The organism is Rhodococcus sp. KBS0724 (assembly GCF_005938745.2).
In the GTDB taxonomy this organism is placed as follows: Bacteria; Actinomycetota; Actinomycetes; order Mycobacteriales; family Mycobacteriaceae; genus Rhodococcus_F.
Window position 1 is genome coordinate 3,672,501 of the sequence record NZ_VCBX02000001.1, and the last position, 115,343, is coordinate 3,787,843.

The window sequence follows — 115,343 nt, forward strand, 5'->3', positions numbered from 1 at the left end:
GAGTAATTCCCGCCGCAGACCCGAGATTTCCCGGGCCACGAGCCCAGTTGTGGCGCGGACGATCCGGTGACCGGCGACCACCCACAACATCATGACCAGCTTCAACCTCTGCTGCCCGGAGCAGGACTCCACCGGCTACCCCGGTCGGCCCGTACGAGATATTCATGCAGAAATGCATCCCGTAACTGCGATACACGTACAGCAAACCTGCGCGCTCGAACATGACACGGTTACGGGGCGTGCGTCCCCGATAGGAATGCGCTGCCGGGTCCGGCCACGGTCCGTCCTTCTCCCCGCCGTATGCCTCCACTTCGACGATCCGAAGGCTCACGTCGTCTACTGACAGCGTCGAACCGAGAATGATCAGTCCCGCCTCCAGCGGGGACGTCACGCGCGCCAACTGCTTGATGCTCACAATTCGATTGTGCCTTTCCTCTTGACGCTGGGTCTTGCCCGGTTTCACAATTCAACATGTGATGAATTAATGGAATCGAGGTTCGCCGTGACCACACCACCTGCGATCGACATCCGAGGACTCACTGTCATCCGCGGAAAGCAAGAGGTACTCCACTCCATAAACCTGCAGGTAGCCGCCGGATCGGTCACGGGACTGCTCGGCCCGTCCGGGTGCGGCAAGACAACACTGATGCGTGCGATAGTCGGAACTCAGATCGTCAAGAGCGGTGACGTAGGCGTTCTCGGCGATCACGCCGGATCACCGGCACTACGTCGACGCGTCGGGTATGTCACCCAATCCCCCAGCGTCTACCGCGACCTGACCGTCACCCGCAACGTCCAGTATTTCGGATCTTTGTACGGCAAATCCGGAGCCGATGTTCGCGCCGCAATCGACGCAGTGGGGCTCACTCGCTATACCGACCAGCTCGGCGCAGACCTGTCCGGGGGTCAGATCGGGCGCGTGTCACTCGCGTGCGCTTTGGTTGCCGACCCCGACCTGCTGGTTCTCGACGAGCCGACCGTCGGGCTCGACCCCGTCCTTCGCGTTGAACTCTGGGAGAGATTTGCCGAACTCGCCAAGGGCGGAACCACCCTGTTGATCTCCAGTCACGTCATGGACGAAGCAGACCATTGCGCGGAGCTGATCCTGATGCGCGACGGATACCTACTTGCGCAACTGACGCCTGACGAACTACGCGTCAAAACCAGGTGCGAACGCCTCGAAGACGCATTCCTGGAGCTTATCCGGACCTCGCCGGTGGGAGGCGAAATATCATGAGTGTCACCATCTTCGGAGCAACTACGGTTCGAATACTCATGCAGCTGCGCCAGGACCGCCGCACAGTTGCCATGATCTTGCTGGTTCCGTCGCTGCTGATGATCCTGCTGTATTTCCTCTACGTCGACGTCCCGACTGCACCGGGCGCAGTACCGCTGTTCCAACGGGTCGCCATCACGATGCTCGGGATCCTGCCCTTTGTCGTGATGTTCCTGGTCACCTCCATCGCTATGCAACGTGAGCGCAGTTCCGGAACCCTCGAACGACTACTCACCACGCCGATGGGCAAACTTGACCTTCTCGCCGGATACGCGGCAGCGTTTTCTCTGTCGGCTGCGGCGCAAGCATCTCTCGCGTGCGCCGTTGCGTTCGGCTTTCTCGGTCTCACTATCGCCGGAAGCCTCGGCTGGGTGATTGTCATCGCTGTACTGGGCGCAATCCTCGGAGTAGCGCTCGGCCTGTTGGCCAGCGCTTTTGCAAAGACCGAGTTCCAAGCCGTTCAGTTCATGCCGGTGGTGGTAGTTCCACAATTGTTCCTCTGCGGACTCCTGGTTCCCCGCGACCAATTACCGACGTGGCTCGAATGGATCAGCAACGTCCTACCGCTGAGCTACGCCGTCGACGCACTTCAGCAAGTATCGATGAACGCTCATGCCACTGGTCAAATGTGGCGCGATCTCGCAGTGATGGCGCTCTTCGCCGCGGCCGCGCTCACCCTGGCCGCCGCAACACTCGACCGCCGAACCCCATGAGTAGCAACAAAATACCGTTGCGACCTGGCCGGCGCCCCGGCAAGTCCGAGACGCGCACGCAGATCCTCGACAGCGCCAGACGCGCATTCTCACAAAACGGTTTCGCGCGAACCACCGTCCGCGCCATCGCAAGTGACGCCGACGTCGATCCGGCTCTGATTCATCACTACTTCGGCAGTAAAGAGCAGTTGTTCACTGCTGCAATCGACCTACCGCTGGATCCGAAAAGTGTCCTCACACCGGTTCATTCGTCTACAGACGACCAACTGGGCATTAGCCTGCTGACCGCTGTCCTCGGCGTCTGGGAATCGGAGCATCAGGACGCGATTCTCGCCGCATTTCGTTCCGCAATTACCGGTGACGGAACACGACTGATTCAGAGTTTCCTTCTGAACATCGTCTTACGGGACATCATCCCGCGCGTGGACACACCTGCGGGCACCGGACTACTTCGCGCCGAGTTGGTGGCGTCGCAGATCGCTGGACTCCTGGTCACTCGCTACATTCTCGAGCTGGAACCGCTGAAATCGCTGAGCGTCGACGCCCTGGTACCGCTGGTGGCGCCGAACCTCCAGCGGTACCTCACCGGCAAATTGCCGATTCAGCCGGAACGGCCGACCTAGCCCTCTGCTTTGGCGAGCAACTGCTCGTGCTCGTCGTCGGCAACATCGCGCGCTTCATCGATCAGCAGCACCGGAATGCCGTTTTCAATCGGGTAAGCGCGTCGCAGGCGAGGGTTGTAGAGCAGCTCGTCCCCGACCAACAGCAGTGGACCCTTGTCTTGCGGGCAGGCCAAAATGCTGAGCAACGTCGAATCAATAGCCACGTTTATCCTCTCGAACCGAACACGAACCGATCAGGTTCAGGCTACCCGCTGAGCCGATACTCACCGCGAACCCGTACCCATCCTGGTCGGCATCAATTGTGCTGCAACCGCCTTGGTCAGCCGCTTGTACGACTGGGTTTCGGAGTCGAGATACCAGGTCCGCGGTCCCGGAGCCGGCAGTCCCGCCGCCGCGAGCGCGGCGGGATCGGGCCGGAACGACGAACCGACAGCGATCTCGTCGACCACATGCACGATGTCCGGACGAGCATCGAAATCGAGTTGATCCAACGTCTCGGCAAGTTCTGCCGCACGGAAATTGCGCCCCGGCAACCAGGTCACCGCAGCCACTGCCAACTGGAACGGCGCGTGACCTACCGCGTACGCCACCGCAAGATCCACCCGCGAGACGCTCGACAGCGCGTCGACGATCGGAGCGGTGAACACGGGTCCACGCACCGTCGAGATCACCGTGTTCTTGTGGTCGACCAGCCAGTAATCGCCGTCGGAATCGCGGCGGAACAGATTTTCAGTCGGAATCCAGGAATCACCGGCCTCGAACAGCCCGCGCATGGCGCCGCCGGACAGATCAGCATTGAACCCTGCACGACCCAGCAACAATCCGACCTCGTCGTCAGCGCACTCGCGGACAAACCCGTCCTCGTTCTCGAGGAGTCGGCCGCTGCGCGGATCGTAGGCCGCGAGTCGCACCCGAGCACTACCCGGCAACGGACGCCCCTTGCACCCGATCTTCGATCCGGCCACATTCGCGAGGATCACGTCACCTTCGGTGGAGGCGTAGAACTCGAGGATCTGAGCCGGATCGAACGCCTCGGTGGTGCGCTTCCACAGCCCGGGCGACATACCGGATCCGATGAAGAGCCGAACGGGATGAGTACCGTCGAGCAGGAGAAGATCCTCGTCGAGAATCTCGCGCATCATCGACCACGTGTAGCTCACGACGGTGACGCCGTAGCGATGGATCTCCTCGACAAATCGAGCCGGGTCCAGCCCTCTCGACAGCGCGATCCGACTGCCACCTGCCATTGCGCCGCCGATCGTCGCCAGCAAACTCGACGAATGATGGAGCGGCGCCAGGCAATACACGGTGTCGCCGCGATCGAGGTCGGCAGCGGAGGCCGTACCGAATGCCGACAACGCCCACCGGTAGTTGGTAATCTGCTTGGCTTCGAGTCGGCCACCCGATTCCGCGAAGATGATGAAGGCAAGTTCGCGCGCAATCCCCGGATCGGGCCTGTACCAACCCGGCAGACTTACCGTCTCCGGGTCGATCTGCTCGAGATCGATGACGTCGTGCGCAGGATCCACGCTCAATCCACGCGCGTCACCGCCGCCGAGTACCAGGACCGGACGCCCCGCTGACAGCACTTCCTGAACGTTCTCCGGATCGGTGATGATCCGGTCGACATTTCCGAGTTTCACTGCCGTCGCAAGGTCGCCGCCGGGTGGGAGCATGACTGCAACAGCTCCGAGTCGCGACAGCGCGGCGATGGCAGCGAGAGCACTTGGCCGCGTCTCCATGAGAATTCCGACGTGCGCAGCCGGTCGCACTCCGACAGATATCAAACCGCGAACAACGTTGTCGATCCGGATGTTGACGGCTTCGTAGGTATGGACGCGGTTGTCGAAGAGGAAGCACTCCCCCGCCGGAGCCTTACGTCGCTGCTCGGCCAACAGTGCACTGAGCGAAATCTTGGTGTGCGGCTGAATCTGATTGAGCCTGGCCAACCTGGGCAGAGCGCGAGCAGCCTCGCCGGACAATTCGAAAGTCCCGCGCAATGCACCGCTGGCCAGATCGCTGATTCCCTTGGTCACGCCGACGCCGACCTCGGCTACCGACGCGACGGTGTGAATGATCCGATTGCTCATCGACACCCCGGTCTCGTCCTCGGGGTACGGACCCTGCGGCATCCTGACGACACGCGCCGGCCGAGTCCCCCCCTGTTCGATCCACTGCACGAATTCGCCCGTTGTCGGCCACGTGTGATTTGCGGCGACGGAGCCCACCACCAGTCCGAAATGCCCAGCGCGCAAGGTTGATTCGTAGACGTCAGCTCGCGGCGCCGCCTGCGTGATCCCGCGGACCGCTTGGGGTTGCCCGATGTCATCCACCTCGCCGACAAAGGCCAGGACGGGACAGGTGATCGACGCAAGCGTCACGGCTTGGTCCTTGATGACAAACCCACCGGACATCATCCGGTTATGCACGACAAACTGCTTGAGCAGTTCGGCAACGGCGGGCCCGGACCAGCCGACCCATCCCTCCGTCGCCAGGAAGCGTCGTTGCTGTTCCCGCGGTAGAAGCGCCTCACGATCGTGAAGTTGAAGCAGAAAGTCGACGCGCGACTTGAGCGTCTTGACGGGATCGAGCAGCTGGAAGCCTGTCCGAGCCATCCATCCCGTAACCGCCAGCCTGTTGAAGACGTGGTCGGCGAGAAAATCTGCTCCCCACGTGGCTATCCCCGCCGGAATACCGAACGGGAGCGCCGCAAGCGTGTCGACCGGGCTTCCGAAAGTGATGAGACTGGCGATATTTCGGCTCTGACGGTATGCCGCAGCTTGGTAAGCGAACATTCCGCCCTGCGAATATCCCGACAGGTGAACGTCTTTGCCCGTGTGCCGATGGACGTGATCGACGACCTCACTGAGCGCGATGATGTGGTCGGCGAGATTGCGGCCCCAGCCACCGTCCTGCGCGTCAGGTTCACCGAAGTCGACTACCCACGGATCAAGCCCCATCTCGTGGAGGATGCCGACAGCCCCCTGATCGCGTGTCACGTCGTACACGCCGGCCGACATCATCATCGGCGGGATCAACACGATCGGCGGACCGACCTCCGCTGGATCTGTGTCCGGGAAATACCGCCGGAGACGATACATCGGCGCGCGTTCGACGATCTCGAACGGCGAGGTTGTCAGATCCGTCTCGAGTCCGCCTAGACGAACAACCTCCAGGCCGTTCTGCGCTGTCGCGACCACCCGCCGAAGCGGGCCCAGCACCGACTTGGAATTCAATCCCACCATTTCACTCCCAAGTAACTCGCGTCAAAACTTCTGTCGCATTCGTGTCGAGCTAAACAAGCCTACTGCCCCGGATAACACGTACGCGGCCAGAGAGAAAAAATCCTCTCTGACCGCGTACGACAACATCGACAACCAGTGACTGGCTTAGAGTGGCCACTCCCGCAGCGACTGAGCCAGCGTGCGTACGCCGTTCAGTTGCTCGGCCACCCGGACACCTGCGGTTCCGCCACGTGCGTTGCGCGAGGCGATGGAACCCTCGACCGTCAGAACTTCCCGAACAGCGGGTGTCAACGACGCGTCGACACCGGCCAGTTCCTCGTCGGTCAGATCCTCGAGTCCGACGCCACGAGCCTCGGCGACGCGCACACACGCACCCGCGGCCTCATGTGCGACGCGGAACGGAACGCCCTGACGGACCATCCATTCTGCGATGTCGGTGGCCAGCGTGAAGCCGGCCGGTGCCAACTCCGCCATGCGCTCGGTGTGGAACTCGAGTGTCTGCACCAGACCCGTGATGGCCGGGAGCAACATTTCGAGTTGCGCAACCGAATCGAAGACCGGTTCCTTGTCCTCCTGCAGATCGCGGTTGTACGCCAAGGGCTGAGCCTTGAGCGTCGCCAACAATCCCGTGAGGTTGCCGATCAGACGACCCGACTTACCGCGCGTGAGCTCGGAAACATCCGGATTCTTCTTCTGCGGCATGATCGACGATCCGGTAGACCACGCGTCGGCGAGCGTGATGTAGCCGAATTCCGGTGTGCTCCAGATGATGACCTCTTCGGCCATCCTCGACAGGTCGACCCCGATCATGGCCAGCACGAACGCGGCCTCGGCAGCGAAGTCACGCGACGCCGTGGCGTCGATCGAGTTCTCCGCCGAACTGTCGAATTTCAGTTCTGCCGCAATAGCTTCGGGGTCGAGTCCGAGCGAGGAACCGGCAAGCGCGCCGGAACCATACGGAGACACCGCAGCTCGCACGTCGAAGTCACGCAGACGCGCAACGTCACGCAACAACGGATGTGCATGCGCCAGAAGGTGATGCGCGAGCAACACCGGCTGAGCTGCCTGCAAGTGCGTCTTACCCGGCATGACCGCGTCGGGATGTGCAGCCGCCTGGGTGGCAAGAGCGTCGACGACGTCGAGCACTCCGTCCGCGACGCGGCGCACCGCATCACGCAGCCACATACGGAACAGTGTCGCCACCTGGTCGTTACGTGAACGACCGGCACGCAGACGCCCACCGACCTCGGGACCGACCCGCTCGATCAGACCACGCTCGAGTGCGCCGTGCACGTCTTCGTCCGACTCGCTCGGACCGAACGCACCACTGGCGACGTCAGCGGCGAGCCGCTCCAAACCGTCGAGCATGGTTGCGAGATCGGCCTCGCTGAGCAGACCGGCCTTGTTCAGCACGCGGGCATGAGCCTGCGACGCTCGCACGTCGTACGGAGCCAGAACCCAGTCGAAATGAGTCGACTTACTCAGCGCCGCCATGGCGGCAGCCGGTCCGGATTCGAACCGCCCGCCCCACAGTGCGCCTTCATTTGTTCCGTGGCTGGCAGTCACAGTCAGAGACCCAGATCGCGCTTTGCGGCGACCTTCGACGACAGACCGTGGATCTCGACGAAGCCCTTCGAAGCGGACTGGTCGAAGCTGTCGCCCTCGTCGTACGTAGCGAGGTTGAAGTCGTACAGCGACTCGGGGCTACGACGGCCGTTGACCGTGATGGCTCCACCGTGCAGGAAGAGACGGATGTCGCCGGTGACGCGTTCCTGCGTCTTCTCGACAAACGTGTCGAGAGCATCCTTGAGCGGGGAGAACCACAGGCCGTCGTAGACCAGCTCGGACCAACGCTGCTCCATCTGACGCTTGTAGCGACCGAGTTCGCGTTCGAGGGTGACATGCTCGAGTTCCTGGTGAGCGGTGATGAGGACCATCGCACCGGGAGCTTCGTAGATCTCGCGGCTCTTGATGCCCACGAGGCGGTCCTCGACGACGTCGAGACGGCCGACGCCCTGAGCACCAGCGCGGCGGTTCAGTTCCTGGATAGCTTCGAGAACGGAGACCGGACGGCCGTCGATGGCAACCGGGCGACCCTTGTCGAAGCTGATGATCAGCTCGTCAGGTGCGTTCCAGTTGGCCGTCGGATCCTCGGTGTAGTCGTAGACGTCCTTGGTGGGCGCGTTCCACAGATCCTCGAGGAATCCGGTTTCGACAGCGCGGCCCCAGACGTTCTGATCGATCGAGAACGGCGACTTCTTGGACACGTTGATCGGGATGTTGTTCTCTTCCGCGAAAGCGATTGCCTTCTCGCGGGTCCAGGCGTAGTCACGAACCGGTGCGATGACCGAGAGGTCGGGAGCGAGGGCGCCGAAGCCGACCTCGAAACGAACCTGGTCGTTGCCCTTACCGGTGCAACCGTGCGAAACGATGGTTCCGCCGTGCGAGCGTGCGGCCTCGACGATGTGCTTGACGATCAGCGGACGGCTGATCGCGGACACGAGCGGGTAGCGGTCCATGTACAGGGCGTTGGCCTGGATGGTCGGCAGGCAGTATTCGTCCGCGAACTCGTTGCGAGCGTCGACGACAACGGATTCGACTGCGCCGCAGTCGAGTGCGCGCTGACGCACGACCTCCATGTCCTCGCCGCCCTGTCCCAGATCGATGGCGACGGCGACAACTTCAGCGCCGGTCTCCTTACCGATCCAACTGATGGCAACAGAGGTGTCCAGCCCGCCCGAGTAGGCGAGTACGACGCGATCGGCCATGGTGTGTGTGCTCCTTCGGTTGAAAATCTTCTATCAAGAATAAGGGGTCAGGCGAGGGATTCGATCATGGCGCTGAGTTCCGCTCCGGAAAGCGGTTCTCGGGCCATGACGAAGATGGTGTCATCTCCCGCGATAGTCCCCACGATATCGGTCAGCGAGGCACGATCAAGTGCACTCGCCAGGTAGTGCGCAGCCCCCGGTGGGGTCCGGAGTACCGCCATGTTGCCGCTGGAATCCGTGGACACCAACAGCTCTCCGAGCAGCCGCGACAAGCGGTCAGTGCCGCCGGAGACACCGCGTACGGGGTTGCCGTCCTCGGGCACCACGTACACACCGGCGCCGCCATCTGCTGCCCGGAGTTTGACCGCTCCCAGCTCTTCGAGGTCACGCGAGAGCGTTGCCTGTGTCGCCTCGATGCCTTCTTCTCCCAGCAGCGACGCAAGTTCCGTCTGGCTGCGAACCGGGTGTGCCGCCAGCAACGCGATGATGCGCGACTGGCGACCGGCCCGAGTAGGAGCGATGCTCACGCTGCGCCTGCGGTTCTCTGCTCCAGCAGCCAGACCAACAGGGCCTTTTGCGCATGCAAGCGGTTCTCTGCCTCGTCCCACACGACACTCTGCGCGCCGTCGAGCACATCGTCGGTAACCTCTTCGCCGCGATGCGCGGGAAGACAGTGCAGGACAACAGCCTTGGGGTCGGCCAGCGCCAGTAGTTCGGCGTTGATCTGGTACGGGCGGAAGGGGCCGACCCGATCGAGTCCGTCGTTTTCCTGACCCATCGACGTCCACGCATCGGTCACGAGTGCATCTGCGCCTGCGGCAGCTTTCTGCGGATCCCGGGTCACCGTGATCGTCGCACCGGTCTCCTCGGCCCGCTTACGCGCTACGGCCAGAATCCACTCCGCCGGCTCGAATCCCTCCGGGCCACAAATCGTGACATTGATACCGGCCGTGACTCCGCCGAGCATCAGCGAGTGCGCCATGTTGTTTGCACCGTCACCCAGGTAGGTGAGGTTCAGACCCTTCAACTCACCCTTGTGCTCGGCCAGTGTCTGCAGATCCGCCAGGACCTGACACGGATGGAATTCGTCGGAGAGTGCGTTGACGATGGGAATTGTTGCGCCCGTTGCCATCTGCTCCAGGCGCTTCTGGCCGAACGTGCGCCACACGACGGCGTCGACGTAGCGGGAGAGGACGCGTCCGGTATCGGCCAAGGTCTCCTCGCGGCCGAGTTGCGTACTCCGGCCGTCGACGACAACGGCATGGCCGCCCATCTGGGCGATACCCATCTCGAACGAGAACCGCGTGCGGGTCGAGTTCTTCTCGAAGATCACCCCGACGCCGCGCGGCCCCTCGAGTGGGCGACGTGAGAACGGGTTTTTCTTGAGCTCGGCCGCCAGAGCCAGGACCTCGGCCTGCTGCGCAGGAGTCAGATCGTCGTCCCTGAGAAAGTGTTTCACCATGGTAGTCACTTCTCCCCCGGCTGATCAGCCGATAATGCGTGATCGAAAATGGCAGGTAATGCCGCCACAAACGCCTCGGCCTGCTCGTCGGTGAGGATCAGCGGCGGTGCCAACCGGATGACTCCGGAATTCGCTGCATTCACAAGATACCCGGCTTCGCGTGCTGCATTTTCCACAGCGGGCGCAACGTCCTGTGTCAACACAACACCCAGCAGGAGGCCGGAACCGCGGACGTAGTCGACCAACGGATGGCCCAACTCTTCGATGCCCGCGGTGATGGACTTGCCCAGGCTGTCGGCGCGTGAGATCAAGTCTTCGTCGGCGACGGTCTTCAGCACGGCAAGTGCTGCCGCAGCGCACACCGGGTTGCCACCGAACGTCGTCCCGTGTTTGCCGGGACCGAACAACTCCGCCGCCGCGCCCGTCGCAATGCAGGCGCCGATCGGCATACCGCCACCGAGACCCTTCGCGAGAGTGATGACGTCCGGAACGATGCCGACAGCCTGATGGGCGTAGAACCAGCCCGTCCGGCCGATTCCGGTCTGCACCTCGTCCAGTACCAGCAGAGCGCCCCGCTCTGCGGTGATCCGGCGAGCTTCGACCAGGTAGCCCTCTGGCGGCACGACAACGCCGCTCTCACCCATGATCGGTTCGAGGAACACTGCTGCGGTATCGGAATCGACGGCCCGGTCGAGAGCCTCGATATCTCCGTAGGGAACGTATTCGACGCCGGCAGGCATCGGTTCGAACGGCGCCCGCTTGGCCGGCTGACCGGTCAATGCCAACGCGCCCATCGTCCGGCCGTGGAAAGAGTTCTCCGCGGAGATGATCTTCTTGCGTCCCGTGGCGCGGGCAAGTTTGAAGGCTGCCTCGTTGGCCTCGGTACCCGAGTTGCAGAAGAACGCCCGACCGGACACATTGCCCAGATGTCCGAGCAACTGCTCTGCCAATTCGATGGCAGGCTCACTCGCATACAGGTTGGAGACATGCCCGAGGGTCGACAGCTGATTCGTCACAGCCTCGATGATCGCGGGATGCGCGTGACCGAGAATGTTGACGGCGATGCCGGCCAGGAAATCGACATACTGCTTACCGTCGGCATCGGTGAGGACTGCACCTTCACCGCGCACAAGAGCTACCCGCGGTACGCCGTAGTTGTTCATCAGCGACGCGGACCACCGCTGCTGCAATTCGATCGTGCTCATGAGTTGGCTCCCTGCTCGGTGATGTCGGCTCCGGGCACAACCATCGTGCCGATGCCCTCACCTGTGAAAAGTTCGAGTAGAACGGAATGCGCAAGGCGTCCGTCGATAACGTGCGCCGACGGAACTCCGCCTCGCACAGCGCGTAGGCAGGCCTCCATCTTCGGCACCATGCCCGCGTCGAGACTCGGCAGAAGCTCGGCCAGCGCGTCGGCGTCGATTTCGCTCGCGAGCGATGACCGGTCCGGCCAATCCGTGTACAGCCCTTCGACATCGGTGAGGACTACCAGCTTTTCCGCACCGATCGCCTCGGCCAACGCAGCTGCAGCCGTATCCGCATTGATGTTGTGAACAACACCGTCCGCGTCGGGAGCGATAGTCGATACCACCGGAATGCGTCCTGCTGCAATGAGATCCAGCACGGCGTCGGGGTTGACCGTGGTGACGTCGCCGACGAGGCCGATATCGGTCTGCTCGCCTTCCACCGCTACGGTACGACGCGTTGCGGTGAACAGATGTGCGTCTTCGCCGGAAATTCCGACCGCGTACGGTCCGTGCGCGTTGATCAGTCCGACGAGTTCGCGGCCTACCTGACCGAAGAGCACCATCCGGACGACGTCCATGACCTCTGGTGTCGTGACCCGGAATCCGCCGCGAAACTCGCCCTTCATACCCAGACGCGCCAGCATGGCGTTGATCTGCGGCCCACCACCGTGAACCACCACGGGATGGATGCCGACAGTACGCAGGAACGCCATGTCCGCCGCAAACGCGGTCTTGAGTTCGTCGTCGACCATCGCGTTGCCGCCGTACTTGACCACGACGATCTTGTCCCGGAAGCGCTGCAGCCACGGCAACGCTCCAGCCAGGACGTGCGCCTTCTGGTGCTCGCTGATCGCGCTCAACAGATCGGTCATGACGAGTACGCCGAGTTCTCTTCGACATACGCGTGCGACAGGTCCGTCGTGCGAATCGTCACGGACTGATCGCCGAGCCCGAGGTTGATATCGAGCTCGATGTCGATGCCACTGAGATCGACATCGCGCGCGCCCGGTGCACCGACGCCGTCGATGCAGACGGGACTTCCGTTGAAAGACACACTGATTCGATCAGGATCAAGTTCGATGGGCGCGATACCGACGGCCGCAAGCACGCGTCCCCAGTTGGGATCGGAGCCGAACAGCGCGGTCTTGACCAGGCTGTCACGCGCAATGGTCCTGGCACCGATCAGCGCGTCGGACTCGGAGACCGCACCGCGCACTGTCACCTTCACACGCTTGGTGACGCCCTCGGCGTCGGCCATCATCTGATCGGCGAGGTCGTCGCACACCGCCAATACGGCAGCGTTCAGTTCGTCCTGGCTGGGTGCAACGCCGCTGGCGCCGGAGGCCAGTAACAGCACGGTGTCGTTGGTCGAGGTGGCGCCGTCGACGTCGAGGCGATCGAAGCTCAGGTGCGTTGCCGCGCGGAGCGCAGTATCGAGCTGCTCGGCGGTGGCGACGGCATCGGTCGTGACCACACACAGCATCGTCGCCAATGCGGGTGCCAGCATGCCTGCGCCCTTGGCCATTCCGCCGACATTCCACTTGTTTGCGTGGTGCAGCGACGCCTGCTTCGGCACGGTGTCGGTGGTCATGATCGCGTATGCCGCGTCGGTACCACCGGAGATGCCGCCGGCAAGTTCGTGCACTATCTCGGTGACGCCGGGAAGAAGCTTGTCCATGGGCAACCGGTCGCCGATAAGTCCGGTGGAACAGACGGCAACTTCGATCGCGCCCGTCTCAGTTCCCCAATTGCTCAGCGCCGACGCCACTTCCTCGGCCGTCTTGTGCGCGTCCTGGAATCCGCCGGCACCCGTGCACGCGTTGGCGCCACCGGAGTTGAGGACGACCGCACGCAATTTGCCTGTCGTGAGTACCTGCTGCGACCACAGCACCGGCGCGGCCTTCACCTTGTTGAGGGTGAACACGCCGGCGGCCGCAAGATCAGGCCCTTCGTTCAGCACGAGCGCGAGATCCGACTTGCCGCTCTTCTTGATACCGGCGGCAATTCCGGCGCCGCGGAATCCGGCAGGTGCCGTCACACCCTGAGTGCGAAGCAGGCGGCCGCCGGCGACGTGCACCACATCAGTTTCGGTGGCGTCGTCGATCTGCTGCGGATTGTCGGTGCTCACGGAGCTACTCCCACGGTAGAGAGACCTGCGGTCTCGGGTAGACCAAGGGCAAGATTCATCGATTGCACTGCGCCACCGGCCGTGCCCTTGGTGAGATTGTCGATTGCTGAAATCACAACGAGTTGACCGGCGTCGCTGTCGACGGCGATACCGATCTGTACTGCGTTGGACCCGATCACTGCGCCGGTCTGCGGGAAGACTCCGGCAGGCAGCACATGGATGAACGGTTCGTCCTTGTAGGCGTTTTCGTATACTTCCCGCGCCTGCGCTTCGCTGGCCGTGGTGGCAGCAGTGCACGTTGCGAGGATGCCGCGAGGCATGGGAGCGAGAACAGGAGTGAACGACACACTGATGTCCGCTCCGCCTGCAGCTTTCAGATTCTGGATGATTTCGGGGGTGTGGCGATGCACTCCGCCGACGCCGTATGCGCGGGCCGAACCCATGACCTCGGAGCCGAGCAGATCAGCCTTGGGAGCCCGGCCGGCGCCCGAAGTGCCGCTCACGGCAACAACATTGACATGCGAGCCGACGATTCCGGCAGCAACGGCGGGCGCCAAGGCCAGGCTTGCAGCCGTCGGGTAGCAACCCGGTACCGCGATCCGCGTTGCGCCCATCAACTTCTCGCGGTTGCCGGGCAATTCGGGAAGACCGTACGGCCACGTTCCGGCGTGGGGGCTCTTGTAGAACTTCTCCCACAGCGCGCCGTCCTGCAACCGGAAGTCTGCACCGCAATCGATGATGACCGTCGATTCCGGCAGCGCCTTGGCGTACTGAGCAGAGTTTCCGTGCGGAAGACCCAGGAACACCACGTCATGGCCGGCGAGGATGTCAACGGTCGTCTCTTCGAGTACCCGAGCCGACAGCGGAAGAAGGTGCGGGTGATGCTCACCGAGCGTCGAACCGGCATTTCCACCGGCAGTCAGAGAGCCGATCACCAGGCTGCCGTCGGCGTACGAGGGGTGTCCGAGAAGCAGACGCAGAACCTCACCACCGGCATACCCACTGGCACCGGCAACGGCGACTCTGATCGGCTTACGTATCTCCTCAGTCATACACATCATTATGCATCATCGTGCAAGGGAATGCATAATTACTTACCGGGGTTGTTATTTACCCATCGAACGCCGTATTTCCTCCAGTTTGGCCTTCGCAGCCTTCTGACGCTCGTCCCACTGCTCGTCGACGGTCTTACCGGCCGGACTCTCGTGCGCCAACTCCGCCGAACCGATCGACGTACCGAGCCGTCCCTCGATCTTCTCCCGAACGCGATCGAAAGTGGGGACTCCCGCCTCGGTGTAGTCGGGCTGGGTGTAATCGGGCTGGGAAATTATCGTGCCACTGACCGACACCACCGGGACGTCGATGATCTCGTCAACTTCCACCACAGTGTCGGGAAGCTCGACCACCTCGGCGTCGGCGGCCGTCGAATCGGCTTCTAGCCGACTCTGATCGATGCTTGCAGCAGCCGCATCGACGACGGAGAGCAGAACCGACAAACTGGGGCGACGTTCCGCGACCGCACGAATGACGGCCAGAAAATCCTTGTCGTCGAGTGCGTGTGCAGCTTCGACCACATCGTGTACTGAACCATCGTGCTCTGTCATCGTCAGTCCCTTCTCGAAATCGCCGACGGACAACCTCGATCCTTCCACGGCGGCCGGCCGGAACGTCAGCGTGACGCGAGATACGCGGTGAACGCCTCCTGGCTCGAGTACGCGGGAACGTAACCGAACTGCTCCTTGAGCCGCCGATTGTCGAGAACCGGCCGGTACTGGAGAAAACCGACCCGTTCCGGTCCATGCTCCGTCACACCGAGACGCCTCCCGACGCGCAGGACACTACGCAACAGCCACGCCGGCAGTGTCAGCGTTGCCTTTCCCATCTGTGCTGCCAGATCATCGACCGTCAACGCTCCGTCACCGGCAACGTTGAAGATCCCGACCTGCTCGCCAGTGACCGCTTCGGCAAAAGCACCCGCCACATCGGTATGCCAGACAAATACGAACGGACTGTCACTGCCGGCGACCTTGAGAAGCCGGGGCCGGTCGAACAGTGCGGTGATCTGATTGCTCACCGTCTCGCCGAGGATCGTGCCGATGCGAAAGATCACCTGCTCGAGTTCGGGGTGCACAATTCGGTATTCGGCCAGCATTTCTTCGACGAGGCGCTTGTGGCGGCTGTAGGTGAATGCGTCGTTGCCTCTGACAGCGGCGTCCTCGGTGATCCACGGCGGATTGTCGGCGTGATAGCCGTACGCCGCGCCGGACGACGAGACAACCACTCGTCGCACGCCGAATTCGACGCAGGCAGCAAGCACATTCCGCGTGCCGTCTACATCGACGCGATACTCCTGTTCCGCGGTGGTGTGCTTGCCCGGATTGACGATGGACGCAAGGTGAACCACGACGTCCGGCCGGTATTCGGCAAACACCTCGGTCAACTCCGTAGCGCTACGGACGTCCGCCCGTACTCGACGAACCTGGTCTGCAGCCACCTCGGGAACAGAGAGATCCGCGCTGACGACTGTGACGCCTTGCGCCGTCAAGGCCTCGACGACAGCGGTGCCGAGGAACCCGTTTCCACCTGTAATCAGTGCAGTGGTCACGCGGGTACCGCCGCTCGGATACGACGCTTCGACCAGATTGTGGCGAGCGCCAATCCTGCGATGATGTCCCAAATTCCCCACCAGCCGGCAACGATGGCCATACCGCCGAGGCCGTCGAAGAAGGTGAAGACCAACCCGAGGCCGAGCCCCGCGTTACGGATACCGACCTCGAACGAGACTGCGCGACGGCTGTATTCGTTCAAGCCGGTCGCGACCCCGCACACGTAACCCAGGCCGAGCGCAACAGCGTCGTGCAGGAACACCGCGATCAACACCACACCGATGTAGTCGACGAACTGCGACGCGTTGCCCGCTACTCCCGCCACGATGAAGATCAACAAAGCGACCAGTGCGCCGTTCTTCACCCAGGGTTGGGCCTTCGCGGCCACCTCCGGGAACTTCCGGGCAGCCCAGATTCCGAGGACGAACGGCACACCGATGATCAGTGCGATCTGCACGACCATCTCGACCGCATTCAGGTCCACCGACGCCAGCAATGCGTCCGTCTCAGGGCGCCTACTCCCCCAGAACGCAAAGTTGAGTGGCATCAGGAAGATCGCGAGGACATTCGACACGGCGGTCATCGACACCGACAGCGCGACGTCACCGCCGGCGCGGTGGGTCAGGACATTCGAGATGTTGCCTGGTGGGCAGCACGCCACCAGGATCATGCCGAGCGCCACCGACGGAGCCGGTGAAAGAATCAGCGTCAGAACAAACGTCACGGCCGGTAGTAATACGAATTGCGCTGCAATGCCGACTGCCATTGCCTTGGGTTTGGTCAGCGCACGACGGAAGTCGTCTACCGACGTGTCGAGTGCGATCCCGAGCATGATCGCGGCCAGAACCACGTTGAGAATCATCAACGATCCCGGGTTGAAGTTGAGAACGACCTCGTCGATCGGCATTACTGCCCGCCCTTCGTCAACGCTGAATCGAATAGTGCGATGTGACGCTTGATCTCGGCGCGATAGGCGTCCTTGTTCACGTAATACGCCATCCGGCCCAACGTCAGATACCGATATCCCCCGGACAGATCGGGCGGCGGACCAGCTGCGGCCGCGTCGAATTCACGCGCTGCCGCGGGAGCGTCCGTCCGCGCTTTGATCAGTTTCGCGACCATCTCGGCCTGCTCGAAGCGGCCCTGCCACCCGAGGCCCGACGCTTCGACCATGCCGAGGACAAACAGGGTGTCGTGCCGGCGGCTGGCGACGTTCAGAAATAGATCCGGCGCTGCCCCTGCCCAATCCAGATGCTTCCGCGCAATAAACGGGTAGTCGAGGTGGTAGCCGGTCGCGCAGAGCACGAGGTCGTAGTCGGAGACCGATCCGTCGACAAAATGGACGCTGTCCCCGTCGAAACCGTCGATGTCAGCGCGAACCCGCACGTCACCGTGACCGACGTGGTGCAAGATCAAGGAGTTCACCACCGGATGCGACTCGTAGATCTTGTAATCGGGCGCCGGAAAGCCGAACCGCACCGGATCACCCGTGAACTGTTTGAGCACCAGGGTATCGAGTCGTTGTTTGATCCACGGCGGCAACGGCTTTCCCTGATTCAGCGTGTCCGACGGACGCCCGAACAGGTACTTCGGAACGAAGTAGTACCCGCGCCGAACACTCAGATCCACGGAATCGGCGTAGTGAACAGCGTCGACGGCTATATCGCACCCACTGTTGCCCGCCCCGATGACCAGGACCCGTTTTCCACGAAAAATCTCTGCGCTCCGGTACTCACTCGTATGCAGGAGTTCGCCGCTGAACTCACCCGGAAACGTGGGCATGTTCGGCTTGGACAGCGTCCCGTTGGCGATGATTACGCCCCGATACGCCGCGGACGCGGTCTCCCCGTCACGGCTGCGGGTCGTCACCTTCCAGCGCGAGCCAGTCGGCGTGACGTCAACGACGGTGGTTCCGAAGCTGAACTTCTTCCGGAGATCATGGGCATCTGCATAGTCGCGAAAATACGCGGCGAGCTCCACATGACTGGGATAGTCGGCCACCGAATCCGCCATCGGAAATTCCGTGAATGCGGTAGTGCTTTTCGACGAAATGAGGTGGGCCGACTCGTACACGGTGCTGTGCGGGTTGTCGATGTCCCAGAGTCCACCGACATCGTCGTGGCTCTCGAAACCGTCGAACTCGATACCTGCCCGATCGAGGTTGCGAGCCCCGGCCAAACCCGACGGTCCCGCACCGATCACCGCGTACTTGTTCTCTGTGCTCATCCGCTGTTTCCGTCCGCCCTGCCTGCTCGACGCAGATCACTCTTGTCGCTTGAGAGTGGCAGATAGTCCGAAATTAACGACAAGATGCAGGATAATGATGTTATGGGTGCTGACATTGCTGATAAAAGTCTCTACATCGATGAAATCGACTTGAGGATAATTAATGCGCTGCAACTCGCCCCGCGCTCTACGTGGCTCTCGCTGGCCGAGCCACTCGAACTCGATGCCGCGACAATCGCCCGCCGGTGGAATCGCCTCTCGGAATCCGCGCTGGCGTGGGTGACAGTTACCCCTGGACCAAGCGTCCTCGACGCCATCGTGACAGCTGTAATCGAAATAGACTGCGCGCCGTCGCAACTCGACGCGATAGCCGAGCGCCTGACAACGCTGGCTCACGCGGTCACCATCGAAATCTCCACCGGCAGAGCCGATCTCCTGGTCACTGCCGGAACCCCAGATCTGGCTTCCATGTCGCAGTTCATTTCCCAACAGATCGCCACGATCGACGGCATACAAAGCCTGCGAACTTCGATCATCACACGCTGGTTCACCGAAGGCGGCCGGTGGCGCCTCAATGCGCTTGCGCCATCCGAGCGCGGCATCCTGACTGCCGGCGAATCGAGTGGGCGACGCTCACGCTCCCGGATAAGCGCAGTATCGGAACAAGACCGCACACTTCTCACCACACTCGCTCATGACGGGCGGACCCCGATGCGGGAACTTGCCGATTCGATCGGAATCAGTTCAGCCGCCTGCAAGCGGCAAATCGACCGCCTCACCTCATCGGGATCGGTGGCATTGCGGTGCGAATTCGCACGCCCCGTCGCGGGACTACCCATACTCGCAACCCTGTGGTGCCGCATCGACGCCGAGCATCTCGACACGGTGGGCCGGCTCATCAGTAGAGCCCCTGAGGTACGGAACTGTTTTGCCGTCGTCGGCCGCGAGAATCTCGTGGTGCAATTGTGGCTGCATTCGCCCGCAGAACTCGACGCATTCGAGATTCGACTGCGCGGAGAGTACCCCGAGTTGCGTATCGGGGACCGCTCGATCGTGCTCTACATCCGCAAACTACTCGGTCACGTGCTCGACCAGCATGGTCGCCGGACGAGTACCGTCGCGCCGGACGTCTGGCTTCCCCGATGAGCCAGAAACCTTGTCGAATTCGACTGAACGAGAAAGGGACCCGCGGCCTACTCGGCCCCGGGTCCCCTGACAACTCGTGCCGCTAGCCGCGCATCTGCGCACCGACAGCCTTGGACGCTGCCTCAACTGCTGCGTCACGCGCGGCACTGGCCTCGTCCTCGGTCAGGGTGCGATCCACGCCGCGGAAACGGAGTGCAAACGCCAGCGACTTGCGGCCTTCACCAACCTGCTCACCCTCGAAGACGTCGAACAGACGGATATCTTCGAGAAGTTCACCGCCGCCGACGCGTAGAGCTTCCTGAACCTCGGCAGCCGGAACGCTGCGGTCGACAACCACCGCAACATCCTGCAAAACTGCCGGGAACGGCGACACTCGCGGTGCGGGCAGGTTCTCGACCAACGGCAACGCGTCCAGGTCGATTTCCAAAGCGCAGGTGCGAGCGGGCAGTCCGGCCCGCTCGAGAACAGCCGGATGCAATTCGCCCGCATGACCGACAACATTGCCGTCGACAAGAACTTCGGCGCAACGACCCGGATGCCACGGCAGGTACTGCGCCGCACGCAGTTCAACCTCGACACCGGCCGCCGCAGCGATGACGCGCACCGCGGCAAACGTGTCCGATGCCTCGGCCGCACGGCCGGGGCCCCATGGACCGTTGAGTTCACGCAAACCACTGAGAACAGCGGCGACGTGTACCGGCTGATCCGGTAGTGACGCGATCAGATTGGCGATCTGATCATCCGTCGGGCGTCGGTCGACCGGCAATGCATCAACAGGCTTGGTATCCGGTCCCGGAAGCACAACCTGAGCGATACCGTACAGCGCGAGATCACGCTGACCGCGAGAAGCGTTGCGCGCCAATACCTCCAACAATCCGGGCAGGAGCGTCGTAGCCAGTTCAGGGCGATCCGCTTCGAGCGGGTTGAGCACCTTGCTCGTATTGCGGCGCGGATCGTCGCTGTCAAGACCCCAGACATCAAAAACGTTGGTGGGCAGGAACACCGGCGGCAGGACCTCGACGTACCCGGCATGAGCAATTGCCTTGGACACGGTGCGCTTGCGGCGCTGCTTCGGCGTCAATCCACGTCCGGCGGGCGCTGCGGGGAGTACCGACGGAATCTGCTCGAGGCCTTCGAGACGCAAAACCTCTTCGACCAGATCAGCAGGCTGAACCAGATCCGGACGCCACGACGGCGGGGTTGCGACCAACTGGCCGTGCCCTTCATCGCTGACTCCGACCTCGACCGTGCAACCGACCTGAGTGAGACGACGGGCCGCCGTGCCGTTGGGGTAACTGACACCGGCGACACGATCGGGAAGGTCGATGTCCATCCGAATCGCCTCGCGCGGCGCAACCGCGCCGACATCCGTGAGGACAGGTTCGATACGGCCACCGGCGATCTCGACAAGCAAGGCAGCGGCGCGGTCGACTGCGGCAACCGGGATAGCCGGGTCGACAACACGCTCGAAACGCTTGCTGGCCTCACTCGACAGCTTGTGCCGACGCGCAGTCTTGAATACCGCGAGCGGATCCCAGGTAGCAGCTTCGAGCAGGATGTCCGTGGTCTCGGACCCGACCTCGGTGGTCGCGCCGCCCATGACTGCAGCCAGCGAGATGACGCCGGAATCGTCGACGATCACCACGTCCTCGGGATCGAGGGTTCGCTCGACCTCATCGAGAGTGGTGAGCTTCTCGCCCGCCTTCGCGCGGCGAACAACCAGGTCACCCTTCACTGCATTCGCATCGAATGCGTGCAGCGGCTGACCCAGTTCCAGCATCACGTAGTTGGTGACGTCCACAGCGGGAGAGATCGGGCGAACACCCGAGAGCAGCAACCGTCGCTGCATCCACCACGGGCTGACCGCCTTCGGGTCGATACCGGTGACCTTGCGCATCACGAATCGCGTCGCCTTGGACTCCGCTTCGAGATGCACCGGCCACGCCTGCCCCTCGGCGGGATGGGCGGGAACCGAAGCGGGATCGGCAAATTCGAGATCGAAACCGCAGGCGAGCTCACGGGTAAGGCCACGCACCGAGAAGCAGTAACCGCGGTCCGGGGTGATGTTCAGTTCGATGATCGTGTCACCGAGTCCGAGCAACTCGTTGCCGTCTGCCCCAGGTTCAGCAGTGCCGGGCTCGAGCACCAGGATGCCCGAGTGGTCCTTGCCGATGCCGAGTTCCGCGACCGAGCAGATCATGCCGTCGGAAATCTTGCCGTACGTCTCACGAGTCGCGATGGCAAAGCCGCCGGGCAGCACAGCGCCGGGCAACGCGACGACGACGAGGTCACCCTCGGCGAAATTGCGGGCGCCACAGACGATGCCGCGCGGTTCTGCTTCGCCGACCTCGACCTGGCAGAAACGGATCGGCTTCTTGAACTCGGTGAGTTCGGTGATGTCGAGGACCTTGCCGACCACCAGGGGGCCGTCGATTGCCTCGAGTGTGTCGAGTTCCTCGACTTCGAGCCCTACCCGGACGAACCCTGCGTCCAGCTCTTCGGGAGTGACCTCCCACTCCGGAGTTGCCCGCTGCAGGATCTCGGTCAGCCAGGATTGCGCTACTCGCACGTCAGCTCAGCTCTCTCGTTTTCTCGATAAGTCTGTTGGTCGAAAATGTCCGCGTGCCGGACCGGTCAGCCTGCAACACCGAAGGGCAGCGTGAAACGCACGTCGCCTTCGACGATGTCACGCATGTCCGGGATGCCGTTGCGGAACTGCAAAGTCCGCTCGAGGCCCATGCCGAACGCAAATCCCGAATACTCGTCCGGATCAATTCCGCTGGCGCGCAGCACGTTCGGGTTGACCATGCCGCAGCCGCCCCATTCGACCCACCCGGCGCCACCCTTCTTGTTCGCGAACCACACGTCGACCTCGGCCGACGGTTCCGTGAACGGGAAGTAGTTGGGGCGCATACGCGTCCGAGTTTCAGGACCGAACAGGGCGCGCGCGAACGCGTCCAGAGTTCCGCGAAGGTTCGCCATCGTCAGGCCCTTGTCGACGGCTAGACCTTCGACCTGGGAGAACACCGGGGTGTGCGTCGCATCAAGTTCGTCGGTACGGAAGGTACGACCAGGGCAGACGACGTAGATCGGAACCTCACGCGTGAGCATCGTGCGCACCTGCACGGGCGAAGTGTGCGTTCGCAGCACCTGACGCGAGTTCTCCGGAGCCAGATGGAACGTGTCCTGCATCGTCCGCGCGGGATGATCCGGCAGGAAGTTCAGAGCGTCGAAGTTGAAGTGCTCGGTCTCGACCTCCGGACCCTCGGCGACCTCCCAGCCCATCGCGACAAACACGTCGGCGACCTGCTCGGAGATCAAGCTGATGGGATGACGGGCACCCACTGGGTAACGATCGGACGGCAGCGTGACGTCGATTGCCTCGGCTACCAGCACAGCGGCGTCACGCTCGGCGAGGAGAACCTCGCGGCGAGCGTCGTACGCAGAACTGATGCGGGTCCGGAAAATGTTGACACGCTTGCCGGCGTCGGCCTTTTCCTTACCCGGAAGTTTGCCGAGACCACGCCGAGCGAGGGCGATCGGGGACTTGTCCCCCATGTGCTCAACCTTGACCTGAGCCAATGCATCCAGGTCTGCCGCCTCCGCGAGCGCCTTCTCTGCGTTCTCCGCGGCCGCGGTCAGCGCCTCTTCGGTGAGCGCACTCGCGTCGACGTCCGGCGGGGTCGCGCCCTCATTTTTGGCCACGGCTGTGACACTCCTGTCGCTTCTCGGTTTGCTTCTCTACTGCGGTCGAGCATTTTGGTCGAACATTGTTACGCTCTTGCATTCTCTCAGGCTTCCGCAAATGGAATTCCGAGAGGTCACTTCCGTCTTACTTGTCAGCCTTGATCCGCGTCGCGATGTTGCACCCGCGCACTCGCATAGAGGCAGATAGCAGCTGCAGTCGCCAGATTAAGGCTTTCGGCGCGCCCATGGATCGGAATCCGAACACGGTAGTCGGCGCGAGCCGCAATGGCCGGATCAAGACCATGTGCTTCGTTCCCGAACAGCCAGGCCGTCGGCTTACTCAACAACTCGTCTGCGTTGTCGAGATCGATCTCTCCGTCGGCTGCAGTCGCCAGTATCTGAATACCGGCAGCGCGAATCTGTTCGATCACCGCATCGGTATCGCGTTCACGAACCACCGGGAGATGGAACAGGCTGCCCGCCGACGAACGAACCACCTTGCCGTTGTGGGGGTCCACGCTGTCGCCGGCCAGGATCGCGGCATCGGCGCCCACTGCGTCGGCAATCCGAATTACGGTGCCCGCGTTGCCCGGTTCGTTGACCTCGACCGGAACGGCCAAGAGCTTGGTGTCCGAGCGAATCGCGTCCGACAGCGGAACATCGAGGAGATCACACACGGCAACCAAGCCGGGCGGAGTCACCGTGTCGCTCAACGCCTTTGCGGCGCGGTCGGTGACCAGCGCAGCCCGAACCCCGGAACTCAACGCCAAGTCGATGACATGCTGGTATCGCTCGGCGGCGCTCTCCGTATAGAAGAGGTCGCGCACTGTTGTGGCAGCGCCAGTGCTGTTTGCCTTCAAAACTTCCGTGACGGAGTTTTCACCCTCGACCAGGAATCGTCCTGCTTTACGTCGTTCTGCTGTGCGCAGGAGCTTGACAGCAGAAACGACCCGCGGAGTCCGCTCGGTGAGCGGATCCACGGGCCGTTGCTGTGATGCGTCGATCAGGCTGCTTCTCCGGCAGGCGCATTCACGTCAGCCGGCAGAGCGGCCTTCGCGAGTGCAACGAGGCCGGCAAAGGCCTCTGCATCGGAGACGGCGAGCTCGGCGAGGATCTTGCGGTCGACGTCGACCTCAGCCAGGCGCAGGCCCTGGATCAGGCGGTTGTACGTGATGTCGTTGGCCCGAGCTGCAGCGTTGATGCGCGTGATCCACAGCTTGCGGAACTCACCCTTGCGTGCACGACGGTCGCGGTATGCGTAAACCATCGAGTGGAGCTGCTGCTCCTTGGCCTTGGTGTACAGACGCGAACGCTGTCCACGGTAGCCGCTGGATGCAGCAAGAATTGAACGACGCTTCTTCTGGGCGTTGACCGCCCTCTTTACGCGTGCCACGTGAAAATCCTGTCAATCTAGGGGCTGAGATTTCGGCCCCGGGTGGTCAGTAAGGGGGACGACTCAGATGCCGAGCATGCGCTTGATGCGCGGTGCGTCATCAGGGCTGACGACAGCGACACCGTCGAGACGACGGGTAACCTTGCTGGCCTTGTGCTCGAGAAGGTGGCGACGGCCGGCCTTCTGGCGCAGGAGCTTGCCGGAACCGGATACCTTGAATCGCTTCGAGGCGCCGCTGTGGCTCTTCATCTTGGGCATGGAGTCCTCAGTTCTTTGTTACGTGATGGTGCTTGGGGAATCGACTAGCTGGTCGGAGCTTCGGGAGCCGCTTCGTCGGCTGCCGGCGCTGCCGGTGCTTCGGGAGCCGGCTTGGGAGCAGCCTGAGCGACTGGCGCCTGAGCGCTTTCCTGAGCCTTGACGCGAGTCTTGGCACCCTTGTGTGGCGCCAGGACCATCGTCATGTTGCGACCGTCCTGCTTAGCCGAGGTCTCGACGAAACCGAGATCCGCGACGTCTGCTCCCAGACGCTGCAGAAGGCGGTAGCCGAGCTCGGGACGTGACTGCTCACGACCGCGGAACATGATCGTGACCTTGACCTTGGAACCAGCTTCGAGGAAGCGAACAACGTTGCGCTTCTTTGTCTCGTAGTCGTGGGCGTCGATCTTGGGGCGAAGCTTCTGCTCCTTGATGACCGTAAGAGTCTGGTTCTTGCGAGACTCACGGGCTTTCTGTGCAGCTTCGTACTTGAACTTGCCGTAGTCCATGATCTTGCAGACCGGCGGACGGGCATCAGGAGCTACCTCGACAAGGTCGAGGTCGGCTTCCAGAGCCAAGCGGAGTGCATCTTCAACACGCACGATGCCTACCTGTTCACCGCCAGGTCCGACCAAACGGACCTCGGGAACGCGGATACGATCGTTGATGCGGGTCTCAGTGCTGATGGGGCCTCCTAGGTTGAACGGTGCGGTCTCGTGACCGCACGCAGCTAGTTCTACCCAAACCCCAACAAAAAACCCCGCGGTGATATTTCTCCGCGGGGCCCGATGTCGACCGATCAGATCAAACCCAGCTCACGCCAGGAACAATCTCCTCGACTGAACGAGGAACCTGACGAAGAATAGAATCTTCCTTCAGGTGACCGGAACCACTGAACTGCAGTTTTACCTGCCGCGCAGAGGTGGGAGTCGGGCTCCACTTGCTGCCCCCGAACATGTCGGAGGCGGTCGTTGGCACAAGAGTATCAGGCCGACGGCGATGAATCTAATCGCGTCCGCACAAGGCAAGGCCAGATTGAACTGCTCCGCACCGTGATGGAATCCTTGCAGACATGAGTGAGAACTTCGAAGCAGATCAGAACACCGACGCGAACCCTGATGTCCGCGAACTCTCCGAGGTTCCCGCAGTCGAGGTCATCAGCCGCGCCGCCGTGATGCTGATGAGCTCCGCAGCAGAGAAGCTCGGCCTGTCCGACGCCGACCCGTCAGCCAGCCCGTACCTGGACCTGGACGAGGCACGCCGCGTCATCACCGCGCTGGCCGGTCTGGTCACCGCATCCGTCGAATACCTCGGCCCCCACGCCGGCCCGATTCGCGAAGGCCTGCAAGCCCTGCAACGTGCGTTCCGCGAAGCGTCGTCGCACCCAGACGAGCCTGGCAAGGGCCCGGGCGAGAAGTTCACCGGCCCGGTCTACTGAGCCTGAAATACGACCGTGGCAACAGCAAACAAAACGCAGCCGTCCTCGGATGATGTCGGCGCCTTTGTCGATCGAATTGCCGACCCGGTCAAACGTGCCGACAGCATGGAATTGATATCCATGCTGTCGGCCGCGACCGGCGAACCGCCGGTGCTGTGGGGCACCAGCATCATCGGATTCGGTGCCCGCCATTACCGCTATGCCAGCGGTCACGAAGGTGACACCGCACTGATCGGGTTCTCACCCCGAGCCACCGCACTCACTCTCTATCTGTCGCTGAACTTCGACGACCACGCTGAGGCACTCGACCGTCTGGGCAAGCACAAGATCGGCAAAGGCTGCCTCTATGTCAAACGGCTCAGTGATGTCGATCGCTCGGCATTGGAAGCACTGGTCGCGGAATCCGTTGCGGCGGCACGGAATATGAGCGCCTGAGCCGTCAACTCACGTCGGCCGCCGAGCGAGCCGTCGGTGGCGGTTCTCCGAACAGTGCAGTCTCGCGGGGAACGAAATGCACCTTCGTCAGAGTTGCCTTCTGGATCCGATCGAGACGGAACCACCGAACCGCGTCCCGCGTTCGGCACCACCCGATCAAGAACCACCGATCTCGGGTGTGAGCGAGCAAATGCGGCTCGACTGCGCGCGTAGATTCGGCCCCGTCGCCATCGATGTACCGCAACGACACGACGCACTTACGCTCCAATGCCTGCTCGATCGCGCGTCGGTTGACTCCTGACTCCTCATCAGCTTCTACTTGTTCGCCATGACGAACCCAGACGCGCCCGCTGAGTTCCTCGACTCTGGCCCGACTGTCGGCGTCCATGACGTCCAGTAATTTCGCCAGTGCCGCTCGCCCGTCGTCCGCGAACGGAGCATCGCCGACAGCAGTCAACGCCAAGGCGATCGATACCGCCTGCGGGACAGTGAAATTCACCGGCGGCAACGTCGCGCGGCCGATCAATCGGTAGCCACCGCCAGGTCCGGAACGACCTTCGATCGCAGACCCCGACTCCATCAATGTCTCGACATCTCGTTTGACTGTGCGCGACGTGACGCCGAATTGCGCAGCAAGCTGCGTTGCACTTGACCCGCGGTCACCACGACGACGCAACTCCTCGAGGAGTGCGTGCAATCTCGCCGCTCGATTCACGTTTTCCATTGTCGCAGTTTTCGATACCAAACGGTGACAAAATCAGTGACACACAGCTGTCACCGATAGCCCGCGACGATAGGTTCATGAAAACTCACATCGTTCTGGTTCCCGGATTCTGGCTTGGCGCATGGGCGTGGGACGCGGTACTCCCCCACCTCGAACGCCCCGACACCCGCGTCACCGCACTGACCTTGCCAGGACTCGAGTCTGTGGACTCACCCCGGCGCACCGTAACTCTCGATTCCCACGTCCGCGCAATCGTCGACGCCGTCTCGAGTTCGGACGAACGCACGATCCTCGTCGTGCACAGCGGCGCCGGAGCGTCCGGATACGCCGCCACCGATCGCGTACCCGACCAGATTGCGCGAATCGTCTACGTCGACAGCGGTCCGATGCCGGACGGCACCGCACTTCGACCCGATCTCGCCGACGATGCGGTCGAGATTCCACTACCGACTTGGGCTGAATTGGAAGCGGACGGGAGCAGCATCGATGGACTCGACGACGACGCTTTGACGGCGTTTCGGGATCACGCCGTCCCCGAACCTGCGGGCGCAGCCCGCGACCAGATCGTCCTGACCGATCCGAGACGCTATGCCGTTCGCACCACTGTGGTGTGCAGCAGCTTCCCGTCCGATGTCATCAAGCAGATGGCTGATGGTGGATTTCCCGTTGCCGTCGAACTCGCGAAGTTGCCGGTGACGTACGTCGACCTTCCGACCGGACACTGGCCGATGTGGTCACGCCCGAAGGAGTTGGCTGAAGCAATCCTCGAGGCCGTAGACGCCTAGCGTCACAAAGTTACAGACGCCTAGCGTCACAATGTCGCAGACGCCTAGCGTCACAAAGTTACAGACGCTTAGCGTCACAACGCCGCCTCAGCAGTGATGCCGGGACCGACTGACGGTCCCGGCATCACTGACGTCGCACCTATCCCATCGGGTTAGGCGACCGATGCGGACTTCTTCCGCGGCGCAGCCTTCTTGGGGGCCGCAGCCTTCGCTGCGCGCTTCTTCGCCACAGTCTTCGTTTTCACGGGAGCCTTTTGCGCACTGAGTACCTCGCTGAGGAACTTTCCGGTGTAGCTTTCGGGGACTGCGGCGATTTCTTCCGGAGTTCCTTCTGCCACAACGGTTCCGCCACCGGATCCACCTTCAGGTCCCATGTCGACAACCCAGTCCGATGTCTTGATGACGTCGAGATTGTGCTCGATCACGATGACGCTGTTGCCCTTGTCGACCAATCCGTTGATGACGATCAGCAACTTGCGAATGTCTTCGAAGTGCAGGCCCGTTGTCGGCTCGTCGAGGATGTAGACGGTACGTCCGGTGGAACGCTTCTGAAGCTCGGCGGCGAGTTTGACACGTTGAGCCTCACCACCGGACAGTGTCGGTGCCGGCTGTCCCAGTCGGACATAGCCGAGACCGACGTCCACCAGAGTCTTCAAGTACCGGTGAATCGAGGTGACGGGCTGGAAGAACTCCGCTGCCTCTTCGATGGGCATGTCCAGCACCTCGGCGATGGACTTGCCCTTGTAGTGAACCTCGAGTGTCTCGCGGTTGTACCGAGCGCCGTGGCAGACCTCGCACGGAACGTAGACGTCTGGCAGGAAGTTCATCTCGATCTTGAGTGTGCCGTCACCCGAGCACGCTTCGCAGCGACCGCCCTTGACGTTGAACGAGAAACGCCCGGGCTGATAGCCGCGTACCTTGGCTTCGGTTGTGGCAGCGAAGAGCGTCCGAATCTTGTCGAACACACCGGTGTAGGTGGCTGCGTTGGACCTCGGGGTACGGCCGATCGGCGACTGATCAACCTGGACCAGTTTGTCGAGTTGGTCGAGCCCGTTGATTCGGGTGTGGCGGCCGGGCACCTGACGAGCACCGTTGAGCTTGTTTGCCATGACCGTGGCCAGGATGTCGTTCACCAATGTCGACTTACCCGAACCGGAAACGCCGGTGACCGCGGTGAGAACACCCAACGGGAAGCTCACGTCGATACCGTCGAGGTTGTGCTCACGCGCACCGACAACGGTGACCTGACGCTTACGATCGACCGGGCGACGGATCTCGGGGACCTCGATGAACTTTCGCCCAGACAGGTATGCGCCCGTAATCGACTCGTCGCAGGTGAGCAACTCTTCGTATGGTCCGCTGTGGACGACCTGGCCGCCGTGCTCGCCGGCATACGGACCGATGTCGACCACCCAGTCGGAGGTGCGAATCGTGTCTTCGTCGTGCTCGACCACAATCAGGGTATTACCGAGATCGCGCAGCCTGGTCAGTGTTTCGATCAGGCGACGGTTGTCTCGCTGGTGCAAACCGATGGACGGCTCGTCCAGTACGTAGAGCACACCGACAAGGCCCGAACCGATCTGCGTTGCCAGGCGGATTCGCTGGGCCTCGCCACCGGACAGGGTGCCGGCGGCACGCGACAGTGAGAGGTATTCGAGGCCGACATCGAGGAGGAATCCGAGACGCGCCTGAACTTCCTTGAGCACCTGACCTGCGATGGCTTCTTCGCGTGAACCGAGGGTGAGGCTATTCAGGAAATCTGCGCAGTCGGAGATCGAGAGTTCACAGACCTCCGCGATGGACTTGCTGCCGAAATCTCCGGCAGCAATGGTCACCGACAGGATTTCCGGACGCAGTCGCGCACCGCCACACGCAGGACACGGGGTGTCACGCATGTAGCCGTCGTAGCGTTCCTTCATCTGATCGGATTCGGTCTGCTCGAGCCTGCGATGCAGGAAGGGCATGACGCCCTCGAACTCCGCGTAGTAAGAACGGGTACGACCGTACCGGTTCTTGTACCGAACGTGGACCTGCTCCTCACTGCCTTCGAGGATTGCCTTGCGCGCCTTGGCAGGAAGCTTGTTCCATGGCGTCTTCATGTCGAACCCGAGGATGTCGCCGAGACCGGACAGCAAACGCCCGAAGTACTCGGAACTCTGCCCCATCGACCACGGCGCGATAGCTCCGTCCTCGAGGCTCAACTCCGCATCGGGAACTACAAGTTCCGGGTCGACCTCTTTACGAATACCGAGACCCGTGCACTCCGGGCAGGCTCCGTACGGCGAGTTGAACGAGAACGAACGTGGCTCGAGATCATCGATTGCGAGCGGGTGAGCGTTGGGGCACGCCAGCTTCTCGGAGAATCGCCGCTCCCGGTCGGGCGCGTTTTCTTCACGGTCTACGAAGTCGAGAACAACAATGCCCTCGGCAAGCCGAAGAGCGGTCTCCACCGAATCCGTGAGTCGCTGCTTGGAGCTTGCCTTCACCTGAAGACGGTCGACGACAACTTCGATGTCGTGCTTTTCCTGCTTCTTCAGCTTGGGTGGATCAGTCAGGGGGTAAACGACGCCATCGACTCGGACGCGTGAGTAACCCTGTGTATTGAGCTGTTCGAAAAGATCGACGAACTCGCCCTTGCGGGTGCGCACAACCGGGGCGAGGACCTGGAACTTGATGCCCTCCTCCATGTCGAGGACCTGATCGACAATCTGTTGAGGGGTCTGGCGTGCGATTTTCTCACCACACACCGGGCAGTGAGCCGCGCCAGCGCGGGCATAGAGGAGACGAAGATAGTCGTAGACCTCGGTGATGGTTCCGACGGTTGATCGCGGGTTGCGGTTGGTCGACTTCTGATCGATCGACACCGCGGGCGACAAGCCTTCGATGAAATCGACATCAGGTTTGTCCATCTGGCCCAGGAACTGACGCGCGTACGCCGAGAGCGACTCGACGTACCGGCGTTGTCCTTCGGCGAAGATCGTGTCGAACGCAAGGCTGGATTTACCCGAACCCGACAAACCCGTGAAGACGATCATGCTGTCTCGCGGGAGATCCAGGTCGACTCCTCGCAGATTGTGCTCTCGCGCACCCCGCACGATCAGGCGATCCGACACACCAATTCCCTTCATCGACATTCATCTGGGGCTGTCCACCAGCGACATCACGGACATTACGAGCACTCACACACAGTGAGTCCTCGAACGTCGCCATGGTAGGCCGAGCCACCGACATGTTTTGACTGCAAGCACGAACCCAGCGGTCTACCAGCCCCTATTCGAAGGTAGCCTGCAAATCATGACGAATCAGCCCATCGTGATCGACAACTCCTACACCGGTCAGCTCTCCCCCGATTCTGCGCCTCAACGACGCACAATCGACAGCGCAACCATCACGAAGATGTCTGTCGGCCCCATGGACAACAACACCTACCTCGTGGTCTGTTCCGCAACCGGGAAATCACTCCTCATCGACGCGGCCAACGAAGCCGAAAAGATCGTTGCGCTGATCGAGCAGGAAGCTCCGAATTTCGATTCCATCGTCACCACACATCAGCACGGCGACCACTGGTTGGCACTGAAAGATGTCCACGCTGCCACCAATGTGCCGACCGCAGCGCATCCCCTCGACGCCGAAGCGCTTCCTGTGACTCCGGACGTACTGCTCGAAGACGGCGATACTGTCACGGTCGGAAACCTGAGCTTGGATGTCATCCACCTGTCCGGCCACACCCCTGGCTCTATCGCACTCGTGCTGACCGAACCGTCGGGCCAGGTTCACATCTTCACCGGCGACTCACTGTTCCCCGGCGGAGTGGGTAAGACGGCTGATCCCGAGAAGTTCGCCTCACTGCTCAACGACGTCGAAACCAAGCTCTTCGGCCGCTACGACGACTCCGCGATCGTCTACCCCGGCCACGGCAAGGACACGACACTCGGCGCCGAGCGACCGCACCTGCAGGAGTGGCGCGAACGCGGTTGGTGACCCCTGCCCCTCCCCAGCACGGCCCCTCCCCAGCACGGCACATCCCCAGCGCGGCCCGAACATGCGCGTTGGGGATGACTGCCCGTCTACGATGCCGTCGAGGGTCATCATCACGACAAAACTCGATTCGCAGCCGACTCCGAGGGGGCAGCCATGCTCGAGGTAGATGCCATCGCCGCCAACAAAGCGAATTGGGATGATCGAGCCGACGTCCACGTGCGCTCCGACATGTACAGCGTCGAACGCTTTCTGGCCGATCCCACAGTCATCTCGACGGTTGTGCAGAACGACCTCTCGGTACTCACCCCTCACCTGCCCGTATCGGGGATCCAGGGTCGCTCGCTCCTGCATCTGCAGTGCCATATCGGTACCGACACCCTCTCGTGGGCGAGACTCGGCGCGATCGACGTCCACGGACTCGACTTGTCGCCCAAGTCCCTGCACCACGCAGCACGCATCGCAGAAGCCAACAGCCACGAGATCACCTGGGTAGAAGGCGACGCGCGATTCGCTGCCTCACTGATCAACCGGCGATTCGAGACCATCGTCACCAGCACCGGGACAATCGTCTGGCTACCGGAGCTCGCCAACTGGGCCCAGTCGATCCACGACCTCCTCGAGCCGGGTGGCGTATTCATGATCCGCGACGATCATCCGATCCTCGGCGCCCTGGCATTCGAACCGTGGAACATCACCGACGATTACCTTTCCGGCGGCGGCGTCCGAACCTACGAAGATTCCAGCTCGTACACCGACAACTCGACCGGCCAGATCGCGCACACCACCAATCACGAGTGGCGCCACGATCTGGGCGAGGTCATCGGTTCACTGCTTCGCGCAGGGTTACACATCGAATCGGTGGCCGAGCTGCCGTACATGGATTGGCCTGCCTTCCCTGAGCTCATACCCTGCGCCAATGGATGGGCATTGCCGCCGGGGTTGCCGAGGATCCCATTGAACTTCGCTGTCGTAGCAAGGCGCCCGCTGTCGTGACCTAGCGGTTTTGTACACGTCGAATATGTACACGTCGAACCCACTCGTGCCAGACTCCGAAGAAGGCCCGATTGTCGATCGAGTGCGGAGGACGTCGAATGACAACATCCAACACGCCGGCGGATTGGCCCGCGTTGCGCGTGGACGACTGGACCGACACGCGCGACACACTGCACATGTGGGTACAGATCGTGGGAAAGATTCGACTTGCGTGTTCGCCACTGATCAACCACTGGTGGCAGGTCACCCTGTATGTCACTCCGCGGGGGTTGACAACATCGTCCATCCCCTACGGCGATCGCATTTTCGATATCGAGTTCGATTTCTGCGAACACCGACTACGCATCCGCGACAGTTCCGGTGCGTCACATGAGATTCCACTCGAACCTCAATCGGTATCGACGTTCTATGCACGCACGATGGAAGCACTACGCGCCCTGAATATTTCAGTGGACATTGCGCCAACACCGAATGAGGTTGATCCGGCGCTTCCGTTTGTCGACGATCACGTCCACTGTTCCTACGACGCCGAAGCCGTCCACCTGTTCTGGCGTCAACTCGTTCACGCCGACCGCGTCATCTCGGCGTTCCGCGCGGGATTCATCGGAAAGGTATCGCCAGTCCATTTCTTCTGGGGCGCAATGGACCTCGCGTGTACTCGATTCTCCGGACGAACAGCGCCACCACACCCGGGAGGCGCACCCAACTGCGGCGACTGGGTGATGGTGGAAGGTTACTCCCACGAATTGAGCAGCTGCGGCTTCTGGCCCGGCGGCGGCGAGGAGGGCGCGTTCTATTCGTACTCGTACCCCGCGCCTGCCGAGTTCGAGGCATACCACGTCGAACCGTCAGCTGCGTTCTACAGCAAGGATTTCGGTCAATTTCTTCTGCCATACGAAGCAGTCCGAACCTCCGCCGACCCCGAGGCGACACTTCTGTCGTTCTTGCAGACCACATACGCTGCCGCCGCTGATTCGGGGCACTGGGATCGAGCGGCGTTGGAAAGCGACCCGAATCGGTGGGCGTCACAGAGATGACTGGCGCGCTCCGGTCCACCGCGACAGTGCTGCTGGCCAACCCTCTTCTCCCCCGCGAGATGTAGAACTCCCGGCCCACGCTATGTAGCCGTCGGGCCGTACGAGTAGTGCCGGTCCGTCGTCCGTGCGCCGCGCGTGGACGAGCAGATCGGTTCCTGGGTTCTGCATCGTCGAGGCGGTCCCGTTCTCGCGGATGAAAACAAAACCGGGCCGGCGTTGCAGTTCGGTGAGACGCCCCTCGTGAAGGGGCACTTCCGTCGCGCGAGTTCCGACCAGATCGCTCTGGCCGTCAGATGAGGGATAGCGAAGCTCAGTGCCCGCGAAACTACCGGCGACGACGTCTCGCACCCTCGGGATCGACAGGATATGCGGAGCAAGGAGATCGCGCAGGAACCTGGCGGGGCGCGGGTGCAAGGTGACGGCGCGCATCATCAGCCCCGACTGTCGCACCACTCGCTTCCCGATCGGGTACCGCTCGCGGTGATACGTGTCCAGGATCGAATCGTCGGCCCCTGCCAGTACAGCGCCGAGTTTCCAGGCCAGGTTCGCACCATCCTGAATTCCGGTGTTCATTCCTTGTGCGCCCATCGGCGAGTGCACATGCGCGGCGTCCCCCACCAAAAACACTCTGCCGCTGCGATAGTCACGAACCTGACGCTCGTCGCAGTGGAAACGCGAATGCCAACCAACGTCGACGACACCCACGTCACGTCCCATGGCCCGGTTCAACGAACCCACGATCTCGGCCTCACCCACCGGATCGGTATCGGGAACCTGACGCTCTCGATCCCAGGTCATCGAGCGATACCAAGAGCCGTCACTGTCCTCCTTCCCATAGGGAGCAAGGAATCCGAACTCACGCGGTGTATCGCCCAGCGTGAGGCCACCGCCCTGCGGTCCGGCAGTCAATTTCACATCAGCCAACACCACCGACGACAGCACGGACTTCCCGGGGAAATCCATCCCGACAAGACCACGGACCGTACTGTGTGCGCCATCTGCCCCGACGGCATACGCGGCGCGCCACGTCATCGTCGACGAAGGGTTGTCATCGTCTTTGGGTCGAGCAGTGAGGGTGACTCCGGTGGCGTCCTGAATGAGGTCGACAAGTGCCATACCGCGGTGAATGTCTGCTCCCTGTTCCCTGGCATAGCGCTCGAGGGCTTGGTCGACGTTGGTCTGCGGAGTAATCATCGCGAACCGGTAGCGAGATCTCAGGTGGGTGAGGTCCAGCTTCGCGCCCTTGAAGAGATTGATGCCCGGAGTTGTCGTGCTCGTCGCAAGTAGCTGGTCGGCCAGCCCACGCGCATCGAGCAACTCCAATGTTCTCGCCATCGTTGCAAACGCCCGACTGGACGGGTTGACCGTCAGCCACTTCTCCACAACAGCAACCGAGCACCCCAGCCGCGCAAGATCACCCGCGACGGTCATGCCTGCTGGGCCACCACCGACCACCACCACGTCGACGTTGTGATCCATTGTCAAACCTCCCACGCCGTCGTCCCAAGGTGTGTCGCAGCCGAGTTTCGGTTAATTCTTCGCTGATGGGCGCCGTTTTTACAGCCTTGCCACACCGGTGAGCAGGATGTAACCCGTCCCGGGTTCCGTTCGAATCGCTAGTGTGGAAAGGACCTACATCGGGAGGCTTGGAACATGCTGGTACGTCGAATTGCTCGTCCGCTTCTTTCCACCATTTTCATTGCCGGGGGGATCGACGCGCTCCGTAATCCTGCGCAGCGCGCGGCAAAAGCAACTCCACTGATCGACAAATCAGTGGAAACACTCCCTGGCGCGGTGACACAAAAATTGCCCGCAGACCCAGAGACGCTGATCAAGCTCAACGCGGTAATCCAGATCGGCGGTGGAGCGTTGCTCGCAAGCGGAAAGGCTCCGCGCATTGCGTCGTTGGCACTGGCTGGAAGCCTGATCCCCACCACAGTTGCGGGTCATGATTTCTGGAACGAGTCCGACCCGACGCTTCGCGCCATGCAACGCACCAATTTCATCAAGAACGTCAGCCTGCTCGGCGGCCTGATGATCGCCGCCGTCGACACCGAGGGCAAACCGTCACTCGGATGGCGCGGTCGACGCGCGGCGAGGAAGGCACAGGCATCGATCTCGGCAGCACTCCCCTTGGCGGCTGCAAACCACGACGAGCACACCGGGGAACGTCTCGAGCACGCCCTCGCCGCTGCCTCGGAGCGTGGCACGGAACTCGCCGAAGCTGCGAAGGTGCACGGTTCCGAATTACTCGAGATCGCAAAGGAACGAGGCCCCGAGATTCTCGAGGTCGCACAGAAGCGCGGTGCGGAACTGGCCGAGACGGCCCGCGAGCGGGGATCGGAACTGGCGGAGTTGGCCGGCAAGCGCAGTGCAGAGTTTGCAGAACTTGCGCTTGAAAAAGGCAACGAATGGGCGGAGACCGCATCCGAGCAGTCCGAGGTCCTCGGAAAGCGCGCCCGCAAACGAGCCGAAATTGCCCTGGCCAAGGCCCGCGAGAAGCGCGACGAATTGACGCACTGACACACTCGAACGTCCGGTCAGGCCACCTTCGGGTGGCCTGACCTCGTTGGATACATCCCATTCACCTAAGCGAACTAGACTGTCTTGGCACTTTTGCGGTGCTCGAACTTCTTTCATCAAGCCTAGGAGAACCCTTGCCCGACGCGGACCCGTCACACACCGAGCAACAGCTCGAGCAGCAGTACGTGACGATGCTGTATTCCCGTCTCGACGAGCTCCGGAAGCATGCCAAATCGCGCCTGAGCACTGTCTTGCTGGAAAGCGGTGGAACCCCGCAGGCACGCAGTGAACGCGAATCGTTCAACGCGATGTACACCGAGGATCTAGCGAAATACGACGCAGCCGAGAACGGACTGTGTTTCGGCAGAATCGATTTCGACGAAGAATATCGCTATGTCGGACGCCTGGGGATTCTCGACACCGAGAACGACTACGAGACGCTCCTCCTCGACTGGCGCGCCCCGATGGCCCGCCCGTTCTACCTCGCGACACCGGCGGCACCGGAAGGCGTGAAGCGTCGACGCCACATCCGAAGCCGTAGTCGTGCGGTTACCGGAATCAACGACGAATACCTCGACCTCGACGCGGCTCGCGCCGCCGGTGTTGTCACCGAAGCCGGTGGCGTGGCCGGGGAAAGCGCCCTGCTCGACGCCTTGAACGCTGCGCGCACCGGCCAGATGAACGACATCGTCGAGACCATCCAAACCGAGCAGGATTCGATCATCCGATCCGAACACAAAAGTGTGCTCGTGGTTCAGGGTGGCCCCGGTACCGGCAAGACCGCTGTCGCACTCCACCGTGCAGCGTTCCTGCTGTACACCTATCGCCAGCAGTTGGCGAAGGCCGGAGTGCTCATCATCGGCCCCAACGCAACGTTCCTCGACTACATCAGTCAGGTACTCCCGTCACTGGGTGAGACCGGCGTTCTACTCTCCACCATCGGTGACCTGTATCCCGGAGTGCGCGCAACACGAATCGATTCGCTCGCGGCCGGCGAGATCAAGGGTTCTCTCGACATCCTCGACGTACTCAAGAACGCTGTCCGCGATCGCCAGGAAGTACCGTCCTCGCCGATTGTTCTCCGCTTCGACACCTACGACCTGAAACTGGATCGAAAGACAGTCACCAAAGCTCGCGGCCGTGCCCGCTCGTCCCGTCGTCCGCATAACTTGGCCAGGCCGATCTTCGTCTCCGCGGTCATCGAAGCGCTTGCTCTGCAGATGGCCGAGATCATCGGCGGGAATCTGGTGGACGGCGGTTCACTTCTGAGTAGGGACGACATAGCCGACATCCGCGACGAGATGCGCGAAGACGCCGACATCATGTCCGCAATCGGCGCACTGTGGCCCGAGTTGTCGCCGCAACAGATTCTCGCCGAGCTCTGGACATCACCGAGACGACTGGAGAAGGCCGCTCCACAATTCGACGACAACCAGCGCTCCGAACTGTTGCAGAGCGTCGGCCCCGGATTCAGTGCTGCCGATGCACCGCTACTCGACGAGCTGGCCGAAATTCTCGGCGTCGACGACGCCGCGGAACGCGAACGGGCACAACGGCAATGGCGCGCACAGATTGCCGATGCCCAGGGAGCTCTCGACATTCTGACGGGATCGGCGCCGCAGGATCTCGAAGACGAGATGGATCCCGAAATCCTGATGGCGTACGACTTGATCGACGCCAGTCAACTCGCGCAGCGTCATGATCTGGGGCAGCATCAGACCACTGCCGAGCGGGCAGCGGGTGATAGAACCTGGACATACGGCCACGTGATCGTGGACGAGGCCCAGGAGTTGTCGGCGATGGCGTGGCGGATGTTGATGCGCCGCATACCGAATCGTTGGATGACCTTGGTGGGTGACACAGCGCAGACGGGCGATCCCGCCGGCACGTCGTCATGGCAGACGATCCTCGAACCGTACGTCGCACAGCGTTGGAAGCTCACCCAGCTGACCGTGAACTACCGAACTCCGTCGGAAATCATGGATGTGGCACACCGGGTGCTCGAAGAGATCGATCCCACGCAAGCAGTACCCCGGTCGGTCAGAGACAGCGGTTTTGCACCGTGGTCACTGAAAACAACAACGGAGAATCTCGAGGAAACGGTGCGTCGCTGCATCGAGCACGAGTCTCACCCAGGCCTGACTGCCGTCATCGCCGGGCATGAGATGGTCAAGGATCTGTCCGGCCTCGTCGGCGACTCGGTCAGCGTTCTCTCCGTCAAGGACGTCAAGGGCCTGGAATTCGACACCGTTTTCATCGTCGAACCCACAGACATCCTCGACGAATCGCCCCGGGGCATGAATGACCTGTACGTCGCGTTGACGCGCGCTACACAGCGACTCGGCATCATTCACGTCGAATCGCTCCCGGCGGTGCTCGACGACATCGCCGAAGCTGCGTTCACGCCCGTGATGTAACGCGGCGGAGTAGGTTCTCTCGTGCCACTTCTACTGAAGGAAATCTTCTCGTGACCGCTCCGACCGCCACACGCATGCCGCAGTGGCTACTCCGTCGTCGCCCACACGTCGTCGGAGCTGCACTGATCGGCCTGTGCGCCGGGATGTTGATCGGATGCTCTCAGGCCGAGTCTTCAGCGACGGATTCCGCCGACGGCGACGCACACACCACGGACGTGGTCGACTCACCCGAACATCAGGCACTAACGCAGTTCCGGGACGCGATCATGGCCGACGGCGTCACAACGCCGCTCACCGACGACACCCTGCAAGCGCTCGGGGACGGAATCTGCCGCCAGCTGGCTGTGGGTACGGAACGAGCGACGATCATCGAGAATTTGCGCAGCGTGACACACAACGGTGCCACCAGCCGACCAAGCCAGCTCCAAGACGTCGAAGGCACCGAAACCAGTTCGGCCGCATCGCCGATCAATGCCGATCCCTATCGATTGGGAACAGTGATCGTCGATGCGGCCGAGGCAGAATACTGCTGAGATTACTCAGCGCACGGTATGAACGATCAGGACGTCGGATGTTGCCTTTCGTGCGGCATCCGACGGTACCGATCCGAGTAGACGACCGGTCAGTGTGTTGAGTCCTCGGTTACCGATAACCAGCAGATCACCCTCGACCTCGTCGAGCAAAGCGAGCAACGACTCGACAGGTGCTCCCACTATTGCCCGCTCCACGACCTTTTCCGCACCGGCCGCATGTGCGCGCTCTCGCGCGGTTCGGAGGATTTCGTAGGTGGGGGTCGAACCTGTGACCTGGTATGCCTCGTCGCCGAGTACGTCTGCTGCAGCGCTGACATCCTTGGGGTCTGCCGGGTAGTACGCGCATGCGATGATCAACTGTGCGCTGGCATCAGCGGCAATGCTTGCGGCCCTGTCGACTGCTTTCAGTGACGACTCGGAGCCATCGGTTCCTACGACAACGGTCCGGTAGGCACTCATTCATCCTCCATAGTTACGAGATAGTCAGCGGTTACGGGGGTAGTCAGCGCTGCTGACATTAGCGGGCAGAGCGCGGGAAAAGTGCCATTTGCCATACACACCACAACACCGCGATGAATGTGATCTGTAGTCACATCAAAAAATTACACTGAATTCCCGCTCAGCGCAGGTTTCCGAATCGTGGACCGAAGAGCGCGGCGGGAAACACTTCCTGTTCGATCAGCGCAGCACGCCACGGCGCTGCCAGTTCGAGAAGCCTGTCTGCACCGGATTCACCCAACGCGTCCCACGGAGCCAATGCCAGATCGTCCGTCAAATCCTCCACGACGTCGCGCAGTTCCTGTCCGTCCTCGGTCAATGCTCCCGACTTACGATCGAGCAACTCTCGGTCCTGAAGATCCCGAACGGCTTGCTCCCACTGCTCCGTCGACCACCCACGACGATTCTGGGCAAACTTCTTCTGGAATCCGATACCGGTGGCCGTGTGCGTGATCAACGCTTCCAACCCGTTCAGCCCGGCAGTCTGCAGTGCTGCGATGTGGCCGTCGCCGCGGTACTCCCGCAGCAAGGTCAGTGCATGCCAGAACGCGACGTGCGGCACGGTCGGCCACTCGACCGACGCCCAGCCCGCATACAGCGGACGCCCCTCGACGCCGGGAATGTTCCGCGCCGCAATGGAAACCAACTCGGCAGCTTCAGCCATGTCCGGTGACGACGTCACATCTTCACAGAGGAGACGAACATACGCGGCGTCGATAGCGCGGTAGCGCGCAGCAACAATCTCCGACGGCTTCGCGAGGTCCCACGCGCGCGGAATCACGCTTGCGACCAACTCGGGATTGAAGTTGTAGAAGGCCGACGTCACCACGGTGGCAGGCGGAGTACCTAGCGGCGCAGCACGACCCGCGAAGTACACCATCCGTCCCGGTTCAAGCCCGAGCGCAACCAATTCCTTTTCCGTCTCCGGAACGAAGTACGACAACGAATGGAGAAGTTCGAGAGTACGGCCGGTCTTACCGGCAGTCTGTGGATCCATAGGTGAACCGTAGCGGGCGACCCCGATTCACACACATCGCACCGAACTACTTCAAACCAGCCGCGTCCATGCCTCGAAGCTCCTTCTTGAGATCCGAGATTTCGTCACGCAAACGACCGGCCAACTCGAACTGCAAGTCCCGGGCGGCATTCATCATCTGATCGGTCAGTTCCTTGACCAGGTCAGCCAATTCGGCGCGCGGCATCGACTTTGTATCCCGGCCTTCGTACACGCCCGCACTGACCGCGCGGCCCGCTTCGCCCTGCGCTCGACGACCACGCGTCGCATTGCGCCCCGAACCACCGATGTCGACGGACGCCGCAGTATCCTCGGCTTCCTCGTACACCTGATCGAGGATGTCCGCGATCTTCTTACGAAGAGGCTGGGGATCTACTCCCATCTTCTTGTTGTATTCGATCTGCTTCTCGCGGCGACGTTCGGTCTCTTCGATTGCCTGCGCCATGGAAGCAGTGATCTTGTCCGCGTACATGTGGACCTGGCCGGACACGTTACGAGCAGCACGGCCGATGGTCTGGATAAGGCTGGTAGAGCTCCGCAGGAAGCCCTCCTTGTCGGCATCGAGAATGGCAACAAGCGACACCTCGGGAAGGTCGAGACCCTCGCGAAGAAGGTTGATGCCCACCAGGACGTCGTACTCCCCCAACCGCAACTGGCGCAGTAGTTCGACGCGTCGCAACGTGTCGATGTCGGAGTGCAGGTACCGAACCCGGATTCCGAGTTCGAGCAGATAGTCGGTGAGGTCTTCCGACATTTTCTTGGTCAAAGTCGTGACCAGTACGCGCTCGTTCTTCGCCGCGCGTTCGTTGATCTCGTGAACCAGATCGTCGATCTGCCCCTTTGTCGGTTTGACGATCACCTCGGGATCAATAAGACCCGTCGGACGAATCACCTGCTCGACGAACTCACCACCGGCTTGCCCCAACTCGTACTTGCCCGGCGTTGCCGACAGATACACGGTCTGACCGATGCGCTGACTGAATTCCTCCCACGTCAGCGGACGGTTATCGGTCGCGGACGGTAGGCGAAAGCCGAACTCCACCAAGTTGCGCTTACGTGACATGTCGCCCTCGTACATGGCGCCGATCTGCGGAACAGTCACATGCGACTCGTCGATGACCAACAGGAAGTCCTCGGGGAAATAATCGATCAGTGTGGCCGGCGCAGTGCCAGGTCCACGACCGTCGATGTGCCGTGAGTAGTTCTCGATGCCGGAGCAGAATCCGACCTGTTTGATCATCTCCAAGTCGTACTGCGTTCGCATCCGTAGCCGCTGCGCCTCGAGCAGTTTGCCCTTGCCCTCCAACTCTTCGAGGCGCTGCTCCAACTCCTCCTCGATGTCTTTGACCGCGCGCTCGAGACGCTCGGGGCCGGCAACATAGTGGGTCGCGGGGAAGATCCGAACCGTATCCACTTTCCGGACGATGTCGCCGGTGAGTGGATGAAGGTAGTACAGCGCCTCGATTTCGTCGCCGAAGAACTCGATACGAACGGCCAATTCTTCGTACGACGGGATGATTTCCACCGTGTCGCCCCGGACGCGGAACGAACCACGGGTGAACGCAACATCGTTTCGGTTGTACTGCACGTCGACCAGGAGGCGCAGAAACGCATCACGCGGGACCTCGACGCCTACCTCGAGCGAGATGGAGCGATCCAGGTAGGACTGCGGTGTGCCGAGACCGTAAATGCACGACACGGACGCGACCACGACAACGTCCCGCCGCGAGAGCAGGCTCGACGTAGCGGAGTGGCGCAGGCGTTCGACATCGTCGTTGACCGACGAGTCTTTCTCGATGTACGTGTCCGTTTGGGCGATGTAGGCCTCAGGCTGGTAGTAGTCGTAATACGAGACGAAGTATTCGACCGAGTTGTTCGGCAACATCTCGCGAAGCTCGTTCGCAAGCTGAGCAGCCAAGGTCTTGTTCGGTGCCATCACCAGCGTCGGCCGCTGCACCCGCTCGATCAACCAGGCCGTCGTCGCAGATTTACCGGTGCCGGTGGCACCGAGAAGGACTACATCCTTCTCGCCCGCGTTGAGCCGTTTCTCGAGCTCGGCGATGGCAGCGGGTTGATCGCCGGCAGGCTCGTATTCACTGACGACCTCGAACCGGCCGTCAGAGCGCTCGATGTCGCTGACCGGTCGAAACTCGGAATGTGCGACGACTGGATGTTCGGAAGCAAACGCCATGAAACCAGGGTATGCGCACCCACCGACATCATGCGTGGGCACAAGCTCGTCGCAGCGGTAGGTTCATGCATCATGAGCGAAGCACGCGTCCACATTCACCCGCCCAAAGTCGAAACATTCGACCTAGAGGCCCGAACCAACATCGATCCCAAGGGCTTCGTTCGCCAGGTCGAGTACTACCGCGAACAGCCATGGGGCCTGTACATGGGCAGGCACGCAGACCATCCACAATTCCATTACCTGGAATCGTGGATTCTCCCCGACCTCGGAATCCGGGCGTCGATCTTCCACTTCACGCCGGGGCACGAACGCGACCAGGATCACTACATCGACATCGGCACCTTCACACGCGGTGAGCATGTTTGGACATCCGAGGACCACTATCTAGACCTGATCGTGCAGACCGGTCGCAGCACCGAACTACTCGACGTCGACGAACTCCTCGAAGCGCACGCCTCCGGAATTCTCGACGCGCAGACTTCCGAACAGGCGATGCTGACGGCTGCCCGCACCATTGACGGCATCGCCGCCCACGGTCACGATCTCGGCGCGTGGCTGTCGTCCATGGGTATGCCCATCACCTGGCGGTAGGCGTCAGGCTGTCCAACTCGACTTGTCTGCCCATTCCCACGCCCGGTGGAAGGCAGCGTCGAACCACGGCGTCTTGACCGCGAGGTATGCGTCGATCGCCGTGGCGTAGTCGTCGATTCCGGACGCGTGCTCGGCGGCCCGGACTTTCAACGCCGCATATTCGGCGCGGACGTCACTATCTGCCCGCAGCCAGTCTCGGAACAACAGTGCGAACTGCTGGCCAGGCCAGCCGTCGACGCGAACATGGATATTCACCGGTCGACCCGGATCAGCGCCGGCATGAATCCGCTTCGCCCACACGCTCGGGTCGGTTTCGCCGCCCATATACGCAGGTTTCGGGTCGTCTGCGACGATGTGCTCGAGACGCGGGAAACCGCCGGCAGCAAGGTCCGCGGCCAAGTCGTCCGCAATGCCGAGATGTTCGACAGTGATCTGTAGATCGATCACGTCTTTCGCGTCGAGTCCGGGTACGGCAGTGGAACCGATGTGATCGATACGCGTAGCTCGATCGCCGCACAGCAGCGCCAACCGGTTGATCAGTCGAGCTGCCTGCTCTGGCCACTCCGGATCCGCGGGGCTCAGCTCCGGCAGAACACGAACCGCTGTTCCGGTACGCAGATTTTCCTCGAACGGGGCGATTCGCTGTGCCCACAGCTCACGAACTACAGCGTCCAAGGCTCCCGGATCACCGCTATTGTCGAGCCACACATCCGCTACAGCGCGGCGCTGATCGTCGGTCGCCTGGGCCGCGATCCGGGCGCGGGCATCGCTCTCGGGCATCCCGCGTGACTCGACCAACCGTCGGACACGTTCTTCGGCGTCGACGTACACGATGACAACCAGATTGAAGGCCGGAGCCATTCCCGCTTCGACCAGCAGCGGGATGTCCTGCACCAGAACAGAATCCTCCGGCGCGGCAGCAAGACGCTCGGCCGTGCGATGGCCGATCAACGGATGCAAGATCGAATTGAGAGTTCCGCGGGACGCGTCGTCGGCAAACGCCAACGCCGCTAGCGCCGGTCTGTCGAGGCTACCGTCGGCAGCGACAATGCCGTCCCCGAACGCTTGCGCCAACTCGGCCAACCCGGGAGTGCCGGGTTCGACGACCTCTCGGGCGATCAGGTCGGCATCAACGATCACTGCTCCCAGTTCGGTGAGGATTTTCGACACAGTCGACTTGCCGGCTCCGATGCCTCCAGTGAGGCCAACTCTCAACACAACCGACAGTCTCTCACCTATGCTCACGGCACGAGATTCGAGTCCTGAAATCGAACACGCCACACCGATCGAGACGCAAATACCACAATCGAGGCAATCTGTGTGGTTAAGTTCTAGCGAACGCCCTGTACCTTCTCGAGAAAGTGGACGCCATGCGAGCAGATCGCGACCAGCTTGGTCAGCATCGCCTCGGAATGCCGAACGGCGTGCACTGTATCGAATTTCCCGAGGTCGCCTTCGCATTGGCCGAGCATCGTCGAACGTGGTTCACCATGCTCGTGAGCCAGGGCCGCCACAGCTTCGCGTCGATGCGCAAACGCACCGCGGACGCCACCGCGACGTACTGGGTCCCGGCTCCGGCCACCGTCGCCTGACGTAGCAGACCCCCAGCTTTCACCCGACAGCCACCAGTCGTCACAGACTGGTGGCTGTCGCATTTTCCTCTCAGGGTCGAAACCTCCGCGCATTCAAAACTTGTGCCACACAACAAAAGAACCCCGCCCCTGCTTGTGCAGGAGCGGGGTTCTTCACAGATCTCGCTTGATCAGATCAAGCGGTAATCCTTATGCGTTGCCCGACAGCTTCTCACGAAGTGCGGCGAGCTGTGCATCGCTTGCAAGCGATCCACCAGCGGACTCTGCCGGAGCGGAGCCAGCGGAGGCCGGAGCCTCGTCGTCGTCTGCAGAAGCCGTCTCCGAGGAGTAGCCGGCAGCAGCGGTGGCAGCTTCAGCGGCCTCGTCTGCAGCGGTCTTCTCCATCTGAACGGTGTGCATCTTGTGGCGACGCTCAGCCTCGGCGTAGCGGTTCTCCCACTCTTCGCGCTGCTTGTCGAAGCCCTCGAGCCATTCGTTGGTCTCGGGATCGAAGCCCTCGGGGAAGATGTAGTTGCCCTGCTCGTCGTACGAGTCGGCCATGCCGTACTTGGACGGATCGAACTCGGCGTTGTAATCCTCGTTGGCCTGCTTCAGCGACAGCGAGATACGACGACGCTCGAGGTCGATGTCGATGACCTTGACGAGTGCATCGTCGCCGACGCCGACAACCTGGTCCGGAACCTCGACGTGGCGCTCAGCCAGCTCCGAGATGTGAACGAGGCCTTCGATTCCCTCTTCGACGCGCACGAATGCACCGAACGGAACCAGCTTCGTGACCTTGCCGGGCACGATCTGGCCGATGGCGTGCGTGCGGGCGAACTGACGCCACGGATCTTCCTGCGTTGCCTTGAGCGACAGGGAGACGCGCTCGCGGTCCAGATCGACGTCGAGAACCTCGACGGTGACCTCGGTGCCGACCTCGACAACCTCGGACGGGTGATCGATGTGCTTCCAAGACAGCTCGGAAACGTGAACCAGACCGTCTACGCCGCCCAGGTCCACGAATGCACCGAAGTTGACGATGGAGGACACGACGCCCTTGCGGACCTGGCCCTTCTGGAGCTGGTGCAGGAATTCGCTGCGAACCTCGGACTGAGTCTGCTCGAGCCATGCACGGCGCGACAGGACCACGTTGTTGCGGTTCTTGTCGAGCTCGATGATCTTGGCTTCGATCTCCTTGCCGACGTACGGCTGGAGGTCGCGGACGCGACGCATTTCGACGAGCGAGGCGGGGAGGAAGCCACGAAGGCCGATGTCAAGGATGAGGCCGCCCTTGACGACCTCGATGACGGTGCCCTTGACGGCCTCGTCCTTCTCCTTGAGCTCCTCGATGGTGCCCCAGGCACGCTCGTACTGAGCACGCTTCTTCGACAGGATCAGTCGACCTTCTTTGTCCTCCTTGGTGAGGACGAGAGCCTCGACCGCATCTCCCACGGAGACGACCTCGTTGGGGTCGACGTCGTGCTTGATGGAGAGCTCACGAGAAGGGATGACACCTTCGGTCTTGTAACCGATGTCGAGCAGAACCTCGTCGCGGTCGACCTTGACGATGGTGCCTTCGACGATGTCGCCATCGTTGAAGTACTTGATCGTTGCGTCGATGGCGGCGAGGAAGTCCTCGGCAGAGCCAATGTCGTTAATGGCAACCTGCGGCGAGGTGACGGTTGTGGAGGGCATATGTTGAATTGCTCCGGACGAGTTGTGGTCGGTTGATGGATTTTGTCGGACGAGATGCAACATTTCAGGTACCGGAATGCAGTACCCAGTTGCACAGAAACTAACAACCGGAAACCGAAACACATTCCGCACCCGAACGGTGCACCACAAGATCTCTCGTTCACGCCGATCCAAGGCCTCGGTAAAGGCCTAGTACAGATATTCGACTGAATGACAGACACTCGCGTGGGTAAGACTACGCGTCGCCGGTGCGAGCGGGCAAACCCGGGTACCCTGTCGCCGCTGGTAGCGCTCTAGTCTGTTCGATATGTCTGACGATCGCCATGCCGCTGCCAATTCCATCCTCGGGACCAGCGGAGTCGGCAGGGTCCGGGTCGATTCCGGTGCGAGCGACCGCGCCAGCCGCGCGTGGTGGGATGCGGACGCCGAGGATTACCACCGTACTCATGGCGAATTTCTGGGCGTGAACAGCGCAGATGGTGAATTCGTCTGGTGCCCCGAGGGTCTGCACGAAGGCGATCACCACCTACTCGGCGACATCGTGGACAAGGACATCCTCGAAGTGGGATGCGGATCCGCACCGTGCGCCCGATGGCTGGCCGGCCATGGCGCCCGGGCTGTCGGGCTCGATATCTCGATGGGCATGCTCTCGCGGGGAGTTGACGCGATGACCGCCGGCGGACCACACGTGCCGCTGATTCAGGCGAGCGCGGAATTGTTGCCGTTTGCTGACGAGAGCTTCGACATCGTGTGCTCCGCTTTCGGAGCGGTCCCCTTCGTGGCCGATTCGCAGCAGGTGATGAACGAGGTCGCCCGAGTTCTGCGGCCGGGCGGCAAATGGGTGTTTGCGGTCAACCATCCGATCCGCTGGATCTTCCCCGACGATCCGGGGCCGAAGGGACTGACCGCAACACTCCCCTATTTCGACCGCACGCCCTACGTCGAAGTCGACGAGAACGGCGTGCCGACCTACGTCGAGCATCACCGCACGATCGGCGATCGCGTCCGCGAGTTGGTGGCAGCCGGCCTGCAGGTTCACGACATCATCGAACCGGAGTGGCCGGAGTGGCTGGACCGTGAGTGGGGACAGTGGAGTCCCCTACGCGGCCAGCTCTTTCCGGGCACCGCGATATTCAGCGCCGTCAAACCCTGAGCGCTACAGCAGATTCGACAGGAATGCCTTGGTGCGATCCTGTTGCGGATTGGCCAGCAGTTGCCGCGGCTCACCGGATTCGACGACAACGCCGCCATCCATGAACACGAGCTGATCGGCAACCTCGCGGGCAAACCCCATCTCGTGAGTGACGACAACCATCGTCATTCCGTCTTTGGCGAGTTGTTTCATGACTGTGAGAACTTCACCGACAAGTTCCGGGTCGAGCGCCGACGTCGGCTCGTCGAAGAGCATCAGTTTCGGGTCCATGGCGAGTGCCCGCGCGATGGCAACGCGCTGCTGCTGTCCACCGGACAACTGGGCGGGGTACGCATTTGCCTTGGCGCTCAAACCAACCTGATCGAGCAGATCCTTCGCCCGCTCGATCGCCTTCTTCTTACTGACCCGCTTCACCTGAGTTGGCGCTTCGATGATGTTTTCCAGCGCAGTTCGATGCGGGAACAAGTTGAAATGCTGGAACACCATGCCGATGTCCTGGCGTTGCTTTGCCGCCGCACGTGGGTGCAGCTCGTAAAGCTTGCCGTTCTTCTCCGAGTAACCGACGAGGTCACCGTCGACGTACAGCCGTCCTGCATTGACCTGTTCGAGGTGGTTGATGCAGCGCAAGAACGTCGACTTGCCCGATCCGGACGGACCGACCAGGCAGAGCACCTGCCCGCGATCGATTTCGAGAGACACACCTTTGAGAACCTGGAGTGCGCCGAAGTTCTTGCACACTCGATCTGCCTTGACCATCGGTGTCATTTGCGTTCTCCTCCGGGAATGTCCGGGAGTGTCTCCACTACCGTCGCGTTGCCTTGTGCGTCGGCAAGCGCCTGAAGCTGGCGTGTGGTCAGTGCTCGCGTGGCACCTTTCGAGTAGTACCGCTCGACGTAGAACTGACCGATCATCAGCAGGCTCGTGATCGCGAGGTACCAGGTTGCCGCAACCATGAGCAGTGGAATCGGCTCGAAGTTCGCGCCGGAAATGTCTCTGGCACGACCGTAGAGTTCGGTACTCAGCGGCACGGCCGACACGAGCGACGTCGTCTTGAGCAAGCTGATCAACTCGTTGCCGGTAGGCGGGATGATCACGCGCATCGCCTGTGGCAGAACTGTCCGACGCATGGTCTGGCTCCAGGTCATTCCCAAAGCCACGGACGCTTCGGTCTGTCCTTCGTTGACCGAGGCGATACCTGCACGAACGATTTCAGCCATGTAGGCCGCCTCGTTCAAAGCGAGTCCGATCACTGCGAAGAAAAACGCCGCCTGCAAATCCTGCATGTCGAAGTGCACGAACTGATGTACGAACGGAATCCCGAGATCGATGCTCTTGTAGATGGACGGGAACAGCCCCCAGAACACAAGCTGGACGTAGACGGGGGTGCCACGGAAAACCCACAAATACATCCAGGCAGCGGACTTCAACACCGGGTTGGGAGAAAGCCGCATGACGGCGAGGATAACCCCCAGAATGATTGCAGCCGCCATCGACAAAACCGTCAATTGAATAGTGACCCAGGCAGCCTTCGAAATACGCGAGTCGAACAGGTACTGACGATAGGTCGGCCACCCGAACTGTTCGTTGGTCGCAGCTCCGTAGATAAACAGTCCGAACAGGAACACTACGACGATCGCAGCTATCCAACGACCTGGCCTACGCAGTGGGATCGCCTTGATCGGCGCCGGTTCGCCACTCTCGGTTGTTGTCATGTTCATCAGCTCTCCGCGCCGTTGATCTTGGATTCTTCGATGACGCCGGCCTCGACGCTCCAGGTCTGAGCGATCTGTTGATAGACGCCGTTGTCGATCAGGTACTGCATGGCCTGCTGCAGCGCGGGACCCAGGTCCGAACCCTTGACGATCGGCCAGCCGTACGGTGCCGAATCGAAAGGCTCGCCCGCCGCTTCCATCCGGCCCTTACTGCGCTTGATCGCATAACCGGTGACCGGCGAGTCCGCGGACAGTGCGTCAACTCGGCCGAGGATGAGCGCATTCGCCGCGTCGTCTTGGCTGTCGTACTTGATCTTCTCGATCGGCGGCTTGCCGGCGGCAACACAGGCCTCGCTCTTTGCAGGCACTTCGTCGATGTCCTCGGTAGTCGTCGTTTGCACAGCGACTCGCAGCCCACACGCGTTGTTCGGATCAACAGGATTGTCCGGACGTTGAGCCCATTGAATGCCTGCGCTGTAGTAGGTCACGAAGTCGACCGTCTTTTCACGCTCCTTGGAATCGGTGAAAGACGACATTCCCATGTCGTAACTCCCCGATTGGATTGCGGGAATGATTTTGTCGAAGTCCGCTTGATTGAAGACCGGCTCGACTCCGAGCACTGCCGCGACGGCTTTCATCAAGTCGACGTCGAATCCGACGATGTTGCCGTTCGCGTCCTTGAATTCATTGGGCGCGTAGGGAATGTTCACCCCGATCTGGAGCTTCCCGGATTCAGCGACCTTCGGCGGCAACAGTGCCGCAATCTCAGGCACCTTCTGCACCGTCAGTGGTGGCCCTTCCGGCACAAGACCTTCGTCGTTGACCACACATCCCCCGCAGAGTGCGACGATCACTCCGAGTAACAGGAGCCGAACCAGATGTAAGCGCACACCCCCGCGACGAAACACTCTCAGCGCGTTTTCACCGACCACGACTCTGCTCTCCACTCGTCGATCGCCGCATCGAGCAACGCTCATTCGAAATTCAGTAGAACGGTAGGGTACGGCAGGAGTTCCTCCGGCAACGATTCCGAACTCCTTCCCCACCCGTGCGATACAAGAATCAGCGACGAAGTGTATGCGCGTACACCACTTCGGCGAATTCGCTGGTCGATGCGAGGCCGCCGAGGTCGGCGGTCGCGATTCCCGAGGAAATAGTGGCGTTCACCGCATTTCTGATTCGACTCGCCGCAGCCGACAAGACTGGTTCGCGACGGACGTCTGCAAGCCAGTCCAGCATCATCGCGCTCGACAGAAACAAGGCTGTCGGGTTGGCGCGGTTCTTGCCCGCAATGTCCGGTGCGGCTCCGTGCGCCGCTTGAGCCATGATCTGGGTTTCGGACACGTTGATCGACGGTGCTGTCCCGAGTGAACCGGCCAATTCTCCCGCCAGATCCGACAAGATGTCACCGAACATGTTCTCGGTGACCACGACGTCGAAATCTCCGCCCCGCCGAACCAGAAATGCGGCCATGGCGTCGACGTGTTGATCGTCGACAACCACGTGCGGGAACTCGGCGGCCACAGTGCGGCAGGCGTCGCGAAAAAGTCCGGTGGTGAGGGTAAGAACGTTCGCCTTGTGCACGATGGTGACGTGATTGCGTCGACGCGTCGCCAACGAGAATGCCGTTCGGGCAATTCGCTCGCATGCGCCGCGGGTGAATACACCCACCGCAAGTGCGAGGTCCGGCGTCGGCATGAATTCACCGCTACCTACAGCCATGTTTCGATCTGCGTACAGTCCCTCGGTGTTCTCGCGGACGATCACCAAGTCCATGTCCGGTACGGTCGCCTTCACTCCGTTCAGAACAGCGGCGGGACGGATGTTCGCAAAGAGTTCGAACTTCTTTCGGATCACTCCCCCGGGTGTCAGCTGTCCACGAAACTCACTCGGGTACGACGCGCTGTCGTGTGGTCCGAGGATCCATCCGGGCAATTGCTCGAGTGCAGCGAGAGTCTCGTCGGGAATCGGTGTCCCGTGACTCTCGATGGCTTCGAAGCCGAGCGGCAGTTCCACCCACTCCACGGGTTGGGCGTGGACTGCGGACAGTGCGCCGTCCACGATCTCCCGAGTGGCCGGGACGATGTCCTGACCGATTCCGTCTCCACGCATCAGTCCCAGCCGCAGGCCCGACGGTTCGATTGCACTACTACCTGTCATCGGGCAATCATTACCCATCATGGTGCAGTCGGTGGAGTTGTTACTCGGCGAGTCGAGTGAGTCGGCAATACGCAGTCAGTGGTCCACTCTCGCTGACGCTGGTCTACCGAGTCAGGGAAAAATGGTGCGCGCGAGCAATCGTCCGCACATCACGCTGTTCGTCGCGCACACGATTCCGCCTGAGGTCGACGAAATCCTGAGTAGGCGCTTCTCACTACCGCCGTTCGAGATCCGGTTGGGCGGTTACATCGTGTTCGGCGGCAGACAGTTCGTATTGGCGCGTTCCGTCATCCCGTCGCGAGCTCTGTTGCGACTTCACCGTGATGTCTTCGACGCCGCGGCCGGGTCGAGTGGCATTCCCGGGCACATCGAACCGGGCACCTGGACGCCGCACGTGACATTGGCTCGGCGGATCGAGCCGGATCAACTGGGTGGTGCGATCTCCCTGCTGAGCAAGGACGTGATCGCGGGCGACTGTGGTCCGATCAGGCGGTGGGACGGGGATGAGAAAGTGGAGTGGTCGCTGACTCCACCCGGATAGGAGATCGGGTTGCCCGCTTGGTGACCAGGATTCCCGCGATCACGATCACGGCTCCGAGCGGTTGATTCCAGCCGATGCTCTCACCCAGCACGAGTGCGCCGAGTGCTACGCCGACGACTGGACTGAGGTAAGTGACAGTCGAGGCGGCTGTCGGACCCCACCCCTGCACAACATTGGTGTTCCAGATAAATGCCAATCCTGTTCCGAATGCGCCGAGAGCGATCATCGATCCGACGATTGCCGGTGTCAGGTGCATCGGCGTGTTCGCGATGACCGGCGACGCGATCACCATGAACAATGCTCCGATGCTGATCTGTAGCAACGCGATGGTGCGGGTATCGACACCGAGTGGAAGGACGAAGCGGCGGAGGTAGACAAACGAGACGCCGTACGACGCGGTCGCGCCGAGGCAGGCGATCTGCGCGCTGACGCTGCCACCAACTCCGATGTTCCACGGGGACAACACAATCAGTACACCGAGGAATCCGAGCATGAGACCACTGGCTTTGTATCGGGTCAAGGTTTCCCCGGGCAGGAACGCGAGGGACGCTGCCATGGTCATGAGCGGCGTCGTGGCATTGTAGATGCTGGCGAGTCCCGAAGACATGCTCTGTTCAGCCCAGCTGAACAACAGCCACGGAATCACACATTGCAGCGCGGCCAGAAACGACATGTGCTTCCAAATCCGAGGGTCCCGTGGCAATCCGATCCTATTCAGCGCTGATACGAGCGCCAACGCCAGTGCGCCGAAAACCAAGCGCCACAGCACAACTTGAGTGAAGGACAGCCCTTCGAGGCCGACCTTCATAAAGAGGAAACTTGCTCCCCACACGACCGACGCGGCGATGTACTGGAAGAGCAGACTCGCCTTCACAGGGTGAATTCACCGTGGGGGCTCACGTCCCGGCGGGTGTCGGGCGTGCGGCCGGCCAGTGCGAGGATATTGAGGACGAGAAGAAAGATCAGACTGACGATGATGATTGCCATGCACAAAGCTTGACGCAGCACGACATGCAGCAATAGTGGCAGAAATGCCATACTTGAACGATTTTCTGCCACGCGGTCGTTTTTTCTGTCAGACTCGAAAGATGCTCGAAAAAGTGGTGGTCCCACTGATGCCGATGACAGAGGCTTTCGAACTCGGGGTGGCCTGCGAGGTGTTCGGATTCGATCGCTCGGACGAAAATTTGCCGGCCTACGATTTCTCGTTGATCGCAGCAGTTCCAAGCCCTATCCGAACTCGGTTCGGATACGGAATCGATGTTCCGTACAATCTCGACGCACTCGACGACGCGGATTTGATCATCGTGTCGGCCGGCGGAACCTACGCCGCAGACGACTACATGTGCGCCCCGCGCCCCGATTCGAGCGCCGATCCACTTCTCCTCAAACTCCAGGAAGCAGTGGCACGCGGCTCGAAAGTGGCGAGTCTGTGCACCGGTGCCTTCATCTTGGGAGCGGCAGGCTTGCTCGACGGCAAGCGGTGCACCACCCACTGGCGCCACGCCCAGCGATTGGCCGACGCGTATCCGGACGCCAAGGTCGACCCCGACGTGTTGTACGTCGACGAGGATCCTGTTTTCACGAGCGCCGGAACGGCTGCGGGAATTGACCTGTGTCTGCATATCGTCCGGAAGGAGCAGGGCAGCCGTGTCGCGAACGGGATCGCGAGACGCATGGTTGTTCCGCCGCACCGCGATGGCGGGCAAGCCCAGTACGTCGCCAGTCCCCTTGCCACAGTTCCTGATACAACTTTGAGCCCGTTACTCGATTGGATGACGGCACACCTTGCCGAGAACCTCACGGTGACGAGGGTGGCTGCACGCGCCAACATGTCACCTCGAACCTTCGCCCGCCGTTTCCAATCGGAAACGGGCTCAACGCCCGCTCGCTGGCTCAGTGATCAGCGCGTTCTCGCCGCCCAGCACCTACTCGAGAACAGTGACCTGCCCGTGGACGTCATAGCCGAGCGGGTGGGTTTCGGCGGTGGCGCGGTTCTTCGCCAGCACTTTCTCCGGTTGCGGTGCACAACACCGCAGGCTTACCGCCGAACATTCCGGGCTGTCACGCAGCCCGAGTCCCCGTCTGCATGATTTTCCCCACAATCCGCGAGCAGAGTTACCCTGTAGATACTCGCCGAGCAGTGACGTGTGCATTCTCAAGCGGCCGCCCTGCGGTCCGCTCGAAGCTTTCTCGGTGACGTCTACACACCGAAAGCGATTGGACCGGATCGAAGTAACTGATGATCGAGAATCATCCGCCGCGGACTTTGCACGGCGAGACAACACAGCGCAGCGAGATGACACAGCGCGGCGACATATCCCGGAGCACCCTGGTCACCGACGAACTGACGGTGGCAGGCTTCGAGGGGGCCCGCGAGATCGGCCGCGGCGGCTTCGGAGTCGTATTCCGTTGTTCACAGCCCGCACTCGATCGCATCGTGGCTGTCAAAGTGTTGACCGGCGAATTCGACAGTGAGAATCTCGCCCGATTCCTCCGTGAACAGCGCGCCATGGGTCGACTGACCGGTCACCCGAACATTGTCAATGTCCTGTCGGTAGGCGCGACCAGCAGCGGTCGGCCCTACATCGTGATGCCCTACCACCTTCAAGGTTCGCTGGCAGCCTGGATCCACACACAAGGTCGGTTCGAATACGACGCGGCCTGCCGGCTGGGAATCAAAGTTGCGGGAGCGTTGGAAACCGCACATCGCGCGGGGATCCTGCATCGCGACGTCAAGCCTGCAAACGTGCTTCTGACCGACTACGGCGAACCCGAACTTGCCGATTTCGGCATTGCCCACGTGAACGGCAATCGCAACGACCGGCCCCACGTACACGTGGTCGACGTCTTCAAAACTGCGAGGGGTGTCGTCACCGGTTCTCCTGCGTTCACCGCCCCGGAGATCCTGCGTGGAGACCAGTCGAATGCTGCTGCTGACATCTACAGCCTCGGCGCGACCCTACTCTCAGCCGTTACCGGCAAGCCTGTTCCGGACACCGCCGAAGCCGATCTCCCCCGCGACGTGCGTGTAGTCCTCGAACGGGCGATGTCCCCGTATCCCGGTGACAGACCGACTTCCGCCGCCGAATTCGGCGAGGAACTTCAAGAGACTCAACGCCGTCTCGGATGGTCGGTCGACGACATGGCATTGAATTCCGGACTGAATCCCGGACTGAATTCCGGACTGAACGCCCCGGAATCGAACGTTTCGAAGCCTCACATTACTTTCTCACCCCCACGTGAAGCCGACTCCGCATCCGGAAACGCCGCAAGACCCACCCGCGACGCGACAGGCAACCTACCGCTCGATCTGACCAGTTTTGTCGGGCGGCGCCGCGAGTTGGCCGAAACGAAAAAGGTGTTGACCACCAACCGGCTAGTGACGCTCGCCGGCGTGGGAGGCGTCGGCAAAACCAGACTTGCACTGCAAGTTTCTCGAAATTGTCGGCAGGTGTTTCCCGATGGAATCTGGTTGGTCGAACTGGGCGAACTTCGAGACGAGCCGCTCGTGGCCGAGGTAGTGGCCGCGTCACTCGGATTGCGGAACCTGTCAGCACGACCGGTGCAGGAGATGTTGGTCGAGCACTTGCGTCCGCATCGAGCGTTGTTGGTGCTCGACAACTGTGAGCAGATGCTCGACGCCATCGCTGGGCTCAGTCAGGCGTTGTTGCAGACGTGCCCGGAGTTGCGGATCCTGGCGACGAGCCGCGAGCCCCTCGGCATCGGTGGGGAGACGGTGCTCCGACTCTCACCGCTGACGATCCCGGATCCGGATCAATCACCCTCACTGCAAGGATTGTCGGGCTACGACGCCGTGACATTGTTCATCGAACGCGCATCCGCTGTGGTTCCCACCTTCGCGATCACCGAGGACAACCGGGCATCGGTGACTCAGATCTGCCATCGACTCGACGGACTTCCGCTCCCCATCGAGTTGGCAGCAGCTCGATTGCGTTCCATGTCCACCACTCAGATTCTCGAGCATCTCACCGACCGGTATCGGCTTCTGACCGGTGGCAACCGGACAGCACCGACGCGCCAGCAAACCTTGCAGTTGTGCGTGGACTGGAGCTACGAATTGTGCACACCGCTGGAGCAGAAGCTGTGGGCTAGGTTGTCCGTGTTCACGGGCGGTTTCGAGTTGGACGCGGTGGAGGGAATCTGCGCCGACGAGTTGACATCGGCCGAGGTGCTGGATGTGCTGGTCTCGCTGATCGACAAATCGATCCTCATTCGCGAGGAGCCGACGGCGGTGGTGCGGTACCGGTTCCTCGAGACTCTGCGGGAGTACGGCGCGGAGAAACTGGCCGAGTCGGGCGAAGCCGCGCTCTTGCGCCTTCGACATCGGGAGTGGTTCGAGCAGTTGGCATTACGGGCAGCGGCCGAGTGGATCGGCCCCGCACAACTGGACTGGATCGCCAGGTTGGGACGTGAGCAGCCAAATCTGCACGAGGCCATGGAGTTGTGCATCGCGGAATCAGCTTCGGACAACGAATCCGGCACAGCCAGCACCGAGGCCGGGCTTCGGATTGCGGGCGCAATCTTTCCGTTCTGGTTCTCCCGCGGCCTGTTCAGCGAGGCCCGACACTGGTTCGACCGCATTCTCGCGTGCAAGTCGGACCAACCGACGGTTGCCCGACTGGAAGTGCTCTACGCCGCCTGCCGGCTCGCCGGTATTCAAGGCGACGCCGCGCCGGCCGCTGTTCTCGTCGAGGAAGCACGCGTGTGCGCCGACGCTCTGGGAAGTCCGGACGCTGATGCGCTCGCGTCGTACGCCTACGGGGTTGTTGCTCTGTTCAGCGGCAATCCGGATCGTGCGGTCCGCGACATCACTCGGGCATTCGAAGTGTTCCGCCCCGAGGACAACCTGCTTCGATATGTGTGGGCGTTGAACCATCTCGGCCTGGCCTACCACCAGGTTGGCGACACCAGTCGCGCTATTGCGTGCTACGACGAGTCGCTGTCGATCACCGAGCCTCTGGGAGAAACCGTCTACCGGGGACGTTCGTGCTGGAATCTCGGGCTCGCGCTGTGGGCGGACGGAAACCATGCGCGGGCGGAGGCGCTTCTGAGAAAGGGCCTGAAACTCGCTCGGCTCGTGGATGACCCGTTCGGTTCGGCGTGGTGCATGGAAGTTCTGGCGTGGATCGCGGCTGACGCGAAGCGATACCAACGCGCCGCCATATTGATGGGTGCCGTGCAGACGCTGTTGGACGAGATCGACACTCCGGCGATCCGGGTTCTCGGCATGACTGCCAATCATGAGGAGTGCGCGCGGGTATCGAAGCTCGAACTCGGCGCTCGAAAGTTCGAGACCGAGTTCAAGAAGGGTGCGAAGCTGAAGGTCTCGGAGGCCACGGCCTTGGCGCTCGACGAGAATCCACCGATCACCGTCCCGTCAGACAACGACGGTCCGAGTCTGACCAAGCGCGAATCGGAAGTCGCCGACCTCGTCGCCCAAGGGCTGACGAACAAAGCGATCGCCGCAAAACTCGTGATTTCGATACGCACCGCCCAAGGTCACGTCGAACATATCCTCACGAAGCTCGGGTTCACCTCGCGTGCCCAGATCGCAGGATGGGTAGTCGAACGGGCTCGTAGCGTCACGTGAGGCTGAAGTGAGGAAACCGTTCTCCCGGCTCCTTGCACCGAAACGCTACTCGCGACTTCCTGTCAGGCATCGTGTGCTGAACAGGATCTATCAGCGTGTACAGCCACGGACCTTCGTCCAACTCGACAATCGCAATGATCGGAATCCGCGCATATCCTGACGCGCACTTCTCTTCACGTACATATCGCCACGAGACGATGGTGCCCGTGCCACAGCACGGCACTGTGTGGAGAAACCGGCAGCCACATTCAGGGCAGGACGATGTCAGTGGTGCTGACAGCCTCCCGCACCCATCGCAGTGCAGAATTGTCAGGCATCGAATATCTGTAGTTCGACTGTCCGTCACTCTCTGCACCTCGCGATGTCTGGGGTCGTTCGATCAGTACCGGCGTGCGGCGTGGAAAGGCATCGAGTCGACCGGCGCGTACTTGACCGACTCTCCGGATGTCGGCGCATGCACTACCGTGCCGTTGCCGGCATAGATGCCAACGTGGTCGCCGCCGTAGTAGAGCACCAGGTCGCCCGGCTGCAGGTCTGCCCGAGATACGGGGATGCCGCCGGCTTCCTGCGCATAAGTCGTGCGCGGGATCGATACACCGGCCTGCGCGTATGCCCACTGAACCAGTCCGGAGCAGTCGAACGAGCTAGGCCCGGTCGCGCCCCACACGTACGGTGCCCCGATCTTCGACTCCGCTGCGTTCACGGCCTGCGATCCGGCTGACGAGTAGAAGGCAACCTGCTGAACGTGAGTCGACTGGGACGGGACTGCCAGCGGCTGAGCACTCGCGCCGGTGACAGTGGAGGCAAAAGCTCCGGAGGTGAGCGCACCGATAACGATGGCGCTACGAAGAATGCGGGTCAGAACGGTGGTTCGAGCGGTAGTGCGTACGGCCATGAGCTTGTGGATTTCCCTTCAGGGTGTCCCGCTGCCCGGTCGGGTTGCGGTGATGCCCACAACTCTGTCGGCGGTTCGCGCTCCTGGCTTCCGCTGAATTGCCCATGGCATACCTGTTTCGGTTCTGCGCCCGGAACCACGTATTTGATGTGCCACGCGTCACCCACTGCCGACACGTGGGCTCCCATCTTCAGACCTGCGAGTCTGTTCCAGCCCGGACAAATATGCATTTATGCTGGTAGATGCAGCAATGAGAGTTTCGAGGTAGGTACGTGTAGGTACCTGTCCAGGTACTTCGGCCCCATCCATGCAGCCTCGTGTGCAGTTCGATCGACCCCGCAGGGAAGAATTGTCGATTCCTCGGCGTTGCACAGACCAACAGCTGCTGCTTCACAGCGCACCGAACTATGGAAAGGACCCTCGTGGCCACCCAGACACTCACCCAGGCGAACTTCGACGAAACCATCAACGGCAGCGATGTCGTACTCGTGGACTTCTGGGCTTCGTGGTGCGGCCCATGCCGCCAGTTCGCTCCCACCTTCGAGGCTTCCGCGGACAAGCATGCCGACGTTGTCCATGCCAAGGTCGACACCGAGGCTGAGCAGGGTATCGCCGCAGCGGCGAACATCCGCTCCATCCCCACGATCATGGCTTTCCGTGAGGGCGTCCTCGTGTTCAACCAGGCCGGCGCTCTGCCCGCCCCCGCACTCGAGGATCTGATCACTCAGGTCAAGGCACTCGACATGGACGAGGTGCGCAAGCAGATCGCAGAACAGTCTGCTTCCGCCGAGTAACTGTCACAACAAGAATGGCGCAGGGAAATCGAATTCGATTGCCCTGCGCCATTTTTCATTGCACAGATCAGTGTGCGGCGCTGTCCCAACTGCGGCCGGTGCCGACCGAGACATCGAGCGGAACAGACAGTTCGATAGCGGTGGACATCTTGTCCTTGACCAGCGCTGTGACCTGCTCGAGTTCGGAAGCCACGACCTCGAGTACCAACTCGTCGTGAACCTGCAACAGCATCCGCGATTTGAGTCCAGCATCGGCAAGCGCCTTCTGGACGTTGATCATCGCGACCTTGATGATGTCGGCTGCCGTGCCCTGGATGGGCGCATTGAGCGCGGCGCGCTCGGCAACCTCGCGGCGCTGACGGTTGTCGCTGTTGAGATCGGGCAGGTAGCGACGACGGCCGTAGAGCGTCGAGGTGTAACCGTCCTTGCGCGCTTGCTCGACCACGGCGTGGAGGTAGTCACGTACGCCGCCGAATCGCGCGAAGTAGGCATCCATCTGCTGCTTTGCCTCTTCGGTCGATATCTTGAGCTGTGACGCCAAGCCGTAGGCACTGAGTCCGTAGGCGAGTCCGTACGACATTGCCTTGACCCGACGACGCAATTCCGGGATGACCTCCTCGATCGGCACGCCGAATGCGCGCGAACCGACAAAGCTGTGCAGGTCCTCACCGGTGTTGAATGCCTCGATGAGCCCTTCGTCGCCCGACACATGCGCCATGATTCGCATTTCGATCTGGCTGTAGTCGGCGGTCAGCAGCACGTCGAAGCCGTTGCCGACCACAAAACCGTCGCGGATCTCGCGTCCCGCTTGGTTGCGCACGGGGATGTTCTGCAAGTTCGGGTCGGTTGACGACAGGCGGCCGGTCGCAGCGACGGTCTGGTTGAACGTGGTGTGAATCCGCCCGTCTTCGGCGACTGACTTGAGCAGGCCGTCCACGGTGACTTTCATGCGTGTTGCGTCGCGGTGCGCAAGGAGGTGCTCGAGGAACGGGTGCCCGGTCTTGTCGAAGAGGCCCTGCAATGCCTCGGCGTCCGTTGTGTAACCCGTCTTGGTCTTCTTGGTCTTGGGCATGTCGAGGTCCTCGAAGAGCACAACCTGCAACTGCTTCGGGGAACCGAGATTGATCTGCTTGTCGATCACGGCGTACGCCGAGTTGGCGGCGTCGGATACCTCGGAGGCGAACCGACTCTGCAGATCGTGCAGGTGCGCGGTGTCGACTGCAATACCCGTTGCCTCGATCTGTGCGAGTTCGATCGTCAACGGCAACTCCATGTCGGAGAGCAGCGACGTCGACTCGATCGATTCGAGTTCGTTGTCGAGTGCCTGCGCAAGGTCGAGTACGGCCTGCGCACTGAGCATTGCGGTCTCTGCCGCCTCGGCGTCGAGCTGATCTGTGTCGTCGAGCAGCGAGAGCTGTTCCTGCCCTGATGATTCGGCGCGCAGTTCACGCTTGAGGTAACGGAGCGAGAGGTCGTCGAGGTTGAAGGACCGTTGACCGGGACGCACCAAATATGCCGCGAGTGCGGTGTCGCTGGTCAATCCGCCCAAGGTCCACCCGCGGCCACGTAGGGCATGGATTGCCCACTTGGCCTCGTGCACAGCCTTGGGCTCGGACACATCGGCCAGCCAATCACCGAGTGCTGCTTCGTCTTCCGCAGTGGCCGACGTGGTGGAAATGTAGGCGCACTCACCGTCGGACGCCGCGATGGCAAGTGCGCTCACGTCGCCGGCGAACGTGCTGCGGGTTCCGAGGACGGCAACGCCGTGACGGGATCCGGTGCGTGCGTGAGCGTCCAGCCACTCCGCAACTGCACCCGGCGCAAGTGCGTCGCCGCTGACCTCGAAGCCCTCTTCTGCTTCGGGCTCGGAGGACGACAATGTCGCAAACAGGCGATCGCGGAGAACCTTGAACTCGAGGTCGTCGAACAACGCGTGGATCTTCTCGCGATCCCACGGAGCCAGTACCAGTTGCTCGGGTGTGTACGGGAGCGGCACGTCCCGAATCATCTCGGTGAGCTGACGGTTGAGCAACACATTGGCGAGGTTTTCCCGCAACGAGTCGCCCACCTTGCCCCGGACCTTGTCGACGTTGTCGACCAAACCCTGCAGGTCTCCGTATTCACGAATCCACTTGGTAGCGGTCTTCTCCCCCACTCCCGGGATGCCGGGAAGGTTGTCACTCGGGTCGCCGCGCAGCGCCGCGAAATCCGGGTACTGGGCCGGCGACAGGCTGTATTTTTCCTCGACTGCGTCGGGTGTGAACCGGGTGAGTTCCGACACGCCCTTCTTCGGGTACAGCACCGTCACGTTCTCCGTGACCAGTTGCAGTGAGTCGCGGTCGCCCGTGACAACGAGTACGCGGTACCCGAGCGCTTCGGCTTGCGTCGTCAACGTGGCGATGACGTCGTCGGCTTCGAAGCCTTCCTCGGCCATGACCGGAATCCCCATCGCGCCGAGAACGTCCTTGGTGATGTCGATCTGCCCCTTGAACTCGTCCGGAGCCTTGGCGCGTTGCGCCTTGTACTCCGGAAACAGCTCCGCGCGGAACGTCTGACGGGAAACGTCGAACGCAGCGGCCAAGTGGGTGGGCTGTTCGTCACGGAGCAGATTGATCAGCATCGACGTGAAGCCGTACACCGCATTGGTGGTTTGACCACTTTGTGTCTTGAAGTTCTCCGCCGGCAACGCGTAGAAGGCACGAAATGCCAGAGAATGCCCGTCGAGAAGCATCAAAAGGGGACGATCGTCTGCCTTGCCGGACGTGCCGGTTGCGGCGGTGGACGTGCTGGACCGAGTCGTGGTTGCGGGGCTCACGGTTCATCAGTCTAGGGATTCGGACCGACACACATGCCGCCCACGGTCCTTTACGCAGTAACACGCCCGAAATCCGGTCAATCGCAGCTCTGCGAAGCTTCGATACGGAACCGAAACATGCCGGAAATCGCAGAACCCCGTCTGGAGCGAACAGAGCCGTTAGAGTCCGGAAATCGCAGCAACGGGCTGACACCTCGCTGGCTGCGCGGCAACCTTGTCCCGACCCGCTCGGAGGACGTACGTGGCCCCACCCGTAGTGAAACGGCATACCCTCGCCACATTGAGCCGAATCCTGGCCTTTGCCCTGCTCGTCATAATTGCTGTACTCACTTTCGCGGGAACCGCGTCGGCGCAGGAACCGACCACCACCCCCGAATCTCCGACCATCTCGACCGCACCTGCAGTACCGGACAATGCCGTTCCCGTCAGCGGCAACCTCAACAACGGGGGAACACGGCTTGAAGGCGTGACCGTTCGCGCCCTTGACTCGTCCGGCGCCGAAGTCGCTACCGGTGAATCCGCCCAGAACGGCCGTTGGGAATTGGCGGTCGCTCCGGGTGTCTACACATTCGAAATTGTTGCCGACACCCTTCCGGACGGGGTGAGCGTGCAGGCCACCGTCGAACGCGAAGTGATCGCCGGCCGCGCGAACACGGTGATCTTCTCGTTCGGCGAAGTGCGCACCGCATCCAATGTGAGCTTCGGTGAGAAACTCGTCAGAACAACCGTCGACGGTCTCCGCTTCGGACTCGTGATCGCCATCGCCGGTGTCGGATTGAGCCTGATCTACGGAACCACCGGGCTGACCAACTTCGCACACGGTGAGATGGTGACTCTAGGCGCCGTCGCCGCGTGGGCATTCAACACCTCGGTCGGAATCCCCTTGATACCGGCGACGCTGCTCGCGATCATCGTCGGCATCGGCATCGGCGTTCTGACCAACGGGGTTGTCTGGAAACCCCTGCGCAAACGCAAGACCGGATTGATCGCACAGTTGGTCGTCTCGATCGGACTTGCCATCGCCCTGCGCTACCTGATTCTGATCTTCTTCTCCGATCGCGCCGAACCCTTCGACGACTACCAAGGTCAGGTCGAGAAGAACTGGGGACCGATCGCGCTGACAGACGCCAATGCCGCTGTCATGGTCGTCAGTTTGATCGTGTTGGTCGGCGTGGCACTGCTTCTGCAGAAGACGCGCATCGGAAAGGCAATGCGCGCCGTTGCCGACAACCGCGACCTCGCCGCGTCGTCCGGTATCAACGTCGAACGCGTGATCATGTTCGTCTGGGGACTCGGCGGCGGATTGGCTGCCCTCGGCGGCGTCTTGTTCGGCATCTCCGAGCTCGGTGGACGCGTCCAGTGGGAGATGGGATTCAAACTCCTACTCCTGATGTTCGCGGGTATCACCCTCGGCGGACTCGGCACCGCCTACGGTGCACTTCTCGGGTGCGTCATAGTCGGCCTGCTGGTTCAGCTTTCGACGTTGATCATCAATCCCGACCTCAAATACATCGGCGGGCTTCTCGTCTTGATCGTGATTCTCGTGGTTCGCCCTCAGGGCATCCTCGGATCCAGACAACGGATCGGGTGAGTGGATATGGACATCATCGGAGCACTCCAAGTCTCCTTCGCCCAGTTCATCGGGCCGTCGGCGATCTTCTACGCGTTGTTGGCCATCGGCCTCAACTTGCACTTCGGTTATGCCGGCCTGCTGAACTTCGGCCAGATCGGTTTTGCCTTGCTCGGTGGGTACGGCGTCGGCATCATGACGGTGACATACGACCAACCGCTGTGGCTGGGAATCATCGTCGGACTGACCGCTGCGGGCCTTCTCGCATTGGTCCTCGGCATTCCGACTCTTCGCCTGCGCGCGGACTACCTCGCCATCGTCACCATTGCCGCCGCGGAGATCCTGCGACTGATCTTCCGGTCGACGGCATCGGACTCCGTCACCGGATCGACCAACGGACTCTTCAGCTTTGCCGAACCCTTCACCTCGTTGAGCCCGTTCGACTCTGCAAAGCAGTACTCGTTCCTCGGTGTGAAGTTCTACGGCGACGACCTGTGGTCGATGGTCGTGGGATGGACTCTCGTGCTGATTCTCTGCGGAATTGTGTATCTGCTCAGCCACAGTCCGTGGGGTCGTGTCCTCAAAGCAGTCCGCGAAGACGAGGACGCGGCACGGTCGTTGGGAAAGAACGTCTTCGTGTACAAGATGCAGGCATTGGTGATCGGCGGCGTGATCGGCGGTATGGCCGGAGTCTTCAACGCCCTGCAGACCAAATCCATCAACCCCGACTTCTACTCGACGGCCCAGACCTTCTTCGCATTCGGAGCGTTGATCCTGGGCGGTGCCGCAACCGTATTCGGCCCGGTCGTCGGAGCGATGCTGTTCTGGTTCCTCCTCGCCATCCCCGACGCGTTGCTGCGTCAGGCGATCTCGGGCGAGAACCCGCTCCTGTCTCTGACGGAGCAGCAGGTCGGCGCCACCCGATACGTGCTTCTGGGTTTGATGATTGCTCTCCTGATGGTGTTCCGGCCGCAGGGAATACTGGGTAACAAGCGGGAGGTGCAACTCAATGCTTGACGCCGAAACACGAGCACAGATCTTTGCCGACGTTCCCCACGTTCCGGGATCGGCCAAGCCCGACCCGGTGTTGGTGGCCGACAAGGTGTCACGGACGTTCGGCGGCCTCAAAGCCGTTGACGTCGACCATCTCGAAATCCAACGCGGGTGTATCACCGGGCTGATCGGGCCGAACGGCGCCGGAAAGACCACCCTGTTCAACCTTCTCACCGGCTTCGATCGTCCGGACACGGGAACCTGGTCGATGGACGGTCAGTCATTGGGGCGCATGTATCCCCATCAGGTGGCGCGTAAAGGCGTGGTCCGCACGTTCCAGCTGACCAAGGCGCTGTCGAAACTGACAGTGCTCGACAATGTTCGGCTCGGAGCCACCGGGCAACGCGGCGAACGAATCTTCACGTCGCTGCTGCCCTGGACCTGGAAGGCGCAGGAACGGGAGATCACCGAGCGCGCCCACGAACTGCTGGGACGATTCAAGCTCGACACCAAAGCCGACGACCTTGCCGGTTCACTGTCAGGCGGTCAGCGCAAACTCCTCGAAATGGCACGGGCACTCATGACGGAACCATCCGTCGTGATGCTCGACGAACCCATGGCAGGCGTCAATCCCGCCCTGACACAGAGCTTGCTGGGCCACATCAAATCGCTGCGAGACGAGGGTATGACGGTCGTCTTCGTCGAACACGACATGGACGTGATCCGCGACATCAGCGACTGGGTGGTCGTCATGGCTCAAGGCAGCGTCATCGCGGAGTCGACGCCGGACGAACTCTCGTCGAACACCGCCGTCGTCGACGCCTATCTGGGTAGCCATCACGATCAGGCTCTCGAGTTCGACGACGACGGTAATCCGGTGGGCGACACCGCGGTTCTGGCGGCCGCTCTGGCCGAAGCCGAAGTCGAGACGCTCGAAGCGGGCGGCGATCTGTCGGAGCCGGATCTGGGTAACCTACCGGCCGAGGTGGTCGAGGTTCTCGAATCCAGTCCGGATGAATCGCGGGGAAGGCACGAGAAGCCATGAGCGAGAACGAAGCACGATCACTCACTCCCGCGGAATTCGCCGCAACTGCCGAGGAACACGCTCGACTGTCGGCGGGCGCACTGCTTCGCGCCGACGGCGTCGTGGCCGGCTACATTCCCGGCGTCAACATCCTGCGTGAATGCAACTTCTTCCTGAAGGAAGGTGAAATCGTCGGCATCATCGGGCCGAACGGCGCCGGCAAGTCGACGCTGCTCAAATCACTGTTCGGGCTTATCCCCGTCCGCGAAGGTTCGGTCACTCTCCGGGAGGACAACATCACGTCCGCCCCCGCTCACGTACTCGTCCAGAAGGGAGTGGGATACGTTCCCCAAACTCAGAACGTCTTCCAAACCTTGACCATCGAAGAGAATCTGGAAATGGGAATCTATCTGCGCCCCAAGGCCTTCGCCGAACGATTTGCTTTTGTCAGTGAACTGTTCCCGCTGCTGAGCGAACGCCGAAAGGTCAAGGCAGGCGCACTCTCCGGCGGCGAACGTCAGATGGTCGCGATGGGCCGGGCTCTGATGATGGATCCTTCGGTCCTTCTCCTCGACGAGCCGTCCGCCGGGCTGTCACCGATGTTCCAGGACGAGGTGTTCATTCGCTGCAAGAAGATCAATGCAGCCGGTGTATCGGTGATCATGGTCGAGCAGAATGCGCGACGATGCCTCCAGATCTGCGATCGCGGGTATGTGCTGGATCAGGGCAAGAACGCGTACACCGACACCGGAGCCAATCTCATGAACGACCCCAAAGTCATCGAGTTGTACCTCGGAACGCTGGCCGGCAGCAAAGAGAAGTAACCACGGCACAAAGGTGGGCCAAGGTCTTCGCGACCTTGGCCCACCTTTGTGTTCTGAACTGCTACTTACCGACGACCACAAATCCTTCGGTGGTCAGCGTGTTCGTAGGCCCGAACACCAACTTGCCGTACGAACCGATGGACGGCTCGCCCGAGTCGTTGAAGTCGAGTTCACCGGTGATGCCGTCGTAATCGATGTCGGTTCCCGCCTTCACCAGCGGCAGGCATTCCGCGTACGACGTGCACTTGGTGCCGCCCTCGGTGACGCTGTTGATGTTGGCGGCGATATCGACGCCTGCCGTCGACTTCGCCTGCTCAGCTGCGAGCGCCGAAATCACCACGGCGTCGTACGACTCACCCGCGTAGTTGAAGTCGATCAATGCGCTGTTGACAGCCTTCAATCGATCCTGGAACGCGGCTCCCACATCGGTCAACGGCGTGGTGCCCTGCATAGTGTCGAGCAGCGGCGTCGCAACGGCTTCACCGAGCGCGTTACCCATGTTGCCGTCGACGCCGTACAGCGCCATACCGTCGGACGGTCCGATACCCACCTCGTGCATACGGGTGATGATCTTCGCCGATTCCTCGAAGCCCACCAACGCCACTGCATCCGGATTGAAGTTCTTGATCTGATCAACCTCGGAGTTGAAAGACTGTGCGTTGGGGTCGTAGATGATCTTCTCGACCTGATCCGACGGAATACCCGAGTCGATCAAATTCTTCTGGATGTTGTCGGCGAGACCCGTGCCGTAGGGATCGTTCATAGCCAGGATGGCTACTCGCTGTCCACCGTCGTCTGAAATGAGCTGTGCGACAGCTTGAGCCTGCAGTACGTCCGTGGGAGCGGTGCGGAAGTACATGCCCTTGTCGGGGTAGCAGACAAACTGGTCGGAGGTATTGGCTGGGGAGAACATGACGACGCCCGCACTTGCGATCTTGTCGATCACCTTCAGTGACACGGACGACGACGCCGCGCCGACAATCACCTGGGTGCCTGCCGCCAATTCACGGTCGACGGTGGTGTTGGCCGTGTCCGTCGTCGTATCGCCGGAATCGCCGGGGATCAACTGGACGGGTGCTCCGAGCACACCGCCCGCCGCGTTGACGTCGTTGACACCGAGCTGCGTACCCGCAACCATCGGCGGGCCCAGGAACGACAGACTTCCCGTGTCGGGCAACAAGGTTCCGATGCGCAGAGGTTCTGTGGATGGAGTAGCGCCCGCCGTGGCCTGCTGCGGCGTGCAATCCGTCGAGACGGTTGTTGCCGCTGCGGAACCGGACGTGGTGGTGCCCGATGACGAACTGTCGGAGTCGTCCGAGCTACAGCCTGCCAATGCTAACGCTGCAACGCCGAGAACTGCGGCAGTGCGCACAAGTGTTCGTCTAGCCATCCCACGCTCCTTAGATCAGCCGGTGCTCGCGTCAACGAAACGACGCTCGCTGTGGGAAAAGACGCTAGACCCCGAAACCGTATCGCGATCCGACAAGAAAGCCCTGTGACCTGACTGTTACCTGAGGGCCTCGACAATTTACACAACCGTGCCGAATGCGCGGTTTGATGTGCGGTGCGGAACGGGTCGCGCCCGATTCAAGCGTTCGGTTCACCGCCCAGGGTTTCGATCACGACCAGCGCGACGGCCTTCATCGTGGAGCGGCGATCCATGGCGGCGCGCTGGATCCATTTGAACGCCTCCGGTTCGGTGAGCGCCTGACGCACCATCAACACACTTTTGGCCCGCTCGATCAGCTTGCGCGCCTCCAAGCGGTCGGAGAGATCCGCCACTTCGCGTTCCAGCGCAGTGACCTCACGGAATCTGCTGACGGCCAATTCAACAGCCGGGACAAGATCGGAAATCGAGAAAGGTTTGACCAAATACGCCATGGCGCCCGCATCTCGCGCTCGCTCAACCAATTCACGCTGACTGAACGCTGTGAGAATGACCACAGGAGCAATTCGCTTGGCCGCGATCTCCGATGCTGCGTCAATACCGTCGCGCCTGGGCATTTTCACGTCCATGATCACAAGATCAGGCTTGAGTTCCTCCGCAAGTTCGACTGCAACCTGACCGTCGCCGGCCTCGCCGACAACGTCGTAACCCTCTTCGCGGAGCATCTCGACCAGATCCATACGGATCAGCGCTTCGTCCTCGGCAACAACCACACGACGCGATTTGCTCTGATTGCCTTGCAGCTCTAGCGAATTCATGGCCACCACCCTCCTCGATCGAACCGCCCCGACACGAGACGCGAACATTTAGAGGGTACCGGTGTTTGACATTCGAAACGCATCTTCTAATGTAGTCATCGCAACAAGCCCTCGTATCCCAATTGGCAGAGGAAACGGATTCAAAACCCGTCCAGTGTGAGTTCGAGTCTCACCGAGGGCACCACGCATGTGGATGTTGCGGACAGTCGGAAATCACCGGCCGTACGCGACATTCGCAGAAACAGATATTCAGGATCCGAGATATTCGCAATCCGAGTATGGGTCACTCGCAGAGCCGATAAGTTTTTCTCATGCGGCACCGATATTTTGTTGCGTGGTCCGGAGCACTTCTTACTGTCGCCATTCTGACCGGGTGCCAAAGCCAGTCCGAATCTCCGAGACCGGATTCCGACTCCACATCGCGTCCGTCGCACTCAGCAGTCGACGGCTCAGTTGCTCAGACCGGTACGATGAGAATCGGAAGTCCTCCGCTGAATGTGCCACCCAGTGTTGTTGTTCCCGGAACTGAAACAAACTCACCGCTACCTCTCGCCGAGGTAACCGACGTCGCCATCGAGCACCTTCACGACCGTTCGCGGGTGACGTATCACCTGAGTGGAACCGGCACTGTGACATGGAAAGTCGAGTATGTCAGCGAAGCGATTCGCGGCGGCGACAATCACGTGGTCGACGTGAACGGCTCGGCCATCCTTCAAGTCGATATCATGGGAGTTACTGCGCGACAACAATTTCCACCAATCGAAACGTATGGCGGCACCATCGCGGGTGTCGAGACCGCACTGGTAAGCCGTGAGATCGTTCAATCTTTTGTCGGCACTGCCGCAGGGCACCCCGAGTTCCAGGTGATCGGAACGGAATCGCCTGGTCACATTGTTGTCGACGTCTTCTACGCGCCGGCCTGAATACTCGGCACTCCTCACATTTCGGCGCTGACGTCCATCAACTCATTCAGGTAACGTTCGGCGCCCTCTCGGCCGAACCCTGTTAGCGTCAAATTTCGTCCGATTAGTCTGCTTTTCTCGATCGAGAGGACTCTCATGCCGCACGCAGCGCACGAGAACATCAACGTAGATCCGAAGCTCGCCGACCTGTACAAGGACCTCCACAGCCATCCCGAACTCGGTTTCCAGGAACATCGCACCGCTGAAATAGTGGCGACGCGCCTGACCGCACTCGGCTTCGACGTCACCACCGGAATTGGGAAGACAGGAGTAGTCGGTGTCCTGAAGAACGGACCGGGACCAACCGCGCTCCTGCGTGCCGACATGGACGCACTCCCGGTCAAGGAAGACACCGGACTGGATTACGCCAGCACTGCCACCGCGACCGACCAGAACGGGAAAACCGTTCCGGTGGCTCACGCCTGCGGCCACGACCTCCACACCACATGCCTGTTGGGTGCCGCCCAGATCCTCTCCACAGACACCGCCAGTTGGTCCGGCACCCTCCTACTCGTCTTCCAACCCGCCGAAGAACTCGGGGCCGGTTCCCAAGCCATGGTCGACGACGGATTGTTCGACAAGATCCCGAAACCCGACGTTGTTCTGGGACAACACGTAGCTCCGTTGCCTGCCGGAAAGATCGCCGGCCACGCAGGCCCGTCGTACGCGGGTTCCGACTCGCTGCGCGTGCGGCTCGTCGGCAAAGGCGCACACGGGTCCATGCCCGAAAACTCCGTCGATCCGGTGGTGATGGCAGCAGAGACCGTTCTGCGACTGCAGACAATCATCTCCCGCGAGGTCCCGAGCACGGCGATCGCAGTGCTCACCGTTGGGTCCATCCACGCCGGCGACGCAGCCAATGTCATTCCCGGCGAAGCCGAACTGCAGTTGAACATCCGAAGCTACGACGCTGCCGTCCGAGAGCGCATTCTGAGCAGTGTGGACCGGATCGTGCGGGGCGAAGCCACAACTGCCGGTGCCCCGGAAGAGCCCACCATCACCGAGATCGAACGCTTCCCGATCGTCGTGAACGATCCTGCCGCTCTGGGCAAAACCCTCGATGCGTTTGCTGACTGGTTGGGCGAGGACAACATCCTCGATCCGGGGGCCGGAGCGGGCAGCGAGGATGTCGGCATCCTCGCGACGAGTTCGGGCGCACAGCTGTCGTACTGGCTGCTCGGTGGCACCGACCCTTCGCTGTTCACGACGGGCGACATGACCGACCCGGCCCTACGGACCGTGCCGTCGAACCACTCCCCGCACTACGCGCCCGTTATCGAACCGACACTGACCATCGGAGTTTCCGCCCTCGTCACGGCAACGAGGACGTGGTTGCCGTCGGCCTGATCGAACGGCCACCGCCTAACGCGTCCACTGCTTCGCGTCCGCGACGCAGAACCGCCCGGGCCTTGTCACGCAGATTTCTCGAGCGGCTGACCAACGATCCTGATTCCCAGGTTTCGATTGCGCGAACAATGGCCCGCGCACCGATTCTGCCCGACTGCACACCGGTGATGGTCACTACCGGTGTGCGGTTGTTGGCCCACACCAATTTCAAGTCGGTGGGACCGATTCCCATGTCGAGCACGTCGACGGCAAGTTCTTTGCGCTGCGCGACAAGCCATTCCATCATTTGATGTCCAGGTTGAGTGTGGGCGCATTCAGGACGGTAATGCGTGACCCATCCTTCGAGCCGATTGCCGGTCCGAACGGAAACATCGTGCGCACACCACACTCCGTCGATGACCAACCCGAGAATGACGAGGCGTCCGAGTTCGGCTTCCGCGCGGAGGAAGCGATAGACGAATTGCTCGTTCGGCGGTGCCAGGAAGTTGACGCGGTCGCGGCCCGACGTTCCGATGGCAGCGACCACGCACAGATCGGACCATCGCCGATCCACATCGGCTGGGGTCGTCAACTGCTCGAATTCCAGTGAAGACCCGGATCGGGTGAGTGCCGTCCGATAGGAACGCAGCCGCTTCAACGAACGGGCGCTGCGAATGTCTGCGGGGACAGTTCCTTTCGGCACATCGACCGAGAGATGTGTATCGCGAACTCGCACAACGCAGTTCCATCGCGGATCGTCCAACAAGGCGCTGACTGCAACGTCCGAGCCAACGACAAGATCGGCGTGCAGCACCAATCCACGGTCTGCGACCGCTCGCCAGAGTGCCCGAGCGGCATCGGCGTCGTCTGCCAGAATCTCGCCGATCACACCGCGCCCATGCCCGAGAAGGCGAACCACCTCGACAGTCAGCATCCGGCGAACCGCAAAGGGTGCCAGCGCTACCATCTCGGATCCTCGGTACACCGCGACCAGCAGGAAGGATCCATTGCCGTCAGTGTTGTGAGCGCCTACCGCATACAGAAACCGCGACGACATTCGAGTTCCGGCGCGGGCAGCCAAGCGCTCCCAGTCCGCGCGGATTGTCTCCGGGTTGTCGTAGTAGCGCACAGTATGGCCAAATACGCGGGCCGCGTCGTCGCTAGTGGCGCGGTTCGCCCGGGACACCTTCGTTACGACCATGACTCGAACTTACCATTGCATTACCAAGTGTTCACCAGAACTAGCACTTTCGTCAGATCCTGAACGAACAAACCGAGAATCAGCAGTCCAAACGGTATGACAAACCAACGGAAACGGAGAATAGACGATAACCAAACAATTGCCTTTGTCCTCGGTTGCCGTCATAGACAGAGAAGTGCAGATCGCCACGAGGACATCGAAATGAACACATTACAACGATCTGACCTGCAGTTATTCCGTCCGGGCCACAAAAATGGCACGATAGTGGCAACCGCACGGGCACCAACGTTGGAGGCACCGATGGACAACGGCACAATCAACCTGACGTACGACGGTCGGGTGTCTCTGAACTTCCGGCTCGCCGTTCCACACTCGCCGGACAAAGTATGGAAGGTCATCACTCAGCGCGAATTCCTCGACACCTGGTTTCCCGCCGACGTCGATTTCAATCTCACCCCAGGCGCAGATCTCCTGTTCAAAGTCACGCCACAGCAGGTCGAGCGATACGGATTGCCCGCAGATCACAGCACGCACGGAACTGTCATCAGTGTCCACCCGCACCACATATTCGAGTACCTGTGGGACGCAGACACATTGCACTGGGAACTACACCCTGACGGCACCGGAGGGTGCTGGCTGACCCTCACCCACACAATGGAGGACGAGGACTCCGCATACGCACACGCAGCGGGCTGGCACGCGGGCCTGGAAGTGGTTGCGGCACAACTCGACGGCCGTGAAGTCGACTGGTCTCCCTGGGATCGCGCCGACGAACTCGCCTCGCAGTACCGCAAATCAGCCTGACTAGTCTCCCCTGCGCGGGAAGTGCCTGATGACGCCTTCCTGCACAACCGTCGCCATCAGCATGCCCTCGATGGAGAAGTATCGCCCGGTTGCCAGTCCCCGAGAACCCGCGGCAACGGGCGATTCTGTCGCGTACAGAACCCAGTCGTCGAACCGGAACGGCCTGTGAAACCAGATCGAATGATTCACGGTCGCTGCAACAATTCGATCGTGCCCCCACGACAATCCATGGGTGGTCAGGATGGAATCCAGCACGGTCGTATCCGACGAGTAGGCCAACACTGCAGCATGGATCAGCGGATCGTCCGGCAGTGCGCCGTCCGGTCGCATCCACACGCGATTGTGGGTGAGCTTCTCCCCCGTGCCTTTCAGGATCCACGCCGGATCGTTGGCGTACCGCATGTCGATCGGTTTGAGTGCGCCCACGAAGTGCGGAAGCGTCGCCTCGTAGCCGGACAGTCGATCACCTAAGGGCGGCAACGACTCCGGTAACGGAACATCCGGAATCTCGACGGCATGTTCGAGCCCCGTGCCGGAATCCTGGAATGCTGCCAGCATCACGAACAGCTCGTTGTCGCCTTGATACGCGGTGACCTGACGGTTCGCGAACGCCCGGCCGTCACGATGCCGTTCGACGCGATAGTCGATAGGCGCCTTGACATCTCCGCCGCGAATGAAGTGACCGTTGATGGCATGAATCGGCCGGTCACCGTCGACGGTACGGCCAGCGGCCATCAGTGCCTGAGACACCAATTGGCCGCCGAACGTCCGTGAACTTACCTGTGCCGGGTGATGGCCGCGGAACGCGTCGTCTCCGATAGGTTCGAGATCGAGCAGACCGAGAAGCGCATCCAGGTCTGTCGGCGCGTCCGCATCGTTCACGCTAGTGGAGCTCTTCGCCGATGCGATGAACGTGAATCAGGTTGGTGGAGCCCACGGTTCCCGGAGGCGAACCGGCAACGATGACAACGAGGTCACCCTTCGCGTAGCGCCCCAGCGAGAGCAAGGCACTGTCGACCTGACGCACCATTTCATCGGTGGTGGACACCGAGTCGACGAGGAATGTCTCGGTTCCCCAGGTCAGTGACAGTTGGCTGCGCACCTCGGGCAACGGAGTGAAGGCCAGCAGCGGCAACGGCGTGTGCAGACGCGCCAACCTGCGCACGGTGTCGCCGGACTGGGTGAAGGCAACCAGGGCCTTGGCGTCGAGACGCTCACCGATATCGCGTGCGGCGTAGGAGATCACGCCTCGCTTGGTGCGCGGGACGTGAGTGAGCGGAGGAACCCGAGTGGATTCGGTTTCGACTGCTTCGACGATGCGTGCCATGGTGCGGACGGTTTCCATGACGTACTTACCGACTGATGTCTCACCGGAAAGCATGACTGCGTCGGCGCCGTCGAGCACAGCGTTGGCGACGTCGGAAGCCTCAGCGCGAGTGGGGCGTGAGTTCTCGATCATCGACTCGAGCATCTGCGTTGCCACGATGACGGGCTTCGCGTTTTCACGAGCAATCTGGATGGCGCGCTTCTGTACGAGCGGAACCTGTTCGAGGGGCAACTCCACGCCGAGGTCGCCACGGGCAACCATCACGGCGTCGAATGCCAACACAATGGCCTCGAGATTGTCGATTGCTTCCGGCTTCTCGAGCTTCGCGATGACGGGAACGCGGCGACCGACTCGGTCCATGATGGCGTGAACCAGTTCGACGTCCGCAGGCGAACGAACGAATGACAGCGCGATGAAGTCGACACCCAACTTGAGGGCAAATTCCAGATCGGCGATGTCCTTGCCCGACAATGCCGGAACGGACACATTCATTCCGGGAAGCGAAAGCCCCTTGTTATTGCTGACCGGTCCACCTTCGGTGACCGTGCACACGACGTCGCTACCTTCGACCGCAGTGACGACAAGACCGACCTTGCCGTCGTCGACCAGCAGTCGATCGCCCGGCTTGGCATCGCGCGCGAGTTCCTTGTACGTGGTTCCGACGCGGTCGTGAGTACCCTCGACGTCGTCGACGGTGATGCGAACCTCTTCACCGTTTTCCCAGACCGTCCGCTCGTCCTTGAATCGACCGAGGCGGATCTTCGGGCCTTGCAGGTCGGCGAGAACGCCGACGGCCTTGCCGGTCGCGTCGGATGCTGCGCGGACGCGGATGTAATTCTCTTCGTGATCGGCATGGTCGCCGTGGCTGAAGTTGAGCCGGGCCACGTCCATGCCGCTCTCCACGAGCTCACGGATGCGGTCACCGGTAGCTGTTGCGGGTCCCAGGGTGCATACAATTTTTGTCCGTCGGTTCACGGCTCGAGCCTAGTCGCTCGCAGTGCGCACTTCTATCCGGCGCGTCCGACGTGCACCTTTTGTTCTTACTCGATTCAGTTTCGATTCCTAATTACGAGTGGCAACGCACCGGGATGTACGGGAGCCGGAAGCGTCGACGCCCCAGTCAGATACCGATCGACCGCGCACGCAACCGAGCGCCCCTCGGCAATAGCCCAGACCACCAGCGAAGCACCACGGTGTGCGTCTCCGCACACGAAGACACCAGGGCAGGACGTTTGCCAGTCACGTCCGCACGCGATCACCCCTCGCGAATTCGGTTCGAGCCCGAAGCCACACAGCAAGCCGCTGCGTTCGACGCCCAGAAATCCGACGGCAAGAAATACAAGGTCACACGGCACGTCGAACGGAGCCCCCACCAGTTCGGCAATTCGTCGACCACTGGCGTCCCGAGACACCCGGACGGGAGCGACGCGCACGGCCCGCACGTGAGATTCACCCACGAATTCCTGAGCTGCTACCTCGAACTCACGCACTCCCCCCTCGGCGTCAGCAGGAGCGCTGCGCAGTACCAACGGCCACAGCGGCCACGGATCCGAGGTGTCGTCACGATCGCGCGGGGGCTGCTCGTGGTAATCCAGTTCGACTATCGACGCAGGTCTTTGCCGATGAACTGTCCCGAGGCAGTCGGCACCGGTATCGCCGCCGCCGATGATGACGACGTTCTTACCGGCTGCGTTGATTCCGCTCGGCCCGTCGCCGGCGCATTCACGATTGGCAGGAACGAGATATTCCATCGCCGGATGAACGCCGATCAGCTCGCGCCCCGGCACGTCGACATCACGTGCTCTCCCGGCCCCGACAGCCAGAACAACGGCGTCGTAGATCGAGAGGAGCTCACTCGCCGCGAGGTCGGTTCCCACGTCGCACTCCGTCACGAACTCGGTGCCCTCGGCGCGCATCTGGTCCAGTCGACGATCGATGTGATGCTTCGAGATCTTGAAATCGGGGATGCCGTACCGCAGCAGCCCGCCGATTCGGTCATGCCGCTCGAACACAGTGACTCGGTGACCTACTCGCGTGAGCTGTTGCGCTGCAGCGAGTCCCGCAGGCCCCGATCCGACGATGGCCACCCCGGAGCCGGAGCCTGCGGACGGGGTCTGTGGGCGCACCGAACCGTCTTCCCAGGCGGTATCGGCAATCGCCGCTTCGATGCGCTTAATTGCCACGCTTCCGCTGCTCAGATGACTGGAAAGCGCAAGTACGCAGGCCGTTTCACACGGCGCTGGACACAGTCGTCCGGTGAACTCCGGGAAGTTGTTGGTCTCGTGTAATCGGTCTGCGGCCCGGGACCAGTCGTCGCGTCGCACAAGGTCGTTCCAGTCCGGGATCAGATTCCCGAGCGGGCACCCCGACAGACCCGCATGGCAGTACGGGATTCCGCAATCCATGCAGCGCGATGCCTGCTCGGATACTTCGCCCTTACGCTGATCGGAGGGAAGCTCGGCGTAGACCTCACGCCAGTCACCTGTTCGCTCCGTTACGGGGCGCATCGGCGTCGACGCGCGAGCGGCGCCGAGAAAACCCCGCGGGTCAGGCACTGGCCGTCTCCGTCAGAATGTCGCCGGGCTCCGCAACGTCAGCCCCTGCCAGTCCTTGTGCCTCGATTACTCGCTCGTAGTCCACCGGCATCACCTTGGTGAATCGCCCGGACTCACACGACCAGTGTGCAAGCAGGCGAGCCCCGACGCAGGACCTCGTCCATTCGACATGAGCGGTGATCATCATGTTCAACCACTGGAGATCGTCAGGCGTCGGTTCTTGCAACGTCACCGAGGTGAGGTTCACGTTGCTCGGATCCGCGTCGAGTAGAAATGCGATACCACCCGACATTCCCGCTGCAAGATTTCGGCCGGTTGCCCCGAGAATCACTACCCGGCCGCCGGTCATGTACTCACACGCGTGATCACCGGCTCCTTCGACCACTGCGTCGGCGCCGGAGTTGCGCACAGCACACCGCTCCCCCACCCGGCCGCGCGCAAACAGTTCTCCGGCCGTGGCACCGTACAAGAGCGTGTTGCCGGCAATCACCTGCTCTTCGGGCCGAAAGCCGACATCAGCATCGGGGTGGAGTGCTATCCGACCTCCCGAAAGACCCTTTCCCACATAATCATTGGCGTCGCCGGTCAAGTCGAGTGTGATCCCTCTCGGTAGGAACGCACCAAGTGACTGACCGGCGGTTCCGTGCAGTCGCACGACAATGGTGTTGTCCGGCAGTCCTGGTGCCCCGTATCTCCGGGTCGCCTCGGCGCCGAGTGCCGTACCCACTGCCCTGTCCCCGGTGTGGACGGGGCAGTCGATCCGAACGAGGGTCGCGTTGTGGAGTGCGTCTGCTGCACGCTCGACCAGCATCGTGTTGAGATCACCGACGCGGGGCCGCTCAGCGCCGGCGACGCCGCACCGTAGCGGGACCGGAACCGACAGGAGCGGCGCCAGGTCCAGATGACGACTCTTCCGATTGCCGGTTTCGGTGCAGGGCATGAGCATGTCGGCGCGACCCACTGCCTCCTCGAGACTGTGGAATCCGATCTCGGCCAGTATCTCCCGCACATCGTCGGCGATAAAGCGGAAGAAACTCGTGACGTACTCGGGACGTCCGGTGAACCGCGCGCGCAGTTCCGGATTCTGCGTCGCAACCCCGACCGGGCAGGTGTCGAGATGACACACTCGCATCATGACGCAACCGGCTGCGATCAACGGCGCCGTCGAGAATCCATATTCCTGCGCGCCGAGTAACGCTGCCACGACAATATCGCGTGCCGTGCGCATGCCACCGTCGCATTGGAGTACGACCCTCTCGCGTAACCCGTTGAGCACCAACGTCTGCTGAGTTTCCGCGAGCCCGAGCTCCCATGGCGTCCCGGCATGCTCGATCGACGTCAACGCAGCCGCACCGGTACCACCGTCGTGGCCGGAAATCAGCACGACGTCGGCATGCGCTTTGACAACGCCTGCTGCGACGGTTCCGACGCCGACGGCGCTGACGAGTTTGACGTGAATCCTGGCCCTGTTGTTGGCCTGGCGCAGATCGTAGATCAGCTGGGCGAGGTCCTCGATCGAGTAGATGTCGTGATGCTGCGGCGGCGAGATGAGGCCGACGCCCGGCGTCGAATATCTAGTCCGGGCAATCCACGGATACACCTTGCTGCCCGGCAGTTGTCCACCTTCACCCGGCTTGGCTCCCTGCGCCATCTTGATCTGAATATCGCTGGCACTGACCAGATAATCGCTGGTCACGCCGAACCTACCACTGGCAACTTGTTTCACGGCGCTACGACGTGCGCGGTCGTACAGGCGATCCGGATCCTCGCCGCCCTCCCCCGAATTGGATCGCCCGCCCATGGAATTCATCGCGATTGCCATCGTCTCGTGGGCTTCCGCGGACAAGGAACCGTAACTCATGGCGCCGGTGTTGAATCGGCGCAGAATCGCCTCGGCAGGCTCCACGTCGTCGATGCAGATTGCGGGCCGAACTCCGGTTCGGAAACCGAGAAGCCCTCGCAGGGTTCCGCCCTGCGCTCCGCTGCGATCGACCTCGTCGCTGTACCGACGGAACACGTCGGCGCGCCCTGATCGTGTGGCATGCTGAAGGAAGAACACCGATTCCGGTGTGAAAACGTGCATCTCACCATCTCGGCGATAGTGGTATTCGCCGCCGAAGTCGAGTTGGCGTCGACCCGCCAGCGCGGCGGCATGGCGCACCAACACGTCCTCGGCAATCTCCGCCAGGCCTATGCCACCGAGCTTGCTGGTTGTGCCACAGAAATACTCGCCGACAAGTTGTGCACTCAGCCCGATAGCCTCGAATACCTGTGCACCGGTGTACGATTGGACAGTCGAAATCCCCATCTTCGACATCACCTTGAGCACGCCTTGATTAGCCGCATCCAGGTAACGCGTCGCCGCAGTACATGAATCCACCCCGTCGAGGCCACATTCCGCAACTGATTCGAGCGCCAGATACGGGTGGACAACAGCAGCGCCGTAGCCGAGCAACACTGCGCAGTGATGAATCTCCCGAGCATCACCGGTCTCGACGATCAACGAGACCTTGCTTCGCTGACGCGTCCGAACGAGATGGTGATGAACTGCGGCAACCGCGAGCAACGACGGAATCGGCGCGTGGGCACGGTCCCACCTTCGATCGGAGATGACCAGGATGTGACACCCGGCGTCCACCGCCGCGCTGGCCTCGTCGCGGAGCCTGTCGAGCGCCACTGCCAGGCCGCTTCCGCCGCCGGCGATGTCGAACACACCGTGCAGCGTCGTCACAGGCACCGCGGATACGCGGGTGATCTCCGCCAGTTCGGCCCCGGACACAACTGGCCTGTGCACCAGGGTTCGGCTACACGACGATTCGTTCGGGTCGAGGAGATTCTGTTCGGAGCCCAGAACCACCGATAGCGTGGTGACAACTTCCTCGCGGATCGCATCCGACGGCGGATTGGTGACCTGCGCAAACAGTTGAACGAAGTAGTCGTACAGCAGTCTGGGACGCTCGGAGAGCACCGCGAGTGGCGTGTCGGTTCCCATCGACCCCACCGGCTCGTGGCCTGTGGCGGCCATCGGCGTCAGAACCACACTGAGGTCTTCCTCCGTGTATCCGAAAACCTGCTGATGCTCGATCAACACCTCTGGGTCGCCACGGGCTCTAGGGGGATCAGGTATGTCGCCGACCAGGGTGAGGTTTGCGTCGAGCCAGCGCCCGTAAGGCGCCGCACCCGCCAACTCGGCCTTGATCTCGTCGTCGGGAACAATTCGCTGTTGCGAGGTGTCCAGCAGAAACATTCGACCGGGTTCGAGTCGCCCCTTGGCGATCACGTCAGCCGGCGGCACATCGAACACACCACTCTCGCTGGACAATACGACCCGGCCCGCCCGAGTGCGCCACCAGCGCCCTGGCCGTAGCCCATTGCGGTCGAGGACGGCTCCAACCACGGTTCCGTCACTGAACGTCACTGAGGCCGGCCCGTCCCATGCCTCCATCAGGCACGCATGAAATTGATAGAACGCCCGCAGTTCTGCCGACATCGACGCATCCTGTTCCCAGGCAGCGGGAATCATCATCACGACCGAATGTGGCACACTTCGCCCGCCGAGGGACAACAACTCGAGTGCCTCGTCGAACGACGCAGAATCCGACACCCCCGGGGTGCAGATCGATGTCAGCCCATCCAGAGCACCACCGAAGAGTTCACTCCGTAGTTGCGGCTCGCGCGCCCGCATCCAATTTCGGTTTCCCACAATGGTATTGAACTCACCGTTGTGTGCGACAAATCTGAACGGTTGCGCCAGCGTCCATGACGGAAACGTGTTGGTCGAGAACCTGCTGTGCACGACGGCTAGTGCGCTGCACATCCGCTCGTCCACCAGATCCGGGTAGAACTGCGTCAACTGAGACGGCGTCACCATCGCCTTGTACACCATCGTTCGCGCCGAGAACGACGGAAAGTAGACGCCGGAACCCTCGTCTGCAACGTCAGGCGTGATCCGTTCCGCCCGCTTACGCAACAAGAGGACACGGCGATCCAAAGCGATCCCGCCCGAGCCTGCCTGCGTGTCCGCGACAAAACACTGACTGACATACGGCGCACAGACCGTTGCCGCAGCGCCCAAGACCCCCGAATCGACGGGAACATCTCGCCAACCGAGTACCGACAATCCCACCGAATATGCACACCGTTCGATCCGCTCGATTGCACGTCGCCGGGGCCGCACCGCCTGGGGAAGAAAGCAGATACCGGCCGCAAACCGATTCTCACCACGCCCGTTTACATCTGGTAACACGAAGTCTGTGGTCGCCCTCAGCAATTCGACGGGCAACTGAACAAGTATCCCCGCTCCGTCACCGGTGGCGGAATCCGCTCCGATGGCGCCTCGATGGGACAGCTTGCGCAGCGTAGACAAGCCGTCTCGCACGATCGAATGAGAGCGTCTGCCGTAGATGTCAGCGACAACGGCGACACCACACGAATCTGCTTCCTGATCGGGGTTGTACAACCCCTGCGGACCAGGCATCTGAGAAAACAGCATGCGTGCCCTCCACCATGCGGGGCCGCCACACGAACCCGCAACCGGCAAGGGTCAGTTTACAACCGGTATGTGCAGGTTGAAATAGAAAAACCGCGGCACCCCGATGTCGGGGTGCCACGGCGAAATCTCCGAGAAGGCTCAGCTGCGGAGTGGTCGCCCGTACTTGTCCTTCACACTGCCTGTCAGCATCATGATTCCATCGATCAAGGGCCAGATACCACCGATTCCACACGTCAACCAGGTAACCGCAATCTGTGCAATCGCAGTACCGGGCTGATTGAGATAGAACCGACCGGCGCCGAATGCGCCGAGCAGAATACCGAGTAGACCGGCCGTCACCTTCGACTTGTCAGACAAGGGCTGTCCGGTGAATGGATCACGACCGAACGGCGCCGACGGGTCGACAAAACCGTACGGCTGCGCGTAGGGCTGCTGCTGCCCGTAACCGGGCGTCTGCGGCGGAGCGGTGTACCCCTGAACCGGCGGCGCTGCATATGGATTTGCGCTCTGGTCAGCGGGGACGCCGTACACCGGACCGTCGGCGGGCGGCGGATAGCTCTGCTGCTGAAACGGCTGCTGATAAGTCGGCGGCTCGTAATTCGGCGGCGCGGGTTCCGCAACCGGGTACGCGGCCGTCGGGTTCGCAGCCGTCGGATCCGACGCAGCCGAGAAAGCAGTGGTGGGCTCCGTCCCCGCCGGCGGCGGATAAATCGGATGGCTCCCCCAGCCCGGGCCGTTACCCATTCCCGCATAGGTGTCCCAGCCAGGTCCGGTGCCCGTCGTTTCGGTTGACGGAGTCTTCTCCGTCGGCGCCGTGGTTTCGCTCAAGGAAGCATCAGCGGTTGCCTCGTAGTCGAAAGGTGAGCCGAACTGCGGGGGAACCGCAGACTGCGAGCCCGAGGAGTCCCCCGACTGTGCGGGATCCGGATTCTTGTTCAAGTCAGGCAACGTGCATTCCTTCGGGTCGACGACGGTCCGGCAAATCGTTGAGGCAAGTGATCTTTATACCTCGAACTGGGTGCGATGCGAACCAATCATTGTTTGTCCGGCTTCTTCAGATCAACGTTCGGTTTTCCGTCTGCGCCGGCTGAATCAGCAACCTTCGACGCTCCGACACCGTCAGTCGAGTCGGTCCCACCGTCGGAAGTATCCGAAGCTGTGTTCTCGACAGCCGTGTTGTCGAGAGGCGTGTTGTCGAGAGGCGTGTTCTCGACGTAGTCCTTCGACTTCAGTTCGGAAGGATCTTCACGACCCTTCTTCGCCAGCAGGAAGTACGCAACGGCCGCCACGAACACGATCACCGAGGTGAAGGAGTTGACACGAATACCTGCCAGTTCGTATGCCGGATCGTCGCGCATGAGTTCGACGAAGAACCGCCCGGCGCAGTAGCCCGCCACATAGAGAGCAAACAGACGCCCATGACCGATCTTGAATCGACGGTCGACCACAACAAGCGCAATGACGATGAGGACGTTCCACAAGGCCTCGTACAGGAACGTGGGATGCACGACCTTCTCGACGACACCGGTGGAGACACCGGACAACGCGTCGGTCTGACCTGACGAGTTCACGCGGTGGAAGATCTCCAGGCCCCACGGCACTGTGGTCTCGCGGCCGTACAACTCCTGGTTGAAGTAGTTGCCGAACCGGCCTATTGCCTGCGCGAGCAACACACCAGGCGCGATGGCGTCACCGAGCGCCGCGACCGGGATTCCACGTCTGCGGCACCCGATCCACGCGCCGACACCGCCGAGGAAGACCGCGCCCCAGATTCCGAGGCCACCGTTCCACACTTTGAGTGCGTCGATCGGTGTGCCGCCTTCACCGAAATACTGCGGCCAGTCGGTGAGCACGTGGTACAGCCGGCCACCGATCAAGCCGAACGGCACGGCCCAGACTGCGATATCGAGAACGGTGCCCTTCTCGCCGCCTCGCGCGACCCAACGCCGATCGCCCCAGACGATGGCGACGATGATTCCGGCGATGATGCAGAGCGCGTAGGCACGCAGTGCTACGGGTCCGACGTACCAGACACCTTGTGGCGGGCTGGGAATGTAGGCCAGTAGTTCAACAGTTGACGTCACGACGCCACGTTAGCCGAGCGGACACCTTCAGCGAGTTCTTCGGTGAGGGTGCGGACAGCTCCGAGTCCGTTCTCCACAGCCGAGACCAGCGCGGATCCGACGATCACCGCGTCGGCGTAGGCGGCAATTTCTGCCGCTTGCACGCCGGAGCGAACGCCGAGCCCGACACCGACCGGGATATCGGAATGCGCACGAATCCGTGCAGTCAGTTCCGGTGCCATCGACGACACAGCGTCGCGGGCTCCGGTCACGCCCATCGTGGAGGCCGCGTACACGAACCCGCTACTCGCCTCGAGTGTCATTGCCAGACGCTCTTCGGTGGACGAAGGTGCAACGAGGAAGATCCGATCGAGGTGGTGCTTCTCGGAAGCTTCCATCCAGTCGGCGGCCTCGTCGGGAATGAGGTTGGGAGTGATCAGGCCGAGTCCGCCGGCAGCAGCGAGGTCGCGGGAGAACTTGTCGATGCCGTACTGCATGACCGGGTTCCAGTACGTCATGACAACTGCCTTGCCGCCGACCGAGCTGATCTGCTCGACGACGGTGAAAATGTCGCGCAAGCGGACGCCGTTACTGAGGGCGGTTTCAGCGGCACGCTGGATGGTCGGCCCGTCCATCACCGGATCGGAGTACGCGACCCCGACCTCGATGATGTCGCAGCCGCCGTCGACCATCGTCTTGAAGACGTCGATGGATTCGGAGACCGTCGGATAGCCCGCGGGCAGGTATCCGACGAGCGCAGCCCGGTTTTCCGCCTTGCATGCCGCAAAAGTGGATGCGAGGCGTGATGGTCGTTCGCTCACTTGTCCGAGCCTTCCGTGTTGTTCTGGCCTGCACTCTGGTCGGCATCGTCGAAAAGACCGAACCAGCTCGCGGCGGTATCCATGTCCTTGTCACCACGACCGGACAGGTTGACGACGATGATGGCGCCTTCACCGAGTTCCTTGCCGAGGCGCAACGCGCCGGCGACCGCGTGCGCGGATTCGATGGCCGGGATGATGCCTTCGCGTCGTGAGAGCAGAAGGAGCGCATCCATTGCCTCGGAATCGGTGACGGGTTCGTACGTCGCCCGACCGATGTCGTTGAGATACGCATGTTCCGGACCGACACCCGGATAGTCCAAACCTGCAGAGATGGAATGCGATTCGATTGTCTGGCCGTCTTCGTCCTGCAGCAGGTACGAGTACGCGCCTTGGAATGCACCAGGCGTTCCGCCGGCGAATGTTGCTGCATGCCTACCGGTTTCGACGCCGTCGCCGGCTGCCTCGTAACCCACCAGCCGAACCGAGAGATCGTCGATGAAGGGGTGGAAGATGCCGATGGCGTTGGAACCGCCACCGACACAAGCGGTGACGGCGTCGGGAAGGCGACCGGTCAGGGCCTGAACCTGAGCGCGAGCCTCGAGACCGATGACCCGCTGAAAATCGCGCACGAGGGTCGGGAACGGGTGTGGACCGGCAGCGGTACCGAAACAGTAATAGGTGTCGTCCGCGTGGGAAACCCAATCGCGGAGAGCTTCGTTGATCGCATCCTTGAGTGTGCGCGAACCGGTTTCGACCGAGACGACCTCGGCGCCCAGCAGACGCATCCTGGCGACGTTCAAGGCCTGACGTTCGGTGTCGACGGCACCCATGTAGATCACACACTCGAGTCCGAGCAGCGCGCACGCGGTGGCCGAGGCGACGCCGTGCTGTCCCGCCCCGGTCTCGGCGATGATGCGTGTCTTACCCATGCGCTTGGCCAGAAGTACCTGACCGAGAACGTTGTTGATCTTGTGAGAACCGGTGTGGTTCAGATCTTCACGCTTGAGGATGATGCGAGCGCCGCCGGCATATTCGCTCATACGCGTTGCTTCGAAAATCGGCGACGGACGGCCGGTGTAATCGCGCTGCAGTCGATCGAGTTCGTTCAGGAAAGCGTCGTCGCTGCGGGCCTTCTCGTATTCGGCGGTAACTTCCTCGATAACCGCCATGAGCGCCTCGGGCACGTGCCGTCCGCCGTAGACACCGAAATGCCCTCCGGTGTCCGGCTCATGAGTAGTGCGCTCGGCAAGTCCGGCACTGGCCGGCGGCAGATTGCCGCCCTTGAAGACTGGTCCCTGAGTACGTGAAGTCACCCCTCCAGTCTGCCTCGAGCGTGTCGCCTGTCACCGCCCGGGTACGGGCAGATGTCACCGCTCGGGTGCAGACACACTACTCCCGAGCGGTGATGCGATTCAGCGCGACGGTTTAGGGCAGGACGGATGCGCTCCGGCGTTGACCAGATCGGCAACGGCCTTACGCGGATCACCGCTGGTCACGAGGCCTTCACCAACCAGGACGGCGTCGGCGCCTGCGCCTGCGTACGCCAGCAGATCGGCGGTGCCGCGAACCCCGGACTCGGCAATCTTGATGGTTTCGGTCGGCAGGCCGGGGGCGATCTGACCGAAGGTGTTCTTGTCGACCTCGAGAGTCTTGAGGTTGCGAGCGTTGACGCCGATAACTTTGGCGCCTGCCTCCAGCGCGCGATTGGCCTCTTCCTCGGTGTGCACCTCGACCAGCGCTGTCATTCCCAAGGATTCGGTGCGATCGATCAGTGAGGCCAATGCCTGCTGCTCGAGTGCAGCGACGATCAGGAGGATGACGTCGGCACCGTGCGCGCGTGCCTCGTGAATCTGGTACGGACCGACGATGAAGTCCTTGCGCAGCACCGGAATGGTGACGGCTTTGCGGACGGCATCAAGATCGGCGAGCGATCCGTGGAAGCGACGTTCTTCGGTGAGAACGCTGATGATTCGAGCGCCGCCTGCCTGATAGGCAGCCGCCAACTCGGCGGGGTCTGCGATGTCGGCGAGCGCACCCTTGGACGGGCTTGCTCGCTTCACCTCGGCGATGACGCCGATGCTCGGTTCCAGAAGTGCCGCTACAGCATCGAGAGCGGGGGGTGCAGTGGCCGCGGCAGCCTTGACTGCAGCGAAGTCGAGTACGGCTTCGCGGGCGGCGACATCAGCGCGCACCCCGTCGAGAATCGAGTCGAGTACGGTCATCGTGGCCCGAATCCTTTCTGGGCAAGTGCCCGATGTGAGATACGTCATCGGGGTGGTGTCAGCCTAGTTGGGCTATTTTTTGCTACTCCGCCGGGGTACCCACGCGCGTAGGAGTTCGGACGTAATCGAGGTCACGATCGTGAATCCTTGCCCGGCTCATTGCCGTCAGCGTCAGAGCCCGGCTCATCGCCGTCAGCGTCAGGTTTCTCGCCGTCTGCATCGAGCGTCGGATCTTCGCCGGCGTCGAGCGCGTCCCACAGCATCCGTTGTGTCACAGGCTCGTCGGCCGATTCCTTGTTTCCCTGCCCGAGCTTGGCCGCTGCCTCGCGGCGCGCTGCGGGGTTGTCGTACTTCGACGAGAGGCCGGCGCGCGCCTTGGGCTTTCGCATGAGCAGAACACCGGCAGCCAGCGCGGCAACTGCTCCCACGAGGGCAAGCAGCGGCGGTAACACCGACGACTCGGCGGAAACCTCTTCGAGGTGCGAGGACAGTTCGGCAAGATCTGCGGCACGGTCCGCATCCGCTCCCGAAACCAGGAGTTGCACCGCTGGAATTGCTACAGCGACGCCGACCAATCCCACCAACAGGCCGACTACTCGGACCGCCCACCCGCGGACCGCGAACGACGCCGCAACAGCGGCAAGCAGCGTGAGAGCCAGCGGAGTCATCGCCGCCGCCCAGGTGCCACCGTCGAGATCCGTGGTGCGCGCCAATGTCTTACCGTCACTGGAGGTTACTTGTACCCACGTCATCCGTGAGCTTCCCCACAGCGCAACGGCGGCGAGACCCAGCAGAAGCGTGGTCAGCACCGTGGTGCTGCGCCCCGAACGAGGTGTCGGCGAGTCGGTGCCGGTGCTCGAAGCCTGTTCGCTCACTTACCTTCACCTCCGATGGTGCGCAACGTATGCGCCGACGCGATCGCACTGAGCACCGCCATTGCCTTGTTCCGCGCCTCGGTGTCCTCGTAGACCGGATCCGAGTCGGCGACGATGCCCGCGCCGGCTTGGACGTACCCGATGCCGTCCTTGATGAGTGCGGTGCGGATCGCGATCGCGGTATCGGCGTCGCCGGCGAAGTCGAGGTATCCGACGATGCCGCCGTACACCCCGCGGCGGGTGGGTTCGAGTTCTTCGATCAGCTGCATTGCTCGAACCTTGGGCGCACCCGAGAGTGTTCCCGCCGGGAAACACGCCGTGACCGCGTCGAGCGCCTGCTTGCCCTCGGCCAGGTGCCCGGTCACGGTCGAGACCAGGTGCATGACGTGGCTGTATCGCTCGATGTGGCGGTAGTCGTGCACCTTGACAGTGCCGGGCCGGCAGACGCGCCCGAGGTCGTTGCGTCCGAGGTCGACCAGCATCAGGTGCTCGGAGTTTTCCTTCTCGTCCGCAAGGAGGTCCTTCTCGAGCAGGATGTCGTCTTCCTCGGTGGCACCGCGCCACCGGGTTCCGGCGATCGGGTGGGTGGTTGCGACGCCCTCCGAGACGGTGACCAATGCTTCGGGGCTGGATCCGACAATGGAGAACGCGGTCTCACCGTCGGCGTTCGGAACGTTGAGCAGGTACATGTACGGACTGGGGTTCGACGCCCGCAACATCCGGTACACGTCGATAGGTGCTGCGGTGCAGTCGATCTCGAATCGCTGGGAGAGCACCACCTGGAAAGCCTCGCCGGCCTCGATGTCACCGATCAGCTTCTTCACGTCGACGCCGAAGCTCTCCGTCGTGCGCTGGCGACGATAGTTCGGGGTGACCTTGGCAAACGTGGACACCGTCGACGGCGCCGGCGCTGCAAGTGCCCGAGTCATCGCGTCGAGGCGAGCGACGGCGTCGTCGTACGCCTCCTCGACCCGGGCATCGGTGCCGTCCCAGTTGACTGCGTTGGCGATCAGGGTGATCGCGCCCTCGTGATGGTCGACGGCGGCGATGTCCGCGGCCAGCAGCATCACCATTTCGGGAATGTGCAGATCGTCGACGGCCGAATTGCCCACGTTCTCGAGGCGCCGGACGGCGTCGTATCCGAGGAATCCGACCATCCCGCCGGTGAGGGGCGGCAGGTCCGGCAGACGCTCCGAGCGCAGCAGTTCGAGGGTGGCACCGAGTGCGTCGACAGGATTGCCACCGGACGGTGCGCCGGCGGGGACGTTGCCGTACCAGGCGGCTTCGCCGTCGATGACGGTCAGTGCGGCGGGACTACCGACGCCGATGAAGGACCATCGTGACCACGACCGGCCGTTCTCCGCGGATTCGAGAAGAAAGGTTCCCGGACGGTTCCCGGCCAGCTTCTCGTAAGCCGAGAGCGGAGTTTCGGAGTCCGCCAGCACTTTTCGCGTCACCGGAACTACCCGATGCTCGGCGGCGAGAGCGCGGAACTGCTCTCGCGTGGTGGTGGAATCGGACGCCGCATCGACAATCGCGGTGTCGGACGAGGGTGCGGACTTGGAGGTGGGCTCGCCGTGCATGACTCCATCATCCCAGGCTCACCCGTGCGGGCCTCGTTCGCGGGTAACCTCAGCCGAATGAAACCAGGTCAGCTTGCTCCCGATTTCACTCTGCCCGATCAGAACGGAGCGCCCCGTTCGCTGACCAGCCTGCTGGAGAATGGACCACTGGTCCTGTTCTTCTATCCCGCAGCTTCAACGCCGGTGTGCACTGCGGAAGCGTGCCACTTCCGCGATCTCGGCAAGGAATTTGCAGAGGTAGGTGCCGCACGCGCCGGCATCAGCACCGACACTGTCGAGGCGCAATCGACGTTTGCGGCCGCTCAGTCCTTCGACTATCCCCTGCTCGCCGACACGGACGGCACCGTTGCCGAGCAGTTCGGCGTCAAGCGCGGACTGCTCGGCAAGTTGATGCCGGTCAAACGTTCCACGTTCGTGATCGACACGGATCGAACCGTCCTGAAGGTCATCTCGAGCGAATTCCGCGCGAGCACGCACGGCGATCAGGCACTCGAGTTTCTCCGTAGCCGAAACTGACGCTGCCGAAACCGACCTGTCAGGCGACCTGAATCGAGCGCTTCGCCAGACCCATCCAGAAACCGTCGATGACCTGGGTGGGTACCTGCTCCGGATCGGACGACGCACCGAGAGTGACGAACAGCGGCGCGAAGTGCTCGATCGTCGGGTGTGCGTACGGCATACCGGGCGCTTGCGCGCGGAAGTCGATGAGCGAATCGACGTCTCCCGCCGCGAACCGCTCCCCGGCCCAGGCATCGAATTCGGCGGACCAACCCGGAGCTTTCGCCTCGGGCGACGGGTCACGCAGGAACGGCAGACCGTGGGTCGTAAATCCGGATCCCACGATCAACACGCCTTGCTCGCGCAGTGGACGCAAACGTTGGCCGAGGTGCAGCAGACGTTCTGGGTCCAATGTCGGCAGGGAGATCTGCAGCACCGGGATGTCTGCATCCGGGTACATGACCGTCAACGGAACATAGGCGCCGTGATCGAGGCCACGGTTGGGTTGCTGGATAACCTGCTCGTTGTCGGGCATCAACGCTGCCACCTGTGCGGCCAGGTCCGGCGCGCCCGGGGAGTTGTACCGAGCGCGGTAGAACCGCTCGGGGAACCCACCGAAGTCGTAGATCAGCGGGGTTCCCGTGGTGGTCGATCCGATGGTCAGCGGTGCGGATTCCCAGTGCGCCGACACGATCAGGATTGCTGTCGGCCGAGGCAGGTCACCGGCCCACGCGCCGAGTTGCTTCACCCAGAGAGCGCTGTCCACCAGCGGCGGGGCACCGTGGCTGAGATACAGCGCGGGCATAGTGGTGGCGGACATAGCGGCTCCTCAGAATTCTACCGAATAGTTTTAAGTTGAAGGTTCAACCTAATATAGAACTCAACACTTGAAACGCGCAACTATTCCCTGCCTGCACCGACTGGACACCCGTCTGCAACTCTGTACTGGTACAGAACGGGCAGCGAAGGGGTAAAGACCGATGAGTGGATCGAACGGCCAGGCCGAATCGCCGCTTCAGACCAAGTGGCTCACTACCGAGCAACAGCAGGCCTGGCGCACTCTCATCTCGTTGGTGACCCGCTTGCCGGCGGCCCTTGACACCCAGCTCCAACGTGATTCAGCACTAACACATTTCGAGTACTTCGTGCTGTCAGCACTGTCGGAGGTACCCGATCGAAAGCTGCAACTGTCCCTCCTGGCACAGCAGGCCAACGCGTCGCTCTCGCGCCTGTCCCATGTCGTCACGAAGATGGAGAAGGCCGGTTGGGTGAAGCGTGAAGTGATCCGCGGCAGCCGCGGCTCCAACGCGGTACTCACCGATGCCGGGATGTCCAAGGTGATAGAAGCCGCGCCGGGGCACGTCCGGTTGGTCCAGGCCTTGGTGTTCGAAGGCCTCGACGACAGCCAGGTCGCACAACTCTCGTCGTTGAGCGCCGCCATGGTCGAACAGCTCGACAAGGGAATTGCCGGCGGACTCGGGAAAGCCTGACACCACGACCCACACCGCGCGCGTCGTCTCCGACTCCCGTAGTGTCTGGACACATGTCTGGTAAGGCCAACTTCGAGTCCACCCGCCGGCGCCTGTCGGGGCAACAGGCTGAAACTGTCGATCGCTTGACTACCGCAGCGATTGCCATCCTGCGTACGCATGGGTTCTCCGACCTGACAATCCGTATGGTCGCGGGCGAAGCGGGGGTCGCGCCGGCAACGGCGTACACCTACTTCTCGTCCAAGAGTCACCTTGTCGCTGAACTGTTCTGGCGTCGCCTCGCCACACTCCCCCACGAGGCCAAGACGGACAACGCCCGCGAGACTCAGGTCTGTTCGGTCCAGCGCAGTGTTGCACTCCTGGTGTCCGATGAACCGGAACTCGCAGCAGCGGTCACGACCGCGATGATGGCCGACGACCCGGACGTCGAACATCTTCGCGCCCGGATCGGGAAGAACATTCGCGAACGCCTGGTCGAGGCATTGGGACCGGAACATGACGCGGACGTCCTGGAAGCGCTGGAAATCGCCTGGTCAGGCGCATTGGTGCGAGCGGGAATGGGATACGAGTCGTACTCGCAGATAGCGGATCGCCTCGAGATCACCGCAAAGCTGATCATGGCGGGCCACGACAATCTGAGCAGTACCTAAATCGGTGTCAGCTCACCCACCAACCACCGATCACCGACGCGTACGACGGTGACCTGCACGCGACTCGAACTCGACGCCGGTGCCGGCTGCGCAAAACTGGTGGTGATCTGATCGACGAACATCAGCAATTCGACGCGATCGAGCGCAACACCGAGCAACCCGACATCGACAACCCGTGCTCTGGTACTGATTCCCTGCGCTTTCGATTGGGGCGCAACGGAAGTCGCGGCAAACTCGACGAATTCCTCCTTGAAGGTTCCGGTCACTGCGTCAGCTCCGACGGCGAGATCACTGTCGACCGTTTCACTGGTGTACGTGAGCACGTCCTCCACCAGAGCGGGTGCCTGCGCCATCGCGTCCGCTCTCACCGACTCGAGCGCAGCGGCGTCGCGGTGAATCCAGAGCAGTGCACCCGCGACGATCGCGAGAACCGCCACGAGCGAGAGGGATATCGCCCGCCTCACGGTACGAACTCCACACTCGACATCAGGATTTTCCCGTCGACGTCCTCGACACCGATGCGCAGTCGATACGTGCGCGAGGTCGTCTCTCCCGCAGAATTGGCCACCTGGGCCGAGGCGGCAATCAGCACTACCCCCGTCGACCCGGTCTCGGACGCCAGTGCGGCAGCATCGATCCTTGCGTCAGAGTTCACCGATGCGGAACGGATCGCGTCGACGAACCCGACCTCGCCAACCAGATCCTCCGCGAACTCGCCCGTGCTGAGTGCACGCAATCGGTCCACATCCTCGTCGACGGTATCGACGTGAACGTCGATCAACGCCAGGGCTCCCGCCGTCGCCCCGTCCACCAGTTCCTGCCGATGGGCATCGCGGGCATGATCGGCGCGCATCGACACAGCACCCGTCACCACTACTGCCACCAAACCTGCAACGACCACCGCGACGAGCACGCGGCCGCGTGTACTCGCATGCCGCGAAACATCTTCGGTCGTCAGGGATTCGGTGTCGTCAACAACTGCTGCCACGAATTACCCTTTCCGATATCGGTGTGGCCGTACACAATCCCGTCCGGCCCGGTATACAGCTCGTCGGGAGCATTGGTTCCCGAAGCCACATACGGTTCCGGGCTCCGGCACGCCACCGGGTCCGGTGCCCGCTTGCCGGGAACTTCCATACACGGAATGTTCCGCGAACCACGCACCGCAAAAACCGAATCCGCCGGTACCTTGCAGAACAAGTCGGCCGGAGTGTCCGGAACGCTCGTCTCAGTCGGGTCACGGCGTTGATCTGCCGGTAGGTATCCGGTGGAGCAGGCCGCCGGGTCTTGAACCTGTAGATGGAAATTGACGTTGGCGGCGCCGTCGGCCTGTCCGCGTTGCACGACGGTTTCCTGAGCCGCAACAAGCGGCGGCAGTATCACCAGCACCTGTTCGAGTGACGCGTTGTAGGTCAGCGCGACTTGCCCGGTACTGGTCAGGTTGGCCAGGAGAACCGGCAGGGTGGGCCGTAGATCCTGGAACAAGAGCTCCGCTTCGGTCGCAAATCCCGGTCCCGTCGCGACGATGTTGCGTATCGTCTCGTCGGCAATCTCCAACTGCCCACTCACTCGCGCGATGCTCGACGCCCATGACCGGATCTGGTCTCCCGTGACAACTTGGGTCTCGAGAAGCGGGGCAAGTTGCTGCACGAGAGTTGTCGCGGGAGTGGTGGCGTCGGACAACTGATCGACAAACGATGTAGTCGAATCCAGCAGTCTCGCAAGATCTTCACCGCCGTCGGCAAAGGCCGCGGCAGACTCGTCGATGACCGCGCGCAGTTTGCCCTGTGGGACGGAGTCGAGCAATGCCTGTGCCTGATCGAGAACGGGTCCGATCTCCTGAGATATCACCGCGGACTCGGCGCCGATCACGTCACCGTCGGCAAGGAACGGGCCGTCCGCGGTAGCCGGCTGCAGATCCACGTACTGCTCGCCGATCGCCGATACGCTACGCACGGCCGCCACCAGTTCGGATTTCGGCACGGGAACTGAACTCTGCAAAGATAATTCGGCTTTCACGACATCCGGGTGGAGCTGCACCGATCGGACTTGACCGATGGTGTCACCGCGGTACGTCACATTCGCATTGCGGTACAGTCCACCGGCATTGGGCAATTCCAGCGTCACCGTGTAGCGCCCGATACCCAGCATCGTAGGAACGCGGAGGTACGCGATCGCGGCCACCGTCATGCCGATGACGGCAAGGATCGCGAAGATCACCAACTGTCGGCGCACAAGCTTGGTGAGGATCATCGTCCGCCCTCCCCTGCATCGACCGCCCCGTTCAGCGGAGCAGTCATAGGATCGACCGGGCCGCCGCCAGTCTGCGGAGCACCGAACGGGGTGCCGAAACCAAGTCCGGACTGCAATCGGTTGGTAGTGAGATCGATCAGCGCCCACAGATTGGTGTAATCGCCGCGCATCCCGTCGTCGATGGTGGTCTGAGGGAAGGGAAAGGTGCTCAGGTTGCCGAGGTTGTTGATCAGATCCGGACCTGCCGCGACAACCTGCTGCAACGTCGGCTCGAGTGCCGCAAGATTTGCGCTCAGATCATCTCGGGTGCGGTTGACCAGGTCGGTGCCGACGTCTCCGAATCGGCCCACGGAATCGAGGGCGGTGGTCAAAGTTGTGCGCTGATCCTCCAGTTCCGCCAATGCGGGAGCCAGCACGTCGAGCGCCTGCCGCAGTACGTCGCGTTGCGCGTTGATCTCCCCCGCGAACACATCCAGGTTCTCCATCGTGGTCACCATCGCGACGCGTTGCCGGTCCAGAGTCCCGGTCAATGTGTCCATCTGTGCGAGTAGATCGCGTGCCGATCCGGTGCGTCCACCGAGAGCATTGTTCAGCTCGGTGGTGATGGTGTGAATCTGCGCGAGTCCACCGCCGTTGAGCACTATCGACAGCGCTGTCAGAGCTTCCTCCGTCGTCGGGTACACACCGGCCGACGCCAGAGGAATGACCGAACCCTCCCCGAGTGTTCCTTGTGGTTCGACACCGACCGGCGGCGCCAAGGCAACATGCTTGGACCCCAGCAAGCTGGTCTGTCCGATCTTGGCCGTGGAGTTGGCCGGCAACACCACCGAACCATCGAGTGACACCGTCACTCGCGCATGCCAATTGTCGGACGTGATGGCGCTGATACTGCCAACCGTCACATCATTGACCATCACCGGCGAGTTCGGACTGATCGACGTAACGTCCGGCATCTCGATGACAACGGAAAAGCTGTCGGCGCCGCGGCCGGCGGCACCGGGCAGCGGCACCGAATTCAGACCGTTCCACGCGCAGCCGGACGCAAGCACGACAACACCGACGCAACAGATCTTCCGGATCATCGTGTCCCCACCTCCGGCATCAGCAATTGACCCAACCCTGCGGGAACACTCACGCTCGGGAGCGACGGCGCCGGCTTCAAATCCGGTTCGCTGTATACCAACTGATCCGGCGCCGCACCGAGCGCTCGGGTCGGATTGATGTTCAGATCCGGATAGTTCGCCCTGATGGTGTTCAGGAACGGTCCGAGGTACTCGGCGCACAACTGCGAACCCTTCTCGGAGGTTTCGTTTGCCAGTCCCGCGATGGCGCCGCAGATGAAGTCGATGGGGTTGCCGATGTTCTGGAAGGCAGGCACCCCGACCATCGCTCCTTGAGCCGGGCGGTACACGTTGTAATAGTTCGACAATGCCGTCGGCGCCAGATGCAGAAGCTTTTCGAGCCCGTCACGTTTATCCACCAGTACCTGGGTGACATCAGCCAAAGTGTTCACCTGCTCAGTGAGTCCGCTCCGATTCTGTTCGACAAATCGGTGCACGTCCCCGATCGCCGCATCCAGGTCAACCAAGGCAGGCGCCAACTGTGTCCGGCTGTCCGCCAACAGACCGGTCACCGTGGCCAGCCGTCCCTGGAAGCTCACAATCTGTTCGTTGCTTGCCGCCAGCGCTGTTGTGAAGGTCTGCAGGCCTCGGATCGTCCCGAACAGATCCCCGCCGCCCTCGTTCAAAGTGCTCATGGCCGCAGACAGTTCCGCGATCGAACGCCCTAACGCCTCACCGTTCCCAGCCAAGGCGGTACCGGTGGCGTCGAGGAATTCGGCCGCTGACCCTCGGGCCGTGTCGGACGGCCCCAATGCCTCTGCCGCCCGGCCCAATTGCTCCTTGATCTGATCCCACTCGACAGGCACAGCGGTTCTGTCGATTCCGATCTCCGCTCCCGGCGCCAAGGCGTGTCCCCCGTCCTCCGTCAACGCCGGGGTCAGCTGGACGAACCTGGCTGAGACCAATGACTGAGCAACGATCATGGCGCGTGCGTCCGCTGCGACGGGGACCGATCGGGCCAGTTCGAGTTCGACCCGCATCTTCTCCCCCTGCGGGGTTATCGAGGTGACCCGGCCGACGTCGACGCCCACGACGCGGACGTCGTCACCGACGTAAAGTCCCGTCGTCGATGCAAAATAGGCGGTCACCGAGTAGTACCGAAAGTGTTGTACGACAAAATATCCGGCCACAGCCAGCGCGAGCACGACGGCGGCACCGACACAACGCTTCACGACCATCAGCGAACCTCCGGTATCGGTAGCGGCGCAGGCGGAAGCCCGACAATCGCGTTGATCAACGGTTGGGTGTACTGGGCGGGAAGAAGGTTCTGGATGTACGAGTAGTAGAACGGTCCGCTCGCAACGGTGTCGCCGAGCGTTCCCACGTACGTTCCGAGGCCGTCGATGCCCTGGGCCAGGTTGTCCTTGTTCTTCTGGAGTATCCCCAGCACCGTGTCGAGCTTGCTCAGGACCGGGCCCAGTTGTGCTTCGTTGTCGTGTACCAACCCACTGAGTTGGATGGAGACCGCCGAGATGTCGGTGATGACGTTGCCCAACGCATCCTGCCTGCGAACCAGTTCACCCAGTAGCGCATCGCCGTCGACCAGAAGCGAGTTGACCTGCGGTCCGCGTTCCGCGAGGAGGCCGGCAACGTGATTCGCATCTGCGAGTAGAAGCTTCAACGTCTCGTCGCGGCGGTTGATACTGTCCGAAAGCCGGGCTACCCCGTCGAGCGCGGGCCGCAGGGAAGGCGCGCTGTCCGTCATCACTGCGCCGACCTCGTCCAACGACGCGGATAATTGGTCGAGGTTGATGTCCTCGACCGTGGTTGTGAGGTCACCGAGTACATCGGGCAGCGAGTACGCCGATCGGGTGCGCTCGAGTGGTATCTGTCCGCCCACGGGAATCCGGCCACTCCCGCCGAGATCGAGCGAGACGGCACGTTTGCCGAGCAGCGACATCGTGGTGATCGCCGCCGACGTGCTCTCACCCAGAGTGATCGAACCGTCGAGCGTGAAATCAACTCGGGCACGGCCTTTTTCGACAGCAATTCGGTCGACGGTACCGATCTTCACCCCGGCCGCGTTTACCTCGTCACCGGCAGCCACACCACTGGCGTCGGTGAATACCGCGCTGTAGCTCACCCCATTTTTCACGAACTGCAGATCCTGATACTGCAATGACGCCAGCACTACCGACGCGGTCATCACCATCCCCACGACGCCGACTCGCACTGCCTGCTTCTGCGCCATCTCTCTCATCGTGGTGCGCACCTTCCGGTCGTCTGGTCGATCAGGTCGACCGTCATCGGCGCGCCGTCTGCTCCGTCGACTTTCAGCGCGATCCCGCAGAGATAGAAATTGAAGAAGGATCCGTAGGCACCGACTCGAATCAGTTGTCGATAGTTCGACGGCATCGACGCGAGGATTCGGTCGAGCTCGCCTTGTTGCTCGACCAGTGGGTCCAGGCTCTGGTCGAGTTGCGACACAGTCCCGCTGATGTCGGGTCTGACGCCCGCCAAGAGATCTGCGAAAGTCTGTGCAGCGGTGTCGATGCTCGTCACCGACGTGCCGATCAGTTCCTTGTCCGACGCGAGTCCGCTGACCAGCTGTTGCAGATTGTCGAGCGTGTCGGTGAACTGTCCGCCCCGCCCCCGCACTTCACTCAGGACACCGTCAAGATTGTCGATGACCCGGCCGATGAGCACATCACGATCGGCGAGTGTGTTGGTGATCGAACCGGTATGTGCAAGCACCGAAGCGACTGTGCCTGACTGGCCTTGAAATACTTCGAGCAGCGACAGCGACAGGGCGTTGACCTGAGCTGGATCGAGCGCCTGGAACAGCGGTTTGAATCCGCCGAGCAACGCGTCGAGGTCCAGGGCCGGCGCCGTTCGCGTCGTGGGGATGGTCGCACCCACAGCCAAGGGCTGAGCGGCGCCTGGACTGTCGAGTAATTCGAGATACCGGTTGCCCACGAGGTCCTGATAACGCACGGCCGCCCGGGTCTGCTCCGTCAGAGTTTCCACCGAATCGACGTTGAACGTCACGTGAGCAAGGTGGTCGTCGCCGAATTCGACGGCACTCACAGTTCCCACGGGCACTCCCGCAATCCGCACTTTGTCGCCGGATTTCAGCCCGGACACATTGACGAATTGGGCTGCGTAAGTGTGCTGGTCGCCTCCTCGCATCTGCCCGAAGACCAGGACGAGTCCGGCATTGACCAGCAGCATCACTGCCACGAAGATGCCGAATTTGACGCCGTAGCCGCGCCGCTTCATCGAATCTCCGTTCCGAACAGGTAGCTGAGCAGGCTCGGCATGTCATCTATCGGCTGGCCGCCGTTCCATTGGCGCTCCGGTTCGAAGGGATTCACACCCGTATCCGTCACCAGGTAGGGCGCGTTGACATTCGGATCGCGCAACGGAAGTCCCATGCATTGCGGTCCACCGGTTGCCGCGACCTTCGGCAGATCTTCCGGGTAGCGGTACGGTTCGGTGCCTGCGATCAATCCGATCGACATCTTGATTCCCGACTGCCCGTTGTACGCACCGTCGCCGATTGCCTTACTCTCCTCGAGTCCGTGGAACATGCACGGAATCACCGGCGAGTATTCCTCGAGGAGTTCGGTGGTGGGCCGCATGAGCGAGAGGACCGTGTCGACGCCGTCGGCATTGCTCCCGAGAACATCCTCTCCGGTGCGCGCCAGCCCGATCACGCTGAGTAGCAGCAGATCCAGGTTCTCTTGCTCGTCGAGGACGGTGGTGCCGGTGATCGTGAGCGAGCCGAGGGTGTCCATCAAATCGAGAACAGCCGCCCGATAGGTCCCGGACACTACCGGAAGGTCGGCGAGAACTTCGTCGAAAGAAGCACCCGCACTGTTGAATTCGGCCAGCGACGCGTCTGCCTTCCCGAGTGCGACGCCCAACCTTCCCCCACGACCTTGCAACGCGGTGGAAATCGCCCCGAGCGTCGAATCGAGTTTCCCAGGATCAACCGTTCGCAGGACTGCCGTCAGCTTCTCGAATACCGTATCGATTTCGACGGTCACGTGATCCGCCTCGATGGTGGCGCCGGCCGTCAATCGCTCAACACTGGGATCCGCAGGCGGCGACATGCTGACGAACTTCGCTCCGAAAGCGGTATTCGAGGTGATCGTGACATCGACGTTGGCCGGGATCGACTCGAGCGCATCCGGATCGAGAAGAAGGGACAACGTCGCGCTGGAGTCGTCGGCCGGCGTGATCGACTCGACGGACCCGACGGTCACACCGGCCATCTTCACTCGCGCCCCCGGATCCATCACGAGGCCGGCCCGCTCGGCAACCACTGTCACCGGAACTCGCGTGGTGAACGACTGATTGAACGACGCGACCGCTAGCGCCACGACGGCAACAATCGCGCACACCAAGCCCAATGCCGCGAGCTTGTATCCGTATCTCTCCACGCGCGCTCCCCCTTTATCCGGACAAGTTGAAGTTGCCGGAACCGCCGTACAGGGCGAGCGACACCAGAAGGGTCACCGCCACGACGCAGATCAGTGACAGTCGAACTCCCCGTCCGACGGCGGTGCCCACCCCCGATGGCCCGCCTACCGCGCTGTAGCCGTAGTAGGTGTGAATCAGCATGACCAGCAACGCCATCACCAGAACCTGAACAAAGGACCACGCGACGTCGACCGGATCGAGAAAGGTCGTGAAGTAGTGGTCGTAGAGCCCGGACGATTGACCGAACAGAACGACCGTGGTGAACCGACCCGCGAGAAACGACCCGACGAGCGCCAACGAGTACAGCGGCAGAATGGCGAGCATCCCGGCCACGATTCGAGTACTCACCACGTACGGAACAGAACTGATCGCCATCGATTCGAGTGCGTCGATTTCCTCACTGATGCGCATCGCACCGATCTGCGCCGTCGAACCGGCGCCGATGGTCGCGGACAGCCCGATTCCCGCAATGACCGGCGCGGCGATGCGCACGTTGATGAACGCCGAGAAGAACCCGGTGAGCGCCTCGACACCGATGTTTCCCAGCGAACTGAATCCCTGAATCGCGATGGTTCCACCCGATGCCAGCGTCAGGAACCCGACAACGGCGACGGTGCCCCCGATCAATGCCAACGCACCGGTACCCATGCTGATCTCGGCGACAAGTCGCAAGACCTCTTTCGGGTGTTTGCGCAGCGCCCACGGAATGAACGCAATAGCTCGGACGAAGAACACCGCTTGCCGTCCGACATCGTCGACGGACCGCGACAGCCGGGCCATCCGTGCTCGGGTCGCCCCGAATTTTCCGAGTTCCGCCAGTGCCACGCCGCTCACCCCGCCGTCAGCCGGATACCCACCGCGGTCACGATGGTATTGACCACGAAGAGCGCCATGAACGCGTAGACCACCGTCTCGTTGACGGCCTCGCCCACACCTTTCGGACCACCACGGACGGACAGGCCCCGGTAGCACGCGACCAGCCCGGCGAGCATGCCGAACAGTGCGGCCTTCACCATCGACAAGGCAACTTCGGGAAGCCCGGTGAGCAACGTGATGCCGTCGACGAACGCACCGGGATTCACGCCCTGGAGGAACACCGAGAAGATGTAGCCGCCCGTGATGCCGATGACGCACACAAGTCCGTTGAGCAACAACGCGACTACCGTCGACGCGACAACGCGCGGTATCACGAGGCGGTTGATCGGATCGATCCCGAGCACTTCCATCGCGTCGATCTCCTCGCGAATGGTCCGTGACCCGAGGTCAGCGGCAATGGCGGTGGCTCCGGCGCCTGCCACGATGAGGACGGTGACCACCGGCCCGACCTGGGTGACGGCGCCGAGTGCTGCTCCGGCTCCACTGAGGTCGGCAGCGCCGATCTCGCGCAGCAAGATGTTGAGAGTGAAGCTCACCAGAACCGTGAACGGCACTGCCACCAGGACTGTCGGCACCAGCGATACCCGCGCGATCATCCAACTTTGTTCGAGAAATTCCTGCACCTGAAAGCGAGTGCGCACCAGTCCTACCGCAACGTCGGCGCCCATTTTGTAGAACTGTCCGAGTTGACGCATCGGCGCTGCGAGCGACACCCGCCCGGCGTACATGGTTCAGTGCTCCACGGGACACGCGGAATTGTTGCCGTAGTCGACCGTGAACTCCTTGATTCCGTTGATCCAGCCGGATGCCAACCGGCTGGGGTCGCCGAGTTTGCTGATGTCCGGCATGTAGTCGGCGATCTTGTTGAATATCAGGTCGATCTCCATCCTGGCCAGGTTGGCGCCGACGCAGTAGTGCGGTCCGGTACCACCAAAAGCCAAGTGAGGATTGGGATCACGAAGGATATCGAAGACGTCCGGATTCTCGAAGGCAGATTCGTCGAAGTTCGCCGATCCGTACAGCAGCACAACACGCTGCCCCTTCCGGATCGGAGTTCCGGCAATCTGGGTGTCCACCAATGCCGTCCGTTGAAACGACGTCAACGGCGACGCCCAGCGAATGATCTCGTCAGCCGCCGTGCGGGGGCGCTCACGCTTGTAGAGTTCCCATTGATCCGGGTGCTGCATGAACGCCATCATCCCGAGTGTTGTTGCATTGCGCGTTGTCTCGTTGCCCGCAACCGCCAACATGATGACAAAAAAGCCGAACTGTTCCGGCGTGAGGGCCTCACCGTCCACGTCCGCGTGCACCAATCGCGAAATGATGTCGTCGAGCGGTTCGGCCCGGCGAGCCTCTGCAAGCTGATAGGCGTACCCGAGAATCTGCGCCGACGCCATTCTGGACTCCCCGGCCATGGATTCGTCGTCGTATCCGGTCATCTGATTCGACCATTCGTAGAGCTGCCGCCGAGCCTCCTGCGGAACTCCGATCAGGTCCGAGATCGCCTGCATCGGTAGCTCACTGGCCACTTGCCGAACAAAATCTCCGGTCCCGGAAGCCGCTGCGGCTTTCGCGATCTCTTCTGCTCTCTCTTCGAGTCCGGCCCGCATCGCTTCGACGGAGCGGGGTGTGAACAAGCGCGCGACCAACTTGCGCAATTGGGTGTGCTCGGGCGCGTCCTTGTTGATCAGAACGTATTTACTGACTTCCAATTCTTCGGCGGTGATGTTGTCCTCATGTCGCGGGACGCACCCGTTGACGTTGTTGGAGAACTCCTCCGAGCGCAACGACACGTCACGCACGTCCGCGTGCCGCGACACTACCCAAGCGCCGCCGTCGTGGAAACCGCCGGTTCCCGGTTCCTGCGCGTTCCACCACACGGGCGCGCAGCGGCGAAGCTCCGCGAACTCTGCCAGGGGAACACGTTTGCCGTACATCCGTGGATCGGTGACGTCGAAGCCGTCGGGAAGGTTCAGCTCGGGCATTTCGGTTGCTCCTCGTTCAGGCAGGGCGCCGCGCGCGCCGAGACGGATTAATCGATGCGGTGAGCCGGCTCCTGACTGCGTGCGTATTCCTTCGCCCAGCGGTAGTCGGGTTTTCCGCTGGGCGCTCGCACCACCTCGGGCGCAATCCAGAACGCCCGCGGGATCTTGTAACCGGCAAGCTGGCTGCGAGTGTGTTTCTCGATGGACTCGAAATCCGGAACGACACCCTCGCGCACCCGGACCACGGCCGAGACCCGGCTCCCCCATCGTTCGTCCGGTAGCCCGATCACGGTGGCGTCGTAGATATCCGGATGTGCCTTGACGACGGCCTCGACCTCTTCGACAAAAACCTTCTCACCACCGGTGTTGACCACCATGTTTCCGCGGCCGAGCAGCGTGATGGAGCCGTCGTCCTCGATCCGGGCGCGGTCTCCGGTAACCACGGCTCGGCCGCCGTCCACCGTCCGGAAGATCTCTGCCGACTTCGCCGGATCCTTGTAGTACCCGAGCGGGACGTTGCCGAGCTTTGCCAGCCACCCCTCGGCGCCGCTGCCTGGCGTCAGAATCCGGTTGTCGTCGTCGACAACCACCGTGAACCGGTTGGAGCCCACCCTCGGTCCACCGCGCTGCTTCAACCCTTTGGCTGCGAATCCGATACCGCCGAAGCCTGTTTCGGAGGAACCCACGGAGTCGGAGATCATCAGATTCGGAAACACCTCGAAGAAAGCGTCCTTCACCGAGCCTGAGAACAGTGCGGCTCCGGAAGCGAGAACTGCCAGGCTGGACGCATCGGGCTGGAGTTCCCGGTGAGCTTCCACCAAGGGACGCCCCATCGCGTCGCCAGTGATCACCATGACCTGTGGCCGGTATTCGGCAACAACAGCCCACACATGTGCCGCGTCGAACCGAGGTTCGAAGATCACGGTATTGCCCGAGAACAGTGCATTGAAGGTCGGCATCAACGCCGACGTATGGATGAGCGGTGGCAGCATGCACCATCGCATAGGTTCTGCCGCTGCTGCGCCGCCACGGGATTGTTGGTACTCGTCGGTGATCGGCTCACCGGTGTAGAAATCGTAGCCGCCGGCCAGAACTCGCCAGATGTCCTCCTGACGCCACACCACACCCTTGGGCCGCCCCGTCGTTCCGCCGGTGTAGAGGATGTACAGGTCATCGCCACTACGCTCGCCGAACGCATCGCTGCCGCCACGTTCCGGAGAGTGCAGCGACAGCGCTTCCTCGTACGCAACCGCACCTGGCACGAGCGGTTCGGCGCCCGTCGCAAGCTCGTCCGGCACCAGCACCACGTGCTTGACCCCCGGTACTGATTCCAGGGACTCGGCCACGCGCGCCGAGTACCCCCGATGGAACACGAGGGCCTCGAGGTCGGCGTTGTCGTAGAGGTACACCAACTCGTCCGTGGTGTACCGATAGTTCACGGTGATCGGAACGGCACGAATCTTGAACGACGCGAGCACAGCCACCATCGTCTCGATCGAATTGTGCATCTGGATTCCGATATGAGTTCCGCTCCCGAAACCTACCGACAAGAAGTGATGTGCCAGACGGTTGGCACGCTCGTCGAGTTCGCGGTACGTCACTTCCTTTCCCGACACGATCAACGCGCGTCGATCAGGCATCGCGTCGACGGAATGCTCGAACAGGTCTGCAAAGGTGTAGGCCATGAACGATCCTTTTGAGGTCAAGCCACTCAAACTACGAAGAGAGGCAACGGAATTCCACGATCTTCGAAAGTAAATGCTGCGCCGCTGCTCACTTTGGTGATGGCGACCTCGACACATTCCGGCGCAGCGTCCGCCGTGGTATCGACCGTGACCAGAAGTCCGGCTTCGGAATCCTCGAGTACGCGGACTGTGAAATGTGGGTTCACGCCGCGTACCAGTGCCTGTAGCGGATCGAGATGCTCGGCGTCGATCAGAGTGGGCCAACCGCCGTCGGCGTCAACCAGGCCACTCCGCGACAGAAAGACTTCGAGACTCTTTCCATCCCAGTGAATTTCACGCTCGACGTACTGCTTCGGATTGAGCAACGGATGCAGCGCCAGGACCACCGCCAAGCCTTCCAGATCCTGCGGAAGACCTAATGCGTCGCGGATGCGCTGCGCAGCGACGCCCGCAATTCCGGTGAGTTGTTTGAGCGTAATTTCTCGCGCCTTGTCGGCACTACTGCGCCGGCGAACCGCGAGCAGAAAACCCAGCGAAAGCAGGTGGTGTTGAAGGCATACTTCCTGCGCAATGCGAACCAGCGCGGAGTGTGAGAAGTCGGAGAATCGCAGATCCGAGAGCAACGGTCCCGAGTAGTCGGCCGCGCCGTCCTCACTGTCGTCGATCGGACTCAACTCCACCGATACCGCAGCGCTCCGGCCGATCTGCTCGGTGTGGGACGTCATGACCGGCGGGACATGGCGCGGGTCGATCACCACTGTCCACGCACAGTGCGGGTGCCTGTCAGCGGGTTTGCGCGGGGGCCGATGGATCGGACGGATCTGCGCATGCGCGTTGGTGGCTATCGCCGTCGCATCGAACGTCGGATCTTCGATGTCATGACACATCGTGGTGACAAACTCGTCCCCCAGCGGTTCGACGTCCGTCAGAGCGCCGCAATGGTCGAGCCAGAACTCACCGTGTTGTGGGTCGTCCACGCGGTAGCGGAAATCCATGAACTGCGGCGGCGCTCCGATGTCGAGTTGCAGTCCCTTGAAAATGGTCACGACGTCGTCGCCCTGATAGCGCAGCGCCTTCTGCATCCGGCGGGTGTACCACGGACTGGCGGATTCCCATTCCTCGATCGCAACTTCCGCCATGCCTTCGCGGCCGTACTCCATGATCAGATGCGCCATCCCGGATCTGTCGATCAGCTGACCACACAGCAGGAGTTCGGGCACCAACACAGCCAGGTCGCCGCGCGTGAGCGTCTCGAAGGATCCACCGACAGTCACCGGACTCACCACAGCGGAACCGGCGAGGTACCGGCGCGATACCACCCTGGGAGTGGTTCGCCGGAGATCGATCTCTGAATGCGTGCCTGCATCCCCGTGGACAGTGCGTTGTTCTGGATCATCTCCATGAACAGTGCCGAGACATTTCCGAAGTCGAAGAAGTCACGCTGCCAGGACCATTGGAAGTTTCCGCCGTACCGGAACCAGCTGCCACCGATGCCGTAGACGGAGTAGTTACTGCCGTCGTCCCGTTTGGCGTCGGAGATCTGTTTCCACAGTCCGATGACGTTGCCACTGCGCTCGTCGATCACAAAGTCCTGATAGGGATATTCCCAGCCTTCGAGGCCGTTCATCTCGAGACCCAGCGCGACGGTACGGATCTCTTCTCGACCGACCGCCATGAAGTCCTGTTTGGGGCCGTAGTTCCAGCCGTAGGTCGCGTCCTCGGTGTACATGTCCGCCAACGGCTTCCAGTCTCCGGCGGCCTCTGCCTTCTTGTTCGCGTCAACCCAACGTTGCACCATCTCGTCGAGCTCGGCACGGTCGAATCCGGTCATGTGAACCTCTCCCTGGTCAGTCATCGACAATTTTCAGTGCGCCCGTCGGGCAGTACCGCACTGCCAGTTCCACTTCGCGTCTCTGCTCTTCCGGCAGCGCCTGATCGGATACTTCGACCTTGCCCCTTTTCGGAACCACAAAAACGTCCGGCGCTTCCAATTCACACGCGGCGTGGCCCTGGCACAGATCCAGATCGACCTCGACACGCATGGCTCATGCCCCGCTACGTGTATCGGATCGACTGCGCTGGCCGGTTCGCCGTCGATACCTGACCGAGCACGGTTGCTGCAATTGCACGACCATCTTGCTGTGATCGTTACGGTAGCTTTCAGACGGTTGGGTCATCTCGAATTCGTAGTCGCGCAGCAGAATCGAGAAGATCGCCTTGAGCTGCATCTGCGCAAACGCCGCACCGACACACCGGTGCCTGCCCGCTCCGAACGGAATCCACGTCCACCGGTTGACGATGTCTTCCTGACGTGGATCGATGTAGCGGCCGGGATCGAACTCGTCGGGATTTGGGAAGTCCTCGGGAATGCGATTGGAGATCGCCGGCGTCGCCGCCACCAGGTCGCCTTCACGAATCTCGAAACCACCCACCTCGAAGTCGCCGCGCGCCACCCGCAGCAAAATGATCAGCGGCGGGTGCAGCCGCAGAGTTTCCTTCACCACCGCCTCGAGCACCGGAATCTGGCGCAGTGCATGGAAACTGATGTCGGCGCCGTCGGCATACAAACTGTCGAGTTCCTCGACTACATCGGCCATGGCGGCAGGATGGCGGAGCAACTCGATCAAGGACCACGCGGCCGTGCCGGATGTCGTGTGATGACCGGCAAACATCATCGAAATGAAAATTCCGGTGATCTCGTCCGCGCTGAAGCGCAGCTCACCCTTCTCGTCCTTGACCGAGACCAGGATATCGAGCATGTCCCGGTCGTCCTTGCCGTGAGGCGGATTCGCAATTCGCCCATCCATGATCTCCTGTACCAGCGCAACCAAAGCGAGTCTGGCTTCGTCGCGTCGGCGAAAGCTCTCGATCGGTGCGTACGGATCGACGAAAGCGAGAGCGTCTGTGCCCTGTTCGAGTTCGTGATAAAGCTTGGCAAAGCGATCGTCGAGTTCGTCGCGGAACTTCTTTCCGATCAAACAGGCCGACGACGTGTAGATGGTCAACTCGGCAAAGAAGTCGAGGAGATCAATCTCGCCCTCGTCGCCCCACCCTGCCACCAACGCTTCGACTTCCGTGCCGATGGTTGAAGCATGGCCTTTCATCTGCTCGCCGCGCAGTGCAGAATTGTGCAGCATTTCCTTGCGCCGCTCGGGACTGGCGTCGAACACCACCCCCTCACCGAAGATCGGTTTCATGAACGGGTACGCGGCTTGCTGATCGAGATCCTCGTCGGTGGAGCGGAAAAAGAACTCGTTTGCCTCAGCGCCGGACAGCAGGATCACCGTCCGGTCGGCTAGCTGGAAGGCTCCGACGTCGCCGCACTCACTCCGTACCCGACGCATCAACGCGATCGGATCAGTGCGCAGTTCTTCCAGATGCCCGTGTTCGAGTTCGCCCCCGGATACCCGCGGGGGTTGCGGCAGTGTGCGCGGGTTCTCCTGTACACCGTGAGTCATGTCGTCTCCTGCGAAGTGTGAGTGGGACGAGGATTGAGTGGAGCTTCGGGCTGAACCTCCACCAGAACGAGGTGCGCGCCTCGGGGAGCGGTCACGACGGCAACAATGGCGTTCGCAATATCGGAAGGCCGCAGCATGTAACCGTGCCGCGCAAAACCCCACCTGGCCCACGATTCGCCGACGGGGCCGATGATCTCCGGCGTCGTATCCATGCCCATCCCGGTCAATGTCGGTCCCGGCCTCACTATCGAGGCTCGAATGCCGGTGCCTTCGAGTTCCATTCGCATCTGACGGCCCATTGCTTCGAGGCCGGCTTTCGACGCGTCGTATGCACCCATGAGTGGGCGTTGCCGGTCGGCGCAGTCCGATCCGATCAGCACGAAATCACCCCGTTGCCGCTCCCGCATGCCGGGCAGGATTCGGTGAGCGAGCCGTTGTGCACCCACCAGATGGACTTCGATCTGACGCAGGAACCGTTCGGGTTCCATTTCATCGGCGGCACCGAATTCGAGATCACCGGCACCTGACACCACGATTTCCACTGGTCCCATTGTCTTTTCGGCTGCAGTAACACACGCGTCCACCGAGCTGCCGTCAGTGACGTCGAGGAAATGTGCCATGGCTTCGCCGCCGTTGCTGCGGATCTTCTCGGCAATCGCCTCGCACTCGGATTCCCGCCGCGCCCCAAGAACAACGGGGTGCCCGAGCTCCGCCAGGGCATAGGCGGCCGCGGTGCCGATTCCTGACGATGCCCCGCTGATCACAGCGGTCCGTCGGGTCGGGTTGGGTTCGAAACGGGGCATCAGCGCACCTGCACCTTCACCGGCAGGGCGGCGAAGCCCCGCACATTTGTCGAATGGACTCTTTCGATACCCGCCTCGTCGACCTCGTAATCGCGCACCTGGCGGGCAAATTCGGCAAGGGCGATCTTCGCTTCGAGCCGCGCCAGGTGGGCACCGAGGCAAAAGTGCACGCCCGCGCCAAAACTGGCCAGCTTGTTGGCTGAATTCCGTCCGAGGCGAAACACGTCTGCATCGTCGAAGACTTCCGCATCGCGATTGGCCGAACCGATCAGGAGCAGCATCTTCTCCCCCGCTGGAACGGTAGTGCCGTAGTACTCGAGATCGACGGTCGTCGTGCGCGCCACGATCTGACTCGAGGTGTCGTAGCGAAGTGTTTCCTCCACCCACTCCGATGCCAGATCCGGATCACGAAGAACAGCCGCAATCTCGCTGCGATTGTGCGAACCCCAGTACAGGGCGTTCCCGAGCAGTTTGGTGGTGGTTTCGTTGCCGGCCACGACCATCAAGAACATGAAGCCGAGAATCTCGGAATCCGACAGTTTGTCTCCGTCGATTTCGGCGTCGAGCAGGGCTGACGTCAAATCACCGGTAGGCGAGCGACGACGCTCTGCAATCATGTCCTTGTAGTAGCTCATCAGGCTAATCGACGCGTCTACTGCAGCTGGTGGTACGTCGAGGACCCCGTCTTCCCGGTGCACCACCAGATCTGCTTTTCTCCGAAGCTCCGCCCGGTCCGGTTCCGGAACGCCCATCAACTCGGAAATCACGTCCATCGGCAGCTTGCCGGCCACTTCGGATATCCAGTCAAATTCTCCGGCGTCAAGTGCCGGGGCCAGGTGCGCCGTGGTGAGTTCGAGTATCCGCGAGTCGAGTTCGGCAACACGACGAGGCGTGAACCCGCGAGACACCAACTGCCGCAGACGCATATGCCGCGGATCGTCCATGGCAAGAAAGGACATCACGTAGTGCGCATGAGGCCCGTAGGCAGCCGGGTCGAGCGAAACACCGTTTGCACTGGAGAGTCGCTTGTTGTCCTTGAACGCATCCAGAACGTCCGAATACCGTGACAACGCCCAGAATCCGACGTCGTCGTTGTGGTAGATCGGGGCTTCGTTTCGCAGCCGTGTGTAGGTCGGATACGGGTCTTCGTGGAAGTGATAGTCGTACGGATTGAACATCACCGGTTCGATCAATGCTTCGGTCATGGATGCTCCAAGATCAGTCGTGCGGAAGCCTCCAGGCGTCCGGCAATGTACTCGTAAGTCCCATATCCCATTCCGGCCCGCAAAAGCGCTCCGGCATACAGCATTTCAATGGCCTCGATCCGATGTGGATTCACTACCGGATCCATCGCCGCGACCAACCTGCTGTGAATCTCGAATCCGATCCGATCGCGAAGATGCTCTACCTCGGGATCGGTTCCCAGCAAAGCGTTGGTCACGGCGGCTGACACCTGCGGTTCGTCGGCGAGCAGCAATGCAATGTTTCGCAGTACGGCAAGCACTCGGGCGGTGGAGTCCGTAGCGGTACCGTCCGGGCTCGGGAACGCCCGCAACCGGCGCCAGAAGACCTCCGCAACAAGATGTTCCTTCGACGAGAAGTAGGTGTAGGCGGTTGCCGCTCCCACCCCGGCTTCGGCAGCGACGGCGCGCACGGTCAAACCTGAATATTCATGCTCACGGAGCACGACGACGGCGGCTTCGGTAAGCCGGGCGACGGTGTCTGCCTGCTTCCCGTTGAGGCGTCGGCGAGTCGATTCGTAACCATGACTGGACACATGTCTGGACGTTACTACAGGTGTGTGTCCAGGGCAATGAAATCGCAATTTCAGAGTCGACGAGCCACATATTCGCGCCGGTCACGGCTGAAAACAACGCCCCTCACAGCCCGATCTTCATCCCTGCACCCGCATCAACCCGAAGTTGCTGACCGGTGACAAATCGCGATTCGTCCGACGACAAATACACCACCGCGTACGAGATGTCCTCGGGTTCGACCCAGGGCGTCGGCATCGCCTGCATGAAGGGAAATGTCACGGCGGCATCCTCCGCAGTCGGGTTTTCCAAATCCGGACGAAACGTCCGGTACATGGGCAGACTCTGGAGCATGTTCGTGTTCACATTTGTCGGGTGGATAGCATTGACCCGTATCGAACTCGGCCCCAGCGTCAATGCCAGCGACATGGTGTACGTCTGAATCATCTTCTTGGCCAAGCCGTATCCGTCTCCGCCCGGCCCCTGCAACGCTTGTTGCCCGTTGAATCCGGTCTGCGGAACCAGACCGGCCACGGAACCGATCGCAATGATCGACCCACCCTCGCCCAGGTATTCCAAACCCGCGTGGACAGTGTTCACGACGCCGAGAAAGTTCACGTCGAACGCGTCGACGAAGCCGGAATTGGACACATGCTTACCCAGTGGGCAGATCCCGGCGTTCGCGACGACCACATGTAGTCCACCGAGCGTTTCCACACCCTCTGCCAGCGCTTCTTCGACACCGGCCCGATCGCGAACGTCCACCTGGGCTGCCACGACACGCTGCCCCGTCTCCTTGACCAGCCTCGCGGTCTCGTCCAGGTCGTCTCGGGTTGCCAACGGGTACTCGTTGGATGCAATGTCCGCGCAGATGTCGAACGCTATGACATCCGCGCCTTCCCGAGCCAGACGCACCGCATGACTGCGACCCTGACCGCGCGCGGCGCCTGTCACCAGGACAACTTTTCCAGCAACTCTGTTCATCGGCTTACTCCTGCAATCGGATCGACATACGAAGGGAACCGCCCAGGGCCACAAGGTCACCGACGAGCAGGTCACCGAGGAGCAGGTCACCGAACAACGGGACACCGGATCGGGATATCTGGTGAAGAACCGTAGCGCCCGAACCAACAAACTTGGACAGTTTTCGAATTCTCGGTACCCAAATCGGTTCTGCCCGAAACTCATTGCCATGGACCGATGTGTGAACTAGAGTCCAGACATATGTCCAGAAAGGAAGAGTTCACACTATGAACCTTCGACCCACAGACAGTTCCGCACTTCTTGTCGACGGCAAACTCGTTCCCGGTTCCGGCGGCACCTTCGACATCCTGAATCCGGCCACCGAGGAAGTACTCGGACAAGCGGCCGAAGGAACCTCCGTCGACATGGACGCCGCAATCGCCGCGGCCCGTCGCGCCTTCGACACCACCGACTGGTCGCGGAACCACACATTTCGCGCACACTGCCTTCGCCAACTCTGCGACGCTCTCGAGTCTCACATCGAGGAGCTACGCGAGATCACGATCGCCGAGGTCGGAGCACCGCGGATGCTGACCAGCGGCCCTCAACTCGAAGGACCGATCGACGACCTCCGATATTGGGCGCAGCTCATCGAATCCTATTCGTGGCAACAAGATCTCGGAAATGCGACGCCAATGGGAGTTCCCACCCACCGCCTGCTGCTCAAGGAAGCTGTCGGAGTGGTCGGTGCCATCACGCCGTGGAATTTCCCACACCAGATCAACTTCGCCAAGCTGGGCCCGGCGCTCGCCGCGGGCAACACCATGGTTCTCAAACCCGCACCGGACACGCCGTGGTGTGCCGCGCTGGTAGGCAAGGTCATCGCCGAGGAGACAGACATCCCCGCCGGCGTTGTCAACATCATCACGTCGACGGACCACTCGCTCGGCACACAACTGTGCGCCGACCCCCGCGTCGACCTGATCTCCTTCACCGGATCCACCGCGACCGGGCGCACGGTGATGTCGACCGCGTCGGGCACCCTGAAAAAGGTCTTCCTGGAACTTGGCGGAAAATCCGCATTCCTAGTCCTCGACGATGCCGACATCAAAGCTGCCAGTTCGGTCGCGGCCTTTTCTGTGTGCGTCCATGCCGGGCAAGGCTGCGCCCTGAGCACACGACTCTTGGTGCCGCGCAGCCGATACGACGAAGCTCTTGCTGCCGCTACCCGCACCATGTCCGGCATTCGGGCCGGCGACCCGTCGGCAGCCGGAACCATCTGCGGCCCGTTGAGTTCCGCGCGCCAACGCGGACGTGTCGAAAGCTATCTGCAATTGGCGCGGGAGGAAGGCGGCACGGTGTTGACCGGCGGCGGCCGACCAGAGGATCAGCCCCGCGGATATTTTATCGAACCCACTTTGATTGCCGGACTGGAAAACTCGTCGCGAGTCGCCCAGGAGGAGATTTTCGGACCAGTCCTGGTGATCATTCCGTTCGACGACGACGACGATGCCGTGCGCATCGCCAACGACTCCCCCTACGGCCTGTCAGGTTCGGTGTGGGGCACTGATCCTGATCGCGTCAACCGCGTCGTCGCCGGTGTGCGCACCGGGACATTGAGCGTCAACGGCGGAGTCTGGTATTCCGCCGACGCCCCGTTCGGCGGCTACAAACAATCCGGAATCGGCCGAGAGATGGGACTCGCCGGTTTCGAGGAGTACCTCGAGACAAAGCTCGTCGCATCCCCCGCGTAGGGACCTCACACACATCCGTCACCACGAAAGCAGGATCGACATGGGACGCATCGAACCTACAGAACGTTTTAAGGGACGCACCGCCATCGTCACCGGCGCCGCTCAGGGCATCGGCGAGGCGTACGCCCGCGCACTGGCTGCTGAAGGCGCCAATGTTGTTGTCGCCGACCTCAATCACGAACTCGGCGAATCGGTGGCCAAACAGATCTCCGCCGACGGTGGTACCGCGGTGTTCAAGGAGGTCGACGTTGCCGATGGCGCTTCCGCGCAAGCGCTCGCCGACTTCACGATCGGGCAGTTCGGAAGCATCGAACACCTGGTCAACAATGCTGCCATCTACGGCGGCATGAAGATCGACTCACTACTGACCGTCGACTGGGAGTACTACCGCACGTTCATGAGCGTGAACATGGACGGCGCACTACAGGTCTGCCGGGCAGTAGTGCCCCACATGCGCGCCAACGGTGGTTCGATCGTGAACCAATCGTCCACGGCCGCCTGGCTGTACTCCGGTTTCTACGGCCTCGCCAAAGTGGGGATCAACGGACTGACTCAGCAATTGGCCACCGAACTCGGTTGGTCCAAGATCCGGATCAACGCGATCGCTCCCGGACCGATCGACACCGAGGCCACCCGCACCGTGACACCGGGCAACATCGTCAAGGACATGGTCAGACGGATTCCACTGCAGCGCATGGGAACACCGGAAGACTTGGTGGGCATGTGCCTGTTCCTGCTCTCCGACGAGGCGAGTTGGGTGACGGGCCAGATCTTCAACGTCGACGGCGGGCAGGTGTTCCGATCGTGACCGAGAATGCCGACACGCCCACGCTCGGCTACATCGGACTGGGCAACATGGGAGCGCCCATGGCGACTCGACTCCTCGACTGGCCCGCCGGACTGGTGGTGTGTGACGCGCGAGCCGAAGCGCTCGAGCCGTTCACTGCGGCGGGCGCACGTCCAGCACGTACACCGGCCGACGTCGCAGCCACGGCGAATGTCATCTCGGTAACCGTGCTCGACGACGCTCAAGTGCGCGACGTCGTCACCGGACCGGACGGCATTCTCGCCACTGCTCGCCCCGGAACCGTCATCGCCGTCCACTCGACCATCTCCGACACCACCGCGGTGGAGTTGGCCCGGATCTGCAAAGAGCACAGTGTGTCCTTGATCGACGCCCCCGTCAGCGGCGGCGCTCCCGGCGCAACGCAGGGCAAGCTCGCCGTGATGATCGGCGGGCCGATCGAAGCGTTCGAGCGGGTCCGTGAGCCGTTCGGATGTTGGGCGGAACTGGTGGTCCACGCCGGAGACGTCGGCGCCGGCACCCGGATGAAGTTGGCGCGCAATCTTCTTCACTTTGTATCCTTCACCGCCGCAACCGAAGCGTCGCGATTGGCCGAAGCGGCCGGTCTCGACATCCGCACGCTGGGCAAGGTCGTACGCCATACCGACGCCATCACCGGTGGAGCCGGCGCCATCATGCTACGAGACACCACCGCGCAGGTTGACGAGAGCGATCCTTGGTATTCGATCCTTCGTCACGTCCGAAACCTGGGTGAGAAGGATCTGAGCCTGGCGCTCGATCTGGGTGATCGTCTCGGCCTCGAACTCCCTCTCGCCCACCTTGCTCTCACCGGACTCGGGGCTGGCCTCGGCGTCGACGCCGGGCTGGAAAACACCGGGCCCGAGAACACAGCGCTCTCAGGACCGCCAACCAAGGAGCAGTCATGACCGATCAGAACGGACACCCGATCTCCGAGGCCCGGGCACGTGGAGTGTCGAAAATGAACGAGGTGTACGGCTGGGAAATGCCTGCCGACGTTCCCGGCGACTTTTTTGCTGTCACTGCCGATCATCTGTTTGCCGATATCTGGACGCGGCCAGGGTTGTCG

Annotated in this window: 105 protein-coding genes and 1 tRNA gene (2 of these 106 cut by a window edge); 35 read left to right on the forward strand and 71 right to left on the reverse strand. The window is 61.8% G+C overall.

The window, feature by feature from the left end; genetic code table 11:
* Positions 1-415, reverse strand: partial view of a DNA-3-methyladenine glycosylase gene (locus FFI94_RS16920; RefSeq protein ID WP_138868861.1) — the 5' portion only. The gene continues 194 nt to the left of window position 1, outside the view; 415 of the gene's 609 nt are visible here — the first part of the coding sequence; its start codon is at positions 413-415; the stop codon falls past the left edge of the window.
* 87 nt (positions 416-502) lie between these two features.
* On the opposite strand from FFI94_RS16920, the gene FFI94_RS16925 reads away from it, so the two are divergent.
* Genes FFI94_RS16925 through FFI94_RS16935 form a run of 3 tightly spaced genes read left to right on the forward strand, consistent with a single transcriptional unit; the run spans position 503 to position 2,612 of the window.
* The gene (locus tag FFI94_RS16925; RefSeq protein WP_138868862.1) at positions 503-1,237 is read left to right on the forward strand and encodes an ABC transporter ATP-binding protein; all 735 of its coding nucleotides are present in this window, start codon (positions 503-505) and stop codon (positions 1,235-1,237) included.
* On the forward strand, positions 1,234-1,989 hold the full coding sequence (locus FFI94_RS16930) for an ABC transporter permease (protein WP_138868863.1): 756 nt from the start codon (positions 1,234-1,236) through the stop codon (positions 1,987-1,989). Before FFI94_RS16925 ends, FFI94_RS16930 begins: the two co-directional genes overlap by 4 nt.
* The gene (locus tag FFI94_RS16935; RefSeq protein ID WP_138868864.1) at positions 1,986-2,612 is read left to right on the forward strand and encodes a TetR family transcriptional regulator; all 627 of its coding nucleotides are present in this window, start codon (positions 1,986-1,988) and stop codon (positions 2,610-2,612) included. Before FFI94_RS16930 ends, FFI94_RS16935 begins: the two co-directional genes overlap by 4 nt.
* Here FFI94_RS16935 and FFI94_RS16940 read toward each other — a convergent pair.
* The 14 genes from FFI94_RS16940 to FFI94_RS17005 form a co-directional block, all read right to left on the reverse strand.
* Positions 2,609-2,815, reverse strand: coding sequence for a Trm112 family protein (locus FFI94_RS16940; RefSeq protein WP_138868865.1), 207 nt, complete (start codon positions 2,813-2,815; stop codon positions 2,609-2,611). The two genes, FFI94_RS16935 and FFI94_RS16940, sit on opposite strands and share 4 nt — an antisense overlap.
* Positions 2,816-2,875: 60 nt before the next feature.
* On the reverse strand, positions 2,876-5,857 hold the full coding sequence (locus FFI94_RS16945; protein WP_138868866.1) for an acyl-CoA synthetase: 2,982 nt from the start codon (positions 5,855-5,857) through the stop codon (positions 2,876-2,878).
* 144 nt (positions 5,858-6,001) lie between these two features.
* Positions 6,002-7,423, reverse strand: coding sequence for an argininosuccinate lyase (gene argH / locus FFI94_RS16950; RefSeq protein ID WP_138868867.1), 1,422 nt, complete (start codon positions 7,421-7,423; stop codon positions 6,002-6,004).
* 2 nt (positions 7,424-7,425) lie between these two features.
* Positions 7,426-8,625 carry an argininosuccinate synthase gene (locus FFI94_RS16955; RefSeq protein WP_138868868.1) on the reverse strand — a complete coding sequence of 400 codons (1,200 nt, stop codon included), beginning with the start codon at positions 8,623-8,625 and terminating at the stop codon, positions 7,426-7,428.
* A 47-nt stretch (positions 8,626-8,672) separates the two neighbouring features.
* Positions 8,673-9,152, reverse strand: coding sequence for an arginine repressor (locus tag FFI94_RS16960; protein ID WP_033230782.1), 480 nt, complete (start codon positions 9,150-9,152; stop codon positions 8,673-8,675).
* Complete coding sequence (gene argF / locus FFI94_RS16965) at positions 9,149-10,087, reverse strand: ornithine carbamoyltransferase (protein ID WP_138868869.1); 939 nt, start codon at positions 10,085-10,087, stop codon at positions 9,149-9,151. The genes FFI94_RS16960 and argF overlap by 4 nt, the downstream gene beginning before the upstream one ends.
* A 5-nt stretch (positions 10,088-10,092) precedes the next feature.
* The gene (locus FFI94_RS16970) at positions 10,093-11,292 is read right to left on the reverse strand and encodes an acetylornithine transaminase (RefSeq protein WP_138868870.1); all 1,200 of its coding nucleotides are present in this window, start codon (positions 11,290-11,292) and stop codon (positions 10,093-10,095) included.
* Entirely contained in the window at positions 11,289-12,206 is a 918-nt protein-coding gene (gene argB, locus FFI94_RS16975) for an acetylglutamate kinase (RefSeq protein WP_138868871.1), read from the reverse strand. The genes FFI94_RS16970 and argB overlap by 4 nt, the downstream gene beginning before the upstream one ends.
* Positions 12,203-13,462, reverse strand: a complete 1,260-nt coding sequence (gene argJ, locus FFI94_RS16980; protein ID WP_185993231.1) for a bifunctional glutamate N-acetyltransferase/amino-acid acetyltransferase ArgJ — start codon at positions 13,460-13,462, stop codon at positions 12,203-12,205. Before argJ ends, argB begins: the two co-directional genes overlap by 4 nt.
* Entirely contained in the window at positions 13,459-14,514 is a 1,056-nt protein-coding gene (argC, locus tag FFI94_RS16985; protein WP_138868872.1) for an N-acetyl-gamma-glutamyl-phosphate reductase, read from the reverse strand. Before argC ends, argJ begins: the two co-directional genes overlap by 4 nt.
* 54 nt (positions 14,515-14,568) lie before the next feature.
* Positions 14,569-15,066 carry a hypothetical protein gene (locus FFI94_RS16990; protein WP_138868873.1) on the reverse strand — a complete coding sequence of 166 codons (498 nt, stop codon included), beginning with the start codon at positions 15,064-15,066 and terminating at the stop codon, positions 14,569-14,571.
* Positions 15,067-15,131: 65 nt separating this feature from the next.
* Positions 15,132-16,067 carry an SDR family oxidoreductase gene (locus FFI94_RS16995; protein ID WP_138868874.1) on the reverse strand — a complete coding sequence of 312 codons (936 nt, stop codon included), beginning with the start codon at positions 16,065-16,067 and terminating at the stop codon, positions 15,132-15,134.
* Positions 16,064-16,975, reverse strand: coding sequence for a bile acid:sodium symporter family protein (locus FFI94_RS17000; protein WP_138868875.1), 912 nt, complete (start codon positions 16,973-16,975; stop codon positions 16,064-16,066). The genes FFI94_RS16995 and FFI94_RS17000 overlap by 4 nt, the downstream gene beginning before the upstream one ends.
* Entirely contained in the window at positions 16,975-18,294 is a 1,320-nt protein-coding gene (locus FFI94_RS17005; protein ID WP_138868876.1) for an NAD(P)/FAD-dependent oxidoreductase, read from the reverse strand. The genes FFI94_RS17000 and FFI94_RS17005 overlap by 1 nt, the downstream gene beginning before the upstream one ends.
* A gap of 102 nt (positions 18,295-18,396) precedes the next feature.
* Here FFI94_RS17005 and FFI94_RS17010 point away from each other — a divergent pair, with 102 nt between their 5' ends.
* Positions 18,397-19,440 (forward strand): Lrp/AsnC family transcriptional regulator, encoded by a 1,044-nt coding sequence (locus FFI94_RS17010; RefSeq protein WP_138868877.1) that lies wholly within the window; start codon positions 18,397-18,399, stop codon positions 19,438-19,440.
* 82 nt (positions 19,441-19,522) lie between these two features.
* Here the strand turns inward: FFI94_RS17010 and pheT are convergent, their stop codons facing one another.
* The 6 genes from pheT to infC all read right to left on the reverse strand — a co-directional run bounded on the left by pheT (position 19,523) and on the right by infC (position 25,461).
* On the reverse strand, positions 19,523-22,009 hold the full coding sequence (gene pheT, locus FFI94_RS17015) for a phenylalanine--tRNA ligase subunit beta (RefSeq protein WP_138868878.1): 2,487 nt from the start codon (positions 22,007-22,009) through the stop codon (positions 19,523-19,525).
* 65 nt (positions 22,010-22,074) lie between these two features.
* On the reverse strand, positions 22,075-23,145 hold the full coding sequence (gene pheS / locus FFI94_RS17020; protein ID WP_138868879.1) for a phenylalanine--tRNA ligase subunit alpha: 1,071 nt from the start codon (positions 23,143-23,145) through the stop codon (positions 22,075-22,077).
* A 134-nt stretch (positions 23,146-23,279) separates the two neighbouring features.
* The gene (locus FFI94_RS17025; protein WP_138868880.1) at positions 23,280-24,107 is read right to left on the reverse strand and encodes an RNA methyltransferase; all 828 of its coding nucleotides are present in this window, start codon (positions 24,105-24,107) and stop codon (positions 23,280-23,282) included.
* Between the two features lie 23 nt (positions 24,108-24,130).
* Entirely contained in the window at positions 24,131-24,520 is a 390-nt protein-coding gene (gene rplT, locus FFI94_RS17030; protein ID WP_033230794.1) for a 50S ribosomal protein L20, read from the reverse strand.
* Positions 24,521-24,583: 63 nt separating this feature from the next.
* Positions 24,584-24,778 (reverse strand): 50S ribosomal protein L35, encoded by a 195-nt coding sequence (gene rpmI, locus FFI94_RS17035; protein ID WP_138868881.1) that lies wholly within the window; start codon positions 24,776-24,778, stop codon positions 24,584-24,586.
* A gap of 44 nt (positions 24,779-24,822) precedes the next feature.
* Positions 24,823-25,461 (reverse strand): translation initiation factor IF-3, encoded by a 639-nt coding sequence (gene infC, locus FFI94_RS17040; protein ID WP_185993421.1) that lies wholly within the window; start codon positions 25,459-25,461, stop codon positions 24,823-24,825.
* 386 nt (positions 25,462-25,847) lie between these two features.
* Between infC and FFI94_RS17045 the strand changes: the two genes are divergently transcribed.
* Complete coding sequence (locus FFI94_RS17045; protein ID WP_033230796.1) at positions 25,848-26,213, forward strand: DUF1844 domain-containing protein; 366 nt, start codon at positions 25,848-25,850, stop codon at positions 26,211-26,213.
* Positions 26,214-26,228: 15 nt separating this feature from the next.
* Positions 26,229-26,648: a DUF1801 domain-containing protein gene (locus FFI94_RS17050; RefSeq protein ID WP_138868883.1), complete on the forward strand. Its 420-nt coding sequence runs from the start codon at positions 26,229-26,231 to the stop codon at positions 26,646-26,648.
* A 4-nt stretch (positions 26,649-26,652) separates the two neighbouring features.
* Here FFI94_RS17050 and FFI94_RS17055 read toward each other — a convergent pair whose 3' ends face one another.
* Positions 26,653-27,372: a YafY family protein gene (locus FFI94_RS17055; RefSeq protein WP_138868884.1), complete on the reverse strand. Its 720-nt coding sequence runs from the start codon at positions 27,370-27,372 to the stop codon at positions 26,653-26,655.
* A gap of 77 nt (positions 27,373-27,449) precedes the next feature.
* Between FFI94_RS17055 and FFI94_RS17060 the strand changes: the two genes are divergently transcribed.
* Entirely contained in the window at positions 27,450-28,157 is a 708-nt protein-coding gene (locus tag FFI94_RS17060) for an alpha/beta fold hydrolase (RefSeq protein ID WP_138868885.1), read from the forward strand.
* 152 nt (positions 28,158-28,309) lie between these two features.
* On the opposite strand, the gene uvrA is transcribed toward FFI94_RS17060, so the two are convergent.
* Entirely contained in the window at positions 28,310-31,270 is a 2,961-nt protein-coding gene (gene uvrA, locus FFI94_RS17065; RefSeq protein WP_138873235.1) for an excinuclease ABC subunit UvrA, read from the reverse strand.
* Between the two features lie 181 nt (positions 31,271-31,451).
* On the opposite strand from uvrA, the gene FFI94_RS17070 reads away from it, so the two are divergent.
* From FFI94_RS17070 to FFI94_RS17080, 3 genes are all read left to right on the forward strand, one after another.
* Positions 31,452-32,138 (forward strand): MBL fold metallo-hydrolase, encoded by a 687-nt coding sequence (locus FFI94_RS17070; RefSeq protein WP_138868886.1) that lies wholly within the window; start codon positions 31,452-31,454, stop codon positions 32,136-32,138.
* Positions 32,139-32,291: 153 nt separating this feature from the next.
* Positions 32,292-33,131: a bifunctional 2-polyprenyl-6-hydroxyphenol methylase/3-demethylubiquinol 3-O-methyltransferase UbiG gene (locus FFI94_RS17075; protein WP_138868887.1), complete on the forward strand. Its 840-nt coding sequence runs from the start codon at positions 32,292-32,294 to the stop codon at positions 33,129-33,131.
* A gap of 98 nt (positions 33,132-33,229) precedes the next feature.
* Complete coding sequence (locus FFI94_RS17080; protein WP_138868888.1) at positions 33,230-34,168, forward strand: DUF5996 family protein; 939 nt, start codon at positions 33,230-33,232, stop codon at positions 34,166-34,168.
* Here FFI94_RS17080 and FFI94_RS17085 read toward each other — a convergent pair.
* Positions 34,157-35,647, reverse strand: coding sequence for an FAD-dependent monooxygenase (locus FFI94_RS17085; protein ID WP_138873236.1), 1,491 nt, complete (start codon positions 35,645-35,647; stop codon positions 34,157-34,159). The two genes, FFI94_RS17080 and FFI94_RS17085, sit on opposite strands and share 12 nt — an antisense overlap.
* Positions 35,648-35,821: 174 nt before the next feature.
* Between FFI94_RS17085 and FFI94_RS17090 the strand changes: the two genes are divergently transcribed.
* From FFI94_RS17090 to FFI94_RS17100, 3 genes are all read left to right on the forward strand, one after another.
* Positions 35,822-36,691 (forward strand): DoxX family protein, encoded by an 870-nt coding sequence (locus tag FFI94_RS17090; protein ID WP_138868889.1) that lies wholly within the window; start codon positions 35,822-35,824, stop codon positions 36,689-36,691.
* A gap of 134 nt (positions 36,692-36,825) precedes the next feature.
* A complete protein-coding gene (locus FFI94_RS17095; protein WP_138868890.1) occupies positions 36,826-39,108 on the forward strand; it encodes a 3'-5' exonuclease in 2,283 nt (760 codons plus the stop codon).
* A 50-nt stretch (positions 39,109-39,158) separates the two neighbouring features.
* On the forward strand, positions 39,159-39,641 hold the full coding sequence (locus FFI94_RS17100) for a hypothetical protein (RefSeq protein ID WP_138868891.1): 483 nt from the start codon (positions 39,159-39,161) through the stop codon (positions 39,639-39,641).
* 6 nt (positions 39,642-39,647) lie between these two features.
* Here the strand turns inward: FFI94_RS17100 and FFI94_RS17105 are convergent, their stop codons facing one another.
* From FFI94_RS17105 to uvrB, 3 genes are all read right to left on the reverse strand, one after another.
* Positions 39,648-40,100, reverse strand: coding sequence for a universal stress protein (locus FFI94_RS17105; RefSeq protein WP_033230819.1), 453 nt, complete (start codon positions 40,098-40,100; stop codon positions 39,648-39,650).
* Positions 40,101-40,260: 160 nt separating this feature from the next.
* Entirely contained in the window at positions 40,261-41,136 is an 876-nt protein-coding gene (locus FFI94_RS17110) for an SCO6745 family protein (protein ID WP_138868892.1), read from the reverse strand.
* A gap of 46 nt (positions 41,137-41,182) precedes the next feature.
* A complete protein-coding gene (uvrB, locus tag FFI94_RS17115; RefSeq protein ID WP_138868893.1) occupies positions 41,183-43,345 on the reverse strand; it encodes an excinuclease ABC subunit UvrB in 2,163 nt (720 codons plus the stop codon).
* Positions 43,346-43,417: 72 nt separating this feature from the next.
* Between uvrB and FFI94_RS17120 the strand changes: the two genes are divergently transcribed.
* The gene (locus FFI94_RS17120; RefSeq protein ID WP_138868894.1) at positions 43,418-43,936 is read left to right on the forward strand and encodes a DUF402 domain-containing protein; all 519 of its coding nucleotides are present in this window, start codon (positions 43,418-43,420) and stop codon (positions 43,934-43,936) included.
* A gap of 3 nt (positions 43,937-43,939) precedes the next feature.
* Here the strand turns inward: FFI94_RS17120 and coaE are convergent, their stop codons facing one another.
* On the reverse strand, positions 43,940-45,154 hold the full coding sequence (gene coaE, locus FFI94_RS17125) for a dephospho-CoA kinase (protein ID WP_138873237.1): 1,215 nt from the start codon (positions 45,152-45,154) through the stop codon (positions 43,940-43,942).
* Between the two features lie 152 nt (positions 45,155-45,306).
* Between coaE and FFI94_RS17130 the strand changes: the two genes are divergently transcribed.
* Positions 45,307-45,528, forward strand: coding sequence for a hypothetical protein (locus tag FFI94_RS17130; protein ID WP_138868895.1), 222 nt, complete (start codon positions 45,307-45,309; stop codon positions 45,526-45,528).
* 189 nt (positions 45,529-45,717) lie between these two features.
* On the opposite strand, the gene rpsA is transcribed toward FFI94_RS17130, so the two are convergent.
* Positions 45,718-47,205, reverse strand: a complete 1,488-nt coding sequence (rpsA, locus tag FFI94_RS17135) for a 30S ribosomal protein S1 (protein WP_138868896.1) — start codon at positions 47,203-47,205, stop codon at positions 45,718-45,720.
* Between the two features lie 307 nt (positions 47,206-47,512).
* Between rpsA and FFI94_RS17140 the strand changes: the two genes are divergently transcribed.
* Positions 47,513-48,358 carry a class I SAM-dependent methyltransferase gene (locus FFI94_RS17140; protein WP_138868897.1) on the forward strand — a complete coding sequence of 282 codons (846 nt, stop codon included), beginning with the start codon at positions 47,513-47,515 and terminating at the stop codon, positions 48,356-48,358.
* A gap of 3 nt (positions 48,359-48,361) precedes the next feature.
* On the opposite strand, the gene FFI94_RS17145 is transcribed toward FFI94_RS17140, so the two are convergent.
* The 4 genes from FFI94_RS17145 to FFI94_RS17160 form a co-directional block, all read right to left on the reverse strand.
* Positions 48,362-49,123 (reverse strand): amino acid ABC transporter ATP-binding protein, encoded by a 762-nt coding sequence (locus tag FFI94_RS17145; RefSeq protein ID WP_033230826.1) that lies wholly within the window; start codon positions 49,121-49,123, stop codon positions 48,362-48,364.
* On the reverse strand, positions 49,120-50,076 hold the full coding sequence (locus FFI94_RS17150; RefSeq protein WP_138868898.1) for an amino acid ABC transporter permease: 957 nt from the start codon (positions 50,074-50,076) through the stop codon (positions 49,120-49,122). The genes FFI94_RS17145 and FFI94_RS17150 overlap by 4 nt, the downstream gene beginning before the upstream one ends.
* A complete protein-coding gene (locus FFI94_RS17155; RefSeq protein WP_397495450.1) occupies positions 50,076-51,047 on the reverse strand; it encodes an ABC transporter substrate-binding protein in 972 nt (323 codons plus the stop codon). The genes FFI94_RS17150 and FFI94_RS17155 overlap by 1 nt, the downstream gene beginning before the upstream one ends.
* Positions 51,048-51,132: 85 nt before the next feature.
* A complete protein-coding gene (locus FFI94_RS17160) occupies positions 51,133-52,230 on the reverse strand; it encodes an isocitrate/isopropylmalate dehydrogenase family protein (protein ID WP_138868899.1) in 1,098 nt (365 codons plus the stop codon).
* Positions 52,231-52,249: 19 nt separating this feature from the next.
* Between FFI94_RS17160 and FFI94_RS17165 the strand changes: the two genes are divergently transcribed.
* Complete coding sequence (locus FFI94_RS17165; RefSeq protein WP_138868900.1) at positions 52,250-52,771, forward strand: 2'-5' RNA ligase family protein; 522 nt, start codon at positions 52,250-52,252, stop codon at positions 52,769-52,771.
* Here FFI94_RS17165 and FFI94_RS17170 read toward each other — a convergent pair.
* Positions 52,716-53,645, reverse strand: a complete 930-nt coding sequence (locus tag FFI94_RS17170; RefSeq protein ID WP_138868901.1) for a DMT family transporter — start codon at positions 53,643-53,645, stop codon at positions 52,716-52,718. The two genes, FFI94_RS17165 and FFI94_RS17170, sit on opposite strands and share 56 nt — an antisense overlap.
* Before the next feature lie 214 nt (positions 53,646-53,859).
* On the opposite strand from FFI94_RS17170, the gene FFI94_RS17175 reads away from it, so the two are divergent.
* Complete coding sequence (locus FFI94_RS17175) at positions 53,860-54,864, forward strand: helix-turn-helix domain-containing protein (RefSeq protein ID WP_138868902.1); 1,005 nt, start codon at positions 53,860-53,862, stop codon at positions 54,862-54,864.
* 149 nt (positions 54,865-55,013) lie between these two features.
* On the forward strand, positions 55,014-58,385 hold the full coding sequence (locus FFI94_RS17180; RefSeq protein WP_313905531.1) for a protein kinase domain-containing protein: 3,372 nt from the start codon (positions 55,014-55,016) through the stop codon (positions 58,383-58,385).
* 379 nt (positions 58,386-58,764) lie between these two features.
* On the opposite strand, the gene FFI94_RS17185 is transcribed toward FFI94_RS17180, so the two are convergent.
* Entirely contained in the window at positions 58,765-59,280 is a 516-nt protein-coding gene (locus FFI94_RS17185) for a C40 family peptidase (protein ID WP_138868903.1), read from the reverse strand.
* A 422-nt stretch (positions 59,281-59,702) separates the two neighbouring features.
* Between FFI94_RS17185 and trxA the strand changes: the two genes are divergently transcribed.
* The gene (gene trxA, locus FFI94_RS17190) at positions 59,703-60,074 is read left to right on the forward strand and encodes a thioredoxin (protein WP_138868905.1); all 372 of its coding nucleotides are present in this window, start codon (positions 59,703-59,705) and stop codon (positions 60,072-60,074) included.
* 67 nt (positions 60,075-60,141) lie between these two features.
* Here trxA and polA read toward each other — a convergent pair whose 3' ends face one another.
* Positions 60,142-62,889 carry a DNA polymerase I gene (gene polA, locus FFI94_RS17195; RefSeq protein ID WP_138868906.1) on the reverse strand — a complete coding sequence of 916 codons (2,748 nt, stop codon included), beginning with the start codon at positions 62,887-62,889 and terminating at the stop codon, positions 60,142-60,144.
* Positions 62,890-63,169: 280 nt separating this feature from the next.
* Here polA and FFI94_RS17200 point away from each other — a divergent pair, with 280 nt between their 5' ends.
* From FFI94_RS17200 to FFI94_RS17215, 4 genes are read left to right on the forward strand one after another with little or no spacing between them, the layout of a single operon-like run.
* Complete coding sequence (locus FFI94_RS17200) at positions 63,170-64,480, forward strand: branched-chain amino acid ABC transporter permease (protein WP_397495451.1); 1,311 nt, start codon at positions 63,170-63,172, stop codon at positions 64,478-64,480.
* 6 nt (positions 64,481-64,486) lie between these two features.
* Positions 64,487-65,476, forward strand: coding sequence for a branched-chain amino acid ABC transporter permease (locus FFI94_RS17205; RefSeq protein WP_092800315.1), 990 nt, complete (start codon positions 64,487-64,489; stop codon positions 65,474-65,476).
* Complete coding sequence (locus tag FFI94_RS17210) at positions 65,469-66,497, forward strand: ABC transporter ATP-binding protein (RefSeq protein WP_138868907.1); 1,029 nt, start codon at positions 65,469-65,471, stop codon at positions 66,495-66,497. Before FFI94_RS17205 ends, FFI94_RS17210 begins: the two co-directional genes overlap by 8 nt.
* Complete coding sequence (locus tag FFI94_RS17215) at positions 66,494-67,300, forward strand: ABC transporter ATP-binding protein (protein WP_138868908.1); 807 nt, start codon at positions 66,494-66,496, stop codon at positions 67,298-67,300. The genes FFI94_RS17210 and FFI94_RS17215 overlap by 4 nt, the downstream gene beginning before the upstream one ends.
* 61 nt (positions 67,301-67,361) lie before the next feature.
* Here the strand turns inward: FFI94_RS17215 and FFI94_RS17220 are convergent, their stop codons facing one another.
* Both FFI94_RS17220 and FFI94_RS17225 read right to left on the reverse strand, forming a co-directional pair.
* Positions 67,362-68,690, reverse strand: a complete 1,329-nt coding sequence (locus FFI94_RS17220; protein ID WP_138868909.1) for an ABC transporter substrate-binding protein — start codon at positions 68,688-68,690, stop codon at positions 67,362-67,364.
* Positions 68,691-68,887: 197 nt separating this feature from the next.
* Positions 68,888-69,505, reverse strand: coding sequence for an ANTAR domain-containing response regulator (locus FFI94_RS17225; protein ID WP_138868910.1), 618 nt, complete (start codon positions 69,503-69,505; stop codon positions 68,888-68,890).
* Between the two features lie 107 nt (positions 69,506-69,612).
* On the opposite strand from FFI94_RS17225, the gene FFI94_RS17230 reads away from it, so the two are divergent.
* The 3 genes from FFI94_RS17230 to FFI94_RS17240 all read left to right on the forward strand — a co-directional run bounded on the left by FFI94_RS17230 (position 69,613) and on the right by FFI94_RS17240 (position 71,814).
* Positions 69,613-69,689, forward strand: a tRNA-Leu gene (locus tag FFI94_RS17230).
* A gap of 286 nt (positions 69,690-69,975) precedes the next feature.
* Complete coding sequence (locus FFI94_RS17235; protein ID WP_138868911.1) at positions 69,976-70,428, forward strand: hypothetical protein; 453 nt, start codon at positions 69,976-69,978, stop codon at positions 70,426-70,428.
* A gap of 135 nt (positions 70,429-70,563) precedes the next feature.
* On the forward strand, positions 70,564-71,814 hold the full coding sequence (locus tag FFI94_RS17240; RefSeq protein ID WP_138868912.1) for an amidohydrolase: 1,251 nt from the start codon (positions 70,564-70,566) through the stop codon (positions 71,812-71,814).
* Here the strand turns inward: FFI94_RS17240 and FFI94_RS17245 are convergent.
* On the reverse strand, positions 71,780-72,994 hold the full coding sequence (locus tag FFI94_RS17245) for a GNAT family N-acetyltransferase (protein ID WP_138868913.1): 1,215 nt from the start codon (positions 72,992-72,994) through the stop codon (positions 71,780-71,782). The two genes, FFI94_RS17240 and FFI94_RS17245, sit on opposite strands and share 35 nt — an antisense overlap.
* Positions 72,995-73,294: 300 nt before the next feature.
* On the opposite strand from FFI94_RS17245, the gene FFI94_RS17250 reads away from it, so the two are divergent.
* Positions 73,295-73,798 carry an SRPBCC domain-containing protein gene (locus tag FFI94_RS17250; protein ID WP_138868914.1) on the forward strand — a complete coding sequence of 168 codons (504 nt, stop codon included), beginning with the start codon at positions 73,295-73,297 and terminating at the stop codon, positions 73,796-73,798.
* Here FFI94_RS17250 and FFI94_RS17255 read toward each other — a convergent pair whose 3' ends face one another.
* The 11 genes from FFI94_RS17255 to FFI94_RS17305 all read right to left on the reverse strand — a co-directional run bounded on the left by FFI94_RS17255 (position 73,799) and on the right by FFI94_RS17305 (position 89,736).
* Positions 73,799-74,680 (reverse strand): acyl-CoA thioesterase II, encoded by an 882-nt coding sequence (locus tag FFI94_RS17255; protein WP_138868915.1) that lies wholly within the window; start codon positions 74,678-74,680, stop codon positions 73,799-73,801.
* Position 74,681: 1 nt separating this feature from the next.
* On the reverse strand, positions 74,682-76,100 hold the full coding sequence (gene pyk / locus FFI94_RS17260; RefSeq protein ID WP_138868916.1) for a pyruvate kinase: 1,419 nt from the start codon (positions 76,098-76,100) through the stop codon (positions 74,682-74,684).
* 74 nt (positions 76,101-76,174) lie between these two features.
* Entirely contained in the window at positions 76,175-77,680 is a 1,506-nt protein-coding gene (locus FFI94_RS17265; protein ID WP_260684172.1) for a glutamate synthase subunit beta, read from the reverse strand.
* Complete coding sequence (gene gltB / locus FFI94_RS17270) at positions 77,673-82,172, reverse strand: glutamate synthase large subunit (RefSeq protein ID WP_138868917.1); 4,500 nt, start codon at positions 82,170-82,172, stop codon at positions 77,673-77,675. Before gltB ends, FFI94_RS17265 begins: the two co-directional genes overlap by 8 nt.
* 138 nt (positions 82,173-82,310) lie before the next feature.
* Positions 82,311-83,120, reverse strand: coding sequence for an NINE protein (locus tag FFI94_RS17275; RefSeq protein ID WP_397495452.1), 810 nt, complete (start codon positions 83,118-83,120; stop codon positions 82,311-82,313).
* 86 nt (positions 83,121-83,206) lie between these two features.
* Positions 83,207-84,256, reverse strand: a complete 1,050-nt coding sequence (lgt, locus tag FFI94_RS17280) for a prolipoprotein diacylglyceryl transferase (protein WP_138868918.1) — start codon at positions 84,254-84,256, stop codon at positions 83,207-83,209.
* Positions 84,253-85,056 (reverse strand): tryptophan synthase subunit alpha, encoded by an 804-nt coding sequence (gene trpA, locus FFI94_RS17285; protein WP_138868919.1) that lies wholly within the window; start codon positions 85,054-85,056, stop codon positions 84,253-84,255. Before trpA ends, lgt begins: the two co-directional genes overlap by 4 nt.
* Positions 85,053-86,369, reverse strand: a complete 1,317-nt coding sequence (gene trpB / locus FFI94_RS17290; protein ID WP_138868920.1) for a tryptophan synthase subunit beta — start codon at positions 86,367-86,369, stop codon at positions 85,053-85,055. Before trpB ends, trpA begins: the two co-directional genes overlap by 4 nt.
* Positions 86,370-86,468: 99 nt before the next feature.
* A complete protein-coding gene (gene trpC / locus FFI94_RS17295; protein WP_033230856.1) occupies positions 86,469-87,278 on the reverse strand; it encodes an indole-3-glycerol phosphate synthase TrpC in 810 nt (269 codons plus the stop codon).
* 131 nt (positions 87,279-87,409) lie between these two features.
* A complete protein-coding gene (locus FFI94_RS17300) occupies positions 87,410-88,153 on the reverse strand; it encodes a TIGR02234 family membrane protein (RefSeq protein ID WP_397495453.1) in 744 nt (247 codons plus the stop codon).
* Positions 88,150-89,736 carry an anthranilate synthase component I gene (locus tag FFI94_RS17305; RefSeq protein WP_138868921.1) on the reverse strand — a complete coding sequence of 529 codons (1,587 nt, stop codon included), beginning with the start codon at positions 89,734-89,736 and terminating at the stop codon, positions 88,150-88,152. The genes FFI94_RS17300 and FFI94_RS17305 overlap by 4 nt, the downstream gene beginning before the upstream one ends.
* A 57-nt stretch (positions 89,737-89,793) precedes the next feature.
* Between FFI94_RS17305 and FFI94_RS17310 the strand changes: the two genes are divergently transcribed.
* Entirely contained in the window at positions 89,794-90,252 is a 459-nt protein-coding gene (locus FFI94_RS17310) for a peroxiredoxin (protein ID WP_138868922.1), read from the forward strand.
* Positions 90,253-90,271: 19 nt separating this feature from the next.
* On the opposite strand, the gene FFI94_RS17315 is transcribed toward FFI94_RS17310, so the two are convergent.
* The gene (locus tag FFI94_RS17315; protein WP_138868923.1) at positions 90,272-91,054 is read right to left on the reverse strand and encodes a dioxygenase; all 783 of its coding nucleotides are present in this window, start codon (positions 91,052-91,054) and stop codon (positions 90,272-90,274) included.
* Between the two features lie 160 nt (positions 91,055-91,214).
* Here FFI94_RS17315 and FFI94_RS17320 point away from each other — a divergent pair, with 160 nt between their 5' ends.
* Together FFI94_RS17320 and FFI94_RS17325 are read left to right on the forward strand one after the other, a co-directional pair.
* Entirely contained in the window at positions 91,215-91,724 is a 510-nt protein-coding gene (locus FFI94_RS17320) for a MarR family winged helix-turn-helix transcriptional regulator (RefSeq protein WP_138868924.1), read from the forward strand.
* A gap of 53 nt (positions 91,725-91,777) precedes the next feature.
* Positions 91,778-92,374: a TetR/AcrR family transcriptional regulator gene (locus tag FFI94_RS17325; protein ID WP_138868925.1), complete on the forward strand. Its 597-nt coding sequence runs from the start codon at positions 91,778-91,780 to the stop codon at positions 92,372-92,374.
* Here the strand turns inward: FFI94_RS17325 and FFI94_RS17330 are convergent.
* The 20 genes from FFI94_RS17330 to FFI94_RS17425 form a co-directional block, all read right to left on the reverse strand.
* Complete coding sequence (locus FFI94_RS17330; protein WP_138868926.1) at positions 92,371-92,838, reverse strand: hypothetical protein; 468 nt, start codon at positions 92,836-92,838, stop codon at positions 92,371-92,373. The genes FFI94_RS17325 and FFI94_RS17330 overlap by 4 nt on opposite strands.
* A complete protein-coding gene (locus FFI94_RS17335) occupies positions 92,835-93,362 on the reverse strand; it encodes a hypothetical protein (protein ID WP_260684173.1) in 528 nt (175 codons plus the stop codon). Before FFI94_RS17335 ends, FFI94_RS17330 begins: the two co-directional genes overlap by 4 nt.
* The gene (locus FFI94_RS17340) at positions 93,329-94,627 is read right to left on the reverse strand and encodes an MCE family protein (RefSeq protein ID WP_138868927.1); all 1,299 of its coding nucleotides are present in this window, start codon (positions 94,625-94,627) and stop codon (positions 93,329-93,331) included. The genes FFI94_RS17335 and FFI94_RS17340 overlap by 34 nt, the downstream gene beginning before the upstream one ends.
* Positions 94,624-95,709 carry an MCE family protein gene (locus tag FFI94_RS17345; RefSeq protein WP_138868928.1) on the reverse strand — a complete coding sequence of 362 codons (1,086 nt, stop codon included), beginning with the start codon at positions 95,707-95,709 and terminating at the stop codon, positions 94,624-94,626. Before FFI94_RS17345 ends, FFI94_RS17340 begins: the two co-directional genes overlap by 4 nt.
* On the reverse strand, positions 95,706-96,926 hold the full coding sequence (locus FFI94_RS17350; protein WP_138868929.1) for an MCE family protein: 1,221 nt from the start codon (positions 96,924-96,926) through the stop codon (positions 95,706-95,708). The genes FFI94_RS17345 and FFI94_RS17350 overlap by 4 nt, the downstream gene beginning before the upstream one ends.
* Positions 96,926-97,948, reverse strand: a complete 1,023-nt coding sequence (locus FFI94_RS17355; protein ID WP_260684174.1) for an MCE family protein — start codon at positions 97,946-97,948, stop codon at positions 96,926-96,928. The genes FFI94_RS17350 and FFI94_RS17355 overlap by 1 nt, the downstream gene beginning before the upstream one ends.
* A complete protein-coding gene (locus FFI94_RS17360) occupies positions 97,945-98,967 on the reverse strand; it encodes an MCE family protein (RefSeq protein ID WP_138868930.1) in 1,023 nt (340 codons plus the stop codon). Before FFI94_RS17360 ends, FFI94_RS17355 begins: the two co-directional genes overlap by 4 nt.
* Positions 98,964-100,133, reverse strand: coding sequence for an MCE family protein (locus tag FFI94_RS17365; RefSeq protein ID WP_138868931.1), 1,170 nt, complete (start codon positions 100,131-100,133; stop codon positions 98,964-98,966). Before FFI94_RS17365 ends, FFI94_RS17360 begins: the two co-directional genes overlap by 4 nt.
* Positions 100,134-100,146: 13 nt before the next feature.
* Entirely contained in the window at positions 100,147-100,998 is an 852-nt protein-coding gene (locus FFI94_RS17370) for an ABC transporter permease (RefSeq protein ID WP_138868932.1), read from the reverse strand.
* A gap of 5 nt (positions 100,999-101,003) precedes the next feature.
* Positions 101,004-101,777 carry an ABC transporter permease gene (locus FFI94_RS17375; RefSeq protein ID WP_138868933.1) on the reverse strand — a complete coding sequence of 258 codons (774 nt, stop codon included), beginning with the start codon at positions 101,775-101,777 and terminating at the stop codon, positions 101,004-101,006.
* 3 nt (positions 101,778-101,780) lie between these two features.
* The gene (locus FFI94_RS17380; protein ID WP_138868934.1) at positions 101,781-103,034 is read right to left on the reverse strand and encodes a cytochrome P450; all 1,254 of its coding nucleotides are present in this window, start codon (positions 103,032-103,034) and stop codon (positions 101,781-101,783) included.
* A 47-nt stretch (positions 103,035-103,081) separates the two neighbouring features.
* Positions 103,082-104,719, reverse strand: a complete 1,638-nt coding sequence (locus tag FFI94_RS17385) for an acyl-CoA synthetase (RefSeq protein ID WP_138868935.1) — start codon at positions 104,717-104,719, stop codon at positions 103,082-103,084.
* Between the two features lie 26 nt (positions 104,720-104,745).
* Positions 104,746-105,993, reverse strand: coding sequence for a hypothetical protein (locus FFI94_RS17390; protein ID WP_397495454.1), 1,248 nt, complete (start codon positions 105,991-105,993; stop codon positions 104,746-104,748).
* A 5-nt stretch (positions 105,994-105,998) separates the two neighbouring features.
* Entirely contained in the window at positions 105,999-106,550 is a 552-nt protein-coding gene (locus tag FFI94_RS17395) for a nuclear transport factor 2 family protein (protein ID WP_138868936.1), read from the reverse strand.
* A gap of 16 nt (positions 106,551-106,566) precedes the next feature.
* Positions 106,567-106,761: a ferredoxin gene (locus FFI94_RS17400; protein WP_138868937.1), complete on the reverse strand. Its 195-nt coding sequence runs from the start codon at positions 106,759-106,761 to the stop codon at positions 106,567-106,569.
* A gap of 3 nt (positions 106,762-106,764) precedes the next feature.
* On the reverse strand, positions 106,765-108,177 hold the full coding sequence (locus FFI94_RS17405; RefSeq protein ID WP_138868938.1) for a cytochrome P450: 1,413 nt from the start codon (positions 108,175-108,177) through the stop codon (positions 106,765-106,767).
* On the reverse strand, positions 108,174-108,980 hold the full coding sequence (locus FFI94_RS17410; RefSeq protein ID WP_138868939.1) for an SDR family oxidoreductase: 807 nt from the start codon (positions 108,978-108,980) through the stop codon (positions 108,174-108,176). The genes FFI94_RS17405 and FFI94_RS17410 overlap by 4 nt, the downstream gene beginning before the upstream one ends.
* The gene (locus tag FFI94_RS17415; protein WP_138868940.1) at positions 108,980-110,185 is read right to left on the reverse strand and encodes a cytochrome P450; all 1,206 of its coding nucleotides are present in this window, start codon (positions 110,183-110,185) and stop codon (positions 108,980-108,982) included. The genes FFI94_RS17410 and FFI94_RS17415 overlap by 1 nt, the downstream gene beginning before the upstream one ends.
* Positions 110,182-110,757, reverse strand: coding sequence for a TetR family transcriptional regulator (locus FFI94_RS17420; RefSeq protein ID WP_138868941.1), 576 nt, complete (start codon positions 110,755-110,757; stop codon positions 110,182-110,184). Before FFI94_RS17420 ends, FFI94_RS17415 begins: the two co-directional genes overlap by 4 nt.
* A gap of 103 nt (positions 110,758-110,860) precedes the next feature.
* Complete coding sequence (locus tag FFI94_RS17425) at positions 110,861-111,718, reverse strand: mycofactocin-coupled SDR family oxidoreductase (RefSeq protein ID WP_138868942.1); 858 nt, start codon at positions 111,716-111,718, stop codon at positions 110,861-110,863.
* A gap of 266 nt (positions 111,719-111,984) precedes the next feature.
* On the opposite strand from FFI94_RS17425, the gene FFI94_RS17430 reads away from it, so the two are divergent.
* The 4 genes in view from FFI94_RS17430 to FFI94_RS17445 are tightly spaced (at most 40 nt apart) and all read left to right on the forward strand, a layout consistent with a single transcriptional unit that may run on beyond the window.
* A complete protein-coding gene (locus FFI94_RS17430; protein WP_138868943.1) occupies positions 111,985-113,451 on the forward strand; it encodes an aldehyde dehydrogenase in 1,467 nt (488 codons plus the stop codon).
* Between the two features lie 40 nt (positions 113,452-113,491).
* Positions 113,492-114,259, forward strand: a complete 768-nt coding sequence (locus FFI94_RS17435; RefSeq protein ID WP_138868944.1) for an SDR family oxidoreductase — start codon at positions 113,492-113,494, stop codon at positions 114,257-114,259.
* Positions 114,256-115,182 carry an NAD(P)-dependent oxidoreductase gene (locus tag FFI94_RS17440; protein WP_260684175.1) on the forward strand — a complete coding sequence of 309 codons (927 nt, stop codon included), beginning with the start codon at positions 114,256-114,258 and terminating at the stop codon, positions 115,180-115,182. The genes FFI94_RS17435 and FFI94_RS17440 overlap by 4 nt, the downstream gene beginning before the upstream one ends.
* A protein-coding gene (locus FFI94_RS17445) for a carboxymuconolactone decarboxylase family protein (RefSeq protein ID WP_138868945.1) crosses the window boundary here: on the forward strand, positions 115,179-115,343 show its start. 267 nt of this gene lie beyond the right edge of the window; only the first 165 of its 432 coding nucleotides appear in the window; the start codon lies at positions 115,179-115,181; the stop codon falls past the right edge of the window. Before FFI94_RS17440 ends, FFI94_RS17445 begins: the two co-directional genes overlap by 4 nt.

Excerpts from the sequence above, each read along its gene's own strand:
- FFI94_RS17340 (WP_138868927.1), bottom strand. The coding sequence starts at position 94,627 with ATGATCCTCACCAAGCTTGTGCGCCGACAGTTGGTGATCTTCGCGATC.
- argF (WP_138868869.1), bottom strand. The coding sequence starts at position 10,087 with ATGGTGAAACACTTTCTCAGGGACGACGATCTGACTCCTGCGCAGCAG.
- FFI94_RS17405 (WP_138868938.1), bottom strand. The coding sequence starts at position 108,177 with ATGACTCACGGTGTACAGGAGAACCCGCGCACACTGCCGCAACCCCCG.
- FFI94_RS17355 (WP_260684174.1), bottom strand. The coding sequence starts at position 97,948 with ATGAGAGAGATGGCGCAGAAGCAGGCAGTGCGAGTCGGCGTCGTGGGG.
- FFI94_RS17315 (WP_138868923.1), bottom strand. The coding sequence starts at position 91,054 with ATGTCCGCCACCACTATGCCCGCGCTGTATCTCAGCCACGGTGCCCCG.
- FFI94_RS17245 (WP_138868913.1), bottom strand. The coding sequence starts at position 72,994 with ATGGTCGTAACGAAGGTGTCCCGGGCGAACCGCGCCACTAGCGACGAC.
- FFI94_RS16935 (WP_138868864.1), top strand. The coding sequence starts at position 1,986 with ATGAGTAGCAACAAAATACCGTTGCGACCTGGCCGGCGCCCCGGCAAG.
- FFI94_RS16945 (WP_138868866.1), bottom strand. The coding sequence starts at position 5,857 with ATGGTGGGATTGAATTCCAAGTCGGTGCTGGGCCCGCTTCGGCGGGTG.
- FFI94_RS17080 (WP_138868888.1), top strand. The coding sequence starts at position 33,230 with ATGACAACATCCAACACGCCGGCGGATTGGCCCGCGTTGCGCGTGGAC.
- FFI94_RS17380 (WP_138868934.1), bottom strand. The coding sequence starts at position 103,034 with ATGCCCGAGCTGAACCTTCCCGACGGCTTCGACGTCACCGATCCACGG.
- FFI94_RS17360 (WP_138868930.1), bottom strand. The coding sequence starts at position 98,967 with ATGAAGCGGCGCGGCTACGGCGTCAAATTCGGCATCTTCGTGGCAGTG.
- FFI94_RS17375 (WP_138868933.1), bottom strand. The coding sequence starts at position 101,777 with ATGTACGCCGGGCGGGTGTCGCTCGCAGCGCCGATGCGTCAACTCGGA.
- FFI94_RS17310 (WP_138868922.1), top strand. The coding sequence starts at position 89,794 with ATGAAACCAGGTCAGCTTGCTCCCGATTTCACTCTGCCCGATCAGAAC.
- FFI94_RS17180 (WP_313905531.1), top strand. The coding sequence starts at position 55,014 with ATGATCGAGAATCATCCGCCGCGGACTTTGCACGGCGAGACAACACAG.
- uvrB (WP_138868893.1), bottom strand. The coding sequence starts at position 43,345 with ATGGCGTTTGCTTCCGAACATCCAGTCGTCGCACATTCCGAGTTTCGA.
- FFI94_RS17410 (WP_138868939.1), bottom strand. The coding sequence starts at position 108,980 with ATGCCCCGTTTCGAACCCAACCCGACCCGACGGACCGCTGTGATCAGC.
- FFI94_RS17075 (WP_138868887.1), top strand. The coding sequence starts at position 32,292 with ATGCTCGAGGTAGATGCCATCGCCGCCAACAAAGCGAATTGGGATGAT.
- FFI94_RS17415 (WP_138868940.1), bottom strand. The coding sequence starts at position 110,185 with ATGACCGAAGCATTGATCGAACCGGTGATGTTCAATCCGTACGACTAT.
- FFI94_RS17425 (WP_138868942.1), bottom strand. The coding sequence starts at position 111,718 with ATGAACAGAGTTGCTGGAAAAGTTGTCCTGGTGACAGGCGCCGCGCGC.
- FFI94_RS17350 (WP_138868929.1), bottom strand. The coding sequence starts at position 96,926 with ATGGTCGTGAAGCGTTGTGTCGGTGCCGCCGTCGTGCTCGCGCTGGCT.
- FFI94_RS17400 (WP_138868937.1), bottom strand. The coding sequence starts at position 106,761 with ATGCGTGTCGAGGTCGATCTGGATCTGTGCCAGGGCCACGCCGCGTGT.
- FFI94_RS17210 (WP_138868907.1), top strand. The coding sequence starts at position 65,469 with ATGCTTGACGCCGAAACACGAGCACAGATCTTTGCCGACGTTCCCCAC.
- FFI94_RS17070 (WP_138868886.1), top strand. The coding sequence starts at position 31,452 with ATGACGAATCAGCCCATCGTGATCGACAACTCCTACACCGGTCAGCTC.
- FFI94_RS17110 (WP_138868892.1), bottom strand. The coding sequence starts at position 41,136 with ATGGATCCACAGACTGCCGGTAAGACCGGCCGTACTCTCGAACTTCTC.
- FFI94_RS17395 (WP_138868936.1), bottom strand. The coding sequence starts at position 106,550 with ATGACCGGATTCGACCGTGCCGAGCTCGACGAGATGGTGCAACGTTGG.
- FFI94_RS17130 (WP_138868895.1), top strand. The coding sequence starts at position 45,307 with ATGCGAGCAGATCGCGACCAGCTTGGTCAGCATCGCCTCGGAATGCCG.
- FFI94_RS17215 (WP_138868908.1), top strand. The coding sequence starts at position 66,494 with ATGAGCGAGAACGAAGCACGATCACTCACTCCCGCGGAATTCGCCGCA.
- FFI94_RS16955 (WP_138868868.1), bottom strand. The coding sequence starts at position 8,625 with ATGGCCGATCGCGTCGTACTCGCCTACTCGGGCGGGCTGGACACCTCT.
- FFI94_RS17000 (WP_138868875.1), bottom strand. The coding sequence starts at position 16,975 with ATGCCGATCGACGAGGTCGTTCTCAACTTCAACCCGGGATCGTTGATG.
- FFI94_RS17165 (WP_138868900.1), top strand. The coding sequence starts at position 52,250 with ATGGTGCAGTCGGTGGAGTTGTTACTCGGCGAGTCGAGTGAGTCGGCA.
- FFI94_RS17175 (WP_138868902.1), top strand. The coding sequence starts at position 53,860 with ATGCTCGAAAAAGTGGTGGTCCCACTGATGCCGATGACAGAGGCTTTC.
- FFI94_RS17235 (WP_138868911.1), top strand. The coding sequence starts at position 69,976 with ATGAGAATCGGAAGTCCTCCGCTGAATGTGCCACCCAGTGTTGTTGTT.
- FFI94_RS17430 (WP_138868943.1), top strand. The coding sequence starts at position 111,985 with ATGAACCTTCGACCCACAGACAGTTCCGCACTTCTTGTCGACGGCAAA.
- FFI94_RS17105 (WP_033230819.1), bottom strand. The coding sequence starts at position 40,100 with ATGAGTGCCTACCGGACCGTTGTCGTAGGAACCGATGGCTCCGAGTCG.
- FFI94_RS17305 (WP_138868921.1), bottom strand. The coding sequence starts at position 89,736 with ATGCACGGCGAGCCCACCTCCAAGTCCGCACCCTCGTCCGACACCGCG.
- FFI94_RS17385 (WP_138868935.1), bottom strand. The coding sequence starts at position 104,719 with ATGGCCTACACCTTTGCAGACCTGTTCGAGCATTCCGTCGACGCGATG.
- FFI94_RS17240 (WP_138868912.1), top strand. The coding sequence starts at position 70,564 with ATGCCGCACGCAGCGCACGAGAACATCAACGTAGATCCGAAGCTCGCC.
- argB (WP_138868871.1), bottom strand. The coding sequence starts at position 12,206 with ATGACCGATCTGTTGAGCGCGATCAGCGAGCACCAGAAGGCGCACGTC.
- argC (WP_138868872.1), bottom strand. The coding sequence starts at position 14,514 with ATGACTGAGGAGATACGTAAGCCGATCAGAGTCGCCGTTGCCGGTGCC.
- FFI94_RS17220 (WP_138868909.1), bottom strand. The coding sequence starts at position 68,690 with ATGGCTAGACGAACACTTGTGCGCACTGCCGCAGTTCTCGGCGTTGCA.
- gltB (WP_138868917.1), bottom strand. The coding sequence starts at position 82,172 with ATGCTGTTTTCTCAGATGCCTGGTCCGCAGGGGTTGTACAACCCCGAT.
- FFI94_RS17225 (WP_138868910.1), bottom strand. The coding sequence starts at position 69,505 with ATGAATTCGCTAGAGCTGCAAGGCAATCAGAGCAAATCGCGTCGTGTG.
- FFI94_RS17005 (WP_138868876.1), bottom strand. The coding sequence starts at position 18,294 with ATGAGCACAGAGAACAAGTACGCGGTGATCGGTGCGGGACCGTCGGGT.
- FFI94_RS17145 (WP_033230826.1), bottom strand. The coding sequence starts at position 49,123 with ATGACACCGATGGTCAAGGCAGATCGAGTGTGCAAGAACTTCGGCGCA.
- FFI94_RS17045 (WP_033230796.1), top strand. The coding sequence starts at position 25,848 with ATGAGTGAGAACTTCGAAGCAGATCAGAACACCGACGCGAACCCTGAT.
- rpmI (WP_138868881.1), bottom strand. The coding sequence starts at position 24,778 with ATGCCCAAGATGAAGAGCCACAGCGGCGCCTCGAAGCGATTCAAGGTA.
- FFI94_RS17325 (WP_138868925.1), top strand. The coding sequence starts at position 91,778 with ATGTCTGGTAAGGCCAACTTCGAGTCCACCCGCCGGCGCCTGTCGGGG.
- FFI94_RS17140 (WP_138868897.1), top strand. The coding sequence starts at position 47,513 with ATGTCTGACGATCGCCATGCCGCTGCCAATTCCATCCTCGGGACCAGC.
- FFI94_RS17160 (WP_138868899.1), bottom strand. The coding sequence starts at position 52,230 with ATGACAGGTAGTAGTGCAATCGAACCGTCGGGCCTGCGGCTGGGACTG.
- FFI94_RS17085 (WP_138873236.1), bottom strand. The coding sequence starts at position 35,647 with ATGGATCACAACGTCGACGTGGTGGTGGTCGGTGGTGGCCCAGCAGGC.
- FFI94_RS17250 (WP_138868914.1), top strand. The coding sequence starts at position 73,295 with ATGGACAACGGCACAATCAACCTGACGTACGACGGTCGGGTGTCTCTG.
- FFI94_RS17055 (WP_138868884.1), bottom strand. The coding sequence starts at position 27,372 with ATGGAAAACGTGAATCGAGCGGCGAGATTGCACGCACTCCTCGAGGAG.
- FFI94_RS17435 (WP_138868944.1), top strand. The coding sequence starts at position 113,492 with ATGGGACGCATCGAACCTACAGAACGTTTTAAGGGACGCACCGCCATC.
- rpsA (WP_138868896.1), bottom strand. The coding sequence starts at position 47,205 with ATGCCCTCCACAACCGTCACCTCGCCGCAGGTTGCCATTAACGACATT.
- FFI94_RS17090 (WP_138868889.1), top strand. The coding sequence starts at position 35,822 with ATGCTGGTACGTCGAATTGCTCGTCCGCTTCTTTCCACCATTTTCATT.
- FFI94_RS17345 (WP_138868928.1), bottom strand. The coding sequence starts at position 95,709 with ATGATCCGGAAGATCTGTTGCGTCGGTGTTGTCGTGCTTGCGTCCGGC.
- FFI94_RS16990 (WP_138868873.1), bottom strand. The coding sequence starts at position 15,066 with ATGACAGAGCACGATGGTTCAGTACACGATGTGGTCGAAGCTGCACAC.
- FFI94_RS16970 (WP_138868870.1), bottom strand. The coding sequence starts at position 11,292 with ATGAGCACGATCGAATTGCAGCAGCGGTGGTCCGCGTCGCTGATGAAC.
- FFI94_RS17120 (WP_138868894.1), top strand. The coding sequence starts at position 43,418 with ATGAGCGAAGCACGCGTCCACATTCACCCGCCCAAAGTCGAAACATTC.
- FFI94_RS17185 (WP_138868903.1), bottom strand. The coding sequence starts at position 59,280 with ATGGCCGTACGCACTACCGCTCGAACCACCGTTCTGACCCGCATTCTT.
- FFI94_RS17010 (WP_138868877.1), top strand. The coding sequence starts at position 18,397 with ATGGGTGCTGACATTGCTGATAAAAGTCTCTACATCGATGAAATCGAC.
- FFI94_RS17155 (WP_397495450.1), bottom strand. The coding sequence starts at position 51,047 with ATGAGCGTTGCTCGATGCGGCGATCGACGAGTGGAGAGCAGAGTCGTG.
- FFI94_RS17320 (WP_138868924.1), top strand. The coding sequence starts at position 91,215 with ATGAGTGGATCGAACGGCCAGGCCGAATCGCCGCTTCAGACCAAGTGG.
- FFI94_RS17060 (WP_138868885.1), top strand. The coding sequence starts at position 27,450 with ATGAAAACTCACATCGTTCTGGTTCCCGGATTCTGGCTTGGCGCATGG.
- FFI94_RS16930 (WP_138868863.1), top strand. The coding sequence starts at position 1,234 with ATGAGTGTCACCATCTTCGGAGCAACTACGGTTCGAATACTCATGCAG.
- FFI94_RS17205 (WP_092800315.1), top strand. The coding sequence starts at position 64,487 with ATGGACATCATCGGAGCACTCCAAGTCTCCTTCGCCCAGTTCATCGGG.
- trpC (WP_033230856.1), bottom strand. The coding sequence starts at position 87,278 with ATGACCGTACTCGACTCGATTCTCGACGGGGTGCGCGCTGATGTCGCC.
- FFI94_RS17150 (WP_138868898.1), bottom strand. The coding sequence starts at position 50,076 with ATGAACATGACAACAACCGAGAGTGGCGAACCGGCGCCGATCAAGGCG.